The sequence below is a fragment of the Paenibacillus sp. FSL L8-0470 genome (genome assembly GCF_038008625.1).
Taxonomy (GTDB): Bacteria; Bacillota; Bacilli; order Paenibacillales; family Paenibacillaceae; genus Paenibacillus_AQ.
Genome location: NZ_JBBOZM010000001.1, coordinates 1,887,600 through 2,002,942, shown reverse-complemented (window position 1 = coordinate 2,002,942; position 115,343 = coordinate 1,887,600). Strand labels below are relative to the sequence as shown.

Genomic DNA, 115,343 nt, shown 5'->3' with positions numbered 1-115,343 from the left:
TAATGAATCCCGGGGCCGATTTTAATTGCATAGTATGGCGAACCGGACAAGTCATTGTCCATTCCTGTAGTTCTGCCAAATTCAGCATCCTTTTTATTCTTCACTGAGCTGTTCCAGGTATCCAGTGTCTTTTGCAGCTGATCTGCCGGGACATTCATTTCTTTGGCCAATGCCTCGATAGAATCTCCTTGGATCACAAAGCCCATCTTTTCGTACTGTTCAATCGCTTTAACACGGGTCTTTACGCCGGAATCAAATACAAGGAAAGCTGATTTCTCAGGAAGTGTATTGATTGCAGCTGTGACTTTGTCCCGGGTGTCCAGTTCATTGGTGAACCGTCTGCCTTCACTTGAGACAAGCAGAGCGCCTTCACCGCGGACAGCTTCCCCAATGAGATAGGATTTCTCCTGCTGCACCGTCGGGTGAACCTGAATTTGATCCATATCGACTGTAGTGCCGCCGAGCTTCTCAATCATCTGGATGCCGTCACCGGTGCTGCCGATCTGGTTTGTAGTCACATATCCTTCCAAGTCAGGTCTCACTTTAGAAATCATATCCATATTTGCGCCGAAACCGCCGGTCGTCACAATTACAGCAGCTGCTGTAATTGTTTTTTCATCCTTTTGGTTAAAGAGGACTTTAACGCCGTTTGCCTTGCCGTCTTTTTCAGTTATCTCCTTGACATCCGCGTTCACAAAAAGCGGGATGCCTTTTTCTTGTACGTTTTTCACCAAACCTTTGACAAGGTATTGTCCAACCGCTGAACCATCTTCAGGACGGTGTGTACGTTTTTCCTTCATCCCGCCAGTAATCGTGATGTTGTTCAAGCGAATTCCGATGGAATCCAACCAATCAATAGCGCTTGCTGAATTGTCAACGAAGAAACGGAGCATTTCTTTATCGTTGGTATCATGACCGCCTTTTAATGTCTCTTCATAAAATAAATCATTGCTGTCTTCAATGCCCTGCTCTTTTTGGAATTTCGTTTGCGAAGCGTTCATTCCGGAAGATGACTTTGTTGTATTCCCGCCGGCAACCGGCATTTTTTCCAAAATAACCGGATTCATGCCCTTTTCTTTTGCCTCAAGTGCAGCAGACATTCCAGCCCCGCCTGCACCGACAATGATAATATCATATTTATCTTTTAATTGATCGAACGGTGTATAGCTTGCTTCGGATGCCCCCGAAACGGCTTCAGTTTCTTTTGGCGCGTTTGTCGCGCTGTTCTTGCTCTTGTTCTCATTTGCTTTGCTGCTGGTATTGTTGTTGCTGTTTCCGTTACCGCATCCAGCGATAACAAGCATGACGGAGAGAATGAGAAGAAGAGCAGCTGCTGTTTTCTTTTTCATGTGTAATCTTTGCCCCCTTGTGCATATTTTCACAATAATCATAGCGGCAAAGATGCTGTTCTTGGAAGCTTACGTAATTAAAAAAAACATTTAGTAACTAAAGTAACTGGATTTTGCTGCTGGGGCAGCGGAACGCTTACGGAAGATGGAATATGCAGTCCTTCGCACATGCAAAAAACGCTCGAGGGCTGTCCCGCTATCATAGATAGCGAAACAGCCCTGAGCGTAATATCTGCGTTCGTTTAATTCATCATACCGGCAGCAATGCGGATGACCTCATCCTTGGTCAACTCAGATTTCTCCTGGCGAACCGACACATTATAGACGATCTGCGCTTCGGGGTCAGACCAGACCAGATTATACGTATACCCCATGTCGATCTCCTTGTTGCTGGAGTTTTCGAGATAAATGAGCTGCTTGCTGCCAATCTCAATATTCTCCACCTTTGTCGTTTTGGTCCACGACAGCGGATATGCCGGTTTAGCTTTGTCATCAACACGTGAGGCACTGATTCTCACCTGAACCTTCCCCTTCTTGTACACCAGTGAAGAAGAAAGATAGGCAATGTTCTCCGCCTTCTCCACTCTCCAGGTCAGCCGGAAGTTGTCTCCCAGGTCTCTCACGCTTCCGCCTTCAAGCTGCTTCTCATCTGGAACTTTTATGAAAGAAGGCCTGATGGCCGCCTCGTCCAAGGCATACCCTTCCGGCATATACCCCGGCTGCTTCACTATCGGAGCGTTGTGCTTCTCTACACTGGCCTCATAGGCTGCATAGTCCTTGAACGTGATCGGCGGACGGTACATGTTAAGACTACGATCTTCTTTCCGGTCTTCACGTGTGATAACATAGGTAGCATACTCTCCAGGAAGCAGCAGCTTCTCCAGGGTGTTGAAGCCCTTTGAATATTTCATGCTGTAGAGTTTATTCTCTTTGTAGCTTTCATCCTCTGTACTCAGCTGTACCCCGGGAGGAAAGGGAATCAAGGGTTCTATCGCCTTCTCTATCATACCACCTGATGTCGTCGCCGGAAGCGGCTTATACGGCAGCACCTTATACTGAGCTCCAGCCCCCTGCCGGACTTCACCGGAATACTGGGTATAGCCGCCGCCCAGCAAGACCAATACAAGGAGTGCCGCCACCCAGCCCTGCACCGGAATCCGCAGGAATCTCCTCCGGCCCCGCCCAGCCGCGCCTTCTGTCTCCAGCCTGCGCATCACGTTAGGACCCCCTTCGTTTGGCGGAAGTGTCTGAAGCGCTGTCTTCTCTTCTGCAGCAGGTAAGGTCCCGCCAAGCCCGAGCGCTTTCATTACCGGTCCATGAACATCAACGGGGATCAAATTGGCCGAACGGTCTCCATCCTTCAGAAACTGCTCCTCCGAAGTCAATTCACTCTTGCCCATAATTGTTTCTCCTTTCTCTCAATCGCTTTTTTAAGTTTGCCTCTGGTCCGTTCATATCTTTTGCGTGCGGTAGCCGTACTGACGCCCAGAATTTCGCCGATTTCCGCAAACGATTTATCTTCATATATTCGCAGAATCAACAAGTTCCGGTCTTCCACATCAAGCTTCCCCAGAGCGGCCGAGACCGGCTCGCTGAACAGGCGGTTCTCAACCATTTGTTCGGCGCTGTTCACCGCAACGTCCTGCCGGAGCAGCTTGCGCAGCTGAAGCTGAAATTTCTGCCGCCGCAACTGATTCAGACAATGGTGGTAAGCGATCTTGTAGAGCCACGATACGAAATCCGCCTGCGGCTTGTATTGCCCGATATTCTGATAAGCCTTAATCAGGACATCCTGCACCGCATCCTCCGCCTCTTCCCTGCTGTTCAGCAGCCGGAAGCAGTAGAGGTATATCCGCTGCTGGTACAGCCTGATCACATCTGAGAACAGTCGGGCCTCACCGGCCTGTACTCTTGTAATCTTCTCTTCTATAGAATCCACGTTGATCTCCTTTCTTCTATTTGTGCTGTTACTATAGATATAACACTTGAGCAGCCTTAAGCGTGACATTTAATTATGCCGGTCTCCACAGCAAAAGAGACCAACAGATAAATCCTGTTAATCTCCTTGGTGTAGAGCCTGCTTCCGAAACCGACTGCTCTACTCTAACTCGACGGTCTGGTTGAGGTTAAGCTCTCCGGTATCCTGGTTGGTGACCGCTTGAACATGTACATCACCTTCTCGGCCAGGTTGCCGCTTTTCAAGTATTCGGCTGCTTCGGTATGGACCTTAAATCAGAATTACATCCGGGTCATCATAGCCGGTCTTCAGGAACGATTCGCAAATAAAGGCAGGGCACTCCACGATGTAGAATACCAACCTCTGTAAGCGGCCCCGCCTCTACAGAAGCAAAATGCAATTAAAGTAACTGAATCTTCCTGCTGGGGCGGTCGGCCCCGGTTCCTCTATTCAATTCTAGCTGGCGATCGTTTTCCCGCTTCCCTTCATTCTGTGCAGACGCAGATTATGAACCCATACAATCAGCTTGGCAGCACCGATCCCGAGAGATAGGATACTCAGGACAAAGACGAGATGTCCAACCCCAGGCAGAAAGGAGACCACCACTCTCCATGGGGCAAAAATATGACTAGGACCGTATAAAACCGTAATCGGCAGCACTACATTAAACAAAAGCAGGCAAAATGCGGATGCACTGATCCGCAACGGGGTAAATCGAAAGTTTTTCTTGCGTTTAAACAGATTGACAACCGACACTCCCAGCATAATTGCCACTGCTAAACAAGCCAGATCAATGAAAAAATGGGTACCGGCATTGCTGCCCACATCCTCGACTGGCTCGCGGCCATGTATAATGTCAAGAATTCCATCAGCCACCATGCTTAATTTGTAGCCGCGGACCAAATAATCATGGGCATTGATCAATACCACAACACCTACGTCCCCGTCCAGCTTCATATCGGCGTGAAAGCTCTCAACATCACCCGCATGCTGAACAATACCATTAATGATCTCCCAGCCCATACCGTATTCACTGCCGTCGGTGGTAGGGTCTTTTATGGCCGGCTGATGCATTTCCGCAACACTTTCCGCAGTTGCCACGCTATGATCATGGAACCTTCCGCCATTGTTTTGCGCAATTAAATAATGGTTCATATCTTCTGCGCTTGAGATCAGATATGCGGACGCAAGCATAGATTGGTTGTCCGGCTGCTCAAAAGGAACCATGAAACCAAAGACGGACTTGTAGCCTGTGGCCAATCCCTGTAGTTTCGCTTCGGGTGTAGAAGTAAAACTGTTCTTCATATCCAAAGGGGAATACACATAATCCTGAATATATTCAGCATAAGACTTGCCGGAAACGGCCTGAATAATTCCGCCCAGTATATCGTAATTGTAGTTGGAATATTGAAACTTGTTGCCGACGGCCCCGGTTAATGGTGTGTCTTTCAGATTATGTATAAGTGCATCTATAGTTGGCATTGTGTTGGTAAAAGCTGACCGCCCATGTAAAGTGGACAGTCCGCTGTTCTGATTCAGTAAATGCCGGACCAGAATGGTTTTGGATGCTTCCTTGTCCGCAAGCTCGAAGTCCGGTAAGTAGTGCTGCACCGGCGCATCCAGGTCAATTTTCCCTTGCTCAACCAATTGCATGATGCCCAGCGCCGTAAACGATTTGGAGACGGAGCCTAGAATAAAAGGGGTTTGCGCTGTAACGGGCTGGCCATCGGGGCCGGAAATTCCATATCCCTTGGTGTAGACGGTCTGGTCTCCCTGCACAATGCCGACAGCCACACCCGGAATATCCAGCTTCTCGCGCATCGTTTCCACAAACTTGTCAATTTGGGCCGTATCTACAGCAAGTGGAGCCGCTTCCGCATGCGCCACCCCCTGTTGCAGTAAGGGCAGCACGCTGCCTGTGACCATAACCAATATGATCATTAATGTTTGCATTATAGTCCACTGTATTGTTTTCATCTCTCTTTACCTCTTCTCCTGATTCTGTCCCTTCTCTTGTTAGACATATGGATCAAGAATATCCTTTCAACCTTTCGGCTATATTTCGAGAATCTTAAGTTAATCTTAAATAGCCTGGTGCAGATGCTTATACATGGCTGAAAATGAAAACGGCAGACCTGAAATTTCGGGTCTGCCGTTTTCGCATGATGCTATGATTTAACGGTCACTTCCGCAACACTCACCGTCCAACATTTCCACTGCCTTCTGCAGAGCTGGTTTCTTCAGAGACGCCGCTGCTTTCCGCTGCGTTACTGTTCTCTCCGGTGGGTGCTCCTCCTTCATTAATGCTATTGCTTTCAGTTTCGGCGCTATTATTTACTTCCTCTGCACCCTGCGGCACTGCCGTAGGGTGCGCAGCCTCTACCAGAGTAAGCGAAGTTCCGTCAATCCACCACGTCCCGTTCAAGCTCGAGACCAGCAGCCAATTGGTGTATTTACCTTTGACCTGTACCTCCTGTGGCGGAAGGATGCCCGCCTTAGGAGCCAGAAGATCAGGATACTTATACAGCTTTGTTTGTGCATTCAATTGAGCAGTGGCTTCTACTGCCTCTACGACAACCAATGTCCCAGGTGCAGGACAAATCCAACCCACACCGCTGCCGTACTTGATCTGGAACCAGTTTCCCTTACGTGCGATTACATATACTTCCTGCGGCTGCTGCGTGCCTATGGCTGGCGAATTGCCGGTACCGGAGAATACTGCCGATTGGGTGAACAGATTCATGGGTAGCCCAACCTGCTCCAGCGTCTGCTTCTTGAGCCAAAGATCATAGGAGACCGCAGCTGCATACACTCCGACTTTCTTATTCTTCGCCCAGATGTTATTAAAAGCGCTGAGCGGCAGTGGCCCTTCACCGGCGTACGAGCCGATTTCAATCGTAAGGCCAGGCCGTTTAAACTCCTGGATGAACCAATCCTTATAGCCTCCACCGGATGGATTCTTCTCCGGCTTCACAAGAGAATAGCCGGTAAAGAGTCCGACATCGGCGGCGATTTTTTTGTCCCGTCCCAGATTGGCTGCCAGCGTGTTGAAGTTCCAGAAAACAATCTCGCCGGAGCTGTGATAGGAAATGGTCATTTCCGGATCCAGCGTATAAGTGAAATCCATCATAAGCCGGATCTCCGGCGCTTGCGCCGGTTTCACACCCTTGTAGTTCTGGTACGACGGATAAGGTGAAGCATTCCTGATCGTGTTCCAGCTTGCAGGATACTGGCGGTTCAGGTCGAGCCCTTGCATATTCGCTTTCCAGCGTTTGAAATTACTGCTTCCTCCGTTGTAGCCTACCAGTGTGGAAGCTAGACTCTTAGACAGACCCGCTGTGCCCTGCTGAGCCAGCGTAACACCATCCGGATTCACCATTGGCACGATCCAGATACTGACATTGTTCAACAAATCTCTCACGTTGTAGTTTCCCAGCTTCTGATCCTGGACATAGGCCTCAGCATACGAGTCTGCCATTTTCATGAGCAGTGAAGTCGTCATCCATTCCCGGGCATGGTGTGAGCCATTCAGAGACAGCACCGCTTCCCCGCGCCCTAGCTGAACCGCCCACAACTCGCGTCCGTATATCGTCCGGCCCAGCGATTTGTAAGTGATCAATCCAGGATATTTGGCGGCCAGACTCTTGATATCTCTTTCCATAGTGGAATAGGAGTAGACCTGGCCAGGGTTCACAATATTAGCCGAACCTAGCGACGGACGCGGAAAAATTGTAAGACCCAGAATTAACAAACATAGTACCATACAAAACTTGTAAAACAATGATTTCATCGACAACCCTACCATCCTGAGCATGATCCTCTCTACCAATATTTGAGTTAACACTAGTCAAAAAGGCCTAGCATTGTCAAGTAGATTCGACATATTATTTAGAGAAAGGACCAATATGCCTAGTATTTGCTTCTTAAATTCATAGAGGAGTGATGAAACCCCAAATCCATAGCGAATAAGCGAGTAACCACGTCTGGTTCAACGATTGTCCTGTACAGTAAAAAGGGACCCGAAGGTCCCTCTTGAGTGGCAGCTGCCGCTTATATATATTTAGCTATAATTTCATGGCCCGTAGCAGATACTGTGTACATATATACCGGCCTGCCCACCGCTCCATAGCTGATCTCCATCTCCAGCACACCGGCCTCCGTAAGAAAAGCCAAATATTTGCGGACAGAGATCCGCGAAAGCGGGGCACTTGCCGTAATATCTTCGGTGGAGAATACCGGTCTTTCCAGCCGCTGTATGGTGTTCCAAATGCTCTCCAGCGTCCCTTCCGCAAGTCCCTTGGGCAGAGTCCCCGCTTTGTCTTCCTCGTTTCCCAGGGAATGCCGCAGCAGCTTATCAAGCTGCTCCTGGCTGAGATGCTCCCTATGCTTCATCAGCAGATGATCCTCACGGTATGCAGACAGCGCCGCCTGAAAACGGGCGAACTCAAAGGGCTTGATTAAATAGTCAACAGCCCCGTGCTGCAGCGCTTTACGGATGCTCCCATTGTCGCTGGCTGCGGAAATCACGATAACGTCAACCATGCTTCCCTGCTCCCGCAGGGAGGACAGCAATTGCAGCCCGTTGGTATGCGGCATATAAATATCGAGCAGTATCAGGTCTACTTCACGATCCGCAAGCATCTTTGCAGCCTCATCGCCTGAAGAGGCCCAGCCTGCGAACTCAAAACCCTGCACCTGCTCCAGATAATGGCGGTTGAATTTCGCCACCATCGGATCATCCTCAACAATCAGCACTTTAATGTTCATACAGTTTCATCACCCTTTACAGCATATAGCACATCGGCCATAAACGTTGTTCCCGGCTTCCTATCCTTTACAATCTGAAGCTGGATCAGTAACTTCTCCATTCATTCTGCCGCACAGTTGAATGCGACTACAAACATAATATCATTACGGCAGATAATTTTGGAGGTAAAGGCCTGAATCTCCCTGCTGCCGGATAATCTGATCTCGGAAAATAACATAGAGCACCAAAAGGAGACTCTATCCTCAGACGAGTCTCCACAGCATTTACGGTTTATAGGTTAGCTTTCGCTGCAGCAGCCAGCCAATCGGCTAAATCATTGATTTGATTAAGCATTGCAATGGGATCGCGGTACCAGGAACTCGATTCATTCCACAAATATACGCGTCCTTCCTTGACTGGAGGAAGAATTCCCCAGATGGGATCAGCCTGTAGCTGCTCCAATGAGGATTCAGAGGTTAGCACAAGATAATCTCCCATATACTCCGGCAATAGCTCCAATGAAAATTCAGCATAGGATTCCTGGAGCATTTTTTCGGGTACTGCTGCGGGAGGGTTCATCTCCAACTGCTCGTACATAATACGTCCACCTCTGCCGGACTTGCTACCAAACAAATATACAAGACCATCAAACTCTTGCATAACAGATACCGTTTCATTCTCTGAGACAGCTTCCTGTACCTGTTGCTTCGCACTGGCTATCTGCTCCTGGAATTGTTCCTTCCATTTCAGGCTTTCTTCCTCCTTGCCTAGCACCTTGCCGAAATAGTCCATTTCAGCTTCAACGGATTCAAATGCATTGTACGGCATCACAACAGTAGGAGCAATCTGTTTATACTTATCATAGGTTTCTTGATCCGTTACATGACTAATAATCAGATCAGGTTCCACCTCAAGCAGCTTTTCCAGCGAGGTGCCCACATCCACCACACCGTCAAGCATTCCTTCAAGGTAAGGACTTGACATTAAAAACTCCTCTGCCGCAACGGGCTTAACATCAAGTGCAAGCACAGTACCCAAATAGGAAATAGCAGCCACCCGTTGAGGATGGACGGGAATCTCCACTTCACCAAATTTCGTAGAGACACTTTTGGTTTCCTGCGGCAATTCGTCCGGCTGAATGGACGGAGTCGATACCGCTTTATTCTGTTGTTCATTTGGCGCCTGGCTGCTCCCCGTAGCTTGTGATCCGCCCTTAGATGTTCCGCATGCAACAAGCAGCAGCATGACACATAAGCTGAGCATTGTAGTCATTTTCTTGTAATGGTTAAGCATATCAAACTCTCCATCCTCCGTATATTGATAATGATTTTCATTATCATCAATATGATATCGTTGGATAAGTTTCATAACAAGAGACGGATTTAACTTCTTTATAGCATGATCCGAAACACCCCTTTGCCCGGCTTCTAATTGTGCTCTAAACAATCCGGGAGCAACACCCATGTTTTTTTTAAATATACGGTTGAAATATACAACGTCAGTATAGCCAATATACGCAGCGATTTCCTGCAAAGAAGCATTGGTAGCAAGCAGCATTTCCTGTGCTTTATACATGCGAAGTTTGATGACATAGTCAAGCGGGCTGTAGCAGGTCTGCTCTTTGAATTTTCGTGAAATATATTGAGGACTGTAATTAAGCTGCTGTGCTAGGCGTTCAATGGATACCTGACCACGATAATGCTGTGACAAATACCGCACAACCTGCTCCGCTACTGATGGCTTGGCTGCTTTCCAGTCCTGCTTATCCTTTAAAGCGTGATGGAGGAATTGCATAAACATTCCCTTTATCAGCAGCTTACCTATAGGGCTTTTGTCAGAATGCCAGCCCTCCAGCATCTGCTGGGCAAGACTGAGCAGTTCCAGCGGCTCTGCTGGAGAAATTCCCCACATATGATCGAAGGGGCTGTCCGTTTGCATCAGGATATGAAATTCACGCAAGGAGTTCTGCGGCAAAACAGCTTTATAGAAAATGAAATACAGCTCCAAACCCTTCTCCGTATTTACTTTAAGCCTCCTGCCTTTGCCTGCGTGCAGCAGGTAAAATCCATCAGCCAGCCAGATCTCTTCATCCAGCCAAAGCTCGCCGCTGCCGTTCGTACAAAATATAAAAGAGCTTGCAGGCAGGACATAAGGCAGATGAAACTCACCTGCTTCTACCCGCCGCAGTCGTATATCCAGCACTCTTAGAAGCACCTGATCCCAAAGCTGCAGGTGATGATCGTTGTCCATAATCAATATTCCCCTTCATCTTCCAGGCTGGACAGCGCCTTAATGGTCATACTGCTTCATCACCCTTAACAGCATATGGCACATCGGCCATAAACGTTGTTCCCGGCTTCCCGTCATCTACAATCTGAAGCTTACCCTGCAGCTTCTCCACGCTTTTCCGGACCAGGTACAGACCGATTCCCCGTTGCTCTCCCTTGGTGGAGAAGCCTTGAACAAATACCTGCTCCCGCAGCGCCTCTGGAACGCCCGGTCCGCTGTCCCGCACGGTGCAAATCAGGCGTCCCCGGTCATAACAAAAAGCAAGCTCTATCTCCTTGACGTTATGCTCCTTCAGTACCTCCATAGCGTTGTCAAGCAGATTGCCGGCAATCGTGATCAGTTCATGAATGCACTGCGGGTCTGCCGATTCCGGCAAATAGCTGTCCCCGGTCAGCTGCAGATCAATTCCTGCTTCGCGGGCCCGGCTCAATTTCCCCAGCAGGAAGCCTGCCATCACAGGGTCCTTAATCTGTCTCGTAATAGAGCCGATTTCCTTCTGGTAGTTGCCCACCATGCCCGAGATGTACTGCTGCAGCTCATCGTACAGGCCCATATGTGTCATTCCCATAATGACATGCAGCTTGTTCATGAACTCATGCGTCCCGGCCCGCAAGGCGTCCGCATATACGGAAATGCCGGACAGCCGTTCAACCAGCACGGCAAGCTCGGTCTTATCCCGGAATGTCGCGATGGCTCCGGCAATCTGGCCATTCACCCGGATCGGAACACTGTTGACGAGCAAAGTGATGCCGTTCAGCTCAAGATCCTGATCCACCTTCGCTTCCCCCGTGGCCAGCACGGACTCAAGACGCAGCTCAGGCCAATAATCTGCGATATGCCGGGTCATCGCATTGCCAGTAATGCCCACCGTTCCCAGAAGCCGCTCTGCTTCTACATTGATCATTGTGATCCGGGCTTTATCATCTACCGCAATAATACCTTCGCGTGCAGACTGCAGCATGGCGCTGCGCTCTTCCAGCAGCTTGGAAATATCTGAAGGCTCCATGCCGAACATCATCTGTTTAATTTTCCGGGCCAGCACGATCGCCCCTCCGGCTCCAAGCACGGCACCGGACAGCAGAATTGCGATGATGGTCCATTCATTCTGCCGTACCAGACGGTGCACACGTTCCAGCGAAAGTCCGACTACGACTACTCCTACCTGCGAACCTCTGTTGTTATACACTGGCACAAAGGCGCGCAGTGACTTGCCCAGCAGCCCCTCGCCTTCGGAGATGCTCTCTTCCCCGCGCAGCGCCATCTTCTGTCCTCCACCCACAAAGTGCTTTCCAATCATTGAGGCATCAGGATGGGAATAACGGATACTGTTCATATCAATTACGACTACAAACATAATATCATTGCGGCGGGTGATTTTGGAGGTATAGGCCTGAATCTCCTTGCTGCGGCCCTCCACTAGCCCTTCCGACACCAGCGGCATCAAGGCAAGGGTGCGGGCAATCGTAATGGCTTTATCCTCCAGGGCATGGCGGGTCTGCGGGATAATCTGATTCCGGAAAATAATGTAGAGCATCAGCATGACCAACATCACCACAGCGGATACCATAACTGCAACCTTCGTCCTTAGGCCATAACCTTTTTTCTTGGCCAAAACTTAACCTTCCCCCTATCCGGTCATCTCGCCCTCTTCAGGACGGATGATATTTCCCGCTTCTCAGCAGACGGCGCAAAACCAGCCAGCTGCCCAGCGGAGATGCACCCAGCAGCAGCATCAGCAGCGTGATAACCTGTGGTGAGTCGTTCACAGACAGCACCGCAATGAATACGAACACCCCTAGCAGCCGTCCGCTCATGAGGCTCAGCTCCCTCAGCACAACAAGCTCTACCCGTTTGCCGGCAGCCTCCGCAGACAGGCCCATCAAGTCAAAGCTGGTCGAAACCATAGGCAGCATATACAGCGGAATACTGAGCGAGGTCCCTATGCCCATGATCAGCAGCGTCCCGTAGCTGACTTTCCAGAGCAGCGGCGTAATCACAGCCACCAGCAGCAGGCCACCGGCCAACATGCCTGCGGAGCGGAATTTGGGCTTGAACCACTTACCGGCAACAAAATAACTGATTAGAGATACAGCTGAAGTAATTAGTGCAAACTGCCCCAGCTTGCTCTCTTCTCTAGCCGCTATGTACACCAATAAGCCGATCAGAAATGAAAAAACGCCATCACGCATACCTTGAAACAGCAGCGCAGCCGCTGCCGGTCTCCATGGGCTGCCGGCACGCTGGAGCTCTTTCCATGGCTCCAGCCACAGGTAGGTCCCTTCGCTCTTACGCTTCTGCAGCAGAAAGCTGAGTACGGCTGAAATGCCATAAGTGCAGAGCGAGATGATAAATACGACGCGGTACCCGCGATCCCCTGGCCACAACGAGATCAGCCAACCGGAAATCCACGGTCCGACGATGCCGGTAAATGAACCGAGCAACCCCATCCACCCATTGAAGAAATCGCGGTTCACCGCTTCGGTAATTTCGAAAAACACGATGTTGAATGCCAGCCAAAAGAAGCCTATCGAGAGCCCCAGGATCAGGCCGAGCGGCCAGATATAATGCACTGCTTGTCCGCCCAGCCACAGCACCAGCAAATAAAAAAAGCCCGAAACGGCGATTCCCAGCCGCAGGGCATTCATCTTATTATGCTCCTTCACCCATTTGCCGCCCACCCAGAAGCTGAGGCCAACAGCCACCTGCTGAGCAACCGTAAACCAGCCGATCATGGCAAAATTTTGGCGGCTTTTCCACAGATAGACGTTCAGAAAAGTGCCTGCCAGCACACTCGCCAACATATACAGCCCGGCCACGGCAAGCAGCAGAACCGCCTGATTACGCAATAAGCTTTTCATAATTAACCTCCTGCCTTTTGGACATTCCTAGCTTTAATATGTCCAGAAAGCAGGGCTGACATGAATCGGCATTTATTCCGCAGAGGTGCTCAGGTTACGCACAAACTGAATACGGTCTTTCTGCGCCAGATTGTGCTGAACATGAAAACATGAAGGGCATACATAGAGATTAAGCGCAAACGGTGCTTTCATTACAGCTCCGCCCAGTGCTTCGGGAGCTGACGGCTCAAAGCTGTCTACCTTCTGTGTACCGGCAAGCACCATCAGTTCATGACATTGCGGGCACTCGGGTGCTTCAAGCTGTGCAGCAAGAATGGCAGAAACGCTATGCTCATAACGCTTCATATCATAATCGTCGCTGAATTGGCTGGCGGTATTGAAGATTGGCACTACGCTCTCCTTGTCGCTGTCGTCCCACAAGTCCTCATCGCTGATTTCCTCTGACTCCGGTTCGTCCTCAGTCTCCGGCCCGTCTTCTTCCAGATCGTCACTGCCCAGAGTGACTGTACGGTAGCCGCTAAGCTCATTGTTGCAGTGGGGGCAAGTCTCTTCGGGTCCAAATTCCTCGTCCCACACGATTTCGGTATGACACCAAGGGCATACGGTTGTTTCCATCACTAAAATCTCCTTCTTACCTCACATTTAATTCAATTCACCATTAAATAAATAATACCGGCCGCTATAAAAGCCAGGGCAGAAAAAAACAGAATCCGGATCAGCATCTTCATGATTTTCCTACTCCCCGAGTTTAGAATATAGCGGCGCCAATTACATAAGACAGTGAAACCGAGATCAGCATGGCCGTCAATCCGACAGCACGGTTATCTGCGGCAATTTCATCATCAATTGAAAAAACAGGGGTTAAAAACTCGAACAAAAAATAAGCCAGCAAGAGCAGCAGAAATCCTACAACCGACCATTTCATCGTCTCGTAAATCGAAGCCCCTGCCTGTATGCTGAAGCGCAGGATATTGCAAATGCCGAAGATTTTGCCGCCTGTCGCCATGGCTACCGCCAAATTCCCTTTGCGGATTTCTTCCCAGCAGTTATATTTGGTCACCATTTCAAAAAAGGACAGAAACACCACCAGCCCCAAAATCGCCACGGTGAAGTAACCGATCAGTGCGCCCAGCGGATGGCCCAGCATAAGATCAATAGTTTCTTGCATCTTTCCCCCTCTTTCCGCCAGGCTCCGCCGCTATTGCAGTTCAGCCACGGTTACGCCCGCGCCGCCCTCATTATAATTCCCGAGCCGGTAGCTTTTGACATGCTTATGCTTGCGCAAGTACTCCTGAATACCCGTTCGCAGCACGCCGGTTCCTTTGCCGTGTATGATCGAAATCTGGCCCAGGTTGCCGAGAAAGGCTTCATCAATAAAGCGGTCGGTCTCCATGATTGCCTCTTCGAGGTTCGTTCCGCGCAAGTCCAGCTCACTGCGGATGTTCTCGTCACGGGTACGTTTCACTGTAGTAGCCCGGCGAAGAGCAGGAACGGGGACATCCGGGGCGGAAGCCAGGAACTCCAGATCGTTCAGATTAACCTTCATCTTCATAATGCCGAATTGCACCAGCGCTTCCTTCGTTCCGCTCAGCTCCACGACGAAGCCTTTCTGATTCACGCTCGGCAGTTTGACTTCATCTCCGGGCTGAATCTGCCGCGGTGCTTTGCTGCTGTTGCTGCGGGATACCACCTTCTTGCGCGGTGCCGGCTCGGCTTCATCGAGGCGGCGGCGTGCTTCAATCAGCTTATGCTCCTTGACGGAGGCACCTTCCTCCATCGCCAGCCTGCGCAGATCGCTGATGATTTCCTCCGCTTCCTTACGCGCCTTGTCCAGAATGGCGCTGGCATCTTTCTCCGCCTTTTCCAGCCGCTTGTCGCGCTGGCTCTCCAGCTTCTCCAGCTCCAGCTGCTGCCGGTTGCGGAATTCTTCCGCTTCACGGCGGACCACTTCAGCACGCTCGCGTTCATTCTCTGCACCCAGCCGGTTCTCTTCAAGTGAAGCAATCATATGCTCCACGCGCAGATCCTCTTCCTTGACCTCGCCGCGGGCATGCTCAAGAATGTCACTCTGCAGTCCGAGGCGTTCGGCAATGGCAAATGCATTGCTCCGGCCCGGCACACCAATCAGCAGTCTATAGGTTGGGCTGAGACTTTGCACATCAAATTCCATGCTGGCATTGATGACTCCTTTGCGTTCATAGGCATAAGCCTTCAGTTCGCTGTAATGCGTGGTGGCCACCATCCGGCATTCTATCCGGTGAATATGCTCCAGAATCGCAATGGCGAGCGCCGAGCCTTCGGCCGGATCTGTTCCCGCTCCCACCTCATCCAGCAGGATCAGGCTTTTCGGAGTCATACGCTTCAGTATGGAAATAATATTGGTCATATGGCTGGAAAAGGTACTGAGGCTCTGCTCAATGCTCTGTTCATCCCCAATATCGGCATAAATCGCATCAAATACACACATCTGGCTGCCTTCCTCTGCCGGAATGAACAATCCGGACATCGACATTAGGCTCAGCAGGCCGATGGTCTTCAGCGTAACCGTCTTACCGCCCGTATTCGGCCCGGTAACGATGATTGAGCTGTATTGATTGCCAAGCTCCACATCCAAGGGAACGACTTGTTCCGCCGGAATAAGCGGGTGGCGCCCCTTGCGCAGCTTGAGGTAGCCACGATCATTCATCCGTGGCTGTGTAGCTTTCATATCGCGCGCCAGACGCGCCTTGGCAAAGATGAAATCAAGCTCGCCAAGGATATCGACATCATAGGTCATTTCTTCGGCAATGTCGCCTACCAGCGCGGTCAGCCGGTGGAGAATGATCTCAATCTCGCGTTCCTCGCGCAGGCGGGTCTCCCGCAGCTTATTGTTCATCGCCACAATAGACTCAGGCTCAATGAACAGCGTTGCCCCCGAACCGGACTGGTCATGCACGATTCCGCCAAAATGGGCGCGGTATTCGGCCTTGACCGGAATGACAAACCGGTCACCGCGGATCGTCACCAGCTGATCCTGCAGCATCTTGGCCACTGAGGAGGAACGGATCATAGAATCCAGCTTTTCACGGATTCTCGTCTCCCCTCCGCGCAGCTCCCTGCGGATCGTGGCAAGCTCATGGCTTGCCGAATCGAGCACATCCGCATTCTCATCAATGCAGGCCCGGATGTCATCCTCTACATGCTTCTGCTCCGAGAGCAGATCGCTTAAGGCAAACAAAGAATGGATCTTCTCATCCTCATGCATGGCCGCCAGAAACCGCTTGACCCGGCGGGCTCCGCCAATGGTATTGCCAACCGACAGCAGCTCCGTCGTTCCCAGCATGCCGCCGATGGAGGCGCGTTTCAACGCAGGCCGAATATCGCTGACCCCGCGGAAAGAAGGTATTCCCTTCAACCGGTCAACGTTAGCCGCCTCATCTGTAGCCTGCAGCAGTTTCTTCACCCCTTCAAAATCACCGGAGGGCCTCAGGTCTTCAGCCGCCAGCCGCCCCATCGGGGTTTGCGTATATTGCATCAATTTATTTAAAATCTTGCGATATTCAAGCGTATGCAAAATCTTGTCGTCCAATTACTGTCACAGCTCCCTTCATAGATGTTTACATTATACCTAATTCGGCCCATTTGCGCTATTTAGGCATAGAATCAGCGATTCGGGCCACAATAACAACTGCACATATCCTTGAAACGAAGGCAAAGGAGGTTAGTTCATTGAGATTTTTGGGTCATGTCGTCCGTTTCATCGTTGCAGCCATCGTGCTGCTGGTTGTCGGCTGGATTGTCCCGCAGTTTACAATCGGCGGTTTCTGGAGTGCACTTGTCCTTGCCTTGGTGATCGCTCTGCTTGGCTGGGTTATTGAGGGCATCTTCGGCAAAAAAACAACGCCCTTCGGCCGCGGAATCGTCGGTTTTATCGTCAGCGCATTAGTCATCTGGATCGCCCAGTTTGTCGTGAGCGGTGTCAGCGTCTCCATCCTTGGCGCGCTTCTGGCAGCCCTCGTCATAGGGATTATCGACCTGTTTCTGCCGGTATCCACTCCGTTTGAAGCGGGAAAATAACATATCGCCCAGCAGTGGCTCTGCAGACAACGAAACCCCCTATTTCCGGAGTATAACGGAATAGGGGGTTTATTATAGTAACTAAGCATAGGACATGACCGGATCCTCGTCATGGGCTACTGTTGCGGTAACCACAGTATTCTTTCCGCTCCGCTTGGCTTCGTACAGGGCATGGTCCGTCTTGCGGAACAGCCGCTCTTTGCCGTCTCCGAGCTGGTAATCACACAACCCGATGCTGACCGTAATCGGCTTGTCACCAGCATAGGGATGCTCCATCTGGGCGATATTTATCCGCATCTTCTCTGCAGCGGCATAAGCATCTATAACGCTTTTATCCGTGAAGATCACCGCGAATTCCTCACCGCCATACCTCGCCGCAAAATCATTTAAGCTGATCAGGCTGCCCATCTTGGCCGCAACCTCCTTCAGAACAAGGTCTCCGACCCAGTGACCATAAGTATCATTCACCTGCTTGAAGTTATCAATATCAAATAGGGCCAGCTGCAGCCGCAGCCCGTTGCTTTCACACTGCTCCAGCAGCGAGTCCAGATATTCATGAAATGACTTGTGATTGTAAAGGCCGGTAAGTGCATCAATCTTCAGCATCTTATCGGAAATTGCCCGCTCGACCATAAGTTCCTGTTCGGATTTGGTCAGCTGCTCCAGATGCTCACGGACTTCACGTCCCCGGACAATTACGGCCTGGGCCATCACAACGAACACAATAAACACACACTCTACCATCAAAAACTCCAGCAGCGGCTTATTCAGAAACGGCCGTTCCAGCCCCAAATAAACACCGGCATAAAACAGTAAGCTGATCAGTCCCAATCCGTGCAGCAGTCTTTGATCAAAATAAACAAGCGCAATCATAATTGGCATCATCAGGGTCATTTGTGCACCGTCAACAAACGGCTCTAAGACGAAATACATCAAATAGGACACAATAAACCCGCAAACAACAACAGCCTGCTTGTGATATTGCAGGGTAGTGCGCAACCACATTTCGGCGATTATCATCGAGATCACAATCATTAAATTACATCCTATAAATAGGTGCCCCTTGCTCGGAATCAGCACTGTCTTGACTTCAGGCATATGGGTTGACAACATAAAGATGAGCTGGGCAGCCAGCATGAAAATTACCAGCACCCAATACCCGCTTAATATTCTCCGGTGCCATATCTCTGCATTCAACGTATCATTAGCTAAATTGATGTACATCCCCTACTTCTAACCGTTAATATAATAGCTTTCATTATAATAAATTTAATTTATTTTTGCATCATTTATTTGCATTTTTCGACAAACTTCGGACATATTTTAGACGAAATTCCGAGCCTGATTGTTTTCCAACGGTTTTGAAAAGTTTATCCAAGACTTCCGAATAAAACTAAGCTATGCTATTGTCACTGAACGGTATCAAAATATAGTTATGGGAGGATAAAGATGATCCGAAGATCAGCCATGCTGGTGTCCATCGCATTTGTTCTTATACTATCGGCCTGTAGTGGCGGCAACGGCAATCAAGCCGGCTCTACCAGCAATAATGGTACTGCTGCTTCCGGCATCAAGCCAGAGGATGAACTCGTTATTTCTGCTACGAATTACAGCTTTGACCAGGAGGAATATCATTTAAAAAAGGGCGTGCCGGTGGAGATCACCTTTAAGAACGAAAGCGGCAATCACGGAATTCTTGTTCCTGAGCTGGAGCTTCAATTAACCGCCAAGGATTCTTCCCGCGTCATTGTTCCAGAGGAAGCTGGAACCTTCGAAATGACCTGTGCAATCATGTGCGGCTCCGGGCACAGCTCGATGAGCGCTAAGATTATTGTGGAATAATAACATACAGTTATCCGCAGGTTGATATCTAAAAATAAAGACGGGGCCCAGGCAGAATTCACTGCCCGGGCCCCGTCTTTATCTTGCGTCCGCCATTCAACTATCCTGTTCGATCAGTTGAATCCATTCATTATATTCACTTTGCAGCTTGGCATATTCCCCTTGGAGATTGCGATGCTCCTGAGAGAGCTTATCCAGCTCACCTTGCCGCAGTTCGAACTGCGCCTGTACCAAACGAAGCTGTCCCTGCACGAGCTCGTAGCTCTCACCGATTTCCGCGAGCTGCAACTGCACTTCGCTACGCTCCCGGTTCATGGATTCAGCCTCGGCTTCGGCTTCTCCGGCCTGCTGCTGCCAGATCTCGATTTCCTCGCGCAGAGTGGCTTCCGCTTCGCTCCACTGCTGCTGACGCTGCTGAAGTTCTTCATACTTATACTTCCAGGATGCCTCGTACTCCCGCGCTTCCTTCAGCACTTCCTGCTGCTCTGCTGCGGTTACGGCAGCTTCACGGCTGGCTTCGTAAAGCTCTTCGAGACGCCGTGTGGACTCTTCGCTTTCGGCTTCCAGCAGCTCGTATCTTTCGCGAAGCTGCTCTCCGTCCTGCAGAACATCATCATACTGCGCAATGAGTTCCTCATAACGCCCGCGCAGCACCGAAAGCTCCTTGCGGGCTTCCGCTGCAGCTTCGCGCTGTGCTGCGCTCTCCATTTCCGCTTCTGCACGCAGTTGAGCCTCACGGTCGAGCTGCTGCACCATTCCGTCTGCCTGGCCGCGGAGCGTATCAATCTCACGCTGCAGTCCTGCTGACTTCTCTTCAGCTTCCAGAAGGTTCATCTCCAGCTCGCTGATATCCTCCATATGCTTGTCCGCCAGCTCCTGCCAATTCCCGGCTTCTTCTGCAGTACGGGTAAGCTCCGCCTGTACGTTCAGCAGAGTGTCCTTGGTTCCCTGCAGCGATTTGCGCAGCTCTGAGGATTCTTGCTGTGCCAGCTCATACCGCTGGCGCAGTCCTTCCAGCTCATCGCTGAGCTGCTCTCCCAATTCGGCGGCAGACCGCAGCTCCTCCTTGGTGTGGTTTAAAGTATCAGTTGTTGCCTGCAGCGATTCTCTAAGTTCTACGGCTTCGCGCTGTACCTGCTCATAACGCTGGCGCAGCTCTTCCAGCTCCCCATTCAGCAGTGTTCCCAGTTCCGTAGCGGAGCGCAGCTCTTCAGAAAGCTGCTCCTCCCGGCTTAGAACCGCTTCATATTGCGCCAGAAGCGTCGTACGGGCATCACGTTCACCCTTCAGCCCCGCTTCCGCCGCTCTCAGCCTGGACTGAAGCTGTCCGGTTCCGCCGCGCAGCTCGCTAAGCTGCTTCTCCAGCTCTCCGAGCTGCTGCTTATGCCGGTGCTCTTGGGTACCCTGCGACTGCCGCAGCTCCTTATTCTTGGCGAGCTCCTTCTGCAGCGCTTCTCTTTCGGTGCTGAGTTCTTTATCCAGCGCGGATTTGGTATCCGCCAGTTCCTTGCTCAGCGAAGTGCGGATCTCCACAACCTCGCTTCCCAGCGTCTCCCGGGTCTCAGCCAGTTCCTGCTGGAGAGCCGACAGCGTTTCCGCTTTCTCCTTAGACAAAGTCTCCCGGAGAAGCTCCAGCTCCTGCGCATGCGCCGCTTTCAGTTCTTCCAGCTGCTCCAGACGTGCAGCTTCAAGCCTTTCCAGCTCCTGCCGGTGACTCTCGCGGGCAGCAGCCTGCTCATTCTCATTCGTATCCCGCAGCGCCTTCAGTTCCAGCTCACGGGCCTGCAGCTCTTCAGCCAGCTTATCCCGGTCCGCAGCAGCCGTCTTCCCTGCTTCAAGCAGCTGCTCGGCATGAACCTTGCGCTCCTGTTCCTGTATCTCCAAATGCCGTTTGCGTTCCTCTTCAGCGGCGGCAATCAGCCGTGCTGCCTCTTCTTTGGCCGCAGCATCCAGCCGTTCGAATTCCTCCTGCCGCTCCCGCTGTACTTCGAGGAGACGCGACACCTCCACACGCAGCTCCGTGCGCTCGCCGGTCAGCATATTCAGCTCGTTCTTAAAGTCCTGAACCTGGATGGCCTGCTCTGCCATATGTACGGCTGCAAGCACCGCAATCCGCGGTGTATCCAGTCTGGAATGTGATTTGGAAATTGCGCGCATGTGCTCGTCCACATAACGGGCAACCTGCTTCATATATTCAGTGCTGCTTCCGACAAGTTTATAGGAAGTTCCATATATCTCCACGGCGACACGAGTCCGGTCCATAGCCACAGTTGTGCCCTCCTTTGTATGTGTGCGGATTCTAAGTTGCTATCCCTGCTTCTATTGTAGCGTTTTTCTTAAACATTTGGCAAAAAAACGTCTTTATTATATTGATTTAGTCTATATCCGCCGCACCTTAGACTTATTAGAAAAAAGCCGCAGCGAATCTCTGATTCTTAATGGATTCGCTGCGGCTTTGCACAATTCCTGCTACTTTCTTAATTCCGCACCAAAAGTTTGCTGAAGTGCGGAAACAACCTTATCATGCACTTCCCCGACTTCCTCATCGGTCAGTGTATGTTCCGTATGGCGGTAGAGCAGCGAGATCGCTACGCTCTTCTTCCCGCTTTCCATTTTGCCGCCGGTGTACACGTCGAACACCTGCACATTCTGCAGGAGTGTTCCTCCGTTCTCACGGATGGAAGCCAGCAGATGGCCTGCCGGAACTTCCGAATCCACAACGACTGCAATATCCCGTTCCATTCCCGGGTAGCGCTGCAGTTCACTGTACTGCAGGTTAGCGCGTGCGGACTCATAGAGCGGCTGCAGCAGGATCTCAGCTACATAGGTATCCTCCAGGTCAAGCTTGCGCTGCAGTTCAGGATGAAGCTGGCCGATTGTTCCGATCATCACGCGCCCTTCATCTCCCAGCAGATACACCGAAGCGGAACGGCCCGGATGATAGTCTTGCGGGGCATCAGCCTCATAGACTACACGTCCGGTAAGTCCCAGATGCGCAAACACGGTTTCCAGCGCGCCCTTAAGATCGAAGAAATCGACAGGCTCTGCCGTCACATTCCACTGTTTGGCTGCGCGGCTTCCGCTCAGCAGCAGTCCCAGCACCGGCAGCTCACGCGGCTGGCGGGTGAGCTGCTCTTCATCGGTGAAGAAGACATTGCCGATTTCGAACAGCGCCAGATCGCTTTGCCGGCGGTTGATATTGTAGAGGGCAATATCAAGCAGCTGCGGAATGAGGCTGGTACGCAGCACGCTGCGTTCCTCGCTCATCGGCATGGCCAGCTTCACAGAAAGTTGGCCTTCTGCAAACGCAGGGAACCATTTGCTCTGCTCCGGCTGGATGAAGGAATAACCCATGACCTCCTGATATCCGCCAAGGGACAGCAGGCGGCGCAGCTCGCGGCGCAGGAACTGCTGTCTAGTGAGTGCTCCTGCAGTGGTAGTGCCCTCCATCAGGGTTGTCGGGATATTGTCATAGCCATACAAACGGGCAATCTCTTCAATGAGATCCACATCATAGCTGATGTCGCCGCGTCTGGTTGGCACCTGAACTTCAACGACTCCCTGGGAGGCATCGCCGCATTTGAAATGCAGACGGCTAAATAATGTCTTCACTTCCAGCAGAGACAGCTCCGTGCCGAGATAGTTGTTCAGCTTCTCCAGAGACAAGCTCAGAACCTTCTCCTGTGCAGAGTCTCCTCCTGCCTGAACAATGCCTTCATGCACTGAACCCCCGGCATAACGCGCAATCAGTGCTGCCGCCCGGTTCAATGCCGGAATTACAGCATTCGGATCCACTTCCTTCTCGAAGCGCAATGATGCTTCGGAGCGGAGGCCGAACTGGCGTGATGCCTTGCGGACCGTTCCACCGTCGAAATTGGCCGATTCCAGCACCAGATTCACTGTTTCTCCAGTTACTTCCGTTGCCAGTCCGCCCATCACTCCGGCAAGCGCTACGGCTTTTGCCCCATCGGCGATCACAAGCATTTGCGGCTCCAGCTTGCGTTCTTGGCCGTCGAGCGTAGTCAGAATCTCTCCCTCCTGCGCAAAGCGGACGCCAAGCACGCCGCCTTCCACCTTGTCACTGTCAAAGGCATGCAGCGGCTGTCCGTATTCCAGCATGACGTAGTTGGTGATATCCACGATGTTATTGATCGGACGGACTCCTGCAGCCATCAGCCGGTTCTGAATCCAGAGCGGAGACGCAGCAGGCTTCACTCCGGTAATATAGCGAACTGCATAGTGGGAACAGTATTCGTCATTCTCGATTTTTACGGAAATAGAGTCGGGCGCCTTGCCCCCGGTCTCTATCAGATCCGCTGCCGGATCAGGGAGCTTCAGGTCCCGGCCAAGAATCGCGCTTACCTCATAGGCCGCGCCAATCATGCTTAGGCAATCGGACCGGTTCGGTGTCAGATCGAATTCAAGAATTTCATCATTCAGGCTCAGCACCTTCAGGATATCCTGGCCGATCTCAGTATTCTCAGGCAGAACAAGAATGCCTTCCTGCAGTTCTTTCGGCAGCAGCTTGTCATTGAGCCCAAGCTCCTTAGCTGAGCAAATCATGCCTTGCGACAATACGCCGCGCAGCTTGGCTTTTTTGATATCAAGACCTGGAAGCTTCGCGCCCACCAAGGCTACAGGCACCTTTTGCCCCGCTTCGACATTCTTTGCTCCGCATACGATCTGCAGATCCTCGCCCTGTCCTGCATCCACGATACATACGTTCAGCTTATCAGCGTCGGGATGTTTTTCTTTCGATTTCACATATCCGGTTACAATCCCGGAAAGCCCCTTGTTGCGGCGCTCGACACCGTCAATCTCGATGCCTGCGGTGGTGATTTTGTCCGCCAGCTCTTCAGCGGTTACTCCCTCTAACGATATATAATCAGCCAGCCATCCGGTTGATACTTTCATGTCCGCTCACTTCCTTTATTTCAGATGTATTTATCTAACAGCCGCTCACCCGTCAAAAATCTAAATGCCCTTGAACTGCTTCACGAAGCCCATATCATTGGTATAGAAATAACGGATGTCGTCGATGCCGTATTTCAACATGGCAATCCGCTCTGCACCTACGCCGAAGGCGAAGCCGCTATATTCCTCAGGGTCGTATCCGCCCATTCTGAGTACATTCGGATGCACCATGCCAGCGCCGAGGATTTCCAGCCAGCCGCTCTGTTTGCACAGCCGGCAGCCGTCTCCGCCGCATTTGAAGCAGTTGACGTCAACTTCAACGCTAGGCTCGGTGAATGGGAAGAAGCTCGGCCGAAGACGGATCCCCGCACTCGGGCCGAACATTTCTTTCATGAACTGCTGCAATGTACCCTTCAAGTCACTCATGCGGATTCCCCGTCCAATGACCAGACCTTCGATCTGCTGGAACTGGAAGGAGTGGGTGGCGTCATCATCATCGCGGCGGAACACTTTGCCCGGACAGATGATTTTGACCGGTGTTTCGCCCTGCATTGCCTGCATGGTGCGGATCTGCACCGGAGAGGTCTGCGTACGCATCAGGAGATCATCCGTCAAATAGAAGGAATCCTGCATATCGCGTGCCGGATGGTTCTTCGGCAGATTAAGCGCCTCGAAATTATAGTAATCCGTCTCTACTTCAGGGCCTTCTTCTACCCGGTAGCCCATGCCGATGAAGATATCTTCAATCTCCTGGACCACCCGGGTAAGCGGATGAATTCCGCCTTGCGGCAACCCGCGGCCCGGCAGCGTAACATCCACTTTCTCTGCCTGCAGGCGGGTCAGTGTTTCCTGCTGCTGGAATGCCTCCTGCTTGGAGCCGATAATATCCTCAATCGCGCTGCGCACCAGATTCGCCACCTGGCCGATTACCGGTCGCTCTTCCGCGCTAAGCCCTCCCATTCCCCGCAGAACCTCGGTTAACTCGCCTTTTTTGCCCAGATACTTCACGCGTAAGTCATTTAGAACCTGCGGATCGGTTACTTCCTGCAGCTTAGCCAATGCCTCAACCTTCAATGCTTCCAGCTTTTCTTTCATGGCGTGTACTGCCCCCTTAATCATCATATTGTCAACAAAAAAAGGCCTTTCCTCCCGGTAAGGGACGAAAAGACCGTGGTACCACCCTTGTTAGACTGCCGTACCCCTTCCCTTAAGAGCTGTATTCCCTCTTTCGGTGCGGTAAAGACATGCCTCACTTTAACAGAAATAACGGTCTGCGGCCGGTTTCCCCTACTGTCTTTCTTCAAAAAGATCTTGAAGTAAATTCAGGGATCTGCTCCGGAGTGAACTTCGGCAGCTCTGCTCTCCTAGAAACGCTCTCAATCTGCGGCGTCTCCTCCCTGTAAGCCAGGCACTGCGTACTCTTCTCCATCACTGCATTTATAATGATGTTGCTAAGAAACTGCATCTTCTTACTCAGAAGATATGTCTATCTATTATATGCACAAAATGTCGTTTTGACAAGCCGACAAATTCAGAGGAATTAATCCTTAAACTCGCCGGGAACGAATACGTTAACCTTTAATATAGGGGACTGGAGCGGCAGCTATGATATTTTAGCGCTTAGCACAGAAAGGGAGTATCGTTTGTAGAAAACTTGGGTAATAGGACTCAAGATCAATATCCCCATCTCCTCCCCGGCTTACCGGATCGCTTGATGACCCGAAAGGTCGGCTGGCAGGGGATTTTGGGCATTTTCAGGCTCGGATCAACCCCATAAATTCCATGTTCCGGCCCGGATGCCCTAAGCAGGACGTCCTACATACTGATGAGAAGAATCCCTAATCGTACTGGAAACACTATGTTTCTATGACTATTTGAAAAGAACACTCTCTTCGTTGTCCCTGCGGCCAATTACCCGCAGTGGGATTAGTTCCGCATAGGTATCATCTACTATCAAAGAGATTTCTCAAAGTTTTATGCGGGGAGAGGATGACAGTGGCTTTATACAAAATCAAAAATACACGCAGATTAATCCTTTTATTTGCCGCTATCTCCGTTATTCTGGCGGGCATCAGCACCGCTTCTCTGCTGTATCTGGACCACACAATTAACCGGCTTTCAGATTCACTGTACAGCGATGTCTACCGAAATTCAGAGCTGATTCTGAATGCCGACCGGGATCTCCACCAGTCTGCCCTTGCATTGCACACGGTGATGAACCGGAATATTACCAGTGAACAGCGCAGGCTGATGTCTCAGGAGTTTCATGACAATAATGCCCAGATGAAGCAGCGGCTGGTCATGGCCAGCTACAACATCAACGCTATGAACCATCCGGAAAAGAGGATGGCACAGAGCGATCGGCTGCTCTCCCGGCTGAGAAACGAGCTGCTGAGCTTCGAAGACGCTTTTGAAAACTGGAAGAATACCGGGCAGGAACTGATCTCTCAGCGCATGGAAAGCAATTGGAATCCGGATACGTACTCAGCAACTCTGATCAACACCCGGCTGAGTGAGGTCCGCAGCAGTCTGGATCAATCCGAGCACCTGATCGACAACTATGGACAGCAGATTACCCAAGAGTTCCGTGAGAGAAAAAGCACCCTGTTCGCAGTCTACTCGCTGATCTTGTTCCTGCTTATGCTCGTTATTATCTATCTCTGCCGCAGAGTAGTTTCGCTGCAAAGTGAAATGCAGGAAGATCAATCCCTATACCAGCTGATCGGGGAGACCATGTCTGATTTCATTATTTTGACCGATTCAAACGGCATCATCCTGTACGCCTCACCTTCCCATTGCAGCGTGCTTGGCTACGTGCCGGACAAAGGTGTTCCTCTCTCCAACTATATCCGCGAAGCTGAAATCTCTTGGGTTAAGCTGAAGAGTGTGGTTCAGGGGACTCCGCGGATTTCGGAGCTGCGCATGCGTTCGGCAGAAGGCCACTGGGTGTGGCTGGAAACGAAAATCTCACTGATCACCGGCAGCCGTGCTTTTCCCGCGCAGTATATGCTTATCTCTCGTGAGATTACCCAGCGTAAGCAACATGAGGAACGGCTCCACAAGCTGGCCTTCTATGACCATTTAACAGCCATCCCCAATAGAGCCCATTTTAAAATGTACATGGAGAACCTGATTAATCAGCCGGAGGACCGCAGACAGGAAATAGCAGTTGCACTGCTCGATTGTGACAGGTTCAAGCAGCTTAACGATACCCTTGGCCACTTGGCCGGAGATGAATTCCTGCAGTTGCTCTCCCGTGAGCTGCAGCAGACGGTCAAAGGATTCGGTCAGGCGTTCCGCATCGGCGGCGATGAGTTCGCCGTGGTACTTCACCGCTTTACCAATCCAGAGATGCTGAACGAAATGCTGGACCGTTTGCTTCAGCTGTTCAACAAATCCTGGTCCGTCAACCAAGGCTCCAGCTTTCATACTTCCGCCAGCATCGGCGTAGCCCTTTATCCGCAGCATGGCGGCAGTATCAACGAACTGCTCCACGCCGCCGACCTTGCGATGTACCGCTCCAAAAACAGCGGCGGCAACGAAGCCAATCTATACAATGAGCTTGTGGACGAAGAATATTCAGACAAGCATAAATAAAGAAACAGGCAGCAAAACAGGCTGTTCCCGAATCACTGCCCAAACGGCGGCGATGCTGGAACAGCCTTTATCAGCTGAGTGGCTATCCGTTTCTTCGATATCTTAACTTCAGCTGCTTATCTGTAGCGGATTATCTGCATCGCCGCTGCATGCACTGCTGCGGTCTTGCACCACCACCTTAAGCAGCGCTTCACTGCCGGAGCAGTCAATAAAGCGGTCTCCGCTACCCTTCTCTTCCCAGTCATTCAGCCGCAAAATATATCCAACCGACTCTGTTCCCGGCACCACTTCGATCCGCGCTACCGCACGTCCATCCTCCATCTGCCGGAAATCGCACTGTCCATCCTGGATACCTGTACCCCAAACCCAAAGATTCCAGCCACGGTAATCGCCGTCGGGGCGGTCATAATGTACCTCAATGATCTTTGCCCGCGGTGCAGGCTCGCCGTAGACATCATACAATACCATCATCGACAGTCCTTCAAGCTCCACTGCGTGATCTGTGGCAATACGGAAGGCTTCTGTTCCGGCACGGGAATGATCTACCACAATGTTCCAGCAACCTCCTGTCTCAGGCAGCTGCTGAGTAACAGGCCCCCAGTTGGCGTTGAAAATAACAACGATGTTGTTCCAGACATCACCGCCTGCATTATCCTTCAGCTGATAAGCGACGACGCCGTCTTCACAGCGCAGGAACTCCAGTGAGCGCTCGATCTCCTGCCGTCCATGCAGACGGAAGGCAGGATGCTTGCGCCGCAGCTCAATAAGACCTTTATAATATTGAAAGACAGGCATAAATGTCTCTTTATTATCCCAGCGGATCGCATTGATCACATCAGGGGAACGATAGCTGTTGTGATCCCCATATTTGCTGCGCAGCATTTCATCTCCGGCATGCAGAAAAGGAATGCCCTGGGAGGTTAAAATGATCCCGTTCGCCAGCAAAGATCGGCGCACAGTTTCATTTCCAAGAACATCCTGCAGGTCGATTGCGAAGTACGGATTTGCTTTAGCAACCGCCCGTTTGACCTCTCCGCCGCCCCTCAATCTTCCGTTCTCCAGTTCAGGCAGGTTCGCCGCCTGGCGCTGGCCTTGGGAAGCAAGCACCTTATCCCACAGATTCAAGTTATCATGAGCGGTTACATAATTCACCGTTTCGACAGGCGAGTCGGTAAATTCATGAATCGCTCCTTTTATTCCCGATGCCACTGCGCCTTCTTTGCCGTATTCTCCGGTTGCGAAGCCTTTGCCCCAACCATCGCTGTCGCCTTTTATTGCCGCGCGGAAGTTGTCATTGAACACGGCATAACCTTTGCCGCGCTGTACACCCTTCAGGGTTTTGTCTGCCAGTGGAGAGTCCCCTCCTGTCCACGGCTCCCCGTAGATCAGCAGATTCGGATTAATGGCAAGGCGCAGCTCCTCTGTAATTTCACGCATGGTTACGCTGTCCATTAGGCCCATCAGATCAAACCGGAACCCGTCGATATGATACTCCGAAGCCCAGTATAACAAGGAGTCCTTTATATATTTGCGCACCATAGGCCGTTCCGTGGCAATTTCGTTGCCGACGCCCGAACCGTTAGTCAGTCTACCCAAATAATCATGACGGTAGTAATATTCCGGCACCAGCGGCTCGAATGGCCCCTTCTCAACAGAATACGTATGGTTGTACACCACATCCATAATGACCGAAATGCCTCGGCTGTGCAGTGCCTGCACCATTTCTTTGAATTCACGGATCCTGGTCCCGGGTTCACCTGGGTTCGTACTGTAGGACCCTTCGGGTACATTATAATGCTGTGGATCATACCCCCAGTTATATTCGGAGTAATATCCCGCTTCGGTATCCGGACCACTTGCATTCAGTTCGTTTACCGTCTGGAAATCGAATACCGGCATTAGATGCACGTGAGTAATCCCCAGTTCAGCCAAATGATCAATTCCCAGTGCATTTCCTGCGGAATCACGTAATCCGGTTTCCGTAAATGCTTTGAACTTGCCCTTGTGCAACATGCCAGAGCTCTCATGGGCGGAGAAATCACGAACATGCAGCTCATAAATTACCGCATCTGCGGGATGTGGCAACTGTGGGGAACGGTCCTCTGCCCAGGAGGGCGGATCGGTCTCACGCAGATCCACAATCGCCGACCTCAGCCCGTTCGCCGAAACAGCGGTTGCATAGGGATCGGCGGCCTCCCTTATACTGCCATCGGCAAATACGGTGCGGTACATATAATATTTGCCTTTCAGATCTCCGGTAAGCTGCGCCTGCCAAACACCGCCGTCCTGGCGCTGCATGGGGATAATCACTCCACTGTCTTTGGAATAAACGGCTGATACAGATGCGCCGATCCCGCCGGTCTCATACAATACAACCGATACCGTAAAGGCCGTTGGAGCCCATACTTTAAACTGGCTGCTGCCTACAGTGTAGGTTAGTCCAAGGTCTTTGCCTTCATAAGTCTCTATTATTGTCTCTGTATTTATATAATTGCTGTTCATGTATTCCACCATCCCCCTGTTCTCCGCCATATTGCCGGATAACGGTTTACTTCACTTAAATCCAACTATTTCCACTACGGAAGAAATTAATACTTGCACAGATCTGCAAGTAAAGTCTATAGAGTACTGTCTTTCTTTTGAATCATAATATAATATGTAACACTATGTTCACAGGTTTGGGTTCCACCTGTTTTATGTGCCCACATTCTATTATCGGCTGCTGCGCCCATGCATTTGAGCTTGTCCTTATAAAAGAAAGCACGAACAACAGGTGATGTACTGCTGCCGACAACAAAAAAACGGCCTCCTATAGAGGAGGCCAGCAGTAGTTGGAAGAGTGAATTGCCTAAACGGATAATGCAAGATAGCTTTGCGAATTACTTCACGCTGCTCTGCACAAGTGCAGCAACTTCCTCGGCGGTGCCAAGCTGAAGTGCTTTGGCAGCCATTTCCTTCATGTCTGCAGCGGACAGCTTGGAAATCTGGCTGCGTGCAGGCAGGATGGAGGTTGCGCTCATGCTGAACTCATCAAGGCCCAGACCGAGCAGCAACGGAATCGCTGTGCTGTCGCCAGCCATTTCGCCGCACATGCCGGTCCATTTGCCTTCAGCATGGGCTGCGTCGATAACGATTTTGACCAGACGCAGGATCGCCGGATTGTAAGGCTGGTACAGGTAGGATACCCGTTCATTCATACGGTCGGCAGCCATCGTATATTGAATAAGATCGTTGGTACCAATACTGAAGAAATCGACTTCTTTGGCGAACTGGTCCGCCAGAACCGCCGTTGATGGAATTTCTACCATGATGCCCAACTGAATGTTGTCCGACACTTCCTTGCCTTCTTCGCGCAGCTTAGCCTTTTCTTCCAGCAGCAGATCGCGGGCTGCACGGAATTCGCCGAGCGTAGCGATCATCGGGAACATGATGCGCAGGTCACCGTGGGCACTTGCTCTAAGCAACGCGCGCAGCTGGGTGCGGAAAATATCTTGACGGTCCAGACACAGGCGGATCGCACGGAACCCAAGGAACGGGTTCATTTCCTTCGGCAGCTCCAGGTAAGGCAGCTCCTTGTCGCCGCCGATATCCAGTGTGCGCACAACAACCGGCTTGCCGTTCATGTTCTCAAGCACGGCGCGGTACGCATTGTACTGAATTTCTTCGGAAGGCAGCTTGTCGCGGCCCATGTATAGGAACTCGGTGCGGTACAGACCTACACCTTCGCCGCCGTTCTCGATCACACCGTTCACATCATTAGGTGTGCCGATGTTGGCAGCCAGTTCTACATGTTTGGCGTCAGCCGATACGGTCGGCTCATCGCGGAGTTTTTTCCACTCGGCGATTTGCAGATCATAGGCTTCCTGCTTAGCTTTATATTCGGCGACTTCAGCATCGCTCGGGTTGATTAGAACATCTCCGCTCAAACCGTCGACTATCACCAGATCTCCCGCCTTGACTTCAGACAGTACATTCTTGGTGCCGACCACCGCCGGAATTTCCAGGGACCGGGCCATGATGGCCGAGTGCGAGGTGCGTCCGCCGATATTCGTCGTGAAGCCCTTCACGTATTTACGATTAAGCTGCGCCGTGTCGGATGGAGTCAAATCCAGGGCAATGACGATAACCTCTTCATTGATTTCCGCAGGACTTACATAGTGAATACCCAGCAGGTGGTTCAGGATGCGTTTGGTTACATCGCGCATATCAGCGGCACGTTCCTGCAGGTAAGCACTTTTCATATTTTCGAACATTTCGATAAACTGAGTGGCGACTTCATTTAGGGCATAGTCCGCATTAACCGATTCCTCGCGGATTTTATCCATTACGGGACTGATGAGTTCGGGGTCTTCAAGAATCAGCAGATGGGATTCGAAAATCTCCGCCTTCTTCTCGCCCAATTCAGCGAGCGTGCGCTCCTTAATGCCCTGCAGCTCGCCCTTGGATTTCTCCAGGGCGCTCTCCAGTTTGGCAATCTCGGCTTCCACATCGCTTACAGCAGTCTTCGTGATTGTATAATCCGGATGTTCCAGGATAAATGCACGGGCTACGGCAATACCTGCTGAAGCCGCGATTCCTGAAATTTTATTCATGGAGCTCTCCCAGCCCTTCTTTAATCATCACATCTTGCAGTGCGCTCAGTGCTTCCGCTTCTTCACTGCCTTCAGTAATCAGACTCAAAGTATCGCCGGCTTCAAGACCCAAAGACAATACGCCGAGAATGGATTTAAGTGTTACTTTTTTACCTTTGGCTTCCGCGAATGCTTCTGTGCCTTTAAACTTTGTTGCTGTATTTACCAGCGCTGTTGCTGGGCGTGCGTGAATTCCGTCTTCGTCAATAATTCTGAATGTTTTTTGCATGATAATATCCAACTCGCTTTCTGTTAATTTGAATGTTTGTCTTATGTGAAGGCCGCGCTCCCTTCATTATAAGGGAAGCGCTATGCCAATGCACATGTTACTTAATGCTGATGATGTCTTTATCGCCTACAGCCACCTTACCCGGCTTCTTCAAGGTAACCGTAGACCCTTCAGGCAGATTAGAGAAGATGACCGGTGAAATAACGGAAGGCGCATGGGCTTTCACGTATTCCAGATCCACTTCCATAATCGGCTGTCCTGCAGCTACCAGGTCGCCTTCTTCTACAAGAATCGTGAAACCTTGGCCTTTAAGCTTTACAGTATTAACACCAATATGCACGAGCACTTCCTTGCCGCCGTCGGACATAATCCCGATGGCATGCTTACTCGGGAATACATTGAACACTTTACCGTATACCGGTGAAGCAATCTTGCCGTCATCTGACAGGAAGGCGAATCCGTCACCCGTCATCTTCTGGGAGAAGACAGCATCTGGAACCTGCGTAATATCAAGCAGCTCGCCATTTACCGGGGACACGATGTCCTCAGGAATAATTGCTGCGCCTTCTTCACCGGCCTGCTTCTCAAGCTCAGGCTGCGGTGCGGCAGCAGCTGAAGCAGCTGGAATTCTGCCGTTCATGACATCCTGTATCTGTGACTTGATTGTATCTGAACGTGTACCAAAGATCGCCTGAACGTTATTACCAACCTCAAGCACACCGGAAGCACCCAGCTTCTTCAGCCGGTTCTTATCTACGCCTGCCTTATCCTTAACCTCGACGCGGAGGCGGGTGATGCAGGCGTCCAGATGGGTGATGTTTTCTTTGCCGCCCAGTGCGGACAAAATGTTGCGCGGCAGATCATCACCGCTTGTAGATACATTCCCCGTGCTGACGTCTTCCGAATCATCGGATGCATCTTCACGGCCCGGAGTTTTCAGATTGAACTTCCGGATGACATAGCGGAATCCAAAGTAGTAAATCACGGCAATAACCAGACCTACCGGGATAACCAGCCACCACGCAGTACGGTTCGGGATAATACCGAACAGCACATAGTCGATAAAGCCGCCGGAGAAGGTCATTCCGATCTTAACATGAAGGATTTGCATAGTCATAAAGGAAAGACCTGCAAAGACAGCATGCACTGCGAACAGAAGCGGAGCTACGAACAGGAATGAGAATTCCAGCGGCTCTGTAATCCCTGTCAGGAAAGAAGTAAGGGCTGCAGAAACCATTAAGCTGCCGACAATCTTCTTGTTCTCAGGTTTGGCTTCATGGTAGATCGCCAGCGCCGCTGCCGGCAGACCGAACATCATGAACGGATATTTACCTGTTGTAAATGTACCCGCTGTGAAATCCACCCCGTCGCGCAGCTGCTGCATGAAGATCCGCTGATCCCCGCGTACCAGTTCACCGGCTTTATCGACATAACTTCCGAATTCATACCAGAACGGTGAATAGAAAATGTGATGCAAGCCGAAAGGAATCAGTGAACGCTCAATGACACCGAAGATAAAGGCCGACAGCGTCAAGTTCGTGTTGATCATGCTTTGCGACACATAGTTCAGGCCGTGCTGGATCGGCGGCCATACAGCCGTCAATACAAGTCCAAGAATCAGGGAGGTTACTGCCGTCATAATCGGCACAAACCGTTTACCCGCAAAGAAACCGAGATACGACGGCAATTCTATGCGGAAGAACCGCTTGTACATCGACGCGGCCAGTATCCCGACCAGAATACCGCCGAAAACCCCTGTCTGCAGCGTCGGTATCCCCAGGACACTGGAATAGGAGAAATCCTTCCAGGTCAATACATAAGCGTTAATGCCCAGTACCGTTCCCATGGTTACATTCATGACAAGGAATCCGATGATTGCCGCAAGACCGGCAACCCCTTCACCACCGGCAAGACCGATGGCTACCCCGACCGCAAACAAGAGCGACAGGTTATCAAAAACAATCTGTCCCGAGTTCATCAAAACGTTGGCAACGGCCTGAACCCCGCTGTTTTCCAGTGCCGGTACGTATTGAAGGAAATCAGGGTTAACCAGCATGTTGCCGATCCCGAGCAGCAAGCCCGCCGCAGGCAGGATGGCTACAGGAAGCATAAGCGCTTTACCGACTCTTTGCAAAACGCCAAACAACTTTTTGAACATTTAGGCCACTTCCTTAATAGTAAATTTCACAAACAGGAAACCAAAAAAGACATGAGCAACACAGCATTTAGGTTTGTCTTCTAACACTAAGGTTAGATTGCCCCAGCTTGGGGCCTGACAACCAAAATACTGTAAATCACTCATGCCTGATCGTATCAGTTACACGTAGGTATTCTGTTTTATTGGAACAGGGAACATTGTAGCACCGATTTTTTGAAGTTGCAAGCATGTTTTTGTAAGGGGTTCATTTCAACCCTCATGCTGCTCCATATCCTCTTCATCCTCTTTCTTCTGGGCCAGACGCTGCAGATGAATAGTCAGATAGCTCACTTCAGCCGGATATACCGGAATACGCACCCGCTGCTCAATGACCTTAGTCAGCTTCCAGGCCAGCATGTACATTTCAGGATATTCGCGCTTCATTAACCCGTCCAGAGAAGAAGTCTCCCGCACACTCTCACCACGGCGCAGTCTTTCCAGAACAAAACGCAGGTGAGTGACCAGCCGGGAATAATCCAGGGAATCCCGCGGAACATGATAACTCAGATTATCCTCCACCAGCCCCACGAGGTCACCGATCAGCACGGAATGCTGCTTCACCTCGGAGATATGACGGTTGCTCAATGCGCTTACAATATGCAAAGCGACAAAACCGATCTCATCAAAAGGCAACGTTACCCCCATCGCCTGATTGATCCGCCCGACCGCATATTCGGCCAGACTGTATTCCTCAGGGTAAATTTCCCTGGTTTCGTACAGAAACGGATTATGTATGGCGATATCTTGTTCATGACGGCGGATGGCAAATGAAATATGGTCAGTGAGTGCAATATGAATATGTTCATTCAGCGGTTGGCGGCTGCTCTGCATGATATGCAATACAATCTCCTGAACTACCTCGATCAGCTTCTCGTCCACCTGCGGAACGAGCTGCTTGTATTGCTCCTGTTCCTCCTGGCTGCGGAGAATAAACATCTTCTCCACAGAAGACAGACTGATCCGGTCACGTATTTTCCGGTTAAAGCCTATGCCCTTGCCGATCACCACAACCTCGGCGTATTGGGGATGCTCGGCAATAATCACATTGTTATTGAGTACCTTAGCCACTGTTATGCTGCTCACTGCTTACACCTCTTTGAATTCTGAATACCTTTGCCGCTGCGGCAGCTGCATAACTTGACAGCATGTGTAGATTATACTTGGCTACCGCCATAACATCAAGATTTCGAATGTGGAAGAGGCTGGATCATTTTACCCGGAAGGTTCTGCCCGAGTATTTATAGACCAGGAATAGGGCAATGGTCATGTAGGCTACCGTGGTCAACAGTACCATTCCTGCAAAATAAGCCGGAGTGCTCTCCAAGCGGAGGCACACAATGGTTGCAGCCAAGACAATGCTGTTGACAATGGTGAAGAACGGGTTCTTCAAATTCAGCTCTGTGCTGTAAGGCTGGAAAATATAATACATGAACAAGTGATGCACGGAGAAGAACAGGGATAGGCCGAGGATAGCCCCGCAGAAACCAGCTGCATCCGCAATCCCCCAGTTTTCATCCGAAAGTAGAATGAGCAGATTCACAGCTATACAAATAGCTCCGGCCGGAATCAAATTCAGAGCGGTTATTCTCAGCAGCCGAATCCGGAAATTGCTCAGCACCGCCGTCCGTTCCCGATAGAATCCATACCGCAGCAGACTAAGGTCGCAGTTGTAAAACATCGCTTTGCAGACCTTCTCACCGATCGAGGTAAAATTCATAATAAATACAAAATAAGAAAGGCTGCCGATTAAAAAATGTGACATCTTGGTAAACATTGCCGGTGAGACCATCATCGACAGCAATCCGGCTGCGAACAATACGCCAATGATGAGCATACGCCGCTGAATCGGCTGTATTAAAAAACGTTTATGCCGGGAGAAAAAGATCGCATTCAGGTAAGCATAGCCGCTTTTCCCCTGAAATTGGCCGGGACTCAGCTGTTCCGCTGAAAAGTCCTTTTCTTTCGTCTCGACATCCTTCACTCTCGACTCCTTCATCATACGCCCCATATCCAGCAGCGGATCGTCTATTTTGCTCACGGCATCAACCGCGCTGCGGTAACGGGGATAACGTGCAATATAAACGGCGGCAACCACTCCTATAGCCGCAATGGCTAAACCCGCCGGCAGGTTGAACAACGCAGCGCTGTCCACGAAGGACTCTTTTGCATACAGCAGAGCATAGGCAAGCGGAAATCCTATGCCTATGACGGTCCACACCCACCCTGTTTTTTTGACAAGCACAATGTCTGTACGGTCGAAAAGCCATAAATGCAGCGCCTCACTGCCCAAGCGCCAGGCAGTTAACAGCAGGGCAAGCAGCACTCCCTGCCAGACCGGAGCCTGCAGCAATGAAGCGAAGAGGCACATGGCCGGTATATAGTAAACAAAGAAACTGAAGGTCCGAAGCGACAGAGTAGCGTGCATGTACTGATCAGCAGGCAGCCGCATCAGCTTCACACAAATATATTTGTCCCGCTTCGGTTCCAGGATGACCGCATTTGAAACTGCCGCTACGACGCAACTGATTATGACCAGCACTTGCAGATAGAGCTGATACTGTTCAGCAGTCGTCAGTTCCTTGCCGATTGTGATCACCGGCCAATAGACTACAATTCCCAAGTAAGCGAATTTGGTCAGAAAGCCCCATATTATCTTCAGAATAAGCACGATTACAGTCAGCGTCTTTTTGAGTCCTGTCCGGGAATACAAGTCATTCTTAGCCATCTTCCCAATTACCGGCAACCGCTGGAGATAATAGATCAGCCGGTTCGCCCCGGATGCGCCCCTGATATCCAGTATGGTGTTCAGCGTCTTAATCATTGCTGCCCTCATCCTTTAGCAAGGTTATGATTCTCTCCTCGAATTCCGGACTGTGCAGGGTGTCGGCAGGAATCTCCTGGAGTGTCCCGTTATTCAGGATAACGAGCTCGTCGCACAAGTCGGCTGCAAGCTGCAAAATATGGGTGGAGAAAATAATGATATGATCCTGCTTCATCTCCCGCAGCAGCTTTTTGATCTCCAGTGCCACCACAACGTCAAAAGAAGTCAATGGTTCGTCCAGCAATATCAAGGGCGGACGTGTAATGATAAAGCAGAGCATTTGGATCTTGTTCTTCATGCCATGAGAATACCCTTTGATCAGCCGGTGGCGGTCCTCCTGCTCAATCCGGATAATGTCGAAGTAGTCTTCGATGTTTTTGCCAGGTTCAATCTTGTCGCGGTTGATATCCATATAGAATTTCACAAACTCATAGCCTGTAAGAAATTCCGGCAGGATGGGCAAAGAAAATACATACCCGATATCCGCCTCGCGGAGCGGACTGCTCACGTCGTTTTCCCGTAAAAAAGCCCCGCCGCTGTCCATTCCGATCTCCCCGCTCAAGCAGTTGAACAGCGAGGTTTTACCGGCACCGTTGCGGCCCAGCAGACCGTAAATCTTGCCTTTTTCAAAAGTGTAGTCAATGCCTTTGAGTACTTGTTTATCTCCGAAGCTCTTACGGATGTTATCCAAGAGCAGCTCCATGCGAAGTTCCCCTCTCTCCATAAAATTCAAGGTATGACAGGCAATTGCGCCTGTCATACCTTGAGTTATCCCGCATTATCCTTCAAGTTTATCAGTTGGAACCACTGGCACTGCAGGTACTACCGGTACCGCAGGTGCAACCGATACTGCCGGTCTGTGGTCCGGAGTTCCCGTTTTTCCTTTAGTCAAACCTTTTATCAACGCCTCTACATCAATTCCCGAGACACTCTTCAGCATTTCCGGTGCCGTCGACATCAGCTGGGTCACATAATTGCTGACCCGGGCCGCTCCTTCACCGTTGCCCGTATCCACCACAGTGAGCTTGTCGATGGATGCCAGCGGCTCGGCAATTTTACCAGCCAGTTCAGGCAGCATCTTCACGATGATGTCGAGCACGGCAGCTTCGCCGAATTTCTGGAACGCTTCGGCCAGCTTCTCTTTGGCTTCTGCTTCTGCGAGGCCGCGCAGGCGGATAACTTCGGACTCCGCTTTACCTTTAGCCAGCTCTGCGTCGGCTGTTGCCTGGCCTTCCAGGCGTTTCTGCTCGGATGTTGCCTTCGCCTGGGTCTCAATGCTGTACTGCAAGGCATCGGCTTCGCGCATCCGCTTGGCCTTATCGGCTTCCGCCGCCTGTTCCACTGCGTAGCGGTCGGCTTCCGCTTTCTTCTTCACTTCCGCATCATACTGCTTCTCGCGCACCTGAATTTCTTTGGATTGCAGGTCGATCTCGCGTTCCTTGCGAACCAGTTCGACCTTCATCTGCTCTTCCACCACCGTCTGCTTGGCGCGTGCCTCCTGGATGTGATAAGCCTGATCGGCTTCCGCCTTGGCTGTATCCTGATCCCGTTTAAAGGCTGCAACCTTCAGCTGATTGTCCTTGGAGGCTTCGGCGATGTTCGTATCCCGCAGCAGTTCAGCCTTCTGCCCTTGCTCCTCGGCGTTTGCCTTCTGGATCCGCGCATCCCGCAGCGCTTCCGCTTCAGCGATTTCCGCATCCCGCTTCACTGCAGCAATCCGCGGTTTACCTAGAGCTTCCAAGTATCCATGCTTGTCGCGCACATCTTTGATGGTGAAGGAGACAATCTGCAGTCCCATCTTCTTAAGATCGCGCGCTGCTACGCCCTGAACCTCCTGGGCAAACCGGTCACGGTTGCGGTAAACCTCTTCCACGGTCATTGACCCGAGAATCGCCCGCAGATGCCCTTCAAGCACTTCCTGCGCCTCGCTCTTCAGCCCTTCTATCGGCTTGCCCATGAACTGTTCGGCTGCCGTTGCCACATCTTCTGTAGAACTGCCTACCTTGATAATAGCCACACCGTCGGCGATAACCGGCACCCCTTGCTCAGTGTATACCTCCGGTGTCGTCACATCGAGCTTATGCGAGAGCAGAGACATGAACTCGGCCTTCTGGAAGACAGGCAGAATGAACGCCCCGCCCCCGCGGACTATCTTGATTTTACGGCCCGAGCCATCATCTGAGATATGATTGCTGCCGAGAAAGGAACCGGTGACAATCATTCCTTCATCGGGTCCGACCGTCTTGTAACGCGCCCAGAACGCAATCCCAAGCACCAGTAGAACCGCTACAACCACAATAGGAATAAACAAATAATCTGGAATGTCTAACCCTAACATTAAGAATCCACTCCTTTTCTCTCTTCAAATTCAGTTACCAGCGCAACACCTTCCCGGACCTCTACCACTACAACCTTAATCCCGGCCGGGAGGGAAAGCTGCTCAAAGCTGGCTGCCGTATGCAGGCTGTTGCCTGCGCCGAACTTCACCATGATTTCGCCATAGCCCTGTGCCGGAATAGGAACGGTAATTTCTCCGATCTTGCCAGGCAGCTCGCTCATGGAGAATCCGTTTGACATCTCGCTTTTGTCCATCGGTTTGACGACTCCCAAGTAAAGAACCACCCCCATAAAGGCTGCGATCAGCAAGGACAAGGCAAGAACAGCGCCATCTTCCAGCCTGCTGTAACGCGTGAGCAGAATACCTGCTCCGCCAAATACGGTGACTCCCCCGGCCAGCACAGCAGGGTTCAGGAAATCAAAGGAAGCTACATCAAATATCCCGTCCAAAACATTGCCGATCAGATCTCCCACAATTACGCTGACTACGGCAAAAATGACGCCGAGCGCCAAACAGCCCAAATACAGCGTTTGCATTATTTTCTCCTCCCGTCTATAGTTCCGGACTGTCATACTAGTATAAACGTTCAAACCATGTCCTTGGTTTCACAAACTTGGATGATTATCTCAATATTGTATCGTGGAAGCAGCCTTGAACCCAAGCCGGCCTATGCCAACAGTTTATGCAAAAAAGCCGTCCCCATTACCGGGAACGGCTTGATTTCCTGCCCGGAGCTGCAGTTCTGCAGCTCCTTTATGATGGCGTTCTTACAGCGCCATTGTATAAATTTCTACAACATCCTCACGCTCCAGCTTGCGGAAATTACCGAACGGTCCGAAACGCACCGCTTTGTCAGCCATATTTCCGATTTCGTTGTCATTGATATCATAGTCGCCAAGGGTCTTCGGCGCACCGATGGAATCCCAGAAGCGGCGCAGTGCTTCAATGCCTTCAAGACCGGCTTCTTCATCGCTTTTGCCGGCCGGATCAATGCCGAATACGTTCACGGCCAGCTGGCGGAAGCGGGCTGGGTTCGTACTGAGGTTGTACTTCATCCATTGCGGGAAGAGAATAGCCAAACCGCCGCCATGCGGGATATCGTAGACTGCTGATACGGCATGCTCGATGTTGTGTGTTGCCCAGTCTCCGGCGAAGCCCATGCTGACCATGCCGTTCAGAGCCATTGTGCCGCAGTACATAATCGTTTCGCGCAGCTCGTAATTGTTCAGGTCCCCGATCAGCTTCGGTGCCGTTTCAATAACGGTGCGCAGCAGCGTCTCACAGAAACCGTCCTGTACAGGCGTGTTACCGTCGGTATGGAAATAATGCTCCAGAACATGCGACATAATATCTACCATGCCGTAAACGGTCTGGTCACGCGGCAAAGTGAAGGTGTTCTCGGGATCAAGGATGGAAAATGCCGGGAAGGCATGCACACTGCCCCAACCCATTTTTTCCTGGGTGACTTCGTTGCTGATGACAGAGCCGTTGTTCATCTCGGAACCCGTAGCCGCCATCGTCAGCACTGTGCCCAGCGGCAACGCGGCTTGCGGAGCAGCCTTGCGTTCCACAAAGTCCCACATATCCCCTTCATATTTCGCGCCTACCGCAACTGCCTTTGCACAGTCCAGTACGCTGCCCCCGCCTACGGCAAGGATCAGCTCAATGTTGTGCTCCCGGCACAATGCCACACCTTTATGTACAGTGGACAGACGCGGGTTCGGCTCGACTCCGGCCAGTTCGGTCACGACAGCCCCGATGGAATTCAGCTCAGCCAGCACATTATCGTACAAACCGCTGCGTTTGATGCTGCCGCCGCCGTACATCAGCAATACGTTCTTACCGAATTTCGGGACTTCGGTCTTCAAAGCCTGCAATGTTCCTTGTCCAAAAATCAGCTTGGTAGGATTATAAAATTCAAACTTGCGCATATGGGTAAACCTCCATTAGTTGATGAATGTGATGCAATTTCATATTATAGACCTCCGGCGTGCGTCATTCAAATCACAGCGGCTCCCCGTATCACGCCAAGCTGAACGAACTGTATAAGAAAAGCCCCCAAACCTGCATGGCCGGGGACATAATACTAACATTCAGTTATTTATAGGGCTCCGAAGCTCTGCACAAACCGGCGGAAAGCGGCTTGTCCTTCCGGTGTCCGTTTGTAGACCCCGGCATGCTCCAGGATATGGGTGAACTTGATACCGACCTCATTCTGCACGATTTTGACAGCCTCTTCGTGGTTGTGACCTGTGCCGAAGCGTTCGGCCAGCTCTTGTATCCACGAGGCATGCTGTGCAAGCGCGTGATCAGCTTCACTCTTCACGGCAGCCAGTAGCGGGAGATCTCCGGCAAGCACGCCTGCGACAGCATCCAGTTCTTCCTTCAGTCGTCCCGGCAGAATAGCCAGACCCATAACCTCAATCAGGCCGATGTTCTCCTTCTTGATATGGTGCATCTCCCGGTGCGGGTGGAATATCCCTTCGGGGAATTCCCCGCTGGTCCGGTTGTTGCGCAGCACCAGATCCAGCTCGAAGCCGCCGTCTTCCGCCCGCCGCACGATTGGAGTAACGGTATTATGAGGGGTTTCCACACCGTCAACTTCACTGAAAGCCAATACCTCAGCCTCAGGATCGCTGTAGGATTTCCAGGCTTCATAGAGATCGTTGCCGCATTCCAGCAGCACTGCTGGGTCCGCTCCATGCAAACGCAGGACCGACATCGGCCACTTCACGATGCTGAGGCTGACGCCCGGGTAGGAGGCATGGGTGAACGTCTGCTCTTTCGGTGCTTTCTGGATCGGGAAGGTATGGCGTCCGCCCTGGAAATGATCATGGGTCAGAATCGACCCGCCGACAATCGGCAGATCGGCGTTCGAGCCAATAAAATAATGCGGGAAAGCTTCCACAAAGCTGAGCAGACGCTTCAGCGACTCCTTGGTCAGCTTCATCGGCACATGATCGTGGTGGAATACGATGCAATGCTCGTTATAGTACACATACGGCGAGTATTGTAAGAACCAATTCTCATTGTTCAGCTTCAGCGGAATTACACGCAGGTTCTGGCGCGGCGGGTGATTCAAACGTCCGGCATAACCCACATTTTCGCGGCAGAGCAGGCATTTCGGATAGACCGGCGGAGGGAGCAGCCGGGCCATGGCGATTTCCTTCGGGTTCTTCTCGGGTTTGGACAGGTTAATCGTCATTTCGATATCCCCGTATGGTGATTCCTGCAGCCAGAGCACATTCTTCGAAATCCGGTCCATGCGGATATAGTTGGAATCAATGCTTAATTTGTAAAAGCGGTCGGTTGCCGCCTCAATGCCCTTCTCTGCCGAGAGGCTAAAGAATTGGGCATTGACTTCAGATGGCCGTGCCATCAGCAAGCCCATAATCTTCGCATCCAGCAGATCACGGTACGTATCGGTATTCTCCGGGATCAATCCGGTTTCGAAGCCATAATCAATCAGAATGTCCAGCGGTTCCTGCGGGCTCTCAAGCGGTGTTTCACTGAATTCAAGGGCATACGGCTCACTGAAGCCGAACTGGTCCAGCAGCTCATTGCGGCTATAGTCAACATCGGCAGGCTGGATCAGTTCCTGGTTCAGCGCAAACAGCACAAGCTGTTCGATGGCATGCAGCGCCTTCTCTCCGGCCGGAGCGGTATTAATATCGTTAGGCATTTAAATTCTCCTTAATGTGGTGTAGCGAGTTGTCTGCGTCCTTTTTTTGGGGGGCAGCTGGTTCAATAGAATGCCCGACTACCCCGGACAGCCAGGAGTTATTCTTCTCCGTATCCTTGCGGATTCGCTGAATGCCAGTTCCAGGCGCTCTGAATAATATCCTCAAGATCCGCATGCTGCGGAGTCCAGCCGAGAATGGAGCGGGCTTTGTCAGAAGAAGCTACCAGCACAGCGGGATCGCCGGCACGACGCTCTTGAATGACAACCGGAATGTCCAGCCCGGTCACCTTCTTGGCAGTTTCGATCACTTGTTTGACCGAGAAGCCGAGGCCGTTGCCAAGGTTGAAGATATTGCTTGCACTGCCGCTGCGCAGATAGTTGACCGCCCGGACGTGGGCGTCAGCCAAATCGCTGACATGGATATAGTCGCGGACGCAGGTTCCGTCTTCGGTCGGATAGTCTTCGCCGAAGACAGCAATGCTCTCCCGCTGCTTCAGCGCGGTTTGCAGCACCAGCGGAAGCAGATGGCTCTCCGGACGGTGGTCTTCGCCAATCTTGCCGCTGGCATGCGCCCCTGCAGCATTGAAGTAGCGCAATGCCACGTATTTGATGCCGAGCACCTTGTCAAACCAGGCCATCATGCGTTCCATGGTCAGTTTGGTTTCACCGTACACATTCGCCGGCTCTGTGCGGTCGGTTTCCTCGATCGGCACCTTTTCCGGTTCGCCGTAGGTTGCGGCCGTGGAGGAGAAGACGATTTTGTCCACACCTGCATGCTGCATCGCTTCCAGCAGACATTGTGTACCATATACGTTGTTGTCATAGTATTTGACCGGGTCCTTCATGCTCTCGCCCACCAGCGAGCTTGCGGCAAAATGGATCACCGCTTCAATCTTGTTCTCCGAAAACAGCTTGGCCAGCAGTGCCTTGTCCCGGAGGTCACCTTCATATAGCTTGCCGCCCAGCAGCGCCTCACGGTGGCCTGTCAGCAAATTGTCGATAACCACAACTTCCTCGCCCCGCTCCAGCAGCTCAGCTACTGTATGAGAACCGATATACCCCGCTCCACCTGTTACCAAAATCGCCATCTTACTTCACTCCTTTCAATTCTTCCACACCATTACCGATACCGCATACGTAGAACTCGCCGACTAGACCGGATCTGGTCGTATAGGCTTCACCAACTTCACGGATAAAGCGTTCGACATCATCCTCATGCACCAGTGATACCGTACAGCCGCCGAATCCCGCACCGGTCATCCGCGAGCCAAGGGTTCCGGGAATCCGCTGCGCTTCCTCAACCATAATGTCCAGCTCCTCGCAGCTTACTTCATACAGATCGCGAAGCGAGACATGGGAGTCATTCATATATTGACCAAACTGCTTCAGGTCATTGTTCTTCAGTACTTCAACCGAGTCAAGCACACGCTGGTTCTCTTCCACTACATGGCGGGCGCGGCGTCTGACGGTTTCATCTGTAATTTTGTGCTGATGGATTTCGAATTGCTGAGGTTTCAGCTCTGCAAGGTAAGACAGGGAAGGAACCTCCTGCTTCAAAATGGACAATGCTTCGTCACACTGGCTGCGGCGTTCATTGTATTTGGAATCCACGAGACCTCTCTTCTTGTTCGTGTTGCTGATCACCAGCTTGTAGGCGCCGGTCACAAATGGAATCAGGTTATACTCCAGCGTATCGCACATCAGCAGAATCGCGTGATCACGCTTGCCGTTGGCTACGGCAAACTGGTCCATAATTCCGGAGTTTACGCCGACATACTGGTTCTCCGCACGCTGGGACAGCAGCGCAATTTCTACTGTATCCGTATCCCCGCCCAGCAGTGTCAGGAACGCGAAGCCGGTAACCACCTCAATGGAAGCGGAGGAAGAAAGGCCCGAACCGTTCGGAATATCACCGTGAAACAAGAGATCATAGCCGCCGGAAACCGGAAGATCTTTCTTTGCCAATTCCACCATGACGCCAACCGGATAATCGATCCATTCCCCTGTTTTGGCCTTGCCGATTTCGCTGTAGTCCATGGACGCTTCGTAAGGAAGATTCGTCGATGCGAATTGAACCTTGCCGTCGCTGCGCGGGCGTACAATCAGTGTAGTTCCGAACTCCAGCGCTGCCGGCAGTACATAACCTCCATTGTAATCCAGATGCTCTCCAATAAGATTGACACGGCCCGGTGCGTAGAAGACGCGTGCCTCTTCGGTGCTCTCCCCATACTTCTCAATAAATTTGCTGTTAAGTTCCTGTATGCTCATTAGTGCCACTCCATCCTTTCGCTGCTCTTGCTTCAACTTGGAATCAGTCTTGCTGTCTTCATGGTTATATTATAATAAAATCAGACTTGCCCTGATAATGCAATCATGTGTGCAATGCATGGATAAATGTGACTTCCGTGTTATAATCGGAGGACGGGCATTTCCAGCGATTACCCGTTCCCAAAGCGGTGACAGCGTTAACTCCAGAAAGGAAGCTTCTTCGTGAAACATACTTATTCCGTAGGGTCAAATCCCGTCTATTATGATAAGCAAAATCTGCATGTACTGTTTGCCGGCGAAAGCCAGACCTTGCCGCTGCACCAGGCCGGTCCAAAAATCTATGACTATTACCTGCTTCACTTCATTGAATCCGGCTCCGGGACCTTCCGCACCGAGCAGCGCAAATATGAGCTGGGACAAGGCGACTGCTTCCTGATCCATCCCGGCCAGCTGGTCAGCTATCTCTCGGACGAGAAGCAGCCCTGGCGCTACCGCTGGGCCGCTTTCACCGGCGCGGAAGCCGACGCGCTTGTGCTCCAGACCGGCTTCACGCCGCAGAAGCCGGTGCTCTCCACCGCCGAAGGCAGTGTCATCCCCGCCGCGATGGCCGGGATGATGCAGGCGTTTTACGCCAATAAGGAGAGCGCCCACCTGACTTCACTCGGCTATCTGTATCTGATCGTCGGAGAAGCCGCTGAGCGGCATATCTCCTCCTCCAGGCTGTCGGGGGCGGAATCACAGGTCAAGCGCACCGTGAAGCAGATGATCCACTATATGGCTTCCCAATATGCTCACCCGGTCTCGATTGAGCAAATGTGCGGCAGCCTCGGCTATAACCGCGCTTACCTGTCGCGGATCTTCAAGCAGGAGACCGGTCTCTCGCCGGTGACCTATCTGCTTAAGCTGCGCATCGAGAAATCGCGCCAGCTGCTGCGGGAACGTCCAGAATTATCCGTAGAGCAGGTTGCAGCATCCGTTGGACTGACGGATGCCTTGTATTTCTCCCGCCAGTTCAAACGCTTCTGTGCCCAGTCCCCAACCGCTTACCGCATCTCAACGTCCAGACCCGGGGAGAAGCAGCAGCCTTGAGATCTGTTGTATTGGGGCCAGAATTCTGTACACCATCCTGAACCCAATAAGACACTGCGGCTCGCGCTAGCCGCGTTGATCTCAGTCCACCGGCACCTGCTGAATTCTGTGCACCTTGCCGTGGCACGCGCTGAACCCTCTCACCGTATTGTGCGATGCGCTGCCACACGGTATCAAGCTGATTAGTTAACCCCTTATCCCTCCGGAGATAACATGCTGCAAACCGACTCCATAGCCACTATTACGCTGATCCACCTGTCTTTTACACAAATTTGGACCTCAGAGGCGTTATTTTCCAATATTGCGCGTGTTCTGCCACTTTTCAGATAAAATAACGGCTATACGGTCCGTTTGTGTAAATTTTGGATGTTTCTCCCTGAAATAACGTCCCCACAGTCCGATTCACCCCCCACTTCATCCCCCTCTATTCCCTAGGTTATGTCCTATCCCTTTCCCAGGTTATGCCCTATTCCTAATTGTCCAACTACAGCAACAGCCCGTCTTCCGGTCAGGAAGCGGGCTGTGCAGCAATAGGCCCCTAAACGGGATGCATATGGAGGCCATACATGTAGTGGATGCGAAGCTTACACATCACTCTCTGTTTTGAGGATGGTCTCGATCCGATCCAACTCCTCCTGGGTAAAGTCTGCATGGGTCAACGCGGCGATGTTCTCTTCGATCTGGCTCACCCGGCTTGCGCCAATCAGTGCAGAGGTCACTTTGCCGCCGCGAAGTGTCCAGAGGAGCGCAAACTGGGCCAGACTTTGGCCGCGCGTGACAGCCATCTGGTTAAGGGCGCGGATTTTGCGCTGCACCTCTGGCGTAATCCGGCTTTCATTCAGCGCGGTGGACGGACCGGCCGCTCTTGAATCCTCAGGGATACCATTCAAATATTTATTGGTCAGCAGGCCCTGGGCCAGCGGAGTAAACGCAATGCTGCCGACACCGTTCTCTTCCAGCACATCCTGCAATCCACCTTCGATCCAGCGGTCCAGCATCGAATACCTCGGCTGATGTATCAGGAGCGGAGTGCCGAGACCCTTCAGAATGCTGATCGCCTCCACGGTCTGCTCCGCCGTGTAGTTAGATAATCCGATATATAGCGCTTTGCCTGACCGCACGGCATAATCCAGCGCGCCCATCGTTTCTTCCAGTGGTGTCTCCGGGTCCGGACGGTGAGAATAGAAAATGTCGACATAGTCCAGTCCCAGCCGTTTCAGGCTCTGATCCAGACTGGACAGCATATATTTGCGTGAACCCCATTCCCCATAGGGTCCTGGCCACATGTAATATCCCGCCTTAGTAGAGATCACCATCTCATCACGGTAGGGGAAAAGGTCACGGGCGAGCACCTTGCCGAACAGTTCCTCTGCCGAGCCTGCGGGCGGGCCATAATTATTAGCCAGATCAAAATGGGTAATGCCGAGATCAAACGAACGGGTAATCATCTCCCGGCCATTCTCATAAGTGTCGATCCCGCCAAAGTTATGCCAGAGTCCCAGTGATATCGCCGGAAGCTTCAGTCCCGATCTGCCAGAGCGGTTGTATTGCATAACTTCATACCGTTCATCGCTAGCCACATATACCATTGCTTATCCCTGCCTCTCGTATCCTCAGTTGTCACATCACCCTATTTTAAACCACTGGCGGCCATTGTAATCTTGTAATCTGAAATCACCCGCAGTGATACACACAGGATGTGAGATCTATAAGTTCTCAGAGCTGTTCCTGAACGGCTCCCATCACTTTCCCGATCCGGTCGGTAATAATCAGATCCGCCCTATGGTCATACGGTGTCGGGTCACGGTTCAGCAGCACAGTATGCCGCCCCCGGAAGTAGGTGACGAGGCTGGCTGCAGGCTGAACGGTCAGCGAAGTGCCGCCGATAATAAGCAAATCCGCAGCCGCAATTGCTGCGACCGCCCCAACCAGCACATCATGATCCAGCTGTTCCTCATAGAGCACAACATCCGGCTTGATGATGCCGCCGCATTCCGGGCAGAGGGGCGCCCGTTCAACAGACTGAATCACCTGCTCCAGACCGTAATAACGGTTGCAGCCCATGCAATGATTGCGGTGGATAGAGCCATGCAGCTCCAGCACTACACGGCTGCCGGCCAGCTGGTGCAGCCCGTCAATATTTTGCGTAATGACTGCTTTCAGTTTGCCTTGCCGCTCCAGCTCTGCCAGCAATAAATGGGCACCGTTTGGCTCTGCCTCCGGGTGAATCATTTTGCTGCGGTAGAAATCAAAAAAAATGTCCGGCGAGGACATAAAAAAACTGCGGCTCAGCATCACCTCGGGCGGATAAGGCGAGTTATGCTCAGTCTGGTATAAACCCGCCGCTGAGCGGAAGTCCGGAATACCGCTCTCCGTGGATGTTCCGGCTCCTCCGAAAAAAACGATGTTTCCGCTGTCCTTGATCCAGGAAGCCAAAGTTTGCAATGGATCCATAGTCTGCACACGCACCCTTTCTACGAGTTATTTGTTAACAGGTAATGCGGAGCTCATGAAAGCCGGAAACGACGATGTCGGCATCCTGCAGATGTCCAGCCGCTCCGGCAGGAGAGATGCCGACCGATAGACGCAAGCCGGCACCTTTTCCGAGCTGCATATCCGCATTGCTGTCACCGATAATTACAGTCTGCTCCGGCAGCAAGCCTAGTTCCCGGCAAGCGGTTTCGGCCATCTCTGGATCCGGCTTGCCATTCGAAACCCGGTCCCTCGTGACAATAGTATGGAAGTAACCGGTTATTCCAAGTAAGTCCAGCTGCTCACCTATGGTCTTGTCACCATCAGATGTAACCACACCCAGCTGTAAGGAAGCATCGGCACATTGCTGCAAGAACGGCAGCAGGTCCGGCAATGGCTCGATTGTGCGGCGTCTGCGTATTCCATTCATCGCATCCTTGGCAATGGCCTTCACACGGACCAGCGCCTCATTCCAGGGAACTCCGGCAGTGTACAGCTGCCACGCGAGAATGCCATAACTCTCTTCCGTAGTTGCCATAGAGAGAGGTCCGGAAGGATCATAGCCTATTACCTTCCCTTCAGCATTATGAGTTGTGCCAAGCACCTTGGACAGATCAACATGCGATCCGGTACCGGTAAGGGCAAGCTCATTGCCGAGACCTAGCAGCACCTCCTCCGCCCAGCTACCCCAAGTGGCGAGCAGGTCAAGCAGTGTTCCATCCTTATCAAACAATATGCCTTGGCAAGGCACAGAGAGATCCTTTACATGCAACAGTGGCATCATACGTCTCCTCTCATCTATCTATAGCCATGATGACTAGCCCGCTACCGCAAATTTCCCATCCAGTCCAGCATCGTTCGTGCTGTGCGGGCCTGCTGATCATCCTCGGTAATCGTTGCTGTACCGTCACCTTTTTGCGGCCCATAACTTCCAAACTGGGCATGATTTCCGCCCAGAATTGAGAAATATACCGTATTGCCCGGCAGATAGGAACGTCCCTCGTTGTATTTGTCCCTGTCAACAACCTCATCCTCCGTACCGAGCAGGGATAACACGGACAAGGTAGTGTCCTTCAGACTGCCTTTCTCATCTGGATAGGAGGCGAGAAAAAAAACACCCTTCAGCTGATCCGGATGCTCTGACGCATAACGGGACGCCATCACACCGCCCAGTGAATGACCGCCGAGCACAAAAGACTGCTTGGGATGCACGCGGATGATTTCATCTGCAGCATCGCCCTTGATGACCGCGAGATTCAGCGGCATCCGGGCTATATAGAATGGATGCCCGGCAGCGGCAATCCGTTTGGCCAGCGGGGCATAAGCCTCCGCTTCCACCAAGGCACCGGGGTAAAAAATCACTGCCGTCCCCAGAATGACCGCGGGCTCGAAAGAGATCCAGTTGTCGTTCTGCTCAACAGACACACCTCCGGCGGACACTAGCGCAGACTCGGCCTTCTCTGCCGGAGTATAAGGGGTTAAGTATTTCCACAAGAGAAACCCCGCCACAATTAAAAACAAAAGCAGTGCTATGAGGATGCTGCGTCTGGTGATTCTTTTTTTCAATAGTGTTCACTCCCGGGTACTGCATACAAAAATTATAGAGGAATCAAGTAAATCAAACAACCTTCAACACATCGCCACAATTGAGTCTTATGATAGCGCTTACCATTGTGATGTATTTCACAATTTATTCTTCGAAAATCTTGTATTTTAAAATTAAAGTAATTTCCACAGTGCATAATTTGGAGGTTAGGTCATGACCAGGGAAAACACGCTGGAAACGCGCGGAGAAACTTTTTTCCTTAACCTGCGTTTCATGCTTATTGTTACCGTATTTGTAGGCAACGCCATTGAACCTTTGATTAGCCGCATGGATGGAATGCACAGTCTTTATATGTGGATCTTCAGCTTTCATATGCCGCTCTTCGTGCTGGTAACCGGCTATTTCGCCAGAAAGAGCCTCACCGGGTCCGCAGGCCGCAAGGTGCTGCTGCAGATCGCAATGCAATATCTTATTTTTCAAAGCCTATACTCAGCACTGGACGTTTCCCTCTTCCATGTATCCAATATCCATCACTCCTTCTTCGCCCCTTATCTGCTCCTATGGTTCCTGGCCAGTCACGCCTGCTGGCGTCTCCTGATGCTGGGGATGGGTAAATGGTCCCGGGCGGCACAAATCGCCTTCGCCGTAGCGGCGGGAGTGGCCGTAGGATATTTGCAGCTTGACGGGGTCTGGTTCAGCATCAGCCGCACCTTCGTATATTTACCCTTCTTCGTAATCGGCTATCATTTTTCATTCAGTACCTTTGCCAAATGGGTTCAGAAGTATGTCAAAATTGCCGCAGCCGCATTCTCTGTCCTGATTTTCGCCCTCCTGGGAGTACTGGGCTCCGGGTTTCCAATGGGCTGGCTGTACGGAAGCATGACTTATATGCAGCTTGGGGCAGGCGAATGGTATGCGGGTCTATACCGGCTGGCAGTCTACGCTCTGCAATTCACCGCTTCCCTGGCTTTTCTGGGCTGGGTGCCTTACCAGGTTAGCCGCATGACTGACTGGGGCCGCCGCACACTCTATGTCTTTCTGCTGCATGGCTTTATCGTGCGTTTGGCCGCCATTTCCGGAGTGTATGCCTATATCGGCAATGCCGCCGGGACAGCTCTTCTGTTACTCTGCGCAATCCTCTTTACGGTGCTGCTGGCCCAGCCGGGGGTAAAACGTCTGCTCCACCCGATTGTCGAGCCTTCTGTCGACTGGATGATCACCCTGCAGCGGACCGCCCTGCGCCGCACACCCTGACTCTAGCGCGCTATAGAGGCAGCAAGCTCCGTCTTCTAACGATGCGCACAGCTGTTATTTTCCTTATTGAATAGTGAACATTCGCGGAACGTCCACTCAAGCTCTTACCTATGATCTTTCGCAGCAATAAAAGGGGGGTGTCTTAAAAGCCAGTTCATTCGGCTTTTGAGACACCCCCTTAATGGTGGAGAGTAGTTAGGCTACAGGTTTGCTACATCCTGCTCCATTGTATATTTCACCCGCATTATAATATGCTGCTCGTAATCTCCGAATTGACGGCCAAACAGGTTCAGCCCGCCCTGATGAACAGCATCGGGGTTGATTCCAATACGCAGCCGCAATTTGGGACTCCGGTGAATCAGAAGATCATTTAAGGTAACACCTGACACCTTCTCCATATCGAGCGTCGTCTTGTCATGATCAACACGCCAGGTCTTGAGAAACCCGTATTGTGTGGATCCATCCCACCACCAATTCGGATTCAGTTTGCCCCGCCGGTCACCGAAATCACCGGGACTGGTCCACATGCCGATCTCCGAACCATTCACCCATACGGATATGTTTGAAGGCCAGTTCTGATCATAATTTGGAGCTTCGGAACACATCTCCATAGACAGCTCAAGCGATTCAATCCGCGCTCCAGAGGGGATATCCATAGGCAGCAAATATTCCAGGAATCCTTTGCGGAGCCAGATCAGCTGTGCGTTGACATGTTTGGGGTGATAAAAGCTCGACGGTTCATCATCCTTAATAATAAGGCCCTCACTATTAGCCATCCCGCATGTAGGAGAAACCTCACAATCGCTGTAATGGCCGATCGGCATCTCTACTTCATAAACATGGGTTACTCCCGTGGACATCGGCTCTTTCAGATTTAAGGCAATGTGGAGATCATCGTAATTCCTGCTGCAGACTTTCATCGCCCCGCGGGAGGCGGGAACTAGTTCGGTATGAATTAGCTCTGCCGCTTCCAATACTTTGATATTGCTCGCTACCGTCGAAACCGGAAGCTTCAGCTTCTCGGCTATTTCGATAATATTTAAGTTTTTAGAGTTTAAGAGCCGAAGTATATCAACCCTCGAACGGGTTGATAAGGCATGGGTCACCGTGACCAGTTTGTCCGGGTCGTTTAAGCTAAGTTCCAGCACAATTCAGCTCTCCTTATTTCCTAATCATTATATTTATCTTACTTCTTAATGAACTGAAAAACAATTGAAATGACCTATCCCCTAATTCACAGGTTTGATATCAATGAAATCAATCTCTCCGTATCCTTCGCCTTTCGCAAACCGGATCTTGTTCTGTCCTGCCTTCAGTTGTACCCGGGCTGTGGACAGCCCCCAGTTCTCCCAGCCTTTATTGGTGATGTAAAACGGGCTGAAAGGTCCTGAATTGACACTAAGCTGAAGATTGGACCAATTCCCGCCAGCCGTTCCGTTCGCCGTCCGGGCCAAAAGAATATATTCGCCTGCAGATGCCGCCTGAACTGAAAATTCCACGTAGCTCGCCGCTGTATCCAGATGACCCGCTTTAAGACCTCCCGAGCCCTTGGGGCTGGCTGAGGCATAAGCCTCTCCACCAAATATCCCCTCTTCCCCTTCATAACGGAAATGAGGGGCTTCGCCGGACGGCAAAGCAATCGGGCGGTCAGGATCTGCGGGAGCACCGAGATTAGGCGTCTGGTCGGCATTCCAGCTGAAGGGCTGCGTGCGAACCTCGCGGTTCCATCCGGCTCCCCTGTATTTGGCGGCATGGTAGACGATCCAGTCCTCCGTGCCGTCTACAGATGTAGTAAACGAATGATGCCCCGGCCCGTAAAGTCCGTTTGCTGAACTGAATATAGGCTGGCTGCGTTTAACCCATGATGCGGGATTCATCAGATCACCGGATGTGTCTGCTGTGATCAGTCCCAGACAGTAGTCATCGGTCCAGCTTCCGCTTGCCGAATAGACCAGACTGATGACACCCCCGCGCACTATCACCTGCGGCCCTTCATTTACATGCGGGGAATGGTTGGTTTCCCAGCTATAGGTGGGTCTTGAAATCTCTACGCGCCCGGAATCAATCGTCCATGGATTGCTCATATGGGCAATGTAGAGATTTTGCCGCACATTGACATCGCCCTCCCAGCCCGACCAGATAAAATACAGCCCGCCATTCACTTGCAGCACAGTGCCGTCTATAGCCCATTTGTCGGCCGCATCTGTGATCTGGCCCTTAAACTGCCAGGTTCCCGTTGTCGGATCGGCGGAGGTATTCTCCATGACATACATCCGGTGGTTCACATTGTCTCCGTCATCCATCGCGTAGTAGATGTACCAAGCCCCGTTAATATAATGCAGCTCAGGTGCCCATATGCCGCTGCCGCCTGTATTCACAACCTTAGTGGGAGCAGCATCTATCGTAGTCAGCTGGGCGGACTTCCAGAGGGTAACATTGCCGCCGGTGGTTTTGGTGAAATAGTAGAACCCGTCTGTATGCTTATAAACCCACGGGTCCGCTCCATCCTGCATGACTACGTTGTAGAAGTTGTTATGGCCGGGGACGGCGTATGTCTCCTGACCCATTGGAAGAATAAGGAGTACGCCTATAGCCAGCAGCCACTTATTGCGGACATTTCCCTTCATAACCCTTCACGTTCCTTTCGGATGATGTTAGAAGGCTCTACTCTTCGATGGCTGCCTTGCGCGAATTGATGCGGCGAATCACTTCGGGATCAAATTTCGGCTGCCGGTCATAGGTATACAGGCCATTCACTTCCTGCTCCACGTCATACAGCTGGGTATAGCAGAAGCCGAACATCATCGGATGATCCAGCAGAACCTGGGTCAGTCCCTCGTAGCGTTCAATAAACGCTTCTTCAGTTACCGGCCGGTCCCCATAACCCCAGGACTTCTCGTCTTTCTGCTGCGGATTCCACCAAATTCCGCCGTACTCGCTGATGAAATAAGGCTGGCCTTCATACGTTTGCCGGTCCGGGAAGGTATTGAACACTTCTCCGCCATCCTTCATCGGTTCATATCTTTCCCGGAAGGTCTGCGGGTTCTGATCATAATCATGCAGATCAAAAATATCGGTCACCACATGGAAATTGCCGCTTGTATCAATTACAGGGCGCGTCGGGTCCATTCGTTTCGTAACCTCGTATACAATCCGCAGCACATCGTTATTTTGCTTGGTGCCGTCTCTGTCCCAGGTCTCGTTAAAAGGACACCAGCCGATCAGCGCAGGATGATTGTAATCCCGCTGCATGCCCTCAAGCCATTCCGGAAGAAATTGGGCCAAGCTCTCCGCTCCAGTGATATTCAGCCCCCAATTCGCATGCTCTCCCCATACCAGATACCCTAATTGGTCAGCCCAATACAGAAAACGCGGCTCGAAAATCTTCTCATGAAGTCTCGCACCATTGAAACCCAGTCCCATGGAGATTTCGATGTCTTTGCGCAGAGCCTCATCGCTTGGAGCGGTATAGATCCCCTCCGGATAAAACCCCTGATCCAGCACAAGACGCTGAAACACCGATTTTCCGTTGATCAGGAATTTCATTCCATCCAGCAATACGGTTCTGAGGCCAAAATAAGAATCGACCGTATCACTTTCCCGGCCCTGTGTATGCAGAGACAGCTTCAAGTCATACAGTCTGGCATTGCCAACCTCCCACAAGTGAACCTCCGAGAGCGGAAGGGTGAGTTTTACGGAGTGTCCGGAGACAAGGACAATGGTCTCCCCGACGGATCTGCCGTCATACAGAGCAGAAGCGGTAAGTGTGCCTCCCGATACATCTCCGTGCACCTTGACTTCGAGATGCACGCTAGCATTATCGGGATCGGGGACAACCTTCATGTCCGACAAATAAGCGTCGGGAACCTGCTCAAGCCAAACTGTCTGCCAGATCCCCGTGGTACGTGTGTAGTCGCAGCCATGCGAGTGGAACCTTTCACTCTGTTTGCCCCGCGGCTGGTGCCCGGAACGGACATCGTCTTCAGCATAGACGGAAATGACATTTCCGCCTGGCAACAGATTGGAGGTAATATCAAAGCTGAACGGAGTGTACCCGCCGCGGTGCGTGCCTACGGAGACTCCGTTAACCCATACCTCCGCCATGTAATCAACTGCACCAAAATGCAGCAGTGTTCTGCCATTGGTCCAGTTCACCGGCAAGGCAAACTCCCGTTTATACCATACGGCTGCCATAAAATCTGTATATTCTACGCCGGACAGCTTGCTTTCCGGACAGAAGGGAACCGTTATCATTCCCGAGAGATCATGTTCTTTGTCATGGTAACCGCGTTCTTTTCCGCTTTTGCCATGATCAATTTCAAATTGCCATTGACCGTTGAGATTGATCCACTCGGGCCGGACAAAGCCGGGACGGGGATATTCAGGACGAGGAATCGTTGGTAGATGTGCCATTGTGTAGCTCCTTTTGTGAAATATTATTTATTATGGATAAACATCATAATATTGCGAATGGCTTCAAGCGGCGCTTTGGGTGTTCTGTCATAAGTGAGCAACCCATTGATTTCCTGTTCGACATCTGTCAGCTGGGTATAGCAGTAGCCTTGAATCACCGGTGAAGTGAACATCGGGTCCAGCACTGCCTTAAGCTTAATCAGGAAGTCCTCCTCATTCTCTGCTCCCGAATAACCCCAGCCCTCCCAGTCGCTTTTCTTGAAGGCAATCCCGCCAAACTCCGATACAAGAATCGGCTGGCCTTGATAGGAAGCTCCGCCGACAAATATCTTGCGGTTCGCCGGCATCGCATTCACGGCGGATTCTGCCGTGGCATATCTTTCTTCCAGCACTTCCTGGCGACTCTCATAGTCGTGAATGGTTACCAGATCCGTAGTCATATGCTCCCAGCCATCGTTATAGATAACGGGTCTCATCTCATCCAAAGATTTTGTTAAATGATACATTGCCAGTCCATGCTGCTGCTGGCGTGTATCAATCTGGACATTGGGAACTCCCCAGCTCTCATTCAGCGGAACCCAGGCCACGATGCTTGGATGATTATAGTCCCGCTCAATGATCTCCTGCCATTCGCTGGTGTACCGCCGGACATACTCTTCAGAATATTCATAGGCATTGGCTGCTTCACTCCAGACGAGCAGGCCAAGCTTGTCGCACCAGTACAGGAAACGGGGATCTTCTGTCTTCTGGTGTTTTCTTACTCCGTTAAATCCCATTTCCTTCGCCAGTTCTACATCACGCTTCAAGGCTTCGTCCGTAGGCGCGGTTAGAATTCCCTCCGGGAAGTATCCCTGGTCCAGCACCAGTCTCTGGAAATACGGGCGGTTATTCAGGCACAGCCTGCCGTCCTCAATAGATACCTTGCGCATGCCGAAATAACTCACAGCCTCATCGACTACCTCGCCATTCCGAAGCAGCTCGAATTGAATGTCATACAAATTCGGATGCTCGGGGCTCCATAGGCGTCCAAGACCATGATCCGTAAAATCACCCAGTCCGAGGGTCCGTTGCTGCTCGGCATTCCTGATCGCGTATTGATCTTCCGCAACCACTTCACCGCTATACGATACCGTTATGCGAAGTTTAAGCTCATCTGCAGCCTTAAACCCCTGGAGGAACGTCCGGATGCGGATTTCATTGCGGTCAATGTCAGGCGTCAGCCTAGTTTTGCTCAGATGTACCGCTGCCAACGGCTCGATCCAGACACTCTGCCAGATTCCGGTCGTGCGGGTATAGAAGATGGCAGCGGACTGTTCCAGCCAGTATTGCTTGCCCCGCGGCAAGGTTACATCCCGGCTGAAGTCTTCCGCCCGCAGCACAATGGTGTTGCTTCCTTTAATCAGCGACGGTGTGATATCTGCCTGAAACGGCGTATGACCGCCTGCATGTGACGCCACCAGTTGCCCGTTTACCCAGACCTTTGCCAAATAATCCACTGCACCGAAATGAAGGACAAGCCGCTTGCCTTCCCAAGCCTCCGGGACCTCAAAGCTTCTTCTATACCACACCACATCATGAAAAGAGGGATCTTCAATGCCGCTCAGCTTGCTCTGAAACGCAAAGGGCACTTGGATGGTTTCTGTAAATAAAGCGGGAGCATCGGCCAGGTACCATCGTTCATCCTCACCAACCCGTTCATCATCAAAACCAAAATCCCATTCTCCGTTCAAGCTCAGCCACTCTTTGCGGAGAAACTCGGGCCTTGGATACTCCGGACGCGGAACTTGTGTATTGCTTGCCTCTGTCAACATGGTGTACTTCACTCCTGTTTATTAATTTCCATTTCATTTTATATAGTCTATTGCCTCATCCTTTGATCGAACCTACGTAAACCCCTTTAACAAAGTATTTTTGCAGGAAAGGATATACCATTAATATAGGAAGCGTAGAAACGACAATCGCACAATATTTAACGAGTTCGCGGAAAGCCGTTTGGCTCTGCGCACTGTCGATGACTACTCCACCTGCGCTGCCGATCGAGGTTGCGGTTGCGTCATTGGCTACTAATATTTCCTTCATTAATAACTGCAGCGGGAACAGCTCTCTGTCTTTCAGCAGCACCATCGCATTAAACCAGGAGTTCCAATTCCCGACAAGGTAGTATAAAAAGATTACGGCCAGCGTGGCTTTGGACAAGGGCAGAATGACTTTCGTTAGAATATGGGCCTGGCTTGCCCCGTCAATCGTAGCCGCTTCTTCCAATTCCTGCGGAATGGCCTGAAAGCTGGTCCGTAAGATAATGATGTTCCATGTGCTTAAAGCGCTTGGCAAAATCATGGCCCACAAATTATTGTATAAGCCGATATCCTTCATTAATAAGAACCAGGGAATCAGCCCTCCGCCAAAAAACATGGTGATCGTAATCAGGATCATGATAAAGTTTTTGAAGTATAAATCTCTCCTGGATAACACATAGGCACCCAGTATGGTCATGATCATATTGACTAACGTGCCTAACCCTACATAGATAATCGTGTTTTTGTACCCGTTGATCAGACTGTTGTCTTTAAACGCCAGCTTATAGCCGTCCAAAGTGAATCCCAGCGGTCTCAGCAAAATTCCTTTATGAGCCACTAAGGAGCCCGGGTCGCTGACGGAAGCAAACAAGATATGCAGGATAGGATAAAAGCACACCAGCGTTAATGCGGTTAATAAGGCATACAGGACGAAATCGAATATTCTGTCCCCTGTGGATCTATGCTTCCTGATTTTTTTCTTTTTAGGCTGCAGGTTATCTTTCATGGCTGTCCCTCTTTCTTACCATAAGCTGACCTCGGATCTGCGTTTGGCTATTCTATTGGTCATCCACAGCAGCCCGAAGTTAACGATCGAACTGATTAATCCCACGGCCGTAGAATAACTGAGACTGGCTTCTCTTAAGCCGCGGCGGTAAACATAGGATGCAATGACATCAGCAGTATCGTAGATCAGAGGATTGTACAGCAGGATAATTTTTTCGTAACCGGATGACATTAACCCGCCGATTGCAAAAATAAAAAGAATGATAATGACCGGACTGATCTGAGGCAGCGTAATATGCCACATTTTCTTTATCCGTCCTACGCCATCAATTTCAGCTGCCTCATATAACGAAGTATCAATGGAGCTCATCGCGGCGAGATAAATGATGCTGTCCCAGCCGATGCTCTGCCAAATGCCGGAAAACGTATAAATCGGCCGGAAGAAAGAAGAATAGCCAAGCAGTGAGGAGTACTCTTTTCCTGTTACAAATTGAAGGATTTGTGTAATGATCCCCTCATCTGCGGCAAAAATATGAATGATCCCGCACACAACCACCAGCGAAATAAAGTGAGGCATATAGGTAATGGTTTGAACGGTTTTCTTAAACTTGGCCCCGCGGATTTCATTCAGCATTAAAGCTAGAATAATCGGCGCGGTAAATCCGAATGCGATCCCCCAAACATTCAAAAGCAGGGTATTCTTAACGACTCTCCAAAAATACGGCCCTTGGAAAAAATCAATAAAATGCTTAAACCCTACCCAGTCGCTCTCGCTAAACCCCAGCAAGGGCTTGAAGTCCTTGAAGGCGATCAGAACTCCCCACATGGGCCCGTAGCAGAAGATCAGAAACCACGCAACTACAGGAACAGCCAACAGATAGACAAACCAGTTCTTCTTCAAATCCTTCTGGATCATGAAACAACCACCTATCGTTTGTTATATCGATCCAAGGCTGCCTGATGGATACTTAAAAATTCGTCCAGTCCCATACTCTGAGCTTCCTTCAAAAATTTATCATAGGCATCAACCGGCATTTCACCCATTATGATTTTTGCAAAATACTCTCCACGGAGTGTCGACAGCTGGTTGCCAAGCTCGGCTTCCCGTGAGGCTTCATCTTTGGTAAAGGAAATCGGCGGCATTGCCATGCTGGTATCCATATTTTCAGTCCAGAATTTCCGGATATCGCCGGAGTAGCTTCCTTTGGTGGCGATCAGCGGGTTGGCATGATGCTCATCACGGATATTCGGCCAGCTATGCATGCGGTATTTATATAAAGTAGTCGATACCGGCTGACCTTCAGGGTCCTTAAAGATATAACTGTCCTCGGGATAATAAGGCATTCCCGTCTCATCTATCAGATGTACCTTTCCGTATTCTCCAAAGTTAATCAATTCCCAGCCCTTTTTGCTGTAATTGAAATCGAGCCAGGCCATTGCCGCTTCCACATTCTCGCTTTGGGTAGTGATCGCAGCTTCGGTCCCTGCCCTTTTAAAATTCTTGTATGTGGTGGCGGATTTATCCCCCTTGCTCAGAACCGGATTCAGTGCTCCCACAAAGTCGATATTGCTCTGTTCTTTCCAGTAGCTCCACATGGTATCCGGAGAATCCATCATCACAGCGGTGTCCCCCGAAATAGCGCTTGCCATTCTTTGGTTAAAGTCGGCCGTTGCCCAATCCGGGTTAAGCAGTCCTTCTTTGTTCCATTGCTGCATGGTCGACAGGTATTCTTTGGCTTTCGGCTGTGCCGGTCCCCAGGCCACTTTGCCGTCCTTATCGAGGAAGGTCCAATCCCATACTCCATATGCGCCATTAATGATGCCGGTAAAGATTTGACCGTAAGAGGATCCGTAATTAAGCGGGGCTTTGTATCCGGCTTCCTTTGCTTTGGTCAAAAAGGTATGCCATTCATCAATCGTATTCGGAATTTCAAGCCCTGTTTTGTCCAGCGCCTCCTGCTTAATCAGCGTTCCAAACCAGGTCCATTCGGAATACGGGGCGATCCCGTAAAAGCCCAGCAGCTTGCCGTCGTCAGTGACTGTAGTTTTTCTTCTCGATTCATCGGAATTGCGCCACTTCGTATAGTTTGGTGCATTTTTTTCCATCAGATCTGTCAGATCGATATAAGCGCCATCATTTACACCTGCTTCCAGGCCTCCGGGATAACGTCCCGGCTCAATGATAATGTCTGGAAGATCACCTGAAGAAATCATCAAAGTAAAGGCGTCGGCTTCCTGGCCGATTGGCGGCGTGATGAAATTCACCTTGATTCCTGTTAATTGCTCCACCTGTTTTTGGACCACATGATTGTTCATATCCGGGATATTGGAATTTGCAGGCATCCAGACATCCAGAACAACGTCTCCTTTAACAGGATAAGCTGAATAATCGCTTGGAATCACTTCATCATAAACGTCGCCGAGGTATGTATCATTCAAGGAATGATTCACTTCGTCGGTTTGCTCCTGTGTGGGCGCTTTATTGCCGCGTATGTCTCCGCTGATATCTTTAAAAGCAACCGGGTCTTGTGCATTGGATGTGTTCTCTTTGTTGGAGTTACTGCTACTTCCGGCCCCATCTTCTGCCTTATTGCCACTGCATGCTGTTACAGTCGAAATGATCAGTACTAATACAAATAAAAGACTTAACAGACGCTTTGTATTGTTCTTCATACTTAACCTCCCACTATAAAATAAGTTCCGCAATATCTTAGGCGAACCCAACGTTTGAAACCACGCTCCTTTGCATCATGCCAATTGCCCCTTTACCTGTAAAATGATCAGACATAAAAATCATATGATTGATACAGCTTTTCTGTATCTTAAGTCGAATTATAAGGATGTTAATCTTCTATGTCAACGCTTTCAAACAATATTTTTGTAATATTATAAATCTCAATTAAACAAATAATCAGGCCTACCAGACTGTTATTCAATGAAAAAAGGTTTAAACAGCCTATGGAACACCTGATAAAGCTCGATAAGTGGCTGTTTAGTCGGTTAGTCACAGCAAAATGTTTTCTGCACTTCAATTCGCATGAAAAGGCCATTTGTTACAGTATTTTTGTAACAAATGGCCTTTTCTATCTTGATTTTATATTTGTTTAATCCTAGGCTTTACTCACCCGACGGGACGGTCAAGGCATGAGTATCGCTATAGGGAACCCCGAAATCCGGTGTTCCATCCGGCTTCCACCCGAATTTCTGGATTCGGGTGGCTCGCAAAGATACATCCGCTCCAGCGGCAGGAAGCGCATGATAGACGATCCAATCCTCCCGGCCATCGGGTGATCGGGTAAAGCTGTTATGTCCGGTAGCATAAATCCCGTTCTCCACACTTTTGCAAAATACAGGCAGCATGGATTTCTCCCATGATAGCGGTTCCATAGGATTAGAAGCTTCGCTCATTGTGAGCATACCCAGTGCATAATCCTCAGACCACGTTGTGCTCGCCGAATATACCAGAAAAATGCGGCCGTTGCGCTGCAGGATCACCGGGCCTTCGTTAATGGCCATACCGCCTTGTTTCTCCCAAGACAAGGTTGGAGCGGTGAGCAGACGATGTTCTCCTGCGACCGTCCAGGGATCGCTCATCCGCATAATGTAAACAGCTGATCCGTACTCAGGGAAATGACCATATCCCGCATACAGGAAATACAGCTCATTCCGCAGTCTCATCACCGTACCATCCAAGCCAGGAACAGGTGTCTGCAGCGCGCCTTTCCACACCCACTCCCCTTCCAGCGGATCAGGCTGTTCGTTCTCCAGCACACAGATCCGGCGCGACTCATCGCCTCCGCCGTCATTGGCAGTGTAGTAGATATACCATTTGTTATCCAAGTGATGAATCTCCGGCGCCCACAGGTTGTAGCTGTAGCTGCCTCCCGGTTCGGGAGACCAGATTAATTTCTTACGGCCTTCCGTAAGACCGGTCAAAGTACTGGATTTGGCGAGTTCCAGACCTTTGGAGCGGGTAGACATGAAATAGTAGCAGCCATCGGTATGTTTGAATACCCACGGGTCAGCTGAACTTGCTGCAATCGGATTAAAAAAGGTTGTACGCTGTGACATTTTCTTTCCTCCTCAGTGATATGATGGATAATCCCGGATCTTCCAGCACCTCCCATAAAAAGCTAAGTACCATCTTACTGAGGTCTCCTTAAGTTGTCTAGAGTGGGAGGAAAATACAATCCCGCTTGTCCGTCAGCTTCTTCCGGATTACAATCCCCTCTGGATGCACTTCCAAATAATACCTCCCCCTCCGGGGATAGGCTTTTTCTGCGCCCCCCGGCCCATTGCGTCATCTGACAAACTTCACATTGTCCGGTAGAAAAAAGAGGCCTTTTGTGATAGACTCACTAATAACAATGGCTGGCTGCTATTCATGGCAGCTTACCGTTTAAGCTTAATCGGTCTTATTTTTTTATAGAAACGGCTTCGCCCTCCTTCTCTTTTAAGAAGCTGGACCCCGTTCTATCTATAAACCGCAGACACGCAGCTTTTGGGATTGTGATGCGTTAATGCGACACTATACGACATCAGGCGAAAACTTCCGTAGTGAGATTGGATACATTCACGGAAGCTGAAGCTAACAAACTTTTCAGGGGGGAAAATTTCATTATGGCAGCCAAGAAAATGCGTTCAGACATGATTAAAAAAGGCTTTGACCGGGCTCCACACCGCAGTCTCCTGCGGGCAGCCGGAGTAAAAGAGGAGGATTTCGGCAAGCCGTTTATCGCGGTCTGCAATTCCTATATTGATATCGTTCCGGGTCATGTGCATCTTCAGGAGTTCGGCAAAATTGTTAAGGAAGCCATTCGTGAAGCTGGCGGCGTTCCCTTCGAATTCAATACGATCGGTGTAGATGACGGAATTGCGATGGGCCATATCGGTATGCGCTATTCGCTGCCAAGCCGCGAGATTATCGCCGACTCGCTGGAAACCGTTGTGTCCGCCCACTGGTTCGACGGCATGGTCTGCATTCCTAACTGTGATAAAATCACCCCGGGCATGATGATGGGCGCACTGCGCGTTAACATCCCGACTATCTTCGTCAGCGGCGGCCCGATGAAGGCCGGCGTAGACAGCAAAGGCAAGAAGTTATCCCTTACCTCTGTATTTGAAGGCGTAGGCGCCCATCAGGTCGGCAAGATCAATGATGCTGAGCTGCTGGAGCTTGAACAATACGGCTGTCCGACCTGCGGCTCCTGTTCAGGCATGTTCACCGCCAACTCGATGAACTGCCTTGCGGAAGCGATGGGACTGGCGCTGCCGGGCAACGGTACAATCCTGGCTGTAGCGGAAGAACGCAGAGATTTTGTCCGCAAATCGGCGACCCAGCTCATGGAGCTGATCAAGCTGGATCTCAAACCGCGCGACATCGTAACCCAGGAATCTCTGGACAACGCTTTTGCTTTGGACATGGCGATGGGCGGCTCCACCAACACCGTACTGCATACGCTGGCACTGGCTCAGGAAGCAGGCATCGACTATCCATTGGAACGCATCAATGAAGTAGCGAACCGCGTGCCTTATCTGGCCAAACTGGCTCCGGCCTCCGATATCTTCATCGAGGATGTAGACCGGGCAGGCGGCGTAAGCGCCGTGCTGAACGAGCTGCTGAAGAAACCGGGCGCCATCTTCGGTGACTGTATGACCGTTACCGGCAAAACGCTGGCTGAAAATGTCCGTGGACATGAGATTCAAGATACCACGGTTATTCATACGCTGGACAACCCCTACTCCGAAGTTGGCGGTCTGTCCGTGCTTTACGGCAACCTTGCACCGGAAGGTTCCATCATCAAGGTCGGTGCTGTTGACGCCTCTGTAGGCGGCTACCATAAAGGCCCGGCAATCTGCTTCGATTCTCAGGAAGAAGCGCTGGAAGGCATCGCGAACGGCAAAGTGAAGGAAGGCCATGTCGTGGTTATCCGTTATGAAGGACCGAAGGGCGGTCCCGGCATGCCTGAAATGCTTGCACCGACTTCGCAGATCGTCGGCATGGGTCTTGGCGCCAAGGTCGGCCTGATCACCGATGGCCGCTTCTCGGGCGCGTCCCGCGGCATCAGCATCGGCCATATCTCTCCGGAGGCGGCTGAAGGCGGTCCGATCGCTTTTGTCGAAGATGGCGACATCATCGAGCTGGACCTCAACAACCGCAAGATCGAACTGCTGGTTGAGGAAGAAGTCCTTGCAGTCCGCCGCAGCGGCTGGAAAGAGTTCGAGCCGAAAGTCAAAACAGGCTATCTGGCCCGCTACTCCAAGCTTGTTACCAACGCCAGCAAGGGCGGCGTGTTGAAGATCTAATTAAGCTTTAAGGCATCAGCCTAATTATAGTTCCGACAAAAGGAGCAGTCCCCACTACGTATGTGGGACTGCTCTTTTGTTTACCTCATTCGATCATTTCTGTATGTAATCCGCATCCGGCGGATTCAGGTGCACTTCTGCCTCTCATTCCGCCATATAGCGTGAATGTGGCGGATTCAAATGCACTTCTACCTCTCATTTCACCGTGTAGCATAAAAGCGGCGGATTCAGGTGCACTACTGCCTCTCATTCCACGATGTATCGTGAATGCGAGGCAGCGTAAATGCGGCATAGTTCATCCTTCTCTTCAGAAGTTTACCATCGAAATCAAAGACAATTGGTGCACGTTTTTCATTTGGAATCCATCCTTGTTCAAGTGCCTGACCGATAAAGAACTCAACATCTTTAGGTCTAACAACTTTCATGTTCAAATGTTCTGTATTAGGGAAGTTTACCCAAAAGCTATCAATATCTGAAGCAATATAAACTTCAAATCGTCTCCCTCTAAAAGCTTCATGTTCCGGTATCATAATGACATATCCGCTGTCTGGTGAAATCGTCCAAATATAGCTTTCTGCTTTAACCACAATTTTTCTCGAACTTTTTTTGTTTATTGTCATTTGCTTTATCCTTTACTAAAGTATCATTTATGAAACACGTATTCTTCTCTGTCCATACCTCCAACTCCTAGATTGGTTTCATAACTTATCTTCTACACCAGCACCACGTTAACCTCTACCTTACCTTATCCTCGGCCACACCCAGACTACAATCTTATTTTCACTCCCCGGATACTTTTCGGCGGAATTCATTAGGGGTTATTCCATATTCCTTTTTAAAAACACGATAGAATGAGCGCAAACTGTTGAATCCGGAATCAAACGCGATATCAGTGACCGGATGGGTAGTCGATAACAGCAACATGTGGGCAAAGGCTGCCCGCTGCCCATTGATATAATCCCGAAAAGAAATGTGGAACTGTTCAGAAAAGATGCGGGAAATAATAAACTTGCTGATGCCAAGCTCTTTTGAAAGCGTATCCAGATCTATATGCTCTAAAAAGTGAATGTCGATATAAGCGAGAATTTTGGGAATGAGGTCCATTTCTTTCTTGTAGTCTACTTTTTTCATTACCAATAATGGCAAAGCGTGCCCAAGTACTACAGAGGTGTAAGCCTTGAGCAAACGATTGTCACATTGTTCTTTATATAGTGTATACAAGGTTGTCAGCAGGCCCGGAAGCATCTGATGCTTGGGGATTACAGGGTTATCCGGGACATGATTAAACAACTCCCCCGTGAAATCCCCCGGAAATGTGGCATCGAAAAAGATCAGCAGGATCTGGTTCTTCTCTATCGTTTTGTAGCTGTGAGGTTGATTGGAAAAAATGATCGCCATGTCCCCCTCAGACAAAACATAATCTTGGCCATTGATGCTGATATTGATTTTGCCGGACAAAACCATCGTGATCTCTACATTTTTATGCAGATGAAGAGGATAGGTGTTATTGGTTGAAATAAAGGAATGAAACGCCTGGTCACGATGCTGATATTTAATATTCATGTCTTCCTCCCTATCGTCACGGAATACCAAGCAGTGAAATTTCTGCAATACTAAGAACATAATATGGATCTGCTCTTCTGCGCAAGAACTAAGAGCAATAGTTGGCACAAAATAATTTCTTTTTGGCAGGTAAATGCGGCCTAAAAGTTTTAAAGTATTAGCAGTAGTCTGCTTGTTGCAGTAAAAAGAAACAAAAAATCACGTAAGTACCCACAACATTTAACTGAAAGGAGGAAGTATAACAGGAGCACTGCCTCAAGATAAGGCTGCATCCATGTTATACGTCAAAAGATGAACAGAAAGAGTAAAAGATCCAACAAGGTTTTAGCCGTTTTCACGAGTATTTCGGTAGCGTTTTCATTTTTAGGAATCCAGCCTCTTGATGCCTCAGGACAGGCAGACGGAGACAAGATTTTTACAGGTGCCTCAATTATTGCCTTTCCGGGCGCAGAAGGTGGCGGCGCCTATACCAGCGGCGGCCGGGGGGGCGATGTATATATCGTAACCACCCTCAAAGATTACGCTGTCAATGACAAACCGATTGAAGGATCGCTTCGGTATGGGATTGTATCTACGCCTAAAGAGGGGCGTACGATTGTTTTTCATGTTTCCGGAACGATTGAACTGAAGAGCACCCTGCAGCTCAACAATATCAAAAACCTGTCCATCGCCGGGCAAACCGCCCCAGGCAACGGAATTACAATTGCGGGCTGGGATACCGATATCAGCAATTCGGAAAACATCATTCTTCGCTATATCTCTTTCCGTCCGGGTGCCACCAATGTATTTAGCGGCAGCGATTCGATGGATGCGCTTTGGGGAAGGGACAACAACTACTTCCTTATTGACCATTGCTCCTTCAGCTGGAACACGGATGAAACCTTATCGTTATACAGAGGCGAAAACGGTACAATCCAGTGGTCAATGATTTCGGAAAGTCTGACTCTGTCCGGGCATACCAAAGGAAGACATGGCTACGGCGGTATTTCAGGCGGAGATAAAACAACGTTCCATCACAATCTGTACGCGAACCACACCTCGCGAAATCCAAGGCTGGGCGGCGGTTATGCAGGTGCTGCGGATGCAGAGCATGTCGCAGTTGTTCAGTTCTCCAACAATATAATTTATAATTGGGGCTTTAATGGAACTTATGGCGGGGGTTTTACCTTTACTAATTTTATGAATAATATCGAAATTGCCGGTCCAGGTACAAGAGATAACGTGACTCAAAGGGTTATTGATGCCGGGGAATCCAAGAAGCTTGGCGGCTTCTACATCGCCGGGAACCGAATCAACGGGGAGCTTACTGGATTACTGAATGAATCCTCTGATACTGTGAAATTTTCCGGTGACAACAGCGGTGACCAAATGACGAACTTAGTAAGCAAGCCGTATCTTTCGGCGGACAGTACGGGAGTAAATCACGGTACTACCAATAAAGCATTTGATGATTACGTTAATTCCGGTGTAAAACCTGCTAACCAACCGTTACTGAAAAGCATTCTGCAACAAGCGGGAGCTACCTATCCGCGTCGCGGCGCTGTCGATGCAAGAATTGTTGCGGAAGTAGAGCAAGGCTCGGGAAGATATATCAACACGGAACATGAGGTTGGTGGATACATCTCGGCCTTTGGTGTCGTAGAAGAACAGAGAGAGGATCAATTTGACACCAATCAAAACGGTATAGACGACAAGTGGGAAAAGAAGAATAATATCTGGGGCATCAAGGATGCCTATAAAACAATTACAGAAAGCGGTTATACATGGCTTGAACTTTATACAAACGGTCTTGCCGGTATGGACCATGTTGCCGAAAACCCTGAAGCTAGCCTCTTGGCACCAGGGAACAATGCCCAGTTTGCCTTAGGGAAAGAGATCGGGGTTAAAATCAAAGCTTCTTCCAAATTCGGACACAAAATAAAGAAGGTTGCTGTATACAATGGATCTAAATATCTTGGAGATGCAGTGAAGAAAGGCAACACTTACACCTATGCGATCAAGGGACTAGAGGATGCTTCCTACTATATCTCTGCAAGAGTCACGGATACCAAAGGAAATGAGACACAAACCACTGCCGCTAATATCCATGTCAATACCTCCTCCTCTGCTTTGGCTGGCAAGGGCTGGACCTCCAAAGATATCGGCAATCCGGACATTAAAGGTTCCGGAAGCATGACAGGCGATGTAATTACTGTTAAAGGAAACGGAAAGCTTGGAAGTAGCGAAGGCAGCCTTGAACGATCAGAAGCGAACAATGCGGCCAAAGACGACTTTCACTTTGTGTATAAAGAGATGAATGGAGATATGGCGGTTACCGCGAAGCTGGAGAAGATTGGAGACGTTGACAACCACGCCTTCACAGGATTGATGATCCGTGATGACTTGAAAGAAGACAGTGCTGCTACGGCCCTCGGCCTCTCCTGGGTGAAGTTATTTAAAGCTACCGCCTGGTCATCTTATCTGACGGGAAGAAACCTTAAGGGCGGAGATTTTGATGTATTGACCGAAACTTTAGACAGCCCTTCTGCTGCCGAAAAAGCCGGGATTCAACTACTTCCGGATATTCCGTTCAAGATTAATGGTGTGGAACAAGGTTATTGGCTTAAACTTGGCCGTCAAGGAGATACTTTCTATGCTTATGGATCTATAGACGGAAAAAAATGGACGCTGATCGGCAAGCGGACAATCGTTATGCAAGGTTCGGTATATGTCGGATTTGCCGTTGACAGCAATGATGTTGCAAATGTAATTGAGCAACTGAACTATGCAAAGTTCTCCAATATTACTGTGGAGAATAAATTCACTCCTATTGGCGAATAGGCTGTATCCGAGGATGCTATGAATAAACGCTAAATAGTGTGATCTTCTGCACAGATGTTACACCAACACGGCAGCCGGTACAACGGCTGCCGTGTTGGTGTGTTTGTTAGGATAAGGTTACCCGTTCGTTCAGCAGTGCTCTGGTTTTTTACCACATGCCATCACAAAGGTCATCATCGCATAGGCTTCAGGGGAATTATTAAAATTCTCAGAGGCTTGTTGTAATTGTTCATACTCTTCTTCATTGATAATTCCCTTATTGTAAAAAACCCTAAACCGGTTAATATCAAACTGCCGTTTAAAACCTTCCATTCCATGAAGATCACTATGCTGGATAACAGTATCCATATCTAAATCAACATAACCTGCCTGTGCTAAGAGTCGTGGCAGCCTCCTGCCGATATACCGATTGCCCCCTTTTGCAGCTTGATGCTCCGCCAGCTTCTTTATCACAGAAGGCAGTAAATCCATATTCGGGCTAACCGCTCCAAAAATCCCGTCATCAATATCGATAATGACAAGCTTCCCACCAGGCCTTAGTACACGATAAATTTCTCTTGCAGCCTCCACCGGATTATGTAAATGAAGAAACAGTAACCTTGCAATAGCAAAATCATAGGAATGATCAGGGAGTCCGGTGTCATACACAGAAGAATGTACAAACCGCAGTTTGGACGAAGGGATATGATGTAACCGGTTTTTAGCTTCAGCCAGCAGCTTTTGATCAATTTCCAAAGCTGTAATCTCACTTTCCGGCAAACTATGGACTAATTGTTCGGTAACGAAGCTGGGACCACTTCCAAGTTCTAACACGCTCATTCCATCCTGCAATCCATACCATTGTAAGTTACGAAACTCTTTATCCCACCCCATCATTGTTTGTACTTTCAGCCGCTCAACCTCTTCTTCAAAACCTAGAGCAACATTGTCAATATTGTACGTAGAATTACGCGCCTTCATATGTCACCTCCGTGATAAAACAAAATATTCGACAGTCCTTAAGTGATTCCTTCCTGTATCACATTGCATATATCCATATACAAAAACAAAAAAATGCCCCCCAGCCAATTACGGCTGCCGGAGCATTTTAAGCCAGCTATATCGAATTATATAAAAGTTCGGGAACCCTCAAATCAATGCATAACCGTCGCTCCCGGCAGTTCAGCTTCCAGGGTCAGCTCTTCTTCGCGTTTGTGCTCACACGGGTTCGCCTGTTTCTGCGGACGCTGCTGATTCATCTGATCCAAGAGCTGTGAGATGGGCATCAGAATCATCTTAGGGATCAGAGCCTCGCTGCGGACCTTCAGCCTCTCTCCGCCTGAGGGATGAATAACACTAAGCAGAAGACTTAAATAAAACTTGGAGGAACGGGCAAACCAGCCGTTCGGCAGATCCAGGACCATGAAGCCGAATTTTTCCGGCCCGCGGTTGAGCATGCTGACACCATACAGCGCCTTAGCCTCAGCCAGATCTACATCGCCGGCTATTTGCTCCGCAAGCACCGGCAGATCCTTTTCCATCCTGCGGATCATGCGGATCGCAAGCTGAGCCGAAGAGCGGGAATTCAGGCCAATCTCGAACAGCTGCCGGTTGTCGATATGCAGCTCAATGACCTTATCGCCTTTGTTCAAGACCTCGCCGCCTTCCATTCGCACGGAGCCGCCTTGATATTTGCGCAGCCGGTAATGGAGGAACGGGTCAGCCGGTGTGATCGTCTTTAAGCCGAAGAGGAACTGAAAGACTTGTTCCCAGGCCAGCCACAGGCCGACAATCAGCCGCTTGCCGTAGGAGATCCGCTGAATCGGCGAGTTCTGCACAGTCTTGATCATCTGGTCGATCCGGATGCTGCGCAAGCCCCGGAGCCGCGCTTCCTCCAGCATCCGTTCCAGGGCAACCAGCATATGCTCTGGCGCTTTCGGATCTGCACCGAGTGTTGTCCCGCAATCATGGAGCAGCATCACTTCGCCCGGATTCAGCTTCTCGAGCAGCTTCTCGGTCAGCCGCTCTACGCCGAGCTTTTCTTTCCAGTCGCCGAACATAGCCGACCAGAGTACAATTTGAACCTGGCGGCGTTTGGAGAAGTCGAACAGATTGACAATCCCCCACGGCGGACGGTAATAGGTGCTACGCTCACCGGTAATACTGTAAATAATATCATCCGTGCGTTGAATCTGCCGCCTGACAGTAGCGGGACGCATCACCCAGTTGCTCTTGTGCACATAATTATGAATGCCGATAAGATGTCCCTCATCATGCATACGCTTAATAAGTTCCGGATTCTGTTCGGCATGCGCCCCGACTACAAAGAAGGTCGCCTTGGCATCATAACGTTTAAGCAAATCCAGTAAAAGTGGTGTATAACGCGGGTCGGGACCATCATCAAAGGTGAGGGCAAATTCAGAGCGCCCAATCCCCTTGCGGAATACGCGGTAACCGAAGATCCGGCTGATCATTCCAGGAATGAACGCATAAAAGGTCGAGATGTAAAATAACCAGAGCAGCAAAGTCTGCATGTATATTCACCGCTTTTCCAGAGTTGACTTTGGCTCGTCTTACGTCTGCAAGCAGATATTCGGGTACGGCCAAGTAGAGTATAATATGCCTCGCGGTTTTTAGGTGAGCAGAATCCCACGAAAAAACGTTACCCCCTATTTTAACACAGGTACCAAAGAAAAAGACGCTTTTTTATTAAAATCGTGTACAATGAATTGGAGCCTCAATTGTCAAATTTTCTAAAAAAGTAATCTGAAAAAGGAGTCGTTTCTACTTATGCTGCCGCTGTACAAAAAATATTGGCGCACCTTCTTTGATATTGGTTTGGTGGTGCTGACGGTGTATCTCGTAATGCTGGGTTTCAGCAAGCTGTATCAACTGGCCGCACCGGTATTCCTGTCTTTTTTTGTATTCCTGCTGATCGAGCCGTTGGCCCGCTTCCTGAACCGCAAGGGGCTGGGCAAACCGTTCGCCTCCGCAATTTCCGTACTGCTGTTTCTGATTATTCTGCTGGGCGTCTTGTTCGGTGCAGGACTGCTCATTGCGACAAAGGCCCTTCAATTCTCGGATAGCTTACCTCAATACACAAAGATGCTTCAAATGCATTTTAAAGAAACCACCACTTATCTGCAGCATCAGATTGATGCGCTGCCGTCTGATCTTACAACGAAAATAAATGGCTATTTCACCAATGCCACCAACATTCTTTCCAAATGGATGGTCAGCTTCTTTAAGTATATGGTCGGTGTGCTTGGCTCTTTCTCCTCCTTTATGGGGAATTTCGGCGTCGCCATTATTCTCGCTTTTTTCCTCAGCATGGAGATCAAGGACTGGCGTAAGATCGCTCATGATAAAATGCCCAAGACCTTTAAGACGGCTTTCGCTTTCGTCCAAGGGAACGTTTTTAAAGCCATCGGTTCCTATCTCAAAGCCCAGCTGATCTTGATCAGCATCACCTTCGTTATTGTGCTGGCCGGTTTGTTCATACTGAGAACGGGAAATGAGATCACCATGGCGCTGGTATGCGCTGTATTTGATGTGCTGCCGCTGCTAGGGGTATCCACGATTCTAATTCCCTGGATCATTTATTTGTTTATTGTGGGCAATACTTCGCTTGCGATCGGACTGCTCGTCCTGCTGGCGGTTGTGCTGATTGTGCGCCAGCTGCTGGAGCCAAAGATTACCGGCAATTCGATCGGCGTATCCTCCGCGTTTCTGATGTTGTCCTTCGTAATCTTCTCTATGTCCGCCTTTGGCGTGGCCGGACTGATCCTGTCCCCGATCCTGCTTATTCTGATCAAGGAGCTGATTCAACAGGGTTATCTCCAGCGCTGGATCTACCTGCCACAGGAGGAATTTATTGTTTCGCCGTTTGCGGCAGCCGAACCTTCGACTGCCGGAGGACCCGTCACTGGTGAAACAGAACCCTCTCAAGCTCCCGAAGACGCGGCCAACAAGTCGAATACCTGACCAAACAGCTTAGTTGCTGTATGGGCACTGCCGGGGGACACATTCTCCACAGCGATGGATACGGCATACCGGGGATGGTCAACCGGACCGTAGCCGATGAACCACTGATTGTTGCGTGGTGCTCCCTTCACTAGGGTCTGGGCCGTGCCCGATTTGCCGGCCAGCGGCCAATGTGCGCCTTGCAGGCGTCTGCCGGTTCCCTCTGTGACGACCAGCCGCATCCAGGACAACAGCAGCCTGGACGTCGACTCCGAGATTTGTCCGGCGGAAGCCGGAGCCAGGTGTCCCGGCAGCTCCTTAAGCGTCTGGCCGTTTCTGAACGCGACCCGCTGCAGAATGCGCGGCGCCCTGACCTTGCCGCCATGCAGCAGCGTGACAACGAGATTGGCCGCCTGCAGCGGCGTCACTCTTACATCCCGCTGGCCAATGGCTGTCTGCACCCTTGCTCCGCCGTCATCAGGCAGCAGGGTCGTAAAGATCGTTCCGGGCTGCTCCCCGGCAAGCGGCCGGAGCAGCGGCAGGCCAAGCGTATTCTCCGCTTGCCAGCCTACATTTCTTCCCAGGCCAAGCGCCAGTGCGGTGGCCTGAAGCTGCACGCCGCTCAGCCGCTCGGCGAGGGAAGCAAATACTGTATTGCAGGACACGGCGAACCCTTGCGCCAGCGTGAGGGAACCGTGTCCTTTGCCGTTCTGGCAGGACAAACCGTATTTGTCATAATGCCCCGAGCAATAGAACTTCTCGTCGGGCGAGGTGATCCCGGCCTCCAGCGCAGCTGCGGCTGTTACAATCTTAAAGATAGAGCCGGGTGCGTCTGCCTGCAGTGCCCGGTTATTCCACTCCCCGCCTTCAGGCGAAATATGCCCTGGATTATAAAAGGGCAGAGAGACCATTGCCTGTATATCACCATTTTTGGTATCCAGCACTACCACCGCTCCCTCTTTCAATCCCGCCTCCGTAACCAGCTGCTCAATTCCTGCTTGAAGCTGCTTATCAATCGTCGTATAGATCGACAAGGGGTAATAGGGATTCCCTGGCGCCTTCACTTTTATAAGGCTGCCCGGAAGCCGGTTGCCACGCGCATCCACCTGGGCATATGCCTCTGTGTGACCAACACCTTGAAGCAGCGGTTCCAGGGTTTTCTCCAGCCCATCCGTTCCGGTCAGTGGAGTTCTAAGTCCTGTGGGCGAGTCCTTTGCCTTCGTCCTGGAAGCCTCCGACATATACCCCAGCCATTGCCGTCCTGACGCTTCATTCTCATATCTGCGGGAGAACGGCAGGACTCTGACCCCGCCCAGACCCAAATGCTCCACTTCTTGTGCCTGTTGTGGTGTCAGCGCCTGTGGGGTCTTGGTTGTGGCAGAGGGCCATAGAAACGGCTCCTTCACTCCGGAGATTCTGCTCTGAAGCTGCTCATACGGGACTCCGAGGATCGCGGCAAGACGACGTTGAGGTTCCGTTCCCGCTTCCGCTCCCGGGTTAATGACAGCAGCAGGTTGTTCTTCCTGCGGAAAAAAGGCTGCCGCCCAAACGGTTTCACCGGCAAGCGGCTTTCCGCTCCGGTCATAGAGCCGGCCACGCCCGCTGTCCAGCACAGTCTCCCGCTCGCTCTGAATCTCGGCCATCTGGGCAAGAGAATATTCCGCACCGGGGACCGGCTGATTCTTAAGCAGCAGTTGAACCCATGCCAGCCTTAGAATGAGGACTGCAAGCAGTGCCGACAAAATAAGCAGGCCCCAGAATATACGTTTATGGATTACCTTATGCAATGCCATTCCTCCTGAATGTATGTGCGGATAGCCGATTGTGTTGTTCCTTGGATCTATTATGCCCACCTTGCTGATTTATTACATGAAACAGTTCAAGGTATGGCAAAAAACCGCTCTACCCGTAAAAGGGTGGAGCGGTATAATGGGATACTACTTTTTTACATGCAAATGGTTAGACACTAAATTTGGACAATCTTTCCTTAAGCATGCTTGAAGCATGTTCCAGCTTGCCGGAAAGTTCAACCAGATAATCGCTCACATTCTGCTGCTCACCGCTTAAGGAAGCAACCTCCTCGGAGGCAGCTGAAGATTCCTCGGCGAAGGAGCTGACATTGCCAATCGTCTCTGACAGCACTCGTTGTGACTGGTTAAGCCCGCCGACCGATGAAGAGACAGTTTCCAGCCGGCCGATGAAATGATGCATCTGTTCCTGTACGGATACGAAGATGTCGCTGGCATTGCGGACAGAGGCCACCTGTTCATTGAACAGCGGAGCTACATCCGACAACGCAACCACAGTCTCATTCATATCGTTCATGATCTTGCCGGTAATCTCAGCTACAACCGTAATGGAACGCTTGGATTGGTCAGCCAATTGGCGGATTTCATCGGCCACGACCATAAAGCCCCGGCCGGCTTCCCCCGCTCTTGCCGCTTCAATCGTAGCATTCAGTGACAGGATATTAGTCTGCTGCGTAATATTCTGCATAACCTCAAGCACTTTAATCACCGAAGAAGCAGTTTCCTTCAATTCATTGACTTTCACCACGAGATGATGGGTCATTTCGCCTGTCGTTTGTGTTCTGCCCAGCAATTCCTTTAACTTCACAACGCCTTCTTCACTAGCTTGTCCTACACTATGCGCCGTGCTTTCCATCTCACGGGCAGCAGCAAAAACCATATCCATCTGCCCGGAGATTACACCAGTCATTTCGTTTCCGCGGTCTGCTTCCAGAGCCAGATTGCCTGCACCACCGGCAATCTCTTCGGTCGCCGCAGCAATATCCATTGCCGCAGCAGCCGTCTTGCGTGAAGCGCTGCCTAGTGCATCGGCGGTCTCCAGCACCTCGCGGGCGGTCTCGTTGGTATGGACAACCAGCTCTGTAATCCGCTCCATCATTGCATTGAAGGAGCTGGACAACTGGCCGATCTCATCGCGGGAAGTGATCTTAGTCCGCACACGCAGATCGCCTTCGGCTCCCTGAAACATTAAGTGTCTCAGCCTTGAGAGCGGCCTCGACACCATCCTTACCATCCACAAGCCGATCAGAATGGCGATGACCGCGGCAGCACCAACCGCTATGTACGTAGTGTTAAGAATACGGCCGGCATCCTTGATCAGATTCTCAGCAGGCACCACCCCGAGTACTTTCCAGCCTGAGCTCTCCAGTGTGCCGTAAACCGCAAGAATGGATTCGCCTTCCTCGTCCTTGGTCGGCAGCGAGCCTGAGGTTTGATTAACGCCTTTCAGCAGCGTTCCGCCCAGCCGCAGATACGTATCTGCCTCCTGGTGCTGTGAAGAGGCAATCAGCTCGTCTTTGTCCGTAAGCAATTGAATGTAGGAGTTCATTCCCAGATTGACTTTGCTGAGATGGCTCTCCAGTTCTGTAGTTTTGATATCGCAGACAGCGATGTAGCCGGTGCTGCCGGCATCCCCCGCGATGGATTTGGCGAAATGCAGCACTCCCGAGTCGTCTCCTTGCTTCAATGCCTGCGTGATCCATAAGCTCTGAGGTTTCTCCTGCAGCTGCTTAAACCAGGAGGATGCGCGGATCTCCTCCACAAAGGCGTTGTCAGTCGTTCCCGTAGCAGAGATAGGGAGACTGGGATTTAACGGCACAAGGTACACGGCTTGAATCCCGCTTACTGCAGAGAGCCAAAGTTCCAGTTCCCCGGTGATCACTTTAGACTGCTCCTGAGGTTGCCCGAGGTTTGCAGGAGACTGATTTCCTTGCGTTACAGCATTTTGAATATCCTTGTTGTAAAAAAGCTGTCCCAGGCTGTCTTCAAACCGCAGCAATATTACGTCCAGCTTCTCTGCCGTTTGTAGGACCGTCTGCTCATTGGAGGACAGCGCGTTGTTCTCGATCGTTTGTCTGGCTACGGAATACGAGGTGTATCCGAGGGACAGGACAATTCCCATCGTGGCGATGAAGAACACGAGAAATAGCCGCATCCCCAGCGACTTGGAGGGATGCAGCCGGGTTAGGAACCCTTTACTGCCTTTTGCTTGCTTGCTCAAAAAAATTCACCGCCAAATCTACTGTTTTCTTGCAGGGATTACACCCGTTACAAGGTCATGAACGTCTGAAGCGTCCGATCAGCAAGATATGGAAGATACTCATGACCGTATTCATAATAAACCATGAGGTCTTTTGATGCTGTGATTTTATTGTATGCAGCAAATTGTGTTGAAGGAGGACAGATCGTATCCGCAAGTCCGGTCACCCACAGCACTTTAGCCTGGATGCGGTCCGCCAAATTCTGAATATCAATATAACCCAGCCGGTTGAAAATCTCGTCCTCGCGCAAATGATGCGGATCAAAAAAGCGGAAATAGTAGTTGATCTCCTCATACGCCGAGGTTGTGATATTCGTTTCCCAGGCCCGTTTGTAATCGGACAGGAACGGATAGACCGGCACAGCTATGGCAATGCGCGGTTCAAGCGATGCACAGGCTACAGTAAGTCCGCCGCCTTGCGACAGGCCGAAAGCGCCAACCCGCGCCGGGTCAACTTCAGGCATCGCCATCAGAATACGCGCCGTCTGGGCGGTATCCAGAAATACGTTGCGGTAATAAAGGTTGTCGGGATTGGGATCATCAATACCGCGGATAATATGGCCGCGGATCGTGGTTCCCTGTACTGTAAGATTGTCTTCGGACGGTCCGCCCTGTCCCCGGCAGTCCATCGCCAGCACGCTGATTCCGTGAGCGGCATAAGTGACCTTCTCCATCCAGTCCCCGCTGTCGCAGGAGTAGCCGTGGAACATGACCACACCCGGCCCCTTCTCTTGCGCCGCCTTCTTCGGTCTTACATATTTGCAGTGCACTCTTGCCCCGCCTACGCCGGTAAAATAGAGATGGAAACATTCCGCCAGCTCGCTGGTAAATTCCGCTGGTACAAGTTCATAATCAAGCGGCTGGGCGTTAAGATCGTTTAGCGCCCGTTCCCAGAATAGATCGAAATCCTCCGGCTTCGGGCTGCTGCCCCCGTAGGCTTTTAATTGGGACAGGGATCGTTCATTGGTCACTTATCATCTTCTCCTTAAGGTGGTGTGAAATCTTGGGAAATGGGGCGGCGAGCGCCTTCACCCCGTTAATCAACAATCAAGCAGGAGCCTCTGAGGCTCCTGCTTCTCTTTTTGCACCCTGTATTAGATCTTGCCCAAGCCCGCGTCGTCGCCGACTTCCTCATGGGTATCAATTACATAATTAACGATTTCCTGAACAGTCGTATAAGCAACGCCTACATAAGTATCTGCAGCGCCGTAGTAGATCGCAATGCGGCCGGTTTCGGCATCATTCAGCGTAGCGCAAGGGAAGAGCACGTTGTTCACGAACCCTCTTTCTTCGTACCATTCTTCCGGTGTCAGGACGAAGTTCTTGGAGCGGTATTTCACTCTCGACGGCTCATCTTTATCCAGAATAACTGCGCCCATGCTGTATACCAGACCGTTGCAGGTTCCGGTTACGCCATGGTAGAACATCAGCCAGCCTTCGGAAGTTTCGATCGGAGCGGGGCCGCCGCCAATTTTGGTGCTTTGCCACCAGCCTTGACCGCCTTTGGTCATCACATGGCGGTGTTTGCCCCAGTAGACGAAGTCAGGGCTTTCGCTCAGGAACACATCCCCGAACGGGGTATGTCCGCTATCGCTCGGACGGGAGAGCATCACGAAATTGCCGTTGATTTTTTTAGGGAACAGCACGCCGTTACGGTTGAACGGCAGGAACGGATTTTCCAGGCTGATGAAGGTTTTGAAGTCCTGGGTTTTCGCTACACCGATAGCCGCGCCGTAGAAATCTGTACACCAGATGATGTAATAGGTATCTTCGACTTTCACCAGACGAGGATCGTATGCATAACGCGGCATGTACGGATTGCCTTCTTCATCAATGAATTGAATCGGCTGATCGTCGATTTTCCAGTCCAGACCGTCAACACTGTAGCCCATCCGCAGATGTGGACGGGTCGTGTTGTCCTCTACGCGGAATACACCGAGAAAGCTGCCATCATAAGCAACAACCGCACTGTTGAAAATCCGTGCAACCCCTTTAGCCGGATTGCGTTTAATTACCGGGTTGTCATTATGTCTCCAGACCGGGTTTTCGTTTCCTGCAGGTCTGTCCTGCCATGGGATATTCGGCAAATCATTTCCAATCAACTTTACTTCTTTCATTGTTAAGTCTCCCTCCAAAGGTACTGCAGCTCCGCTGCAGTTCTTAAATGTAATGTGTTGAATCAGAATCTGTAACTATTTTACAGAACCTTGTGCAAACCCGTTATAAATATATTTTTGCAAGGAAACGAAGGCGACTAGGGTCGGGATAATCGCAATCATGATCGCGGCGCAGATAACCTCCCACTGCGAGCCGTACGGGCCTTTAAATTTAAACAGCGCAGTCGAGACGACCTGCAGGTCACTTTTTGGCATGTACAGGAATGGGGTATAGAAGTCATTGTAGATATTTACGCCTTTTACGATAACGACTGTTACAATGGCCGGACTCAGCAGCGGCAATATAATCCGCCAGTAAATCGTCCAATACGAAGCCCCGTCCAGCATCGCAGACTCATCCAGCGATTCCGAAATCGAATCCAGAAACTGCATGAAGATGTAAACGGCAATAATATCTGTACCCAGGTACATCAAAATCGGCGCCCAGCGGGTATTGAACAGCTCCAGGGAGTTGATGATCTGGAATGTAGCCACCTGAGTCGTCACACCCGGAATCAGTGTAGCCAGCAGGAAGGCGCCCATCATCAGCTTGCTGCCTCTGAATTTGAAGCGGGACAGGATATAAGCCATCATCGAACCGGTCAGCGTTGCACCGGCGATGGAAATCACCACGATAATGATCGTGTTCTTGAAGCCGAGCAGCATTTTGCCGTCGACAAAAGCCTTGGTGTAGTTCGAGAAATTCAGCCAATTCTCCGGCAGTGTCAGCGGTCCGGTCGAAGCATATTCAGCGTTTGTTTTTAGTGAAGCGAAAAGGACGACAACGATTGGAATAAGTGCCACGAGCGCTCCTAACAACAAGGTGAGGTATTTGAAGAAAGAAGCAGCGGTATATTTAAAAGTATGCATAGCTCTTACTTCTCCTCCTTGATCAGAACACGCTGCAGAATGGTAACAAGTATAACTATACCCAGAAGCAATACGGCCATTGCGGAAGCAAGGCCAAGCTTGCTGTATTTGAAGGCCACATCGACGGTCTGGATGACAAACGTGCTACTGCCATTGGACCCGCCGGTCATGACATACGGAATTTCGAAGACACCGATCGCTCCGCTTACGGCGAGGATCAGATTGAGCTGCAATATACGTTTGATGCTCGGAATGATCATATGTCTGAACTGGTGCCAGCGGTTGGCGCCGTCAATTTCCGATGCTTCATAAATATCACTTCCGATAGAGGAAATCGCTCCAAGGAAGATGATAAAGTTCATTCCCATGTACCTCCAGACAGAGGCAAAAGCGAGGGAAATGTTGATCAAATGGGGGTTGAGCAGCCATTTCTGCTGCCAGGCTCCAAGTCCCAACATATCAAGCAGCGTATTGAGGGTTCCCTCCGGCTTGAAGAAGAACAGGAAGATAAAACCGATAGCTACACCGTTAAGCAGTGTCGGGAAGAACAGAATTCCCTTGAACCAATTCTTCATCCGGACGTTAAAGCTTAGAATTGTTGCAAAATACAGTGCCAGCCCCATTTGGACAAAGGTAGCGAAGAAGTAATACAAACTGACTTTAAATACGGCAAAATACTCCGGTTTGGTGAAAATCGTCTTGTAGTTTTCGAGCCCTACATATTCCATCTTCTTGCTCAGTCCATCCCAGCTCGTGAAGCTGTACTGGAACATCTTTAACACCGGTAAATACGAGAAGGTTAACAGCAAAAGAATCGGAACCAAAGAAAATAGAAAAATAATTAAAATCCGCTGATTTTTATAGCTCAAGTTAGACAATTTGGGCACTCTCCACACCTCCTAAGAACAAATGCTTTTTACTCCAAATCCAGCTCCAGGCCGCAAAAGTGAAGGGGAAAATGCCTCTTTGAGCATCTTCCCGTTCTCTTGATTCTTTCTTCACCCTGCGTTTTATCTAGTTAAAATGATATGGCAATTACCGGCATTACTTTGCAGCGGTAACTTTTGCTCTTGCTTCTTTCCATTTATCGTTCAGATCTTTCATGATATCGTCATAGGAATCTTTGCGGTTGCCGATAGCCGCTTCAATGATCACTTTCTTGAAGTCAGGCTGCCAGAGACCGATTTGAGCTTCCTTGTCGATGGCATCAACCCAGCCTTCTTCTCCAGCTTTTGCAGGAGCCAGTGTATCAAAGGTTACTTCGGTGCCTTCAAATTGTTTGAGGATTTCAGGAAGCTCAGCACCCTTAACCGGGCTCATACCGCCGCCTTCAGTAGTCGGATAGCCGGATTCATTAATGAACCAGTCCAACCATGCTCTTGCTGCTTCTTTATTTTTACTGTGAACGCTGACACCCAGGTTGTAGTCATCGGACAGCGGAACCAGAACCTTCTCAGCATTGGTAGGGAATGGCATGAAGCCTACATCGTCAGGATTTGTAGCCACTCCTTTAATTTGGCCGATCGCCCAGGATCCGAGCATCATGGTACCGATTTTCCCGTTAGCCAGATCAGCTTTGGAAGATTCCCAGTCTGTTGTTGTAGGATCTTCTTCAATCAAGCCGTTCTTAGCTGCATCGTACAGTACTTTGTACAGGTCATAGTGAGGTTGTCCTTTAACAAAGTTGTCATCGGAAGCCACTTGAGCGATATTGACATAGTCGCGGTTGCCGGCAACGGTAGCCAAATCCGATTCCCATTGAGTCAATGTCCAACCGGCTGCATAGTTCGTGTACAGCGGAACAGCTTCGGTTTTATCTTTGATGCTCTGCAGAGCCGTCATGAACTGGTCCATCGTTCTCGGTGTTTCCGTAATGCCCGCATCTTTAAATACTTGTTTGTTGTAAATCACGCCGGAGAAGTTAACGGTAATTGGAACACCATAGGAAACTCCGTCGACCGAACGTTCTTCAAGCCCTGTATATTTCTGTTCAAGGTCGGACATTTGGCCCAGCGGCTCGAAAAAGTCCGGCAGATCCTTAATCGCTACACTTGTAGGCAGCAGCAGCACGTCGCCGTAATCGTCGGTGCTCATGCGGATTTTGATTTGATCCTCATAGCTGGAAAGTGCCTCAAAGTTCACTTTTACGTCCGGATATTTCTCATTGAATTTTGCTGCGTAATCTTTGAATACGGTATCAACAATATCCGTTCTTTGTGTAATCACGGTGATTTCGCCTTTGATATCCTTAGCGGCATCACCTTCAGGAGCAGCAGTAGCCTCCGTGCTGGTTCCGGCATTCCCTTTATTGTTCGCTGTTTCATTCTCCGCGTTGTTGTTCGATGAACAGCCTGTGAACAAGCCAGCCATTAGCGTAAGTCCCATTAATCCAGCCATTACTTTGCTCTTCTTCATTGCTTTTGACCCCTCTCTTTTATTCACGTTTCTAAATAACAAAATACTAACACTCTATATCAGTCGCGATTGAGATAAATCACCGTTAATTCGTGTTTTGTCTACAATCATTATGAAAAGAATGATGGTATCGCTTACAAATATATTATAAATCGTTTCCAGAGCTAAAACGATGGTTTCAATTGTTTTTTCTGGTCTTCAATTTGTTATTTTTGTTTCTCTAAATTTAAATTTGTTATCTACCTTATATTAAACAACCTGAAAAGGAGGGCTTTCGCCCCCCTTTTCACAAATCATTTCCTATTAAAGAGCAGATTACTTTGTGCCGGATGCTAGCTTTTCGGAGTCCTGCATCCGCTTTTGTAATCCTTTGGTGTCATTCCGCACATTTTCTTGAACAGCTTGTTAAAATATACAGGATCGCTGTAACCGACCCTTTCGGCAATCTCATAGTTTTTGAGATCAGGCTGTCCAATCAGCAGCTCCTTGGCTTTCGCGATACGAATACCGATAAGATAATCCGTTATCGTCTGGCCGGTCTTGAACTTAAACAGGCGGCTGATGTAACTTGCGTTCATACCAACGGTCTCTGCCAGACGCTCCAGCTCAAAGTTTTGGCCATATTCCTTCTCCAGAATGCTTTTGGTCTGTTCAACCACATAATGCTCTCCACCCTCGGCAGCCTGAGCTGGAGGATTCTCCTGTTCAGGTACGGCAATCTTCAGTTCCTTGTTCTCCTCCACCCGCTTCAGCAGCTCGTACAATTGAGCCTTCTCTATCGGCTTAAGCAGATAATCCAGTACGCCGTGACGCATAGCCCTCCGGGCATAATCAAACTCGCTAAATCCGCTCAGCACAGCAATCGATAAATTTTTCATATGGCCCCTGGCCTCTTCTATCAGCTTGAAGCCGTCCATCCTCGGCATCTTGATGTCCGTAATCAGGAGATCAATATCCTCAGGAGCCAGCGTGGAAAGATGCCCCCAAGCCTCCTGTCCATTGCCGTATGAACCGATAACCTCTACTTCCAAGTCCATGCGGGAAGTAATCTTCTCCAGCCCGCGTCGTATTACTTCCTCATCGTCCGCAATCATGACCTTGATCAATTCGAAACCGCCTCCAATTGTAATCCGCTGCGAATGATTGCGCTACCATTCTAATTATATGCCTGATTAGCCGGTTAGAAAATGTGTTGTATTGCTCTTTTATAGTCTTCAATTTACTTTAATTAATTCCCCCTTGAAATCAAACACAAAAAGGTATATAACTAAATTGTATTGTTGTTATCAATAAATAACAATATTATAATAACATAACAACGAAAAGTTATTATTTGTTAGCATTATTTTATCTATTCTTCCTAGTAAAGCGAGGTTTCCAAATGTCACTGCTTAATGAATATGTCGGAGGTGTCACCTGGGGCTTTATGGGCAGACGCGGAACCTGGACTACTGAAGCAGCCGAAGCTTCGATGGGGCTTATGAAATCGGTTACGGGTGCGAACTGGACCGCAATTGCCTTCAGCGCCATTCAGGCCACTCCGCAATCCACGGAAATTCCGTACTGGGAGAAGCCGACAGTCACCGACGAAGAAGTAGTCTGGGCGATCCGCAAGGCCAAAGAGCTCACTTTAAAGGTCTGCCTGAAGCCGATTGTCAATTGTGCAGACGGCACTTGGCGCGCGCATATTAACTTTTTCGACAAGGATGTTCCCTGCGAGCCCAAATGGTCGGAGTGGTTCCGCTCTTATACTGACTTTATCCTGCATTATGCTGCGATCGCTGAAGAAAGCGGTTGCGAAATGTTCTGCATCGGCTGTGAGCTGGTCCAGACCGACCGGCGCGAAGCGGAATGGCGGGCCCTGATCGCTGAGGTACGCAAGGTCTACCACGGGATCATTACTTACAATTGCGACAAATACCAGGAGGATAATGTGACCTGGTGGGATGACCTCGATGTGATCTCTTCCAGCGGATATTACCCGGAACAGGACTGGGAAGCCCAGCTTGACCGGATTGAAGCCGTGGTGAAGTTACACAACAAACCGTTCTTCTTTATGGAAGCCGGTTGTCCCAGCCGTACCGGGAGCGCTGCTATCCCCAATGACTGGACGTTACAGGGTGAACCCAGCGAAGAAGAGCAACACCGGTTCTACCAGGCGATGTTCGGCAGCTGCGAAAGCCGTGAATGGGTACGGGGCTTCATGTTATGGGATTGGCCTGCACAGCTCTATCCGCTTGAAGAGGCGGCAGACAATGATGATTACTGCATGTACGGGAAGTCGGCAGCAGGTGTCATCAAAGCGTATTATGGCTCCAGAATCAATAACTAACGATGGGAGTGGACCGGAAAAATGAAGAACTCACCCGAAGATTGGCTGAAGAAGCTGGAGGCTGAATTGCAGGACAATATTCTCGGCTTCTGGATGGAACACACGCTGGATGAGCAATACGGCGGCTTTGTTGGCGAAATTGATAACCAGTTGAATCTTGTCGAAGGCGCAGAGAAAAGCCTTGTGCTTAATGCTCGGATTCTCTGGACCTTTGCGAGTGCTTACCGCATGTACCGCAAAGCTGAATACCTGTCCATGGCTGAACGTGCCTACAGCTACCTGCTGGAGCATTTCACAGATAAGGAATACGGTGGATTTTACTGGATGGTAGATGCTTTAGGTGCACCTTCCCAGCCGAAAAAGCAAGTATACGGCCAGGCTTTTGCCATCTACGCGTTAGCTGAATTCCATCATGCTACTGAAAATTTACAAGCCTTGGAACAAGCGGTTGAGCTGTTCCGTCTCTTGGAAAAGCACGGCTACGATCCGCTTTATAAAGGATATATCGAAGCACTGTCGCGTGAATGGCATGTAACGGATGATCTGTCGCTAAGCGCCAAGGATATGAATGAGAAGAAGTCGATGAATACGCATCTGCATGTGCTGGAGGGTTATACTGGCCTGTACCGTGTATGGAAATCCGAAGAGCTGAAGCTTAAGCTGGCCGGGCTGATCGAAACGATGCTTGATCATATCATTGACGCGGAAGGCAAGCATTTCCACCTGTTCCTGGATGAAGAGTGGCATGTGAAATCTGAGCTCGTCTCCTACGGCCATGATATCGAAGGCAGCTGGCTGCTGGTAGAAGCCGCTGAGGTGCTTGGCGATGAGAAGCTGCTCCAGCGCGTGCGCACAGTTGCCCTGAGCATGGCAGAAGCTGCGCTTGAAGAAGGCATCGCCGGCGACGGGGGCATCTGGAATGAGGCCGACGGCAGCGGGCTGCTGAGTAAGGATAAGGACTGGTGGCCGCAGGCTGAAGCAGTTGTCGGCTTTTACAATGCCTATCAGCTGACGGGGAATCAGCGGTTCCTGAATGCCGCTGAAGGCGCCTGGAACTTTATTGACAGCTATTTAGTGGATCGCAAGTATGGCGAATGGTACTGGGGTGTTGACGAGAAGCTGCAGCCGCTCGCGCATGAGCCGAAGGTCAGCGCCTGGAAATGCCCTTATCATAACAGCAGAGCCTGCTTCGAGATGATCGAACGTCTTAAAACAACTTTAAAGGAGAATGTCTAATGACCACTTTATTCGAAGAACGCAAGGAACAATTGACAGCACGTTATGAGGCCCTGATCGGACGTAAAAATAAGAAGGTGGCTTACGGCAACGGGACTTATGACCGTTATCAGTATCCGCTGCTCACCGCAGAGCATGCCCCGCTGATCTGGCGTTATGATTATAATCCGGCAACCAATCCATATTTTGCTGAAAGAATCGGCGTTAACGGCATCTTCAACCCGGGCGCCATTGAGTTGGATGGCAAGTTCTATATCGTAGCCCGTGTTGAGGGCAATGACCGCAAATCCTTCTTCGCTGTAGCCGAAAGCGACAGCGGTGTAGACGGCTTCCGCTTCTGGGACCATCCGGTAGTGTTACCTGAAACAGAAGACCCGGATATCAATGTCTACGACATGCGTCTGGTTAAACATGCCGATGGCTGGATCTATGGCTTGTTCTGCACCGAGCGTAAAGATCCGGATGCTCCGCACGGCGACCTCTCCAGTGCTGTAGCCCAGTGCGGCATCACCCGCACCAAGGATCTGAAGACCTGGGAACGTCTGGCTGACCTGAAGACCGGTTCCGCCCAGCAGCGCAATGTCGTGCTGCATCCTGAATTTGTGGATGGCAAATATGCCTTCTACACCCGTCCGCAGGATGGCTTCATCGACGCCGGTTCCGGCGGCGGCATCGGCTGGGGATTGTCCGATACAATCGAAAATGCCGTAATTACCAGCGAGTCCATTATGGATCAGCGCTATTATCACACCATCAAAGAAGTGAAGAACGGCCAAGGCCCGGCTCCAATCAAAACTCGGCGCGGCTGGCTGCACATCGCCCATGGCGTGCGCAATACAGCAGCAGGACTGCGGTATGTGCTTTATGCTTTCCTGTCGGACCTGAATGAGCCGAACAAAGTTACCCATGCTCCAGGCGGCCATTTCATCGCTCCAGACGGTGAAGAACGTGTCGGCGACGTATCCAACGTAGTGTTCTGCAACGGTGTAATTGCCCGCGATAACGGAGAAATCTATATTTACTACGCATCCTCCGACACCCGCATTCATGTAGCTACCACTTCAGTTGACCAAATGCTCGACTATGTGCTGAATACACCGGAAGATCCGCTCCGTTCCTATGCCTGCGTACAACAGCGCATCGCACTGATCGACCGTAACTTACAGCTATAATTGCCTACACTTCATACGTAAAAAGAGTCAGCCGGGTTGAGTTCCTGGCAGACTCTTTTTTATTTACATGGGCTGAAGTAAGGACCAGCAGCCGAATAACTGATTGACCGTATGGCTTTTTGGCCGGATCTCCACTCCCAATGCGACTTAATTGTACTTCGCACACTTAAAAACGCAATTTCCACTGCCACCGTGTGTATAGTTGCATTCTGTACATTTATATTAGAGGATTTCAGCTCAAATGGGCGAATTTATTATTTTTAACTGCATAAAATGCAGTTATTTCTAGAAAAAGTCTGCTTATACCTTGAATAATTGCAGGTAATGCAATTAAAGCTACAGGTGCTGATGATGCCTTCTAAATTGCCCCAATACCCTCTCTTGGTCTCAGGCCAAATTATACAGGCGGGGGAACAGCGCAAAAAGAGAAACTACCCTTGCACTTTTTCCTATTATTACGGATTGAGCGGACTTAACGTCAACTTACACCACTGCGCGAACGATGTAATTATCCAAGGTTGCCTGCAACCCTTGGGATGACTGGTGCTGAGTGAAAATCCGGCTGATCTCAGGCATACATTGCAACACCATTTCGTGAACCGCAGGTGTCTGGCCAAAACAGCGCAACCGCACAATATCCAGCGGCTCATGAAAATACTGCACACTCGTAACAATCTCGATTTCAGCGCTTGTAAATCCGCTTGCCTCGAGCCGTTGATTGATCTTGTCCAGTACCGGAGTTCCTTCCGGCTGAGGTGCAAACAGCCCGGGAAAGAGCCGGGACAGCTCTGGCGACAAACGGTCGCCGGGATGGAGAGCAAGCAGCCTCCCGCCTTTATTGAGGATTCTCGTAAGATCAGAGTATGCGGAGGTCGGGCCTTTACGGTTGTAAGCACAATCAAATTGTCCGTCTTCGAAGGGAAGCTTGTGCTTGGTATTGGCTGTAACAAAAGAAACATTGGAAAGGGCTGTGCTGCTGGCCGTTTCGATAAAATCAGCAGTGACGTCCAGCCCGACAATTTGCTTCACCACAGGACTCCAGCGAATCGTAAAATCCCCATGACCGCAGCCGATATCGAGTACTCTTTTCCCTGGCACCAGTCCTGCAACCTCCTCGGCGAACATCGCCTCCGCATCGGGCCCCGTGATCGTGGAATTCCAGGGGTACGTATATTTCCCCGTCTCCCCTCCCAGTCCGGCATACCATTCAAATGAATGCGGCAGTCTCCAATCCGGGTGTTCTGTCGGATCTGCTAACGTCTGGTTCATTCCATCTCCTCCTGTCTTCATCACATTCCCTAGCTCTGCGGTCCGGACGCTGAATCCCGGTGGACGATATCGGCAGCGATCAGAATCTTCTCCAGCGGTGCTGACGGATTATGAATCCGGTTCAGCAGCTTCTCCACTGCCGCCCGGCCCATTGCCTCTTTGGGTACATGCACGGTAGTAAGCGGCGGAACACCTCTTGTTGCATCCTCGATGTTGTCAAATCCCGTTACTGAGATGTCGCCCGGTATGGAGAAGCCGTCTTCCTTCAGCGCCTCGCTGACTGTGAGCGCGATGAAATCATTGGCGCAGACTAGCGCTGTCGGCATGATTTTGGCTTTTTTCCGCTTCGCCATCCATTGGTTGAACTGCTCTTGAATGATTGCGTCATCCATGCCTTCCAGCTGAAGCATCTCGTCATCACCGGCAGGGGGCTTCAATTCACTCTCTTCCAACGCGCTGCGGAAGCCGATCCAGCGGTCGCGGAAGCTGCGCGAGTAGCGAATATTGCCGATAAAATGCAGCAGCTTATGGCCAGTTGCCATCAGGTGGTTGCTCAGCCGGTTCATGGAATCAGTATTGTTAGCGAATACTGTATCGCTCGGAATTAGCGGATCTTCATGATCAATCAGCACCATCGGCAGTCCGATGCGGTGCACCTCCAGCAGCAGCGAGGTAGAAATCTGTCCTACTCCAACCAGGCCGAGAATACCGTTCGGGTTCAGAATGTTGACGAAATTATCTGCACGGTGCTCTGAAACAATCACCATCCCGAGGCCTTCCTGATCCAGCGCAAGTGCAATGCCGTCAACAATTTTGCCCCAATAGAGGGAATCTTGTGTCTGTGAACGGATATTGGGCATCAGCACCAACACCGACTGCTTATTCCGGTCGCTCCCTGAGCCCTGGGAGGAACGTTTTATATTTTGCACGTATGCATTCTTCTGTGTGAAATAGCCAAGCTGTGAAGCAGCCTGGATTACCCGCTCTCTGGTTGTTTCGTTGACGCCGCCCTTGCCTGAAAGCGATTTGGAGACGACAAACTTGGATACGCCGAGATGATCGGCAATTTTCTGCATGGTAACCTTTTTAGCCATATGAAAGCCCTCCAGAATAATCTTGATTTAAAAAACAATTCCCCGTTTATGGCTGCGGAGAAGCCTGCTGCCCCTGACGCGCTTCCTTCCATTTCTCATTCAATATGTCAAAAGACTGCTGTAAATCCGGCGTGGCAAGCAACTCCTGAATATAATCTCCTGACCAGAACGACATCTTCGCCCTGTTAGCCATTTCAATGAAGGCGTCACTTTGCACTGTTGCCTCAACCAACCGGGGATTGTAGGAGAGAAACTCGCGGAACTGCTCCATAGAAGGCTCTGCTGCTCCCTCAGGAGGCAGGAAGCCCCAGTCAGCTGTATAGGAGGTCTCTTTTACGAAATACTCCACCCAGGCCATGGAAAGCTCCTTATGCTTGCTGAATTTGCTGACACCAATGAACCAGTCCGGATTGAGCGGAGCATAATGTTCACTGCCATTGTCATATGGAAACGGGAAGAATCCGATATCCTCCTCGGAGGCACCGGCATCCAGCACCTGGCGGATCGTCCAGTTTCCGAGCAAATACATGCCGACCTCCCCCTTCGCCAGCTTGGTTTTGGAAATCTCCCAATTGTTCGAGAACAGCTCATCTTCCACATAACCCTTGTCAATTATCGTTTTGGCGATGGACAGAGATTGCCCCCATGCATTATCAATCTGCCACGGGCTGTCCTCATGAACCATGTTGTTCAAGTATTCGGGATCACCGGTCATAAAATTGACCATATTATTTCCCCATTCCCGCAGCGGCCAGACGGCTCCGTAATTTAAATAAACGGGGGTAATTCCCGCCGCCTTCAGCTTGGTGCAGGCAGCGTAGAATTGTTCAAGGGTCTGCGGAATTTGCGGAATGCCCGCCTGCTCGAAAGCCCGCTTGTTATAGACGATTCCGCTGGTTGTCGTACCTGTAGATAATCCGTACCTCTTACCACCGTAAGTAGCGAATGTGGTGAATCTTTCCTGAGCGGACATTTCATTATCCAGCGGCTCAAAAAAAAGCCCGAGCTCTTTCGCCGGCAAATTGACGGGCAGCAGCAGAACATCCCCGGCGTCCTTGGTCGACAATCGGACGAGAATGTCGCTCGCATAATTGGGCAAACCTTCGAATTCCACACTAGCTTCCGGATACTTCTTTTTAAACTGGTCGGCATACCCTTTGAAGGTTCCATTCTCAATCAGATCAATTCGATTCGTCAGCATGACTATCGTGCCTGACAGACTGGACGAACCCCCGTCTACGGCAGCTGATTCAGCAGGCTCCTGGCTGTTGCCGCGATTCTCGCAACCCGCTGACAGCAGCAGCAGAACCAGCAGCACGGTCCGCACAGGCCAATGTATTTTAGTCCTCTTCAAGGTGTTCCCCCTCTCTCTAGCTCTCGCTATCCGTTCGTTCGTTTGGCTCCAGCAGTGGCAGGGATAAGATTACATCCGTCCCTTTCCCTGCCTCACTGAACACTTCAATGCCGTAACCCGCACCATAATGCAGCTGTACACGCTGGTGCACATTTTTCATACCGATTCCTCCATTGATGCTTTTCTTGCGGGGTGTCTCACGTTTCAGACTGTCATTGAGCTTGTCCAGCGTGTCCTGATCCATACCGCAGCCGTCATCGCTTATATGAAACAGTAGCTTATGCTCTGTAATCTCACATTTAATGCTGAGATGCATCTGGGGCTTGCTGTCATCCAATCCGTGATAAGCAGCGTTCTCTATGATCGGCTGGAAGACCAGCTTAATGATGGAGTATTCGTTAAGCTCCTCCGGGACATCGATCTCCAGCAGGAAACGTCCGGGATAACGGCTGCCCAGCAGCTCTACGTAGTTGCGCACATACAGCAGTTCCTGCTTCATCGTCGTTTTGCCGGTTAATTCACTCGTACTGTAACGCAGCAGCTTACCCAGTATGGAGATCATGTCGGCGGCTTCGACATCGTCATTAAGCTCTGCAGTCATGCGGATAGACTCCAGTGTATTATAGATGAAGTGAGGATTGATCTGGCTCTGCAGCGCCTGCAGCTCCGCCTCCTTCTTCTGCTCTTCAATCCGGTAGATATCCTCGATCAGCTGCCTGATCCGGGCAAGCATCCGGTTGAACTGGTGACCCAGCAGGCCAATTTCATCCCGGCGTTTGACTCGGAAGGTGACATCAAGATCGCCGTTCTGCACCTTTTTCATTAGCTGAATTAATTGAGTCAACGGTTTGGTCAACGCAAAGGATAAAATAATCGAAATAATCAGCGCCAGCACAATGATAATCAGCGTTGCGGCAAAGGTCACATTGCGGGTCAGCTTCACATCGCGGGTCAACTCATCGACCGGAATGGAGATAATCACCTTCCAATTGGTCTTGGAGGAGCTTGAATATATATTCAGCCTATCCCGGCCGGACACCGTGTCGTAGAAGCTCCCGGCGCTGCCCTGCGCCTTGCGGTACAGCAATGTGTGTGAAATATCCGTCGTCAGCAGCTTCTGATCGCTGTCATACACAACTTTTCCGTTCTCATCCACAATTAATGACTTGCCGTGCGTAACCTTATCCAGTTCGGCGACTTGATTTTCCATGTTGCTGATATTGGCATCCACCGCAATCAGTCCGATTGGATTCCACAGGCCGTCGACAATTTTACGGACAACCGTGAACGCATACCGGGTGCTTTGCAGATTGCTTGTGTATGCCTGAGTGCCGAAAAGCAGTGCTTCCCCGCTGGAATACTTGGCCTGCTCGCTCCAGAACTTGTAGCTTTGCTTCAGATCCAACCGGACGCCTCCGTCTTTGGCCGAATAATAACCGTTGCCATAGCCGTCAAAAATATACACGGAATTCGTGCCCCGTTTGATATTGTTGATGAAGGAAATGTTTCCTTCGATCCCCCGCTGTATAGACAGCAAAAGATCAAAATCACCGGGTGCAATCGACGAACTGTCCATTTCGCCCGCCATGCCCTGCTTCTGCTCATAATACCGGTTCGAGCGCAGCAGGTTCTGCTTGATATCGTTTACATATGCGGGCATGGATGAGATTCGTTTCATATCCTCTATGTAGTCGTCAATCCCGTCCATCATTTGATCGATCAGCTTTTCTGAATAAGCGATGGTATTATATTCGATAGACTTGGAGTAGCTCTTGAAGCTGATTACACTGATGAAAGAAAGCGGGAGTGTAATGATAATCAGAAAGACGAGGAGCAGCTTGCGTTCCATGCTCATATCCCCGATAAAGGACCACCAGTTGTATTTGCGTTTACCCTTCATACGGCCCTTCTCCTTCAATGACGTTTACCTAACTTTTCTTATATTCATAACAATTTCCCTAACAAAATCATTATACGTGTTAGTGTGTGGTTGTACAAGAAGATAGCACGCAAAGTTCCAAGGTAACTTCGAAGATTGTTTCCATAACCCTTTGCCGAAGTATTGAACCTGTTAAAAGCGGAATAAGGCCGCTTCTTCCTGTGGAAGAAACGGCCTTATTGGCTCAAAAACCTACGTAACTCTAATGATTTATTTGATGGTAAACAGCGCCAGCTTATCCTTCAGCTGAGTTGAAACGCTCTCCAGCTTGCCTGACAGCGAAACGAGGTGATCGCTCACGTTCTGCTGCTCGCTGCTGAGTGAGGCTACCTCTTCCGAAGTGGCCGAGGATTGCTGCGCTACCGCACTTACATTGCCCATGGCATCCGACAGGACACCTTGGGAATGATTGAGGCTTCCAATGGCGCCGGTCACTGATTCGAGGCTTGTAATGAAATCCTCCATCTGTCCCTTAACCGATACGAAGATATCGCTTGTGCTCTTCACCGAACTCATCTGCTGCTTGAAGAGCGGTGCAACTTCGGACAGCACAGTTACTGTCTCGTTCATTTCAGCCATGATTTTATCGGTAATCCCGGCTACAAGGGCAATGGACTGCTTGGATTGATCCGCCAGCTGCCGGACTTCCCCAGCCACGACCATAAATCCGCGGCCTGCTTCGCCCGCTCTTGCTGCTTCAATGGTTGCATTCAATGAGAGAATGTTTGTCTGCTGTGTAATGTTCTTCATAACATCAAGCACTTTGATTACAGAGAATACCGTTTCTTTCAAATCGTTGACACGATCCACCAGCGCGGTTGTCATCTCTCCGGTACGGCCTGTCTGCTTCAGCAGCTCTTCGAGTTGCTTCGCTCCGTGTCCGCTGGCTTCACCGACACCACGGGCCGCCTCATCCATCTCGGCATTGGCAGCGATAACGCTCTGCATTTGTGTAGCGATCAGATCCGTCAGCTCATTGCCGCGTTCAGCTTCCAAAGCCAAACTTCCTGCACCACCGGCGATCTCTTCCGTAGCAGCGGCAATTTCCTTCGCAGAAATGGCAGTCTTGCGGGAAGCTTCACCAAGCTCGCCAGCAGTATCCAGCACTTCGCGGGCTGTGTCCGTTGTCTGTGCAACCAGCTCTGTAATCCGTTCCATCATCGTATTGAAGGAGGCCGACAGCTCGCCGATCTCATCCTTAGATACGTATTCGGTACGCACGCTCAGGTCACCCTTTGAACCTTCAACCATAAGATCCTTCAGGCGTGCCAGCGGTTTGGCGATCATCTGGACCATCCAGAACCCTAGCACTACCGCAAGCGCGGCTGCAGCAAGCGCCGCCAGATAAGTCGTGAACAGAATCGGACGTGCTGCCTTCACCAGCTCGCCGGTTGGCACCACTCCGGTCAGCTTCCAGTCAGCCTTGGTCAAGGGATTATACACTGCCAGCACATCCTTGCCGTCGGCATCGCTGGCTTCCTGACTTGCGTTGTTGCTCTTGCTCTCCTTGATGAAGGCTAGCTCGGAAGCCACCCCGTCATCAGCAGGTACATTAGAAGCGACTACTATACCATCCGGGTCCACAAGCTGAATCCGTGAGCCGTCTCCGAGGGAAACAGTTTTGAAGGCTTCCTCCAGCAGTGTATTTTTCAGTTCAAGCATGATTACATATCCTGAATTGGAACCCATGTTTTTGAGGGATCTTACCATCGCGATATTTTTCCCTTTATCACCTTCAATGGCCGTCGAGAACCAGTAGTTCTGGGATGCTTTGGTTTCCTTGGAGTAATAATATTCATATTCCTGAGTACGGCCTACAACCGTGTTATACCAATCCTGATCTCTTATTCCATCCATCTTTAGTCCGGAGTTGCCGCTTGTAATTACACTATAGTCCGCTGACTGCGGAATCAGTGAAATAGCCACAATGTTCGAATCTGTTGTCGTCTGGCTGGATAGCTTTTTGCTTATTGAATCGGTAGCTACAAATTTATCATAATTGGAACTCGCGGAAGCCAAATCTGTCAAATCACTTTGCATTTTCGTATCAAAATACAGTTGCAGTGCCAGATTCTCATACTGTTTGATAAGAATATCAAGCTTATCAGAGGTCTGGATAATGGTCTGCCGGTTAGCTTCTGATACATTATCTTTAATCGTATTCTTGGCCTTGTTATAGGACAACAGTCCCAAGAGCAGTACCACAATAACAATTGAAGACAAGAAAATCAAAAACAGCTTGACACCAACTGATTTCAGCGGGTTGACCCTTTTCACCTGACGCACCGAAGTATGTAGTACCCCCTTAAGGGTTACCTTGTCGCGCACTTTCTTGACCTTACTTTTGCTTGCTGTCTGTGTTTCACTTGTGCGGTTTGTCTCTGCTTTTTGTACTGTCACCGGTTTCTTCTTGTTCTTCCCCACTCTCATCCTTCTCCCTTTCTGCTGTTCTCCTCTTTTTTCACGCTCGGGAGCCCCCATTACCATCACCTACCAATTAGATTAGAAGATGTATGTAAGCGTTCACGGAATATATATCGGCATATTGGGTCTTTTTTCTTAGTTTTCTTTACAAATTCCCAGAGATTTTTTTATATTTCCTAAGAATATCCCGAATTTTGCCGGGATTGCAAAAAAAGAGATGCTCTTCAAAAAATAAGAGCATCCCTTGTAAATAAATAATAAAATTATTTTCTCTTCCGCATCATATCGAAATAAGCTACCGGCTGGTCTACCTTCATGCGGACACGCTGAAGCGGGTGGCGGGCAACGTCAAGCCGGTTGCCCTCTTCATCCCACAGCTCTCCGACGGTCTGCTTGAAAAAGGTGTTGTCCGGGCCGAAGAACTCCACTTCCTGCCCCGGTTTGAAGTTGTTGCGCTGCTGAATTAGAGCCATGCCGCTTTCAGCATCATACTCCAGCACCAATCCGGCAAAATCATAAGGAGCCGCTTTTTCCTCCGGCTCATAGATATGATCCTCATGATCCGGGGTGTCGTAGAAAAATCCGGTGTTCAGCGGACGGTTTGCCGCTTTTTGCAGCTCTTCCAGCCACTCCGGCTTCAGCTCATAACCTTCCGGATCAGCCATGTAAGCATCAATGGCCTTGCGGTAGGCGTTGACTACAGTCGCCACATAGTGAATCGACTTCATCCGGCCTTCAATTTTGAAGCTGTCAATGCCCGCCTCAATCAGTTCGGGAATGCTCTCCAGCATGCACAAATCCTTAGATCCCATCGAGAACTGGTTATCCTCCGGCTGATGCAGCGGAAGCTGGGTTACACCGGGCTCAAGACGCTGCGGGGACGAAAGGACTTCAGCCTGCTCTTCCTCAGATACCCATGCACCTTCCGGACGGGCATCTTCGAACAGGTCATATTTCCAGCGGCACGACTGGCAGCAGCCGCCGCGGTTGGAGTCGCGGTCCGTGAAATGATTCGACAGCACGCAGCGTCCGGAATACGAGGAGCACATGGCTCCGTGGATAAAGCTCTCGATCTCGATATCCACATGTGCTTTGATCTCGGCAATCTCTTCAAGGCTGGTCTCACGGCCCAATACAACACGCGGCAGACCTTCCTCTTTCCAGAAAGAGACAGCCTGCCAGTTCAGTGTGGACTGCTGGGTACTGAGATGTACCTCAAGGCCCGGCACCAGGCGGCGCGCGGTATCGACGATGGCCGGATCTGCTACAATAATGGCGGCAATCCCGGCTTCATATAGATTGCGCAGGTATTCTTCAATCCCGGCGATATCTTCATTATGGGCATAGATATTGGTAGCAACAAATACCTTGGCCCCGTATTTCTTGGCGAATTCCACGCCTTCGCGCATTTCTTCAAAGCTGAAGTTATCCGCTCCGGAGCGCAGGCCGTATTTCTGGCCTCCAATATATACTGCATCCGCACCATAATGCACGGCGAATTTCAATTTCTCCAGATTACCCGCCGGAGCAAGGAGCTCCGGTTTGTCCAGACGGTAACGTTTGCCCTTAAACTGAGGCTTTGTCATGGTTCCCATTCCTGTTCTCCCCTCCATATTCCTCACCCGTTAAAATAGCTTAAAAAACCTTCCATTCTGGTGCTGGACGCAGTTGCGGGGAATGTTTGGACTTCCGGCCGCTGTTAGGTTTGGATTTCCTGATTTGAGCCGTTAGCCACGGTAGAAATCCAAACCTAAAGGCGTACGCTATCGCTCCTACAGTTCCAAACTTCCCCTCCACTGCTACACCTTTATGTTGCTTAAATAACAAGCTATTTTAAAAAGCTGAGTCATTGCTTATTTATATTTTAATACACCTGTTCCTTGTAGAAAAAGCCGAATGTCAGTTCACGCTCAGGGTCCTGCAGCGCCCGGATTCCGTCCATCCATTCCTCCTGGAACGCATAACCTGCCGGATCAGCGGTGTAGAGGTCTATCGCATGGCGGTAAGCCTTAACTACAGCAGCATTGTAGGCAGCTGGCTTAAGCAGCCCTTCAATCTTCAGGCTGTGTACTCCGGCACCCAGCAGCAGATGAAGGTCCTCCAGAATGCAAATATCATCGGAACTCATAATATGTGTCCCGTTGACATCTTCATAAATCGGGAACTTCTCATCCTGGCGTTCTGCTTCAATCAGGAATAAGCCGCGTTCCTTGCCAAGGCTTCCGCCTTCACTCGGACGGCCTTGATGCGACATATAGCTCTCTACCAGCTTGCGTTTGGAATGGTATATATTCGTCATGCCGTGGACCTGTACCTGGGCTTCGATCTCCAGCAGCGGTACCATATCCGTCATCTCATCCATATTCAATTCACGGGCCAGAACGACACGCGAAGCTCCCTTGCGGCCCCAATAGTTCGCAGTGGCATAATTGGTCGAGGTCATTTCCGCATTCCAGTGCAGCTTCATGCCCGGCGCTTCATGCTTCACAGCCGCCAGCACGGCAGGATCTCCGAATTCAATGCCGTCAACGCCAAGCTCACCGATCGCCTTCACATAAGCAGGAAGCTCATCCAGCAGACGGTTCGTCATCAGCCCGCCAAGACCGGCATACACCTTGCAGCCTTTGCCGTGAGCCAGACTAACGACAGCCGCTGTGTCCTCCAGCGAGAAATGTCCGGCAAGTCGCATGCCGAAACGGTCATCCCCGATGAGGAGCGCATCTGCCCCGGCATCCAGCAATACACGCGCTTCTTCCAAGGAAGCCGCCGTTGCCAGCAGCTCCGGTTTGTTATTCATGTTGATTCCTCCTAAATTCATCCGTCCAGCTCATCATCATTTAGTAACGGCAACAGTTTTCATTTTACAGGTTTCCTACTGATTTTGTTCACTTTTTTTGATATTGGCTAAATGTTCCTTGTAGGTCTTGCCGAACAGATGTCCCTGCGTGCCGTCTTTTTTGGTCACATAGAAATAGTACTCTGAGGCTTTCGGCGCAAGCGCAGCCTGTATCGATGCAAGGCCCGGACTTCCGATAGGTCCAGGTGGTAGACCCGGGTTCCGGTACGTATTATACGGGCTTTCGACCTTCAGGTCCTTATTCAGCAGTCTTTCCTTCTGCTTGTCCAGCAGATACTGGACAGTTGCGTCGATCTCCAGGTTCTGGCCTTTCTTCAGCCTGTTATAAATAACACCGGCTACAAGCGGACGTTCTTCGTCCACAACTACCTCCCGCTCCACGAGAGAAGCTACGGTCAGCAGTTCATGCAGCGACAATCCGCGCTCCGCAAGCTGCGCCTGCCAGTCCGGAATACTGTCCAGCTTCTTCGTCAACTGCTCCAGCATGGCTTCAACAACCTCTTGCGGTGTACTGTCCTTGGCCAGCTCATACGTTTCCGGGAACAAATAGCCCTCAAGCCGGTGCCGTAAACTAGCGTCCTCGGGAATCTTCAGCGTATTTACCGCAGTCAGCCCCGCCCCCGAGTTCATCATTTTCAGAAACACATCGGCCGGCTGGTTCCAAGCCTCTGCAAGCTTCTCAGCTATCTGCTTTGCCGTGAATCCTTCGGGAATGGTGAACACCACCGTATCTTCCTTCACTACATCCCCGGCATTCAGCCGGGCAATCAGCTCATCATAGGTGTCCCCTGGACTTGCCGTATAGGTGCCTGCCTTGAAGCTTGACCCTTCCTTGACCCATTTCAGATATCCCCTAAAGAACATTCCATTACGTATAATGCCGTTTTCGTCGAGCAGGCTGGCGATTTCCGCACTCCCCATGCCCTTCTCTATCGTAAACGTGACGGCTGGCCCTGCAGGCTCTACCGGCTGCATGCCATTCCAGATATACCATGCTCCTCCCCCTCCTGCCAATGCCAGCAAAAGGATAATAATGAGCACAGCGCGGATTGCTGCTTTCAAATGTGACTCCTCACTTTCCGACTATAAAGTATAAAATTGTATTGTTTTAAATTCAATATAAATTTCATGAGAACGCTGCATCAACCTTTTATGGTCGTATATCAAGCAAAAAGAGCGCGGAAAATTCCGCCCTCTTCATGCTCAACATAATGTTGCATACAGATAAAGATGCTTATTCCGTGTCCTCTGCGGGAAAAGTCAGCTCATCGTACAGCTCGGAAATATCTTCCCACTCTTCATCGTCAACGATGCTCTCCAGCTCCGGAAGACCGTCAGGCGAAACTACAATCCGCAGAATCTCCTGCTCCGCGTCTTTTCCGGAACCGGTCAGCACCGCATATGCGCGGTCACCGACTTCAAACTCGGCAATAATATCGTAAACGGAAGATTTACCCTGCTCGTCTTCCAGTTCCACTGTTTCTCCGTATACTTCTTTGAGCTTAGATGTCCATACCGCTTGTTGGGCGGAAAAATCAGTCATTCTCGGCTCCTCCGTCCAATTCGTCTACCAAAGTATTGAAAGTCTCTTCAACAATGGCCCATTCTTCGTCATTCTCGATCATGAAGAGCTGCAGGTCGTCACCATCTTCCTCGTAACGGAACGCATACACCTCATCGCTCTCTTCATCCTCGGAATCGAGTGGAACCACCATCATATACTTTGCATCCGAACCGTCGACTTCAAACTTCATGATGACCTCAAATTCCTCTTCATTACCTTCCTCATCGGGAATATAGATAATTTCCGGTTCTTCTTCTTGGCCGATCTGCTCGTTTGTCATATCCGCGCACCCCTCACCTTTTACTGTTAGCATCCAAAAAATTTTGCAAAATCAAGGCTGCGGCCATTTTGTCCACAATCCCTTTGCGTTTCTTCCGGCTGACGTCCCCTTCAATCAGCACCCGCTCAGCGGATACTGTCGTCAGACGCTCATCCCAAAGGTGTACGGGTAATTCGAGTTGTTCCCGCAGCTGGCCGGCGAATTCTATACAGATTTCACCACGCGGTCCAACTGAGCCATTCATATTTTTCGGAAGCCCAACCACAATTTCTCCAATTTCGTGCTCTTTCACCAGTTCGCGGATCCGTTCGAACTCATTCCCGTTTCCGCGGCGCTCAATCGTCTCTAGAGCCTGGGCTGTCCATCCGAAAATATCGCTTGTGGCGACTCCGATTCTACGGTCGCCGTAATCCAGACCCAGCTTCTTCATTTCGGCTGATCCACCCGATGATTGGCAAGGTAGAAACGGACCAGTTCCTCAATCAGCTCATCACGTTCTTTCCTCCGGACCAAACTTCTCGCATTGTTATGGCGCGGAATGTAAGCCGGATCTCCGGAAAGAAGATATCCAACGATCTGATTGATCGGATGATATTCTTTCTCCACGAGCGCGTCGTATACGGCGAGCAAGATTTCCTGGGGAGAAGCTTCCTTTTCATCGCCCTTCACATTGAATTTAACCGTTTTGTCCATGGAGTCCATTTGTGACACCTTCCTTCTGCAAAATCACCCTAAAAGGGCAGCTTCGCAAAGTTGCTGCTGTACAGCTTACTTGCTGCCTTCATCATAACATATTCATGCCCCAACGAGGAAATCCTGCCACAATAATAACGCTTTTTTTGGCATTTTATCTACATTAATATAGATTTTTTTGGCTTTTAAGCTATTGCAGAATACCATGAAAGGCGAATATTCGCAAAAATTCAAAACTTTTTATTTTTTTGAATAAAGCAGCGGTACTGATATGGAGCACTCAGTACCGCTGCTTCTCTGTCTCACATGCTTTTACCTTGTTCGCAGGCAGCAGATTAGCTTAGGGTTAAATCTGCCTTAGTGTTAGTTGACAGCTACCCTGGGAATTCCGGCAGCCTAATGTTTACGCCAGTGCAGCTACCAGCTCTTCAGCCTTAACGAGCGCTTCGCCAAGCTTGGAGGCATCTTTACCGCCGGCTTGGGCCATATCCGGCCGTCCGCCGCCGCCGCCGCCGCATACCGCAGCAACCTCTTTGACCAGCTTGCCGGCATGGAAACCTTTCTTCACCAGCTCCTGAGGTACTGCGACTACAAAGTTGACCTTATCGTCCATCGCTGCACCCAGCACAAGTACAGCATCAGGCAGCTTGGATTTCAGTTCATCGGCCGTGGAGCGCAGGGCATCCATATTGCCGGCTTGAACAGCAACAGCCAGCAGCTGTGTACCGCCGCCCACTGTCTTCACGCTGCTTGTCAGCTCTGCCGCAAAGGTAGCGCTCAGCTTGGATTGCAGTGACTCATTCTCACGGGAAAGCTCACGAACCTGGGCATGCAGCGCGTCAATTCGCTTCGGCACATCATTCAGGGAGGATTTCAGCAAGCCTGCTGACTGCTTCAGCAGATCAAGCTGGCTCTCCGTGAACTCATAAGCATAACGGCCGGTAACAGCTTCAATCCGGCGTACGCCGGAGCCGATGCCGCTCTCGCTGACCAGCTTGAAGATTCCAATCTGCGAGGTGTTGGACACATGGCAGCCGCCGCACAGTTCAAGACTGTAGTCACCCACCTGAACGACACGTACCACATTGCCGTACTTCTCTCCGAAGAGGGCCATTGCCCCCATCGCTTTGGCTTCTTCAATCGGCTTGCTCTGGATCACGACATCCAAGCCGCGCCAGATTTGAGCATTTACGCGATGCTCAATATCACTCAGCTCCTCCGGCGTAATTGCGCCGAAATGCGAGAAGTCAAAACGCAAACGTGCGCCTTCTACTAAAGACCCGGCTTGGTTCACATGACCGCCCAATACTTCCTTGAGCGCTTTATGCAGCAAGTGGGTTGCCGTATGGTTCTTCACGACATCCTCACGCTGCTCGCGGTTTACTTCCGCGCGGATACTTTCGCCTACCTTCAACTCCCCGGCTTCAACAGTAACCAGGTGAACATGCTGGCCATGCGGTGCTTTGAACAATCCGGTTACCTTGGCAGTGACAGAGCCTCCGGTAAGCAGGCCGGTGTCACTGACCTGTCCGCCGCTTTCAGCGTAGAACGGTGTTGATTCCAAGATCACCTGGCAGTCGGTACCTTCACCCGCTGTATTGACAAGTTCACCGCCGACAATAATAGCGAGTATTTTTGACTCTGTTACGGAGTCATTATAACCAACAAATTGACTTTTAACCGTCAGCTCAGCAAGTGCACCGCCCTGAATCTTCATGCTGGCCCCATCCTGGCGGGCAGCTCTAGCCCGGTCACGCTGTTCCTGCATCGCGGCATCAAAGCCTTCACGGTCAACAGTAAGTCCTTGCTCGGAAGCAAAATCTTCCGTTAGGTCAAACGGGAAGCCATACGTATCATAAAGCTTGAAGGCATCTGCTCCAGCAATGGCAGCAAGACCTTCCGTTTTTGCTTTGGCGGTAAGCTCGCCAAGAATGGCCAGACCGTCGGACAAGGTTTCGTGGAAACGCTCCTCTTCCGTACGGATGATTTTGGCAATATACTCCCGGTTGTCTACAATGGATGGATAGTACACACCCATAACCTCGCCAACGGTATCCGTCAGCTCATACAGGAACGGACGATCCAGACCCAGCGTCTTGCCGTAACGGACCGCACGGCGGAGCAAACGGCGGATAATATAGCCGCGTCCTTCATTGGAAGGAAGCACTCCGTCGCCTACTGCAAAAGTAACCGTACGGATATGGTCGGCAATTACCTTAAGCGCAATATCCTGCTCCAAGTTGTCTTTATAGGTAACTTTGGCCAGCTTCGCCGTCTTCTGGATCACCGGTTGGAACAGGTCCGTGTCGAAGTTGGAATCGACATCCTGCAGGATGGAAGCCAGACGCTCCAGACCCGCTCCGGTATCAATATTCTTATTCGGAAGCGGTGTATAGCTGCCGTCCTTGTTATGGTTGAACTGTGAGAACACCAGGTTCCACACTTCGAGCCAACGCTCATTTTCCCCGCCCGGATACATTTCCGGATCACTCATGTCGTTGCCGTAAGCTTCACCGCGGTCATAGAAAATTTCTGAGCAAGGTCCGCAAGGACCTTCGCCGATATCCCAGAAGTTCTCATCTCCCAGCTTAATGATGCGTTCTGCTGGCAGTCCTACCTTTTCATTCCACAGCTTGAAGGCTTCTTCATCCTCGGCGTACACCGTCACGGAAATGCGCTCCGGATCAAAGCCGATCCATTCCTTGCCGGTCAGAAACTCCCAAGCCCAGGTGATCGCTTCTTCTTTAAAGTAGTCGCCGATGGAGAAGTTCCCCAGCATTTCAAAGAACGTGTGGTGGCGGCGTGTCTTGCCCACATTCTCGATATCATTGGTACGGATACATTTCTGCGAGTTGGCCAGGCGGGGATTCTCAGGAATCTCCCGGCCGTCGAAGTAAGCCTTTAGCGGCGCCATACCGGCATTAATCCACAACAGTGAAGGGTCATTATGGGGCACCAGCGATGCGCTGGGCTCGATTTTGTGGCCTTTACTCTCAAAAAACTGCAGCCATTTGGAACGGATTTCACTTGCTTTCATCATATACAGCTCCCGTCTTCTCATTAATTCGGCACTTCTGCCGGAATGCACAAAAACGCCCCTGAATGAATTCAGGGACGATTATTATCGCGGTACCACCCTGGTTATCGCCCTGCCCATATGCATGGGACAACTGCTGGCGATCGCCTTGTCGCGGCTGTTAACGGGCGCCCCCGGCGGGATTGTCCCCGCACTCCGAAATCAGCTTTCTGCCGGTCTGTCTTCCGGATTCTCGCAGCCATTACGATTGTATCCGTAACGGAATCCGTTCTCTGAGGGAGCCATGCTCCGGCGTACTTCATTTCATCAACGTTTTATCCGATTTGCATTTTAACATTTCAAGTATAGCCAGTGCCCCTAAATCTGTCAATCTCGGAGGGCAAACGACTGATGGCCACTATTATGAATGTCCTGATTCTGGACGATGATTATCATTAATCCCACTCGTCGGCTTAAGGTAATTCTATGTTGTATAATCGCTGACTTTGCATAACCAAACCATGTGAACCGAATCCGGTCCCCAATAATCCTTAACCACCTTATATGGCTTGCCAAATTTCTGCAGCCATTTTGCCTGCGCACGTTGGTAGCCACTGTCCAGGCAAAACTGCTCAATCCCTTGTTTTCCTACATATGCCATCAATTCCTTAATCAGCCTCGAGCCTACACCGAGACCCTGATAGCTTGGCAAAACGTATAAGCTTCCTAGCTCTCCCACATCATCAAGTTGATTTCCGGTGCATGAGCGAATATCCTCGTCGCAGGGTGCAAATGAAATCGTGCCGACAACCTTCCCGTCTATTTTGGCAACAAGGAAGTATATATCCGTATTCGCCGGGTTCAGAAAGGCATCAACCATTTGTTTTTTATTGTCAACTTCATGTTGAATGTCCTCCTGCAAATGCCCCAGTCCCTCCTTTTCGAAGGCATCTGAAATTGTAGATTTAAAAAGCTGAGATACAAGTCGTCTATCGCCTTGAGTGAGCGTATGTATGGTTAACTGATTAGTCCTAGCCAATGTAAAAATCACCTCTATATTAATTTAACACTTCTATGTTATACAAATGCCCAAATTAATCCACTCCATATATTTCTCTAATATATAGATCGAATGTAAGATTCACTCATTTGGTCGAGGACGTAACTACGGTGAATATTTGGAATTCCGGCCGCTGTTGTCGTAAGAATTTCTTGATTGTACCCGCTAAAATATTCTCAAAGAAAGCAACCTTTCGCGCCCATAGTAAAATAGCACTACACTTGAAGTATTGCTGTTGGTGTCAATGGTTCCTATTCTCTCTAGTAAGTGTCTTTATAAGTTCTTGACGGAAACAACTTTCCTGACCAAATCACCTTTTCTTCAATCCGCATGAACAGCTTTAATTTATACTCTGCTGTTTCCTGTGGGGAGAAGTGGATGCTTTCGATCTTGGAAAAGCTCTGTGCCGCACTTTTAGTCCAGACTACCTGCATCATAGTTCTCTGTTTCTTATCATATCGATCATTTGCTTAGAAGAAATTATTGAACCATGCATAATATCCCGTTTGGACTCTTGGATCATTTCTGCAATTTCAGGATCAGCATCAAGCTCAGCAATTTGCGCAGCCGAAAGAGCATCTGAGTTGTCCTGAGACTGGATTAATTCGAACACTTCATATTCTGTGTCATTGATTACAATTACAGGCTTCTGACGGTCATTCATAAAAGAACGATACACTTTACCGCTCTTATCCTTTAATTCCAGATACATGCTCATCAACTCCTTTGTTCAATATTATACCCTGAATTCGGATACACGGATACAACGTCATGATATAGCAAAAGACTGATAATCCCAATGTAGTACATGTAGTAAATATGTAGTAACGCCGATAATACTGAATATCACATCTTAGTTCTCAGCAGCAATATATGCTTTATTTTTACTCTGGTTAACACTATACAAGACCCCATAACACACCAAAAGACCCCCACTCCATACTTCGGGAGCAAGAGGCCGCAAGTTCAAATCCTGTCGTCTCGACCATACATATAGGCTAAAGCGGGCTGTCGCATAAGTGTTTTTCGAGAAACGGGACAGTCCTGTTATTAAAAAGAGACCATAAAAAGATAACAGACCAGCGATTCTCCCGTTACTGGAGAATCGCTGGTCTGTCTTTTTGTCATTGGCTGCTTTGCTTTACCAAATTATGGGTAGGGGGAAACTACCCGACTTCGAGTTTTAGTTCATAGTTCATTGGATGCTTGAGTCCTCGTATTCTAGCAACTACGTTATGGATTAAACCCCATGCCCGTTATTGAGCTTGCCCAAGCAGCCTGAAGATAACCGTTGCTGCTTCAGCTCTTGTGGCCTGGCTGTCCGGCGCAAACTTGCCGTCCGGCATTCCGCCAATCACTCCGCTCTTGCTCATGTCTTCCACGGCATCAGCCGCGTAGGATGATACTTGATCAAGATCAGAAAATGACACAGGGGCAGCATTGTTACTGGTATTAGCATTGACACCGGCATTCGCCGCACCGCTCAACGAAACATTTGCAAGCTGTGTCAGACGATGCAGCATGACGGCCATTTCCTCACGGGTAATCTCCTCATTCAGACCGAAGGTGCCGTCCGGCTTCCCCTTAACAATACCCAGCTTCTGGGCGCTGGCAACCGCTCCGGCATACCAGGCCCCCTGCTTCACATCTGTAAATGTGCTTACGACTGACTCATCAACCAGGTCGAACGCATTCATCAGGATCTTGATGAACTCTGCACGGGTGACGTTGCCTGAGGGATTAAAGTTATCCGCATTTGTTCCTTGGATCGCTCCTCTGGCCGCGAGTGCTTCGATGCTGTCCACTGCCCAGGCTGCAGTTGCAATATCCTTAAATGAAACATTCGAGTAGTGTGTTGCGTAACTTCCGCTCCGGTTGAGATTGAATTCCAGTGTCCCGGCAGCGGCGTTGTATTTACCGCTCTTCACAATTTCCAGCTCGCGCTTATCATTGAGATAATAGGCCACTACCCTGTTAGGGTTCTCACCCGGCTTCAACGTGTACGGCAGTGCGAGCTTGACGCCCTTCGCCTTTAGTACGGAGGCCCGAACAGCAGTCCCGTCAACACTCAGACCGAAATTGCTGAGCATGTTCACTCCCAGCAGCGCGCTTGCCTGCAGCGGTAAGCCTGCCGGATCTATAGCGCTGACAGAAATCTCCAGCTTATTACTCTTCCCGTCGGCATAGACTTTCAGGAAACTCTCGTTCAATAGAATGTCCGCCACTCCAGTCTCAATCTTGACTGTGTGCACACCTTGTGCCGCCATGAGCGCTTGCAATGGAAGCTCAACTGACAGCTGCTTCATGCCTGCCGCCGCTTTAATGGATACTGTCAACCTGCCGTCTGTTATTCCCTTGGCTGCAGCCTCAATATTCCCCGCTATCAGCACTGCCTTGACCGTTCCGTCAGCTCCAGCCACCGGATGCAGCACAATGCTGCCTATGCTTACGGCAGCAGGTGCTGCTGTCGGCGCCGCGCTTGGCGAAGGCTTCGGCGTCGGGATATAAGTCTCGGACCCGGACGCCGGAATTCCCGGCGTAGGTGTCGGTGTCGCCGAAGGCAGCGGCGATGCTGATGGCGTTGCCGCCGGAAGCCGCTGCAGACCGGCAACCGCTGCCGCAAGCCTGCTTAACGCGGCGTCGATTCCCGCCTGGTCAGCCGTTCCGCTCTCCAGCAGCGCAGCCGCAGCGGCTACAGCCTTCTGGAGCGCCGTCCAGCTGTCCGGTGTATACAGCCCCTGTTCCAGCTCCAGCACTTCCTTCAGCTTCGCCTCCAGACCGGTCATGATCACCGGCGGAGTTACGAAAGCCAACGTCAGTGTATACGTCCGGTTCGTCGTTTTGTCCGCAGCCGTTACGGTCACCTTGTATCCGGTCTGGAGCTCCGTTGCAACGGTTATGCCGTCACTTCCATATACGGCAAAGGTTACGCCTGCCGGAACTTGCAGCCCTTCCTTCAATTCCGTCAGCGTAGTCGTCTCCGGCACGATGATTTCTTTCGCTACCTGATCGACAACGCCGCCGGGAATCGTGATTCCGCTGATCAGCGCATTGCGGCCTTCCACCGGCTGCAGCGCTTCAAAGGCCGCTTTTAAAGCTGTATAAGCAGCATTAATGTCACCTTCGGTCGAAGCCCCGTTCTCGTACACAGCTTGAGCCGTTGCAAGTGCAGCATGCAGCGTCTCCCACTGCCCCGGCGCAGCGGTATAGTTCTCTTCATTCACCGCCGGATCTGCGGCCGTATCAATAGCAGTCTTCAATCTTGTCTTGTCATACTTCACAAATATACGGCAGCTTGCTGATAGCTCTGTTCCGGCTACCTTGCCGGAAATCATGAAGTCTGTAGCAATCGTAAGCTTGTTAAGCGGAATGTCCTCCCACTGCACATCTGCCATGCCCTTATTCCCATTCGCATAAGTTACCAATACTTTGGACGGCAGTGCAGGAACTACCCCTATCGTCGTATTTACGGCAACCTGCTCTATGCTTACAATTTTGCCGAATGTGCCCGGATCGGGCGTTTCTCCCTCCGGCTTGGCCGAGATCGCGCGCCATTCCTTGACTCCCGTGAAAACACTCGCAGATTGTTTAACCAGCGTCAGCCGCAGCTTATCCGTTTCCACCTTATCAAAGGTTACATCGTTAAACTTATCCTTCTCCTTGCCCTTCTCACTCAGGTTGGTGACAGGGACAAATTTACCGGCTGCCTCATCCCAATAGTCAAGGCTGTAATCAGCTGGCACCTGCACGCCGCCGCCGTCATCGAAGAAATATATCGAGCTGCCGGAGAGGCTTACCTTCTGCTTCCAGGTATATTGCAGCCATTGATTGTCCCCTGATCCGCCCCAGTTGCCGTACTGTGTTTCTATTGTATTATCACCTAAACCAGTAGAGAAAAGCGGAATATATCCATCGTTAACCGCATATACCGACTCCCAGGCCGAGGTGTATGAAGCGCTCGGCACAGCCAGCAGCGCCGCATTTCTGTAGCCGAGAGTACTAAAGGCTATACGCAATTGGTCGGTAGTAGCCTTCACTTCATCCAGAGTGTAGTTTCCTTTGCTCAGTAATGTTTTAGCCGCAGTTAATGCGGTCTGCAGTTGCTGCCAGGATTCCGGTGTGAAGTCGCCGGAATTCCGGACAATTTTCCCTTGCGCCGAATCCCGGTCTGCGAATTTCGCAACCATATCGGCCAGTTCAGCCGTTGCTATGAACACGGACACAGGAACTTCTACGACCGTTTGCTTGTCTCCATCGCTGACGGTCAACTGATACTTATATTCACCTACAGTCTTGAAGGTGGCTTTCAAAACAGCCTGATCGAGCGCACCCTCTTCGACCTCGCCATCACCGGATATTTTCTCCCATTGATAGGTCAGCTTGCCGCCGGGCAGACCGTCATCGTAAATTTGGGGAACCACAGCCAGAAGTTCATCCTGCTGCACCCGTACCGGGGTATCTACCGTTACCTTCGGTGCCTGATTTACTGCTGGCGTAACCGTCAGTCCGTTATTGTAGATTTGAATTTCTTTGATCCCTGTTGCAAGTTCGAGTGCATGGGTCACACTGACACGAATCGCTGTCGTATTAACTTTCTCGAACTCCACATTGTTATAGTTGGAAGCCACAACATCCGGGTATCGGAATTGCCCTTTCACCGGGCTCCAGGTTATGCCGTCCGCCTCCAGATACTCGACACCAAACGTCTGCGGTGTACCGTAGCCATCCAGGAGACGGTTATTGTAGAAATAGACCTTCACATTATCTACGGGCTTGGCGGCGTCAAAATTAAACGTGACCGTATCGGCAGGATTCGGCGAACCACCGAACAGAGCCGTGTTGGACGTGTGGTCAATGGAAGCTATCGTCGAGCCGTCCGCCAAGCTTTTAATGCTTGAACCGCTCTCGATATACGTCGATTCGATCGTCGTTCCGGCAGCAGCGGCCAGATTCTCGCCGCTATTGACAATATCAACGCCTGCCTTGTTGAACATATCCACCGTTTTTGCATTCGTTGCCAGTGAAGTATCATCAGCCTTGGCTAGAGGGGTAGCGCTGCTTTTTTCAAACAACACTTGCGTCTTAGAATTGTCACCAACCGCTCCGGCAACATCACCCTTAGGCATTTCCACCTTGCCAGTCGCCGTATCATAAATAAGATGTGACATTTCATTCGTGGTCATCACAAGCTCACCGTTAATGAACAGCGAGAAGCCGGACGGAATGTCTTGATAAGGCAATTTTTTGTCCCCGGTATATACCTTAGGGTCCTGCCAGACGATCGACAGATCCGCATCATGATACCGCACATTGTCTACCGCAAAATGGTCATATTCGACATTGATCGGCCACAGCTCGATCTTGTCGTCCGTTCTCGGCTGAAGACCTGCCATATCCTCCAGTACGGTGTAATTCATCATGCCCAGCGTATCGTGGTGAATCCAAGCCCGCACCATTTTGCCGCTCGGGTTCGGAGGATTCTCCTTTGTCCACGGCGTTCCGAAGAAATAGTCCTCCAGCCAGAAGAATTCATTGGAATCGAGGTGATCCGTATTGCCCGTCTCCACCGTATGCAGCCATGCACCCCAGTCGAACAACGTTTTGTAAGTATCACTGTTAATATTGTCCACAGGGTAATGGCGTAAGGAAGCACGGACAGTATTAATGTAGTTGCCGAAGTTGCACCAGGCGAACTGGTCGGTGCCGAAGGCATCCGTCTTGCCATTCTTGAAATCCTCCACCCGTTTCATAATGCTGTTCTGATCCGCTGTGAAGAACGGAAAGATCGGATAATAATCAGGATCAGCGTAATCGGTCAGCTGGGTCAAATATTTAGCCTGAAAGCCCTCCTGTCCTTCTGTAGGCACAACGCCGAAGTTGAAGACGAACATGTTGTTATCGCGCCACGGGTTGAACACATCCTCTTTACCGACAACCTTTTTATGCAAAAAGCTGCCTTCGCCGTTCGTATCTGCTTTGCCGTCTCCGTCAAAGTCCTTACCGTCAAACCACATATCGTTCAAAATCGTACTCTGAATCTTCCCGGCAGTTTCATTCATCCGGGTCTCATTCGCCGTATCCCCCAGCTGCTTATACATTTGGGCTGTGGCCACTGCATTGCCATAAGTAGTCGCAGAGCCGTCCAGACGGGCATTGTTGCCGTTGCCGTTCCAGTGCATGGAGACGGTGTCACCGTCATTTCCAGTCATCGGGCCGTGGTTATAATAGACGAGATTCGGATCATTGCCCTTGAAATGAGCCAGTGTGCCGGTCACGTCATTGGCTGAGAAATCAGCGAATTTCTTCAGGATTTCCGAACCGCCACCATAGATTTTGTACGCTTCCCAGCCTACCTGCGAGCTGTTCTGCATCATATCCCAGGTCCAGATATTGGGCCGTCCGGGGTTGTTCTTGTAATTCTTGTTCTCGGAATATTCGCCCTGCGCCAGCCAGGTCCCATAGGCATAGGACGGATCGCGGAGCCACTTCAGATCCTGCAGCGCCCACGGCACACTGACGGTGATGCCGTTGTTGTAGCCAAGCACACCCTCCATATTCATCGGGAACTGCCAGTCATTGCCGGGAATGTTGGCATCCAGGATATTAAAGCGGTTACACCACCAACGGTAATAGAGCACTTTTTTCACATTTTCATCAGGGACATCAATATACGGGATATTATCCGCCCACCATTCATTGTACTCCTTCACCTGGGTGGAAAAGGCCTCATTGTTGCCGGCCGCAGACTTGAACTCCTCATACTGCGTTTTGGAGCCGGGAATTTCATCCGCGAGCCAGCCCATAACCACCTTCTGGTCAAGCGTCCCACCCGCAGGAACGGTAATCTCTCTGACCAGCTCATTCCCGGCAGGAGTAAGTCCGGTTCCGCTAAGATGAACATCCACATATGACATCGCTTTCACAACTTTCTGGCCGGACTTCCCGATCATCAGCGGAGCCGCTACCCGGTCACCGATCAACTCATCCCCCTCTGCCCTGGAAACAAACGGAGATTTGACCTTCAGTGTCAACTGGATGTCGCTTGCCGTGGGATTCTTGAATTCCAGCAGTGTTACTGCACTGTTATCATTCGAAATAAATTTGCGCTGGTTAATCTCCAGTTCCCCGCTACGGTAGGTTTGGTTCTCGTGGCTGGGATAATTTTTCCGGGCAGACTGATCCTCCGTAACCTCTCCCGTCGAAAGAGAGAGCGTATACATAACATCCTGGTTCAACGTATCCGCATAATACACGCTCCCGGCAAAACCCAGCTTCGAGTTGTCCTGTGTCTTCATGTACAGGGCGCTGCCCCGGCTGAACAATGTATTAGCGCTGGCATCATCATTCCCATTATCATCAGGAATCACGCCTTCGTTCACGAGCAATGAATCCAGCCAGGGCAAATCGGCATTATCTTTCTTAAAGGCATCAAAGTCAAAATCCTCAATCGTCTGCATCATTTCCCCGACGGTAGCTTTGCTGAAATCAATTCCTTCCGGGGTAGTGATGTTCCCCGCCTTCCACTCCGGTTTCCCGTAATCGGTTCCTACACCCTTATGATCGAAATCTGTCGTATAATTCGCCGATGCCGGGACGATCCCGCCATTTAGGACTACGGCAGCGCAAAGCGCTGCCACACAAGCCTTCCCTGACCGCTTAGTCTTTCTCATAACTTGTTGTCTCCTCCTTTTTATCCCTTGATTCCTGTCAACGCAATACCTTCCACAAAATATTTGTTGCCAATCAGGAAGAACACCAGGCAGGGAGCCGTAACGACCAGAGCGAGCGCCATAACCTGTTCATAATTCGGAATGCGCATTCCGTTCACAATATACAGACCCATTGGCAGCGTATAATCCGCTTCCGTCTTCAAATAAATCATCGTATAGAAAAATTCATTCCAGCAGTTGATGAAGCTGAACAGGGCCACAACAATCATGGCCGGACGAATGAGCGGCAGCATGATGCGGGAGTAAATACGGAAATAACCCGCACCGTCAATCTTAGCCGCTTCACTGAGTTCAAGCGGAATGGTCGTGAAAAATTGCCGGAGCAAAAAGACAAAGTATGCATTGCCGCCTGCGCAGAAAAATGCGGGAATAATAAGTGCTGGCTTGCCGGCCAGCCCCAAGGAGGTATACAGGGAATATTGCGGCAGCAGGGTTACAGCGCTTGGCAGCATCATGGTGCTGATTACGAGCACGAACCACATCCCGCGCAGCGGGAACCGCAGCTTGGCAAAAGCATAACCGGCAAAACTTGTGGTCAGCACTGTTCCGATTACATAAGGCACCACAATCGAGACTGAGTTCCAGAGCTGCCGCAGAAACTGGATGCGCTCAAGCCCCAGCCGGAAATTATCAAAGCCCGGCTCACTGGGGATAAATACTGGCGGGCGCGCCAGAATCTCTGAATGGTTAACGAATGCGCCGCGCAGCAGCCAATAAAGCGGAAAGGCGAATACCAAAGCGAGCAGGCAGGAGAGTAGGATGAGTATGACGTTCACCGCTTTTGTTTTGTTCTTTGCTCTCTTAAGACTTGAATATTTTACAGTCGCAGATACTGCCATTATCTCACCCGCTTTCTTTTGCCCATCGAATCATCCTTCTTGAGCGCGCCCTGGAAATAGAACAGAATAACCGTAATGACCAATGTGATCAGGAAGACGACCCAAGCCTCAGCAGACGCCAGCCCGCGCATCCCCACCTGCACAAAGGAATGATCATAAATCATAACATTGATGAAATAAGTCATCCGGTCCGGTGCACCGTTTCTGGATAACACCACACTCTGGGTATAAATCTGGATAGAGGTCATCATGCACATAATCAATTGGAAAAAGAGTACTGGCTTGATCGTCGGGTAGGTGACCTTCTGGAACTTGTGCCAGGCATTGCCCCCGTCCATCTCGATCGCCTCCAGCAGTTCACCGGGAACGTCCTGCAAGGTAGCAATGAAGACAACAATCGTGCCCCCGCATGTCCACAAGCTCATAATAAACAACGTCTCGAAGATCCGCACCGGGTCTGTCAGGAAGTCTAAAGGCGCTATGCCCAGCTGCAGCAGCAGCCAGTTGACCAAACCGCCCTTGGCCTGATTCTGCAGCAGCATCTGCCAGACAATCGTGGTCGCCAGCATCGGAATGACCGAGGGCAGGAAGAAGACCGCCCGCAGCATATTTCTGCCGAGAAACTTGCGGTTCAGCAATAGCGCGACCAGCAGACAGAAGGCAATAACAAGCGCTACGTTGATAAAGGCGTAAATCAGGGTGACCGTGATTGATTTTTTGAACTCGGAGCTTGGATTGCTGAAAATATATCTGAAGTTGTCCAGCCCGATCCATTCCATCACCTGCCCGCCGCTCATCACCGTGATTTTGTGAAAGCTGTAGAACAAGCTGGCCAACATCGGATACAGGGTCAGCACCAAAAAGCCGATAATCGCGGGTGCTGCAAATAAATATCCGGCGACCGCTTCCTTGGTGGCGCCTTTGGCAGGCTTTTTAACATAGTTGGGTGCCGTGCCGGTCTTGCTCTCTGGATTCATAAGCCATAGCCCTCTCT

The 115,343-nt window shown here is 50.5% G+C and carries 84 protein-coding genes (1 of these 84 only partly in view); 12 read left to right on the top strand and 72 right to left on the bottom strand.

Annotated features, from left to right (window positions below; genetic code table 11):
- From NST99_RS09125 to NST99_RS09070, 12 genes are all read right to left on the bottom strand, one after another.
- On the bottom strand, positions 1 to 1,349 hold the 5' portion of the coding sequence (locus NST99_RS09125) for a flavocytochrome c (protein ID WP_341091195.1). It extends 202 nt beyond the left edge of the window; only the first 1,349 of its 1,551 coding nucleotides appear in the window; it begins with the start codon at positions 1,347 to 1,349; its stop codon lies off the left edge, out of view.
- A 242-nt stretch (positions 1,350 to 1,591) separates the two neighbouring features.
- Positions 1,592 to 2,749 (bottom strand): DUF4367 domain-containing protein, encoded by a 1,158-nt coding sequence (locus tag NST99_RS09120; protein ID WP_341091193.1) that lies wholly within the window; start codon positions 2,747 to 2,749, stop codon positions 1,592 to 1,594.
- Positions 2,731 to 3,288 (bottom strand): RNA polymerase sigma factor, encoded by a 558-nt coding sequence (locus NST99_RS09115; protein ID WP_341091192.1) that lies wholly within the window; start codon positions 3,286 to 3,288, stop codon positions 2,731 to 2,733. The genes NST99_RS09120 and NST99_RS09115 overlap by 19 nt, the downstream gene beginning before the upstream one ends.
- Before the next feature lie 474 nt (positions 3,289 to 3,762).
- Positions 3,763 to 5,283 (bottom strand): serine hydrolase domain-containing protein, encoded by a 1,521-nt coding sequence (locus tag NST99_RS09110; protein WP_341091190.1) that lies wholly within the window; start codon positions 5,281 to 5,283, stop codon positions 3,763 to 3,765.
- Positions 5,284 to 5,503: 220 nt separating this feature from the next.
- Positions 5,504 to 7,069, bottom strand: a complete 1,566-nt coding sequence (locus NST99_RS09105) for a M14 family metallocarboxypeptidase (RefSeq protein WP_341091188.1) — start codon at positions 7,067 to 7,069, stop codon at positions 5,504 to 5,506.
- A 287-nt stretch (positions 7,070 to 7,356) separates the two neighbouring features.
- Positions 7,357 to 8,073, bottom strand: a complete 717-nt coding sequence (locus tag NST99_RS09100; RefSeq protein ID WP_341091187.1) for a response regulator — start codon at positions 8,071 to 8,073, stop codon at positions 7,357 to 7,359.
- A 271-nt stretch (positions 8,074 to 8,344) separates the two neighbouring features.
- Positions 8,345 to 10,303, bottom strand: a complete 1,959-nt coding sequence (locus tag NST99_RS09095; RefSeq protein WP_341091186.1) for an AraC family transcriptional regulator — start codon at positions 10,301 to 10,303, stop codon at positions 8,345 to 8,347.
- 46 nt (positions 10,304 to 10,349) lie between these two features.
- Complete coding sequence (gene dcuS, locus NST99_RS09090; RefSeq protein ID WP_341091185.1) at positions 10,350 to 11,954, bottom strand: DcuS/MalK family sensor histidine kinase; 1,605 nt, start codon at positions 11,952 to 11,954, stop codon at positions 10,350 to 10,352.
- 37 nt (positions 11,955 to 11,991) lie between these two features.
- Complete coding sequence (locus NST99_RS09085; RefSeq protein WP_341091184.1) at positions 11,992 to 13,200, bottom strand: MFS transporter; 1,209 nt, start codon at positions 13,198 to 13,200, stop codon at positions 11,992 to 11,994.
- A gap of 72 nt (positions 13,201 to 13,272) precedes the next feature.
- Positions 13,273 to 13,815, bottom strand: coding sequence for a hypothetical protein (locus NST99_RS09080; RefSeq protein WP_341091183.1), 543 nt, complete (start codon positions 13,813 to 13,815; stop codon positions 13,273 to 13,275).
- 133 nt (positions 13,816 to 13,948) lie between these two features.
- Positions 13,949 to 14,368, bottom strand: a complete 420-nt coding sequence (locus NST99_RS09075; RefSeq protein ID WP_038588259.1) for a DUF350 domain-containing protein — start codon at positions 14,366 to 14,368, stop codon at positions 13,949 to 13,951.
- Positions 14,369 to 14,398: 30 nt separating this feature from the next.
- The gene (locus NST99_RS09070; protein WP_341091182.1) at positions 14,399 to 16,768 is read right to left on the bottom strand and encodes an endonuclease MutS2; all 2,370 of its coding nucleotides are present in this window, start codon (positions 16,766 to 16,768) and stop codon (positions 14,399 to 14,401) included.
- A 140-nt stretch (positions 16,769 to 16,908) separates the two neighbouring features.
- Here NST99_RS09070 and NST99_RS09065 point away from each other — a divergent pair, with 140 nt between their 5' ends.
- Entirely contained in the window at positions 16,909 to 17,256 is a 348-nt protein-coding gene (locus tag NST99_RS09065) for a phage holin family protein (RefSeq protein WP_341091181.1), read from the top strand.
- Between the two features lie 81 nt (positions 17,257 to 17,337).
- Here NST99_RS09065 and NST99_RS09060 read toward each other — a convergent pair whose 3' ends face one another.
- On the bottom strand, positions 17,338 to 18,480 hold the full coding sequence (locus NST99_RS09060; RefSeq protein WP_341091179.1) for a GGDEF domain-containing protein: 1,143 nt from the start codon (positions 18,478 to 18,480) through the stop codon (positions 17,338 to 17,340).
- Between the two features lie 225 nt (positions 18,481 to 18,705).
- Between NST99_RS09060 and NST99_RS09055 the strand changes: the two genes are divergently transcribed.
- Complete coding sequence (locus NST99_RS09055; RefSeq protein WP_341091178.1) at positions 18,706 to 19,098, top strand: cupredoxin domain-containing protein; 393 nt, start codon at positions 18,706 to 18,708, stop codon at positions 19,096 to 19,098.
- Between the two features lie 96 nt (positions 19,099 to 19,194).
- On the opposite strand, the gene zapA is transcribed toward NST99_RS09055, so the two are convergent.
- The 4 genes from zapA to NST99_RS09035 all read right to left on the bottom strand — a co-directional run bounded on the left by zapA (position 19,195) and on the right by NST99_RS09035 (position 25,441).
- A complete protein-coding gene (gene zapA, locus NST99_RS09050; protein ID WP_445745019.1) occupies positions 19,195 to 21,360 on the bottom strand; it encodes a cell division protein ZapA in 2,166 nt (721 codons plus the stop codon).
- Between the two features lie 207 nt (positions 21,361 to 21,567).
- Positions 21,568 to 24,012: a phenylalanine--tRNA ligase subunit beta gene (pheT, locus tag NST99_RS09045; RefSeq protein ID WP_341091176.1), complete on the bottom strand. Its 2,445-nt coding sequence runs from the start codon at positions 24,010 to 24,012 to the stop codon at positions 21,568 to 21,570.
- A 60-nt stretch (positions 24,013 to 24,072) separates the two neighbouring features.
- Positions 24,073 to 25,107, bottom strand: coding sequence for a phenylalanine--tRNA ligase subunit alpha (pheS, locus tag NST99_RS09040; protein WP_341091174.1), 1,035 nt, complete (start codon positions 25,105 to 25,107; stop codon positions 24,073 to 24,075).
- 205 nt (positions 25,108 to 25,312) lie between these two features.
- Positions 25,313 to 25,441 carry a hypothetical protein gene (locus NST99_RS09035; RefSeq protein WP_341091173.1) on the bottom strand — a complete coding sequence of 43 codons (129 nt, stop codon included), beginning with the start codon at positions 25,439 to 25,441 and terminating at the stop codon, positions 25,313 to 25,315.
- Between the two features lie 566 nt (positions 25,442 to 26,007).
- Here NST99_RS09035 and NST99_RS09030 point away from each other — a divergent pair.
- Entirely contained in the window at positions 26,008 to 27,609 is a 1,602-nt protein-coding gene (locus NST99_RS09030) for a sensor domain-containing diguanylate cyclase (RefSeq protein ID WP_341091172.1), read from the top strand.
- Between the two features lie 108 nt (positions 27,610 to 27,717).
- On the opposite strand, the gene pulA is transcribed toward NST99_RS09030, so the two are convergent.
- From pulA to NST99_RS08965, 13 genes are all read right to left on the bottom strand, one after another.
- The gene (gene pulA, locus NST99_RS09025; RefSeq protein WP_341091171.1) at positions 27,718 to 30,111 is read right to left on the bottom strand and encodes a type I pullulanase; all 2,394 of its coding nucleotides are present in this window, start codon (positions 30,109 to 30,111) and stop codon (positions 27,718 to 27,720) included.
- A 377-nt stretch (positions 30,112 to 30,488) separates the two neighbouring features.
- A complete protein-coding gene (gene ptsP / locus NST99_RS09020) occupies positions 30,489 to 32,201 on the bottom strand; it encodes a phosphoenolpyruvate--protein phosphotransferase (RefSeq protein ID WP_341091170.1) in 1,713 nt (570 codons plus the stop codon).
- Positions 32,194 to 32,469 (bottom strand): HPr family phosphocarrier protein, encoded by a 276-nt coding sequence (locus tag NST99_RS09015; RefSeq protein WP_038599075.1) that lies wholly within the window; start codon positions 32,467 to 32,469, stop codon positions 32,194 to 32,196. The genes ptsP and NST99_RS09015 overlap by 8 nt, the downstream gene beginning before the upstream one ends.
- Positions 32,470 to 32,566: 97 nt before the next feature.
- Complete coding sequence (gene ptsG / locus NST99_RS09010) at positions 32,567 to 34,627, bottom strand: glucose-specific PTS transporter subunit IIBC (RefSeq protein ID WP_341091169.1); 2,061 nt, start codon at positions 34,625 to 34,627, stop codon at positions 32,567 to 32,569.
- 249 nt (positions 34,628 to 34,876) lie between these two features.
- Positions 34,877 to 35,749, bottom strand: coding sequence for a glucose PTS transporter transcription antiterminator GlcT (gene glcT / locus NST99_RS09005; protein ID WP_340893829.1), 873 nt, complete (start codon positions 35,747 to 35,749; stop codon positions 34,877 to 34,879).
- A gap of 124 nt (positions 35,750 to 35,873) precedes the next feature.
- Positions 35,874 to 37,487: a hypothetical protein gene (locus NST99_RS09000; RefSeq protein ID WP_341091168.1), complete on the bottom strand. Its 1,614-nt coding sequence runs from the start codon at positions 37,485 to 37,487 to the stop codon at positions 35,874 to 35,876.
- Positions 37,480 to 38,190, bottom strand: a complete 711-nt coding sequence (locus tag NST99_RS08995; RefSeq protein WP_341091167.1) for an ABC transporter ATP-binding protein — start codon at positions 38,188 to 38,190, stop codon at positions 37,480 to 37,482. The genes NST99_RS09000 and NST99_RS08995 overlap by 8 nt, the downstream gene beginning before the upstream one ends.
- 75 nt (positions 38,191 to 38,265) lie before the next feature.
- Positions 38,266 to 39,825 (bottom strand): flotillin family protein, encoded by a 1,560-nt coding sequence (locus NST99_RS08990; protein ID WP_341091165.1) that lies wholly within the window; start codon positions 39,823 to 39,825, stop codon positions 38,266 to 38,268.
- Positions 39,825 to 40,361 carry a protease gene (locus NST99_RS08985; protein WP_341091164.1) on the bottom strand — a complete coding sequence of 179 codons (537 nt, stop codon included), beginning with the start codon at positions 40,359 to 40,361 and terminating at the stop codon, positions 39,825 to 39,827. The genes NST99_RS08990 and NST99_RS08985 overlap by 1 nt, the downstream gene beginning before the upstream one ends.
- Positions 40,362 to 40,592: 231 nt before the next feature.
- The gene (locus NST99_RS08980) at positions 40,593 to 41,756 is read right to left on the bottom strand and encodes an iron-containing alcohol dehydrogenase (protein ID WP_341091163.1); all 1,164 of its coding nucleotides are present in this window, start codon (positions 41,754 to 41,756) and stop codon (positions 40,593 to 40,595) included.
- A gap of 170 nt (positions 41,757 to 41,926) precedes the next feature.
- Complete coding sequence (locus NST99_RS08975) at positions 41,927 to 43,507, bottom strand: UDP-glucose--hexose-1-phosphate uridylyltransferase (protein ID WP_341091162.1); 1,581 nt, start codon at positions 43,505 to 43,507, stop codon at positions 41,927 to 41,929.
- 98 nt (positions 43,508 to 43,605) lie between these two features.
- Positions 43,606 to 44,595, bottom strand: coding sequence for a UDP-glucose 4-epimerase GalE (gene galE / locus NST99_RS08970; RefSeq protein WP_076111435.1), 990 nt, complete (start codon positions 44,593 to 44,595; stop codon positions 43,606 to 43,608).
- A gap of 1 nt (position 44,596) precedes the next feature.
- Positions 44,597 to 45,775: a galactokinase gene (locus tag NST99_RS08965; protein WP_341091161.1), complete on the bottom strand. Its 1,179-nt coding sequence runs from the start codon at positions 45,773 to 45,775 to the stop codon at positions 44,597 to 44,599.
- Between the two features lie 222 nt (positions 45,776 to 45,997).
- Between NST99_RS08965 and NST99_RS08960 the strand changes: the two genes are divergently transcribed.
- A complete protein-coding gene (locus NST99_RS08960) occupies positions 45,998 to 46,864 on the top strand; it encodes an AraC family transcriptional regulator (RefSeq protein ID WP_341091159.1) in 867 nt (288 codons plus the stop codon).
- A gap of 584 nt (positions 46,865 to 47,448) precedes the next feature.
- On the opposite strand, the gene mgrA is transcribed toward NST99_RS08960, so the two are convergent.
- From mgrA to NST99_RS08940, 4 genes are all read right to left on the bottom strand, one after another.
- Positions 47,449 to 48,453: an L-glyceraldehyde 3-phosphate reductase gene (gene mgrA, locus NST99_RS08955; RefSeq protein ID WP_341091157.1), complete on the bottom strand. Its 1,005-nt coding sequence runs from the start codon at positions 48,451 to 48,453 to the stop codon at positions 47,449 to 47,451.
- 127 nt (positions 48,454 to 48,580) lie between these two features.
- Positions 48,581 to 49,318 (bottom strand): NAD-dependent protein deacylase, encoded by a 738-nt coding sequence (locus NST99_RS08950; RefSeq protein WP_341091156.1) that lies wholly within the window; start codon positions 49,316 to 49,318, stop codon positions 48,581 to 48,583.
- Between the two features lie 34 nt (positions 49,319 to 49,352).
- Positions 49,353 to 50,117, bottom strand: a complete 765-nt coding sequence (locus tag NST99_RS08945; protein WP_341091155.1) for an HAD family hydrolase — start codon at positions 50,115 to 50,117, stop codon at positions 49,353 to 49,355.
- 44 nt (positions 50,118 to 50,161) lie between these two features.
- A complete protein-coding gene (locus tag NST99_RS08940) occupies positions 50,162 to 50,902 on the bottom strand; it encodes an alpha/beta fold hydrolase (RefSeq protein ID WP_341091154.1) in 741 nt (246 codons plus the stop codon).
- Positions 50,903 to 51,095: 193 nt separating this feature from the next.
- Here NST99_RS08940 and NST99_RS08935 point away from each other — a divergent pair, with 193 nt between their 5' ends.
- Positions 51,096 to 52,136 carry an acyltransferase family protein gene (locus NST99_RS08935; protein WP_341091153.1) on the top strand — a complete coding sequence of 347 codons (1,041 nt, stop codon included), beginning with the start codon at positions 51,096 to 51,098 and terminating at the stop codon, positions 52,134 to 52,136.
- 200 nt (positions 52,137 to 52,336) lie between these two features.
- Here NST99_RS08935 and NST99_RS08930 read toward each other — a convergent pair whose 3' ends face one another.
- The 8 genes from NST99_RS08930 to NST99_RS08895 all read right to left on the bottom strand — a co-directional run bounded on the left by NST99_RS08930 (position 52,337) and on the right by NST99_RS08895 (position 63,421).
- Complete coding sequence (locus NST99_RS08930) at positions 52,337 to 53,284, bottom strand: ArsR/SmtB family transcription factor (protein ID WP_341091152.1); 948 nt, start codon at positions 53,282 to 53,284, stop codon at positions 52,337 to 52,339.
- 81 nt (positions 53,285 to 53,365) lie between these two features.
- Complete coding sequence (locus tag NST99_RS08925; protein WP_341091151.1) at positions 53,366 to 54,763, bottom strand: family 43 glycosylhydrolase; 1,398 nt, start codon at positions 54,761 to 54,763, stop codon at positions 53,366 to 53,368.
- Positions 54,764 to 54,800: 37 nt separating this feature from the next.
- Positions 54,801 to 56,549 carry a glycoside hydrolase family 2 protein gene (locus tag NST99_RS08920; protein WP_341091150.1) on the bottom strand — a complete coding sequence of 583 codons (1,749 nt, stop codon included), beginning with the start codon at positions 56,547 to 56,549 and terminating at the stop codon, positions 54,801 to 54,803.
- A gap of 23 nt (positions 56,550 to 56,572) precedes the next feature.
- Positions 56,573 to 58,360 carry a glycoside hydrolase family 2 protein gene (locus NST99_RS08915; RefSeq protein ID WP_341091149.1) on the bottom strand — a complete coding sequence of 596 codons (1,788 nt, stop codon included), beginning with the start codon at positions 58,358 to 58,360 and terminating at the stop codon, positions 56,573 to 56,575.
- Positions 58,361 to 58,415: 55 nt separating this feature from the next.
- Complete coding sequence (locus NST99_RS08910) at positions 58,416 to 59,351, bottom strand: carbohydrate ABC transporter permease (RefSeq protein WP_341091148.1); 936 nt, start codon at positions 59,349 to 59,351, stop codon at positions 58,416 to 58,418.
- Positions 59,352 to 59,366: 15 nt separating this feature from the next.
- On the bottom strand, positions 59,367 to 60,266 hold the full coding sequence (locus NST99_RS08905; protein ID WP_038588178.1) for an ABC transporter permease: 900 nt from the start codon (positions 60,264 to 60,266) through the stop codon (positions 59,367 to 59,369).
- 11 nt (positions 60,267 to 60,277) lie between these two features.
- Positions 60,278 to 62,023: an extracellular solute-binding protein gene (locus tag NST99_RS08900; protein ID WP_341091147.1), complete on the bottom strand. Its 1,746-nt coding sequence runs from the start codon at positions 62,021 to 62,023 to the stop codon at positions 60,278 to 60,280.
- A 444-nt stretch (positions 62,024 to 62,467) separates the two neighbouring features.
- On the bottom strand, positions 62,468 to 63,421 hold the full coding sequence (locus tag NST99_RS08895; RefSeq protein WP_341091146.1) for a glycoside hydrolase family 43 protein: 954 nt from the start codon (positions 63,419 to 63,421) through the stop codon (positions 62,468 to 62,470).
- Between the two features lie 549 nt (positions 63,422 to 63,970).
- Here NST99_RS08895 and ilvD point away from each other — a divergent pair.
- Positions 63,971 to 65,656, top strand: a complete 1,686-nt coding sequence (gene ilvD / locus NST99_RS08890; RefSeq protein ID WP_341091145.1) for a dihydroxy-acid dehydratase — start codon at positions 63,971 to 63,973, stop codon at positions 65,654 to 65,656.
- Between the two features lie 236 nt (positions 65,657 to 65,892).
- On the opposite strand, the gene NST99_RS08885 is transcribed toward ilvD, so the two are convergent.
- Positions 65,893 to 66,276 (bottom strand): hypothetical protein, encoded by a 384-nt coding sequence (locus NST99_RS08885; RefSeq protein WP_341091144.1) that lies wholly within the window; start codon positions 66,274 to 66,276, stop codon positions 65,893 to 65,895.
- A 160-nt stretch (positions 66,277 to 66,436) separates the two neighbouring features.
- Positions 66,437 to 67,327, bottom strand: a complete 891-nt coding sequence (locus tag NST99_RS08880; protein WP_341091143.1) for an AraC family transcriptional regulator — start codon at positions 67,325 to 67,327, stop codon at positions 66,437 to 66,439.
- Between the two features lie 183 nt (positions 67,328 to 67,510).
- On the opposite strand from NST99_RS08880, the gene NST99_RS08875 reads away from it, so the two are divergent.
- Positions 67,511 to 70,039, top strand: coding sequence for an Ig-like domain-containing protein (locus NST99_RS08875; RefSeq protein WP_341091142.1), 2,529 nt, complete (start codon positions 67,511 to 67,513; stop codon positions 70,037 to 70,039).
- 129 nt (positions 70,040 to 70,168) lie between these two features.
- Here the strand turns inward: NST99_RS08875 and NST99_RS08870 are convergent, their stop codons facing one another.
- Both NST99_RS08870 and NST99_RS08865 read right to left on the bottom strand, forming a co-directional pair.
- Positions 70,169 to 70,999 carry a methyltransferase domain-containing protein gene (locus NST99_RS08870; protein WP_341091141.1) on the bottom strand — a complete coding sequence of 277 codons (831 nt, stop codon included), beginning with the start codon at positions 70,997 to 70,999 and terminating at the stop codon, positions 70,169 to 70,171.
- A gap of 173 nt (positions 71,000 to 71,172) precedes the next feature.
- On the bottom strand, positions 71,173 to 72,552 hold the full coding sequence (locus NST99_RS08865) for a polysaccharide deacetylase family protein (RefSeq protein WP_341091140.1): 1,380 nt from the start codon (positions 72,550 to 72,552) through the stop codon (positions 71,173 to 71,175).
- A gap of 256 nt (positions 72,553 to 72,808) precedes the next feature.
- Between NST99_RS08865 and NST99_RS08860 the strand changes: the two genes are divergently transcribed.
- A complete protein-coding gene (locus NST99_RS08860) occupies positions 72,809 to 74,002 on the top strand; it encodes an AI-2E family transporter (protein ID WP_341091138.1) in 1,194 nt (397 codons plus the stop codon).
- Here the strand turns inward: NST99_RS08860 and NST99_RS08855 are convergent.
- The 8 genes from NST99_RS08855 to NST99_RS08820 form a co-directional block, all read right to left on the bottom strand.
- A complete protein-coding gene (locus NST99_RS08855) occupies positions 73,963 to 75,768 on the bottom strand; it encodes a peptidoglycan D,D-transpeptidase FtsI family protein (protein ID WP_341091137.1) in 1,806 nt (601 codons plus the stop codon). The genes NST99_RS08860 and NST99_RS08855 overlap by 40 nt on opposite strands.
- Before the next feature lie 172 nt (positions 75,769 to 75,940).
- Entirely contained in the window at positions 75,941 to 78,010 is a 2,070-nt protein-coding gene (locus tag NST99_RS08850; RefSeq protein ID WP_341091136.1) for a methyl-accepting chemotaxis protein, read from the bottom strand.
- 47 nt (positions 78,011 to 78,057) lie between these two features.
- Complete coding sequence (locus tag NST99_RS08845) at positions 78,058 to 79,020, bottom strand: acetylxylan esterase (RefSeq protein ID WP_341091134.1); 963 nt, start codon at positions 79,018 to 79,020, stop codon at positions 78,058 to 78,060.
- 123 nt (positions 79,021 to 79,143) lie between these two features.
- On the bottom strand, positions 79,144 to 80,166 hold the full coding sequence (locus tag NST99_RS08840; protein ID WP_341091133.1) for a glycoside hydrolase family 130 protein: 1,023 nt from the start codon (positions 80,164 to 80,166) through the stop codon (positions 79,144 to 79,146).
- A gap of 75 nt (positions 80,167 to 80,241) precedes the next feature.
- The gene (locus tag NST99_RS08835) at positions 80,242 to 81,075 is read right to left on the bottom strand and encodes a carbohydrate ABC transporter permease (RefSeq protein WP_341091132.1); all 834 of its coding nucleotides are present in this window, start codon (positions 81,073 to 81,075) and stop codon (positions 80,242 to 80,244) included.
- Between the two features lie 5 nt (positions 81,076 to 81,080).
- Positions 81,081 to 81,962: a carbohydrate ABC transporter permease gene (locus NST99_RS08830; protein WP_341091131.1), complete on the bottom strand. Its 882-nt coding sequence runs from the start codon at positions 81,960 to 81,962 to the stop codon at positions 81,081 to 81,083.
- Between the two features lie 157 nt (positions 81,963 to 82,119).
- Entirely contained in the window at positions 82,120 to 83,490 is a 1,371-nt protein-coding gene (locus tag NST99_RS08825; RefSeq protein WP_341091130.1) for an ABC transporter substrate-binding protein, read from the bottom strand.
- A 332-nt stretch (positions 83,491 to 83,822) separates the two neighbouring features.
- Positions 83,823 to 84,596 carry a response regulator transcription factor gene (locus tag NST99_RS08820; protein WP_341091129.1) on the bottom strand — a complete coding sequence of 258 codons (774 nt, stop codon included), beginning with the start codon at positions 84,594 to 84,596 and terminating at the stop codon, positions 83,823 to 83,825.
- 275 nt (positions 84,597 to 84,871) lie between these two features.
- Here NST99_RS08820 and NST99_RS08815 point away from each other — a divergent pair, with 275 nt between their 5' ends.
- From NST99_RS08815 to NST99_RS08805, 3 genes are read left to right on the top strand one after another with little or no spacing between them, the layout of a single operon-like run.
- Positions 84,872 to 85,822 carry a glycoside hydrolase family 113 gene (locus NST99_RS08815; RefSeq protein WP_341091128.1) on the top strand — a complete coding sequence of 317 codons (951 nt, stop codon included), beginning with the start codon at positions 84,872 to 84,874 and terminating at the stop codon, positions 85,820 to 85,822.
- A gap of 21 nt (positions 85,823 to 85,843) precedes the next feature.
- A complete protein-coding gene (locus NST99_RS08810) occupies positions 85,844 to 87,058 on the top strand; it encodes an AGE family epimerase/isomerase (RefSeq protein ID WP_341091126.1) in 1,215 nt (404 codons plus the stop codon).
- A complete protein-coding gene (locus tag NST99_RS08805) occupies positions 87,058 to 88,230 on the top strand; it encodes a glycoside hydrolase family 130 protein (RefSeq protein ID WP_341091125.1) in 1,173 nt (390 codons plus the stop codon). The genes NST99_RS08810 and NST99_RS08805 overlap by 1 nt, the downstream gene beginning before the upstream one ends.
- Positions 88,231 to 88,713: 483 nt before the next feature.
- On the opposite strand, the gene NST99_RS08800 is transcribed toward NST99_RS08805, so the two are convergent.
- The 13 genes from NST99_RS08800 to alaS form a co-directional block, all read right to left on the bottom strand.
- Complete coding sequence (locus tag NST99_RS08800) at positions 88,714 to 89,499, bottom strand: class I SAM-dependent methyltransferase (RefSeq protein WP_341091124.1); 786 nt, start codon at positions 89,497 to 89,499, stop codon at positions 88,714 to 88,716.
- Positions 89,500 to 89,528: 29 nt separating this feature from the next.
- Positions 89,529 to 90,593: a LacI family DNA-binding transcriptional regulator gene (locus tag NST99_RS08795; protein WP_341091123.1), complete on the bottom strand. Its 1,065-nt coding sequence runs from the start codon at positions 90,591 to 90,593 to the stop codon at positions 89,529 to 89,531.
- A 46-nt stretch (positions 90,594 to 90,639) separates the two neighbouring features.
- Entirely contained in the window at positions 90,640 to 91,947 is a 1,308-nt protein-coding gene (locus tag NST99_RS08790; protein ID WP_341091122.1) for an ABC transporter substrate-binding protein, read from the bottom strand.
- A 16-nt stretch (positions 91,948 to 91,963) separates the two neighbouring features.
- Positions 91,964 to 93,847 (bottom strand): sensor histidine kinase, encoded by a 1,884-nt coding sequence (locus NST99_RS08785; protein WP_341091121.1) that lies wholly within the window; start codon positions 93,845 to 93,847, stop codon positions 91,964 to 91,966.
- A 249-nt stretch (positions 93,848 to 94,096) separates the two neighbouring features.
- The gene (locus NST99_RS08780) at positions 94,097 to 96,316 is read right to left on the bottom strand and encodes a methyl-accepting chemotaxis protein (RefSeq protein WP_341091120.1); all 2,220 of its coding nucleotides are present in this window, start codon (positions 96,314 to 96,316) and stop codon (positions 94,097 to 94,099) included.
- Positions 96,317 to 96,573: 257 nt separating this feature from the next.
- The gene (locus NST99_RS08775; RefSeq protein WP_341091119.1) at positions 96,574 to 97,905 is read right to left on the bottom strand and encodes a peptidase U32 family protein; all 1,332 of its coding nucleotides are present in this window, start codon (positions 97,903 to 97,905) and stop codon (positions 96,574 to 96,576) included.
- Positions 97,906 to 98,174: 269 nt separating this feature from the next.
- A complete protein-coding gene (locus NST99_RS08770) occupies positions 98,175 to 99,107 on the bottom strand; it encodes a peptidase U32 family protein (RefSeq protein ID WP_341091118.1) in 933 nt (310 codons plus the stop codon).
- Positions 99,108 to 99,182: 75 nt separating this feature from the next.
- A complete protein-coding gene (gene mltG, locus NST99_RS08765; protein WP_341091117.1) occupies positions 99,183 to 100,229 on the bottom strand; it encodes an endolytic transglycosylase MltG in 1,047 nt (348 codons plus the stop codon).
- A gap of 172 nt (positions 100,230 to 100,401) precedes the next feature.
- A complete protein-coding gene (locus tag NST99_RS08760) occupies positions 100,402 to 100,710 on the bottom strand; it encodes a DUF1292 domain-containing protein (RefSeq protein ID WP_341091115.1) in 309 nt (102 codons plus the stop codon).
- A complete protein-coding gene (locus tag NST99_RS08755; protein WP_038588104.1) occupies positions 100,703 to 101,011 on the bottom strand; it encodes a DUF1292 domain-containing protein in 309 nt (102 codons plus the stop codon). Before NST99_RS08755 ends, NST99_RS08760 begins: the two co-directional genes overlap by 8 nt.
- 13 nt (positions 101,012 to 101,024) lie before the next feature.
- Complete coding sequence (gene ruvX / locus NST99_RS08750; RefSeq protein ID WP_038588101.1) at positions 101,025 to 101,441, bottom strand: Holliday junction resolvase RuvX; 417 nt, start codon at positions 101,439 to 101,441, stop codon at positions 101,025 to 101,027.
- Positions 101,438 to 101,713, bottom strand: coding sequence for an IreB family regulatory phosphoprotein (locus tag NST99_RS08745; protein WP_036696603.1), 276 nt, complete (start codon positions 101,711 to 101,713; stop codon positions 101,438 to 101,440). The genes ruvX and NST99_RS08745 overlap by 4 nt, the downstream gene beginning before the upstream one ends.
- Before the next feature lie 394 nt (positions 101,714 to 102,107).
- On the bottom strand, positions 102,108 to 104,741 hold the full coding sequence (gene alaS, locus NST99_RS08740) for an alanine--tRNA ligase (protein WP_341091113.1): 2,634 nt from the start codon (positions 104,739 to 104,741) through the stop codon (positions 102,108 to 102,110).
- Here alaS and NST99_RS08735 point away from each other — a divergent pair.
- The gene (locus NST99_RS08735; protein ID WP_341091112.1) at positions 104,716 to 105,000 is read left to right on the top strand and encodes a hypothetical protein; all 285 of its coding nucleotides are present in this window, start codon (positions 104,716 to 104,718) and stop codon (positions 104,998 to 105,000) included. The genes alaS and NST99_RS08735 overlap by 26 nt on opposite strands.
- A gap of 204 nt (positions 105,001 to 105,204) precedes the next feature.
- On the opposite strand, the gene NST99_RS08730 is transcribed toward NST99_RS08735, so the two are convergent.
- The 5 genes from NST99_RS08730 to NST99_RS08710 form a co-directional block, all read right to left on the bottom strand.
- On the bottom strand, positions 105,205 to 105,759 hold the full coding sequence (locus tag NST99_RS08730) for a GNAT family N-acetyltransferase (RefSeq protein ID WP_341091110.1): 555 nt from the start codon (positions 105,757 to 105,759) through the stop codon (positions 105,205 to 105,207).
- A 454-nt stretch (positions 105,760 to 106,213) separates the two neighbouring features.
- Positions 106,214 to 106,492, bottom strand: coding sequence for a hypothetical protein (locus NST99_RS08725; protein WP_341091108.1), 279 nt, complete (start codon positions 106,490 to 106,492; stop codon positions 106,214 to 106,216).
- A gap of 544 nt (positions 106,493 to 107,036) precedes the next feature.
- Positions 107,037 to 113,450 (bottom strand): S-layer homology domain-containing protein, encoded by a 6,414-nt coding sequence (locus NST99_RS08720; protein WP_341091107.1) that lies wholly within the window; start codon positions 113,448 to 113,450, stop codon positions 107,037 to 107,039.
- A 20-nt stretch (positions 113,451 to 113,470) separates the two neighbouring features.
- Positions 113,471 to 114,349, bottom strand: coding sequence for a carbohydrate ABC transporter permease (locus NST99_RS08715; RefSeq protein ID WP_076113582.1), 879 nt, complete (start codon positions 114,347 to 114,349; stop codon positions 113,471 to 113,473).
- Positions 114,349 to 115,326, bottom strand: a complete 978-nt coding sequence (locus NST99_RS08710) for a carbohydrate ABC transporter permease (RefSeq protein WP_052091926.1) — start codon at positions 115,324 to 115,326, stop codon at positions 114,349 to 114,351. Before NST99_RS08710 ends, NST99_RS08715 begins: the two co-directional genes overlap by 1 nt.
- Positions 115,327 to 115,343: the final 17 nt, after the last annotated feature.

What these genes read in the sequence shown, in the direction of transcription:
- NST99_RS08725 (WP_341091108.1), bottom strand. Translation starts at nt 106,492, where the DNA reads ATGTATCTGGAATTAAAGGATAAGAGCGGTAAAGTGTATCGTTCTTTT.
- NST99_RS08770 (WP_341091118.1), bottom strand. Translation starts at nt 99,107, where the DNA reads ATGAATAACAAACCGGAGCTGCTGGCAACGGCGGCTTCCTTGGAAGAA.
- NST99_RS09100 (WP_341091187.1), bottom strand. Translation starts at nt 8,073, where the DNA reads ATGAACATTAAAGTGCTGATTGTTGAGGATGATCCGATGGTGGCGAAA.
- NST99_RS08965 (WP_341091161.1), bottom strand. Translation starts at nt 45,775, where the DNA reads ATGAGCATACAGGAACTTAACAGCAAATTTATTGAGAAGTATGGGGAG.
- NST99_RS08840 (WP_341091133.1), bottom strand. Translation starts at nt 80,166, where the DNA reads ATGAAAGAAGTAAAGTTGATTGGAAATGATTTGCCGAATATCCCATGG.
- NST99_RS08715 (WP_076113582.1), bottom strand. Translation starts at nt 114,349, where the DNA reads ATGGCAGTATCTGCGACTGTAAAATATTCAAGTCTTAAGAGAGCAAAG.
- NST99_RS08825 (WP_341091130.1), bottom strand. Translation starts at nt 83,490, where the DNA reads ATGAAGAAGAGCAAAGTAATGGCTGGATTAATGGGACTTACGCTAATG.
- NST99_RS09095 (WP_341091186.1), bottom strand. Translation starts at nt 10,303, where the DNA reads ATGGACAACGATCATCACCTGCAGCTTTGGGATCAGGTGCTTCTAAGA.
- NST99_RS08835 (WP_341091132.1), bottom strand. Translation starts at nt 81,075, where the DNA reads ATGCATACTTTTAAATATACCGCTGCTTCTTTCTTCAAATACCTCACC.
- NST99_RS09085 (WP_341091184.1), bottom strand. Translation starts at nt 13,200, where the DNA reads ATGAAAAGCTTATTGCGTAATCAGGCGGTTCTGCTGCTTGCCGTGGCC.
- NST99_RS08800 (WP_341091124.1), bottom strand. Translation starts at nt 89,499, where the DNA reads ATGAACCAGACGTTAGCAGATCCGACAGAACACCCGGATTGGAGACTG.
- NST99_RS08805 (WP_341091125.1), top strand. Translation starts at nt 87,058, where the DNA reads ATGACCACTTTATTCGAAGAACGCAAGGAACAATTGACAGCACGTTAT.
- zapA (WP_445745019.1), bottom strand. Translation starts at nt 21,360, where the DNA reads ATGGACCGGACTCGTGTCGCCGTGGAGATATATGGAACTTCCTATAAA.
- NST99_RS08900 (WP_341091147.1), bottom strand. Translation starts at nt 62,023, where the DNA reads ATGAAGAACAATACAAAGCGTCTGTTAAGTCTTTTATTTGTATTAGTA.
- NST99_RS09120 (WP_341091193.1), bottom strand. Translation starts at nt 2,749, where the DNA reads ATGGGCAAGAGTGAATTGACTTCGGAGGAGCAGTTTCTGAAGGATGGA.
- pheT (WP_341091176.1), bottom strand. Translation starts at nt 24,012, where the DNA reads ATGAAAGTATCAACCGGATGGCTGGCTGATTATATATCGTTAGAGGGA.
- NST99_RS08810 (WP_341091126.1), top strand. Translation starts at nt 85,844, where the DNA reads ATGAAGAACTCACCCGAAGATTGGCTGAAGAAGCTGGAGGCTGAATTG.
- NST99_RS08975 (WP_341091162.1), bottom strand. Translation starts at nt 43,507, where the DNA reads ATGCCTAACGATATTAATACCGCTCCGGCCGGAGAGAAGGCGCTGCAT.
- galE (WP_076111435.1), bottom strand. Translation starts at nt 44,595, where the DNA reads ATGGCGATTTTGGTAACAGGTGGAGCGGGGTATATCGGTTCTCATACA.
- NST99_RS09055 (WP_341091178.1), top strand. Translation starts at nt 18,706, where the DNA reads ATGATCCGAAGATCAGCCATGCTGGTGTCCATCGCATTTGTTCTTATA.
- NST99_RS08785 (WP_341091121.1), bottom strand. Translation starts at nt 93,847, where the DNA reads ATGAAGGGTAAACGCAAATACAACTGGTGGTCCTTTATCGGGGATATG.
- NST99_RS08870 (WP_341091141.1), bottom strand. Translation starts at nt 70,999, where the DNA reads ATGAAGGCGCGTAATTCTACGTACAATATTGACAATGTTGCTCTAGGT.
- ptsP (WP_341091170.1), bottom strand. Translation starts at nt 32,201, where the DNA reads ATGAATAAAATTTCAGGAATCGCGGCTTCAGCAGGTATTGCCGTAGCC.
- NST99_RS09035 (WP_341091173.1), bottom strand. Translation starts at nt 25,441, where the DNA reads ATGGAGAAGAGTACGCAGTGCCTGGCTTACAGGGAGGAGACGCCGCAG.
- NST99_RS08745 (WP_036696603.1), bottom strand. Translation starts at nt 101,713, where the DNA reads ATGGACTCCATGGACAAAACGGTTAAATTCAATGTGAAGGGCGATGAA.
- NST99_RS08865 (WP_341091140.1), bottom strand. Translation starts at nt 72,552, where the DNA reads ATGCAGACTTTGCTGCTCTGGTTATTTTACATCTCGACCTTTTATGCG.
- alaS (WP_341091113.1), bottom strand. Translation starts at nt 104,741, where the DNA reads ATGAAAGCAAGTGAAATCCGTTCCAAATGGCTGCAGTTTTTTGAGAGT.
- NST99_RS08915 (WP_341091149.1), bottom strand. Translation starts at nt 58,360, where the DNA reads ATGTTGACAGAGGCAAGCAATACACAAGTTCCGCGTCCGGAGTATCCA.
- NST99_RS08925 (WP_341091151.1), bottom strand. Translation starts at nt 54,763, where the DNA reads ATGAAGGGAAATGTCCGCAATAAGTGGCTGCTGGCTATAGGCGTACTC.
- NST99_RS08760 (WP_341091115.1), bottom strand. Translation starts at nt 100,710, where the DNA reads ATGACTGATTTTTCCGCCCAACAAGCGGTATGGACATCTAAGCTCAAA.
- NST99_RS09015 (WP_038599075.1), bottom strand. Translation starts at nt 32,469, where the DNA reads ATGCAAAAAACATTCAGAATTATTGACGAAGACGGAATTCACGCACGC.
- NST99_RS09080 (WP_341091183.1), bottom strand. Translation starts at nt 13,815, where the DNA reads ATGGAAACAACCGTATGCCCTTGGTGTCATACCGAAATCGTGTGGGAC.
- NST99_RS08905 (WP_038588178.1), bottom strand. Translation starts at nt 60,266, where the DNA reads ATGATCCAGAAGGATTTGAAGAAGAACTGGTTTGTCTATCTGTTGGCT.
- NST99_RS09000 (WP_341091168.1), bottom strand. Translation starts at nt 37,487, where the DNA reads ATGATTAAGACGCTGAACACCATACTGGATATCAGGGGCGCATCCGGG.
- NST99_RS09110 (WP_341091190.1), bottom strand. Translation starts at nt 5,283, where the DNA reads ATGAAAACAATACAGTGGACTATAATGCAAACATTAATGATCATATTG.
- NST99_RS08945 (WP_341091155.1), bottom strand. Translation starts at nt 50,117, where the DNA reads ATGCCACTGTTGCATGTAAAGGATCTCTCTGTGCCTTGCCAAGGCATA.
- NST99_RS08910 (WP_341091148.1), bottom strand. Translation starts at nt 59,351, where the DNA reads ATGAAAGATAACCTGCAGCCTAAAAAGAAAAAAATCAGGAAGCATAGA.
- NST99_RS08875 (WP_341091142.1), top strand. Translation starts at nt 67,511, where the DNA reads ATGAACAGAAAGAGTAAAAGATCCAACAAGGTTTTAGCCGTTTTCACG.
- NST99_RS08775 (WP_341091119.1), bottom strand. Translation starts at nt 97,905, where the DNA reads ATGGGAACCATGACAAAGCCTCAGTTTAAGGGCAAACGTTACCGTCTG.
- NST99_RS08885 (WP_341091144.1), bottom strand. Translation starts at nt 66,276, where the DNA reads ATGACAATAAACAAAAAAAGTTCGAGAAAAATTGTGGTTAAAGCAGAA.
- NST99_RS08710 (WP_052091926.1), bottom strand. Translation starts at nt 115,326, where the DNA reads ATGAATCCAGAGAGCAAGACCGGCACGGCACCCAACTATGTTAAAAAG.
- NST99_RS08895 (WP_341091146.1), bottom strand. Translation starts at nt 63,421, where the DNA reads ATGTCACAGCGTACAACCTTTTTTAATCCGATTGCAGCAAGTTCAGCT.
- ptsG (WP_341091169.1), bottom strand. Translation starts at nt 34,627, where the DNA reads ATGTTCAAAAAGTTGTTTGGCGTTTTGCAAAGAGTCGGTAAAGCGCTT.
- ruvX (WP_038588101.1), bottom strand. Translation starts at nt 101,441, where the DNA reads ATGAAGAAGCTGGGTCTGGATTACGGCGACCGTAGAATCGGAGTCGCC.
- NST99_RS08720 (WP_341091107.1), bottom strand. Translation starts at nt 113,450, where the DNA reads ATGAGAAAGACTAAGCGGTCAGGGAAGGCTTGTGTGGCAGCGCTTTGC.
- pulA (WP_341091171.1), bottom strand. Translation starts at nt 30,111, where the DNA reads ATGAACAGCAATTATATAAATACAGAGACAATAATAGAGACTTATGAA.
- NST99_RS08990 (WP_341091165.1), bottom strand. Translation starts at nt 39,825, where the DNA reads ATGTTAGGGTTAGACATTCCAGATTATTTGTTTATTCCTATTGTGGTT.
- NST99_RS09105 (WP_341091188.1), bottom strand. Translation starts at nt 7,069, where the DNA reads ATGGTACTATGTTTGTTAATTCTGGGTCTTACAATTTTTCCGCGTCCG.
- NST99_RS08935 (WP_341091153.1), top strand. Translation starts at nt 51,096, where the DNA reads ATGACCAGGGAAAACACGCTGGAAACGCGCGGAGAAACTTTTTTCCTT.
- NST99_RS08795 (WP_341091123.1), bottom strand. Translation starts at nt 90,593, where the DNA reads ATGGCTAAAAAGGTTACCATGCAGAAAATTGCCGATCATCTCGGCGTA.
- NST99_RS09075 (WP_038588259.1), bottom strand. Translation starts at nt 14,368, where the DNA reads ATGCAAGAAACTATTGATCTTATGCTGGGCCATCCGCTGGGCGCACTG.
- NST99_RS08755 (WP_038588104.1), bottom strand. Translation starts at nt 101,011, where the DNA reads ATGACAAACGAGCAGATCGGCCAAGAAGAAGAACCGGAAATTATCTAT.
- NST99_RS08920 (WP_341091150.1), bottom strand. Translation starts at nt 56,549, where the DNA reads ATGGCACATCTACCAACGATTCCTCGTCCTGAATATCCCCGTCCCGGC.
- NST99_RS08860 (WP_341091138.1), top strand. Translation starts at nt 72,809, where the DNA reads ATGCTGCCGCTGTACAAAAAATATTGGCGCACCTTCTTTGATATTGGT.
- NST99_RS08950 (WP_341091156.1), bottom strand. Translation starts at nt 49,318, where the DNA reads ATGGATCCATTGCAAACTTTGGCTTCCTGGATCAAGGACAGCGGAAAC.
- NST99_RS08780 (WP_341091120.1), bottom strand. Translation starts at nt 96,316, where the DNA reads ATGAGAGTGGGGAAGAACAAGAAGAAACCGGTGACAGTACAAAAAGCA.
- mgrA (WP_341091157.1), bottom strand. Translation starts at nt 48,453, where the DNA reads ATGGTATATGTGGCTAGCGATGAACGGTATGAAGTTATGCAATACAAC.
- pheS (WP_341091174.1), bottom strand. Translation starts at nt 25,107, where the DNA reads ATGAAAGAAAAGCTGGAAGCATTGAAGGTTGAGGCATTGGCTAAGCTG.
- NST99_RS08815 (WP_341091128.1), top strand. Translation starts at nt 84,872, where the DNA reads ATGTCACTGCTTAATGAATATGTCGGAGGTGTCACCTGGGGCTTTATG.
- NST99_RS08995 (WP_341091167.1), bottom strand. Translation starts at nt 38,190, where the DNA reads ATGGAGCTGCTCTTGGATAACATCCGTAAGAGCTTCGGAGATAAACAA.
- NST99_RS09060 (WP_341091179.1), bottom strand. Translation starts at nt 18,480, where the DNA reads ATGTACATCAATTTAGCTAATGATACGTTGAATGCAGAGATATGGCAC.
- NST99_RS08980 (WP_341091163.1), bottom strand. Translation starts at nt 41,756, where the DNA reads ATGCGCAAGTTTGAATTTTATAATCCTACCAAGCTGATTTTTGGACAA.
- NST99_RS08985 (WP_341091164.1), bottom strand. Translation starts at nt 40,361, where the DNA reads ATGCAAACGCTGTATTTGGGCTGTTTGGCGCTCGGCGTCATTTTTGCC.
- ilvD (WP_341091145.1), top strand. Translation starts at nt 63,971, where the DNA reads ATGGCAGCCAAGAAAATGCGTTCAGACATGATTAAAAAAGGCTTTGAC.